The organism is Pseudomonas sp. PvP027 (genome assembly GCF_017833005.1).
Classification (GTDB): Bacteria; Pseudomonadota; Gammaproteobacteria; order Pseudomonadales; family Pseudomonadaceae; genus Aquipseudomonas; species Aquipseudomonas congelans.
Genome location: NZ_JAFIBK010000001.1, coordinates 1,038,089 through 1,153,431 on the forward strand (window position 1 = coordinate 1,038,089; position 115,343 = coordinate 1,153,431).

Consider the following 115,343-nt stretch of genomic DNA (forward strand, 5'->3'; position numbering starts at 1 on the left):
CGATGAAGCCGAAGGCAAGCAACCCGCCGAACACACCCAGCAAGACGATTACCAGCGGCAGATTGCCGCCCCTGCTGATCAGGTATGGCTTGAGCACGTTGTCCACGCCACTGATGATGAACATCCCCCAGATGCCCAGAAATATCGCCATGCCGTACTCGCCCTGCCAGACCAGCCAGGCAGTGGCCGGCAGCCAGACCAATGGCGGACCCATCGGGATGAGACTGAACAGAAAGGTCAGAATACCCAGCACCAAGGCACCGGGAATACCGGCGATCAGAAAGCCGATCAGCGCCAGTACCGCCTGGGCCGCTGCCGTCCCGATGACCCCGTTGACCACGCGTTGCACCGTGCCGGCGACCAGATCCAGATAATACTGGGCGCGCTCGCCGATCAGGCGTTCCAGAAGGCTGAGCACGAAGGCGGCCAGGCGCGGACCGTCCCTGTAGAAGAAGAAGGCGAAGACGATGCTCAGGGTCAGTTCCAGAATCCCGCTGCCGATCTGCGCACTGCGTGCCAGAATCCAGTTACCGACCTGCCCCAGGTGTGGTTTGAGCGTCGCCATGAACGCCGCGCCTTGCTGATCGATGGTGGTCCACAGCGCTACCAGCCGTTCGCCCACCAGCGGAATACCTGCCAGCCATTGCGGTGGATCAGGCAAGCCGTCGACCTGAATGTCCTTGATCAGGCCGGTTGCGTCACGCACATGGTCGGCGAGATTGAAGCCCAGCCACACCAGCGGCGCCGCGACCAGCAGCATCCAGCACAGGCACATCACCAACGCAGCCAGCGACTCTCGACCCTTGAACCAGCGGGTCAGCAAACGCATCAGCGGCCAGCTGGCGAAGGCCAGCACCGCGCCCCATACCAGCGCCGACCAGAACGGCGCCATCACCCAGAGACAGGCACCGAACAGCGCCAGCAGCAGAATCTGCACCAACAGACGGTCATTGTTGAACATGCGCTATCCACTAAAAAGGATCGGAGGGAGCGAGCATAATGGCGAACCTGCCTGTCCGCCATCGCTGTTCTAGCGGATAACCTCGATCTTGAGCCCCTTCCCTTCATTGACGCCTGCCTCGAGCCGGGCGGCGCGAACGCCTTTGGCGATCAGGGCTTCAAGCCAGGGGCTGGCACTGGGCCCGGACACCGTGGCGCGCAGGCTGCTGTCCAGGTTCAGGGCGCGGGAAACAAGGGTCACCCAGGCATCCTGTGGTTCGCCGCTCAGGCGGGGCAGTTCCAGCTTGCCGGTGCTTCGCAATTGGCGCAGCAAGGTGGCCGAGGTCGGCAGCAGTTCGCCCAGTGGCGCGGAGGATTCAAACTGCTCGACGTGCAGGTAGGCGCGGCGGTTGCCACGGGTGATGCTGTAAAGCGCTACCAAAGTGTCACTGCGCGGCTCTGCCAGACGCAGCAGCAGGTAAGCCTGGCGGTCATCCGCGCCATACAGTTTGGCGTTGCCGAACACTTCGTTGGCCCACAGGCTGCTTTCTCCGCAGTCGCGCGCCTGACACCAGAACAGCAGTTCGGCTCCCTGCTGCTGCAAGGATTCGCGAGCTGCGGTGAAAGCGTCGTCGGAAGTCCGCTCGGCAGGTAGTTGATAGGTGACCGACGTCAGATTGCCACGCGCACTGACCTGGCCGTCGAAACGCAACTGGCCGCTGATCTTGCGGATCGAGCCCATGGGGTAGACGCGCTCAAGCTCGGCAGCCGGGCGATAATCGACGAATTCCGTGTCGGCCAGACGCGGCAGAATCTGCAGATCACTGCTGCCTGTTACATCTGCGGCACAGAGCCCGGCGCTGAACATCGACAGGCACAAGGCGACAACGGGAGCACTTGATAAACGCATGAGTGCTCTCATTGGCAGGCAAGCAGGGAACGAAAATATAAAAGATCGCCGGCAAGGCGGTCACGAGAGGCTGCAGATTGATCCATCACGGTTGACTCCTGTTTCAACCCGCCCAGCGTCGGCAGTTGCCGGGCTCAAGTCAAGAAGCAGCGAAGAAGCGATTGATACAGTGTGCAACAGAGCTTGCACCCTGCTCATCGTCCAGGTGCAGGTGATGGCCACCCTCAAGCTGCACGACGTCGAAAGGCAGACCGGACAGCATGAGCTGGTTTTTCGCCAGCATGCCGCCCGTAGCGACCAGCAGTTGCGTCGGGCAACGGATAGCGTTGACGAAAGACATCGCCTGCTGATGTGTAAGACGTATCGCAGAAGGCAATGTCAGGCGACCGTCACTGCGCCAGGTATAGCCGCCGGGCACCGGCATCAGGCCGCGCTGCGCAAGTAATTCGGCAGCCTCGCGACTGACCGGGAGGACGCCTTTCATGCGCGCCTGAACAGCGCGTTGCTGATCCTCGTAAACCGGCTTTTTCTTGCCTGACAACCTGAGCTGCGCCTGCAGAGCGGAGCCCATCCGCTCGGCGGCGGATTCAGGGTCGCCGGTCAAGGGAGTCAAACCATCGATCAGGGCCAGCCGAGTGACACGCTCCGGCAACGACCCGGCCAGCAATACCGAAATGATCGCGCCCAGCGAGTGGCCCATCAGGGCGAAGCGCTGCCAGCCCAGTTGCTCGGCGACCTGCAGCACTTCAAATACATAGTCGGCCAGCGCATAGGATGCCCCGGCAGGCCGATGCTCTGAATGACCATGCCCGGCCAGATCGAGCGCCACGATGCGCAGGCTCTCCAGTTGCGGCGCCAGCCGGGCAAAGCTGTTGGCGTTGTCGAGCCAGCCATGCAAGGCAATCACCGGCTGGCCGTCCTCGGCGCCGTAAAGGTGAGCAGCGAGTTCGATATGCCCCAGATTGAAACGGACTTCCTCCACGGTAAACGTCACGCCGTCACCCTTGAAGCGCTACGCGCGCCCCAGCGAGCGAGCAGCGTTTTGAGCAGCAATGCCGTTTCATCCGGTCGTTCAAGGGGAAACATGTGCCCTCCGGGCATGGTCAGGTATTCGCCTTCGCGCATGCGTCGGGCCAGATAGCCATGATGAGGCATGATCACCCGGCTGTGTTTGCCTCGCACCATGGCCAGCGGTACCTTGAGTTCCCGTGACGGCATGGGGCTGGTGTGCGGGATGCTGCGGTAGATGCTGATCTCGGTCGCCGGGTCGAAGCGCAGACGCCACTGCCCGCCGTCCTCGCGCAGACCGTGTTGCAGGTAGGCGGTCAGGCAGTCGGGATCGAAGCGGCTGAACAGGGTCTTGCCAGCGAAGTAGGCGCGTGCCGACTGCAGATCGTCAAACGCCTCACGACGCCCCAGGGTACGACCCGCTGGCGTGATTCGGTCGATAAAGCCCAGGCGCTTGGCGGCGCGGATGAACAACTGATCAGCCAGCCCCAGCACCGGCGAGTCGAGCATCACCACGCCCCGGTAGAGTTCCGGGCAGCGCAATGCTGCATGCAGATGCAACACGCCGCCGAGCGAGTGCCCTACCCCCCACACCGGGCCCGGCTGCTCATGAAGATGGTGGATCAGCTCATCGACCAGATTCAGCCAATTGTCATCCACCGGAAAACGCGGGTCATGGGCGTGTTGCTCAAGATGAACCACCGAATACTCCGGGGCCAGCGCGCAAAACAGCTTGCTGTACGTCGCCGAAGGGAAGCCATTGGCGTGAGCAAAGAACACGGGTTGCGACATGCCAATACTTCCATGAGCGGGCGAGTCACGATTGTGCCAAGTTGCTTCGCGGATCGGCAATGACTGGAACCGCCATCGCAGGTGTCACTCCGGCCATCAGGATTACCTTGATAAGGTGCTCGGAGCGACGTGAACGCCTATAGCGTGTGTACGAGCCGGTCCAGGCTGGCCTTTATACAAGCGACCTGAAAGCCAGAAGATTGACCGACCAGAGCCTTGGCTTCAACAGCGAGCTTTAATAGCCAAAAACACTCAATTGACTGGAGGCTCTTTGCCGTGCGGTACCACGGCAACCGTCAAGCGTGAAATGCAGCTTGGCTTGCCTTCGTCGTTGCTGATACGGATGTCCCATACATGGGTGGTCCGGCCTATGTGTACGGGTCTGACCACACCGGTGACACGTCCGCTACGCACACCACGCAAATGGTTGGCGTTGACCTCCAGCCCGACGCAGAAATACTTGCTCGGGTCGACGATCAGGTAACTGGCCATCGACCCCAGTGATTCGGCCAATACCACGGATGCGCCGCCGTGCAGCAGCCCGAAAGGCTGATGGGTACGTTGATCGACCACCATGCTGGCTGTCAGAGAGTCATCGGTGAATGCTTCAAAACGAATATCCAGCACTTCACCAATGGTGTTTTTTTGAGCCGCCATAAGGGCTTCGATATCGGGAGCCTGACGCCATATGCTCATGCTAAATCCTTTTCCCGGGAGAGCCGCATTCGCGGCGGTCATTCATTGTGCGCACAGACCGTTCAGACGTGCCTGACGCTGTTGAGGCGCATCCCGCCTGCCACTGCGAACTCGCCTTCCAGCTCGGCAAGACTGGCAGTGCTCATGGGCTCGGCCTGCTGCGGACTGCCGTGCGCCAGTACCCCGATCAGTTCGCCCACCAGAGGCTGATGGCTGACCAGCAGCACTTCATCGACACCCAGCTTGTCCAGTTGCGCCAGCACTTCGCGCGGGCTGCTGTCGGGTGTAAGCCAGGGCGCAGTGACGATCGAGTCATCGAATGCCAATGACTGACGCACCAACTCGGCAGTCTGTTGTGCACGTACGTAGGGACTGGCAATGATCCGTTGCACGGGCTTGTCTGTCAGCTGCAGCGCACTTTTCTGCACTTCCTCACGCCCGTGTGCCGTCAACTCGCGCTCGGCATCACTGCGCGCCCGCGACTGCGCTTCGCCATGACGCAATACCCAGACCTTCATGGCTTTGGCTCCTCACCGCGCACCGGCTGTACCGCTGACGAAACATGATGGGCCGCCTCGCCTTCGGGCGCACGCGGCGCCGGCCAGTCGCCGAAAGGCCAGGGTTTGTGGTCACTGTGAAACGTCCCGAAACGACCGATCTGCGCCAGGTACTGGCTGATGCTGTCGCCGAAGTTCATCAGGCCGCCATTCGGTGCGCCGTAGATCAGGCGATAGACCAGTTGCACCAGCACCACACCCGCCAGAATGATCTGCGCGACGTGCCATACACCCAGAAACAGCAGCATCCATAGAATGCGCAGCAGGATCGATTCGTTGTGCTGGATTTTCGACTCGTTCAAGACCTTCTCCTGATCAGACTGAATTCAATTAAAGCCGGTAATCGAAATGAAATCGACGTCCGTCTTGGGCTCGGCCCGCATCAGCGCCTCGATGACCTGGCTGAGCGTACGGCCTTCAAAAAGAATCGCATGCAGCCCGGCGACCAATGGCATATAGACCTGCACTTCCTGCGCTTTTACCTTGAGCACCTTGAGGGTGTTCACGCCCTCGGCCACCTCGCCCAGGCGCGTGACCGCTTCGTCCAGCGTCAGCCCCTGACCCAGCGCAAACCCGACCTGGTAGTTGCGGCTTTTCGGCGAGGAGCAGGTGACGATGAGGTCGCCTACCCCGGCCAGTCCCAGAAAGGTCATCGGGTTGGCACCCTGGCTGACCGCAAAACGGGTCATTTCCGCCAGTGCCCGGGTGATCAGCATGCTCTTGGTGTTTTCGCCCATGTCCAGCGCCACCGCCATGCCGGCAATGATCGCGTAGACGTTCTTCAGTGCCCCGCCCAGCTCGACGCCAAACCGGTCATTGCTGGCATAGACGCGAAAGGTTCGCCCGTGCAATGCGGCCTGAACCTCCTGACACAACGCTTCGTCTTCGCTGGCGACCACCGTTGCGGTCAACGCATGCTCGGCGATTTCCCGCGCCAGGTTGGGCCCGGACAGCACGCCGATACGCGCTTGCGGGACGATCTCTTCGAGGATCTGACTCATCAGCTTGAAGCTCTGCGCTTCAATACCCTTGGTCAGGCTCACCAGCATCTTGCCATTCAGGCGCTTTACGTGAGGCGACAGCACCGAGCGCAAGGCACTCGACGGCAAGGCAACGAAGATCAGTTCACTGGCGTCGAGCACCGCCGTCAGGTCGGTGACCGGCTCAACCTCAGGACGAATCTTGATGCCCTTGAGGTAACGGGGGTTTTCGCGATTGACGCGAATGGCCTCAGCCTGCTCCGGATCGCGCATCCACTGACGAACCTGATGGCCGTTCTCGGCCAGCAGATTGGCAATGGCCGTACCGAAGCTGCCACCGCCAAGCACCGCGACGGGTTGCTGTGTGGTCATAAAACTATCCATCCAGAGCCATTCAAGTGGCGATGCCGTCATTATACGGAGCAACACGTTATCAGCCAGCGACAAAGCTGATCTGTTACGCACTCCGAACGGCTTCAATCAAACAAGTTCGCTGGAAACACGCGCCATCTCGGTTAACATGCGCGCACAGCATGAATCATCGCGATAGCCGGCCCTGCCTTGTGCAGCCGGACCGATTCGCGACCACCGGGCGAACAGGCATGGATGCATCAATCGAACTACCTCCGCAGTGCCTTGCGCGCGAGGCGCACGGCCGATGAGATTTCGGCACTGGGACATCAACACCCGCACACAGATCATCAGCCTTGGCCCTGCCCTGTTGCTGACGGCCTTGTTGATCAGCTTTTTTACCTTCGTGCGTATTCAGGACCTGCGTCAGGAACTCAATCACACCGGGCAGCTGATCGCCAACCAGCTGGCGACCGCGGTCGAGCCGGGCGTGACCACCGGCGATATCGAGGGCCTCAAGGCGTTGATGCGCGCCACGCTGTCCATGCCCAGCGTTCGCTATGTGGAAATTCAGGACAGCTCCAATACCTCGGTGATCTACATAGACCAGCCGCGCGAAAACGAGCAGCAGACCCGGCAGATGGAAGTGTTCCTGGCCCCCGTTCAACCGCAGCGCACCACCATTCACGGCAATCCCGGCAAGCCTGACGCAGGAAAAGGCCAACCCGCACAGGGCGCTTCACAGAGTTATCTGGGACGGGTTCTGGTCGGCATGTCCAGCGAAGCATTCAGCCGGCGTCAGCAGGAGATACTGCTCAAGGCCGGCGTCCTGGCGATGGGCGCTCTGATGTTCGCCTTTCTGTTGGCGCGCAGCCTGGCCTTGAGCCTGTCCAGACCCATCAGCGATATGGGCGAAGCGCTCAAGGCGATTCAGCAGGGCGATTACCACACACCCATGCCGGTCAGCGACGACGCCGAGCTGGGCGCGCTGGCGCGGCACATCAACAACCTGGCCGAGAACCTGCACCGCACCAGCCTCGAGCAACAGCGTTCGGTGGCACAACTGATCCATACGCGGGAAGAAGCCGAACAGGCCAACCGTGCCAAATCTGATTTTCTGGCCATGATGAGTCACGAGCTGCGTACCCCCATGAACGGAGTACTGGGCATGCTGCAGTTGCTGGAAACCACGCACATGACCCATGAGCAGAGCGAGTACGCGACGCTGGCGACCGAATCCACCGAGCATCTGCTGCGCGTCATCAACGACATCCTCGACTTCTCCCGCATCGAGCGCGATGCCCTGCAAATGGAAGGTATCCCGTTCAACCTGGCTGAACTGGTCAGCGCCTCGACCCACGCGTTCAACCACAGCGCCGCGCAACGCAACCTGCTGCTGGAGCTGCACATTCAGCCAAGCCTGGAGGGCATGAACGTCATAGGCGACCCGACCCGCATTCGCCAGATTCTGGTGAACCTGATCGGTAACGCACTTAAATTCACCGAGCAAGGCAAGGTCTGCGTCGAGGCCAGGTGGGCAATGCTCGACGCTGAGCGGCTGCACTTCACCTGCGCGGTACAGGACAGCGGTATCGGTATCGACGCCGAGCGACTGGAATCGATGTTCGATGCATTCAAACAGGCCGACAGCTCTATTTCCAGGCGTTACGGTGGCACGGGGCTGGGGCTGCCGATTGCGCGGACCCTGGCCGAACGCATGGGCGGCACCTTGCACGCCGAGAGCGAGGAAGGTTCGGGCTCGTTGTTTACGCTGCAGATCCCCCTGCCCGTCTCGCGCGACACTTCGGTGGCTATTGCCAAGCCGCTGTCGATACTTGATGCACATGGTCGGGAGCGCAGCATCTTGCTGGTCGAGGACAATCCGGTGAACCGCACGGTGGTGCAGGCCATGTTGCGTAATCTGGGGTGCGAGGTCGACATCGCTGTCGACGGTGCCGAAGCAGTGGCGAAGGCCAGCGCAGGCAACCACGCGCTGATTCTGATGGATTGCCGACTGCCGGTCATGGATGGCTATGAGGCCACCCGTCGAATCAGGCAACTTTCCGGGCTGGAACGAATCCCAATCATTGCCCTGACGGCTAACGCGTTGCAGGGGGATCGGGACGCCTGTTTGCAGGCAGGAATGGATGATTACCTGCCCAAACCCTTCAAACATGCTGATTTACAGCAGGTTTTACAGCGCTGGCTGTCCTTTGAAGCACCTGCGACTGGCGATAAATGTTAAATTGCGGCAGTCTTGGCATCCAGATCGGCCAGCAAAATCGGCTGAATGACAAAATTCAGTGTACAGGTGTACCTTGATTTCACCTGAGCTGTGACTTTCATTACAACGCAACAGTCTATGAGTAGGCTGCCGGACAGGGTCCTGGCGAAATTAGCGCGCCAGGACTGGCGTTCGGGCCAGTGGCGCCACAACCTGCCGCACAAGATTATTGAGGAGCTCGCATGACCAAACAACACGCCTTTACCCGGGAAGACCTGCTGCGCTGCAGTCGTGGCGAGCTGTTCGGCCCAGGTAATGCGCAACTGCCCGCCCCCAACATGCTGATGGTTGATCGCATCACGCACATCAGCGATGAGGGCGGCAAGTTCGGCAAGGGTGAGTTGGTCGCCGAACTGGATATCAATCCGGACCTGTGGTTCTTTGCCTGCCACTTCGAAGGTGATCCGGTCATGCCGGGGTGCCTGGGCCTCGACGCCATGTGGCAGCTGGTTGGCTTCTATCTTGGCTGGCAGGGCAATCCCGGCCGTGGCCGTGCCCTGGGTTCAGGCGAAGTGAAGTTTTTCGGTCAGGTCCTGCCTACCGCCAAGAAAGTGACTTACAACATCCACATCAAGCGCGTCCTGAAAGGCAAACTGAACCTGGCCATCGCCGACGGTTCAGTGAGTGTAGACGGTCGCGAAATCTATACCGCCGAAGGCCTCCGGGTCGGCGTGTTCACTTCCACTGAAAATTTCTAAGGGTACTCGCATGCGCCGCGTCGTTATCACTGGTCTGGGTATTGTTTCCTGCTTGGGCAATGACAAAGAGACCGTCACCGCTAACCTGCGTGCTAACCGCCCTGGCATCCGCTTCAACCCGGAATATGCCGAAATGGGTCTGCGCAGCCAGGTTTCCGGCTCCATCGACCTGAACCTGGAAGAGCTGATCGATCGCAAGATCTTCCGCTTCGTCGGCCATGCGGCAGCCTATGCCTATCTGGCGATGAAAGACGCCATCACCGATTCGGGCCTGACCGACGAGCAGGTTTCCAACGTACGCACCGGCCTGATCGCCGGCAGCGGCGGCGCTTCGACCCTGAACCAGATGGAAGCACTGGATACCCTGCGTGAGAAAGGCGTCAAGCGCGTCGGCCCCTACCGCGTCACGCGGACGATGGGCAGCACCGTTTCGGCCTGTCTGGCCACGCCGTTCAAGATCAAGGGTGTGAACTACTCCATCTCGTCCGCCTGCGCCACCAGCGCACACTGCATCGGCAACGCTGTCGAGCAGATTCAGCTGGGCAAGCAGGACATCGTCTTTGCCGGTGGCGGAGAAGAAGAGCACTGGAGCCAGTCGTTCCTGTTCGACGCGATGGGCGCACTGTCCACCCAGTACAACGAAACGCCGGAAAAAGCCTCGCGTGCCTACGACGCCAAGCGTGACGGTTTCGTCATTGCCGGTGGCGGCGGCATGGTAGTGGTCGAAGAACTCGAACACGCTCTGGCGCGTGGCGCGAAGATCTACGCAGAAATCGTCGGTTACGGCGCTACCTCCGATGGCTACGACATGGTCGCACCCAGCGGTGAAGGCGCCATTCGCTGCATGAAGATGGCCCTGGGCGATATCGACTCCGGCGCGATTGACTACATCAACACCCACGGCACCTCGACCCCGGTCGGCGACGCCAAGGAAATGGAAGGCGTGCGCGAAGTATTCGGCGCCAACGCTCCGGCGATCAGCTCCACCAAGAGCCTCTCGGGCCACTCGCTGGGTGCCGCGGGTGTCCACGAAGCGATCTACTGCCTGCTGATGATGGAGAACAACTTCATCGCAGGTTCGGCCAACATCGACGAGCTGGACCCGGTGGTTGCCGACATGCCTATCCTGCTCAAGACTAAGGAAGATGCCAAGATCGATCTGGTCATGAGCAACAGCTTCGGCTTCGGCGGCACCAACGCCACGCTGGTGTTGAAGCGCTGGGCGGGCAAGTAATACTGCTTTTGCCGCAAACAAAGAAGGCGCCTTTCGAGGCGCCTTTTTTGTGAGTCGGAAAAACGTGGCTAGCGCTCTTCGGTATACCTGCGGGGACGATGGATCTCCAGAACACCGATCGTTCCTCACGCTCCAGCGTGGGAATGCAGTTCACGACGCTCTGCGTCGCAAGAGGACGCAGAGCGTCCGGATCGGCATGCCCACGAAACGGTAGTGTTATCCGGCATACCTTAGGGGACGATAGGTGTTCCTTCAGCCGAACACTTCTTTCAGCAAATCATGCATCGACTTGAACGCGCGGCTCGACACTTTGGCGTCGTACATCATCATGCCCGGCACGTTGGCGTGCGGATCGGTGAAGGAATGGAATGCGCCGCCGTAGCTGTGGAGCTGCCAGTCCACGCCAGCGGTGTTCATCTCGTCTTCGAAAGCCGGCAGTTGCTCTTTCGGCACCAAAGGGTCAGAGGCGCCGTGCAGGACCAGCACCGAGCCCTTGATGTTTTTGGCGTCAGCCGGGTTGGGTGTGTCCAGCGTGCCGTGGAAGGAGATCGCGGCTTTCAGTTCGGCACCGGTGCGCGCCAGCTCCAGAGAGCAGCAGCCCCCGAAGCAGAAGCCAAAGGTTGCGATTTTGCTTGTGTCCAGGGACACGCCCGCCTGGCTCAACAACTGATCGAGTCCTGCCTGCATACGCTTGCGCAGCAGACCGCGATCATTCTTGAGCGGCGTCATGGCCGCGCCCGCCTCGTCGTTGTTGCCCGGACGAATCTGCTGACCATACAGGTCAGCCAGCAACACTACATAACCCTCGGCCGCCACCGCTTTGGCGATGTCTTCGGCACCCTTGCTGACACCCATCCAGTTGGGCGCCATCAACAGACCCGGCTGTGCAGCAGTAGCTTTTGTGTCGTACACCAGACGGCTTTCATAAGACTGACCATCAATCTGATAGACCACAGAACGAATTTCGATATTGCTGCTCATTACTGACTCCTGATCGTTGGAGAGATGAAGAACGTGTCGCGGGAACTGAAACAAAAAACCCGCCGAAGCGGGTTTCTTGTCAACCGGCTATCAAACCGACAGTTCTACCAGCAACTTGTTCAGACGGCGCACGTAAGCGGCCGGATCCTTGAGGCTGTCACCGGCGGCCAGCGCGGCCTGATCGAACAGGATGTGCGACAGATCGCCGAAGCGGTCTTCGCTCTGCTCGGCATCGAGTTTGCCGATCAACGGGTGGGCAGGGTTGAATTCGAAGATAGGCTTGGAATCCGGCACCTTCTGCCCGCTGGCTTCCAGAATCTGACGCATCTGCAGACCCATATCCTGCTCGCCAATGGCCAGAATCGCAGGCGAATCGGTCAAGCGATGGGAAACCCGCACTTCGCTCACCGACTCACCCAGCGCGGCTTTCAGACGCTCGATAAGGCCTTCCTTGTCCTTGGCGATCTCTTCCTGAGCCTTCTTGTCCTCTTCGGAGTCAAGATTGCCCAGGTCCAGGTCACCACGCGCCACATCCACAAAGCCCTTGCCATCGAAATCGCTCAGGTAGCTCATCAGCCACTCGTCGATACGATCGGTGAGCAACAGCACTTCGATGCCCTTCTTGCGGAAGACTTCAAGGTGCGGGCTGTTCTTGACCTGCGCGTAGGATTCGCCAGTGAGGTAGTAGATCTTGTCCTGACCTTCCTTGCCACGCGCCAAGTACTCGGCCAGAGAAACGCTCTGTTCGCCGCTGTCGTCGGACGTCGATGCGAAACGCAGCAGACCGGCGATTTTTTCCTTGTTGGCGAAGTCTTCTGCCGGACCTTCCTTGAGGACCTGACCGAAGTTTTTCCAGAAGCCCTTGTACTTCTCCGGCTCGTTTTTCGCCAGCTTCTCCAGCATGTCCAGCACGCGCTTGGTCAGCGCCGACTTCATCGAATCGATGATCGGGTCTTTCTGCAGGATTTCGCGGGAAACGTTCAGCGACAGGTCATTGGAATCGACCACGCCCTTGACGAAGCGCATGTACAGCGGCAGGAACGACTCGGCCTGATCCATCACGAACACACGCTGCACGTAGAGTTTCAGACCACGCGGTGCTTCACGCTGATACAGATCGAACGGCGCACGCGCAGGCACGTACAGCAGCGAAGTGTATTCCAGCTTGCCTTCGACCTTGTTGTGGCTCCAGCTCAGCGGGTTCTCGTAGTCGTGCGCGACGTGCTTGTAGAACTCCTGGTACTCCTCGTCCTTTACCTCGGTGCGCGGACGGGTCCAGAGTGCGCTGGCGCGGTTGACGGTTTCCCACTCCAGCGCCGGCGCCTCCTCGCCTTCGGCTGCCGGAGCCTGCTCTTTGGGCAGCTCGATCGGCAAGGCGATATGGTCGGAGTATTTCTTGATGATGTTACGCAGGCGATAGCCGTCAGCGAACTCTTCTTCACCGTTTTTCAGATGCAGAACAATACGGGTGCCACGATCAGCCTTGTCGACAGTAGCGACTTCGAACTCGCCTTCGCCCTTGGAAGACCAGTGCACACCTTCGCTCGCTGGCGTGCCGGCACGACGGCTGAACACTTCGACCTGATCGGCAACGATGAACGCCGAGTAGAAGCCCACACCGAACTGACCGATCAGGTGCGAGTCCTTCTTCTGGTCGCCCGACAGGTTTTTCATGAAATCAGCGGTGCCGGACTTGGCGATCGTACCCAGGTGGGTGATCACGTCTTCACGGCTCATACCGATGCCGTTGTCTTCAAGCGTAACGGTCTTCGCGTCCTTGTCGAAGCTCACACGAATTTTCAGCTCTGCGCCGCCTTCCAGCAACTCGGGCTTGGACAACGCTTCAAAACGCAATTTGTCGACCGCGTCAGACGCGTTCGAGATCAATTCGCGAAGGAAAATTTCCTTGTTGGAATACAGCGAATGGATCATGAGGTGCAGCAGTTGCTTTACCTCGGTCTGGAAGCCCAGGGTTTCCTTTTGAGTTTCCACACTCATAATCATCAAACTCCGATCTGGATGGTATAAGCCATCACGGTCAGGCAGCAGCCTGTGTGACAGCGGGTAGTCATCAAGGTGGGGGCTGGGTCGGGGATTTCAAGAGCCAATGATGCCTGGAGCGTGTTTCATGCACCGGGCACGAGGCGAATCAGCCTGCTCGGAGCTCGCCGGAACGACTCATGACTGGCGCACTTTCATCAGCCTGTAACGACCGTGAAACAACGCCCTCCATTATTGTCGTCACGGGTGGAACTTAACCCTCGGGGGCAGGCTCTTAGGCTCGTGAATAATCAATAAGGAGAAACACCCCATGCGTAAATCTTTAGCTTATGCCTTGATGCTTTCTGCCACCCTGGGCCTTGCTGCCTGTGACAAAAAGTCCGAAAACACTCAGCAAGATGCCAACAAGGCAGCTCAGCAGTCCCAGGAGTCGATGGAAAAGGCTCAGGAAAAAGTGAATGACGCGGCCAAGGAAAGCCAGGAAGCCGCTCAGAAGAACGCTGAAGCCGCTCAGCAGCGCACCAATGAAAACGCCGACAAGGCGCCAGAAGCAGCACCAGCCACCAAGTAAGGCTGACACGCTCGCAGAACTAAAAAGGCCCGCTTATAGCGGGCCTTTTCATGCAGCACGATTTTTCCTGCGCAATCGTCTAAAGCACGGCCTTCAAGCCAGCGCCTCGCTGCGCTTGCCCATCACCCTGTCGACCACCACTGCAACTGCCAGTGTGACAACAGCAGGCACCAGCCACGCAAGCCCCTGATCACCCAGCGGCAGATGGCTCAGAACATCCGGCAGAGCCTCGGCGAAACCAGCGCCCTTCAGCGCATCGATCAGGCCAAATACCAGAGAAACCAGCATCACGGGGGCCACCACACGTCCCTGGCTCTGCCAGAGCTCCTTGCAGAAGCTCAGCGCGACCAGAACGATGCACGGCGGATAAATCGCCGTGAGCACCGGAATCGAGAACTGGATCAGTTTGGTCAACCCGAGATTGGACACCAGCAGCGAGAACACCGCGAGGATAATCACCAGCGTTCTGTAGGACAGCGGCAACACCTTGGCAAAGTATTCGGCGCAGGCACAGGTCAGGCCTACTGCAGTGACCAGACATGCCAGGGAAATCAGCACGGCAAGGAATCCGCTGCCCAGCGAACCGAAGGTGTGCTGCACGTAGGCATGCAAAACCGCTGCGCCATTGCTGGCACCTGCCGCCACGGCGTGGCTGCCGGAACCGAGACGAAACAGACTGACATACACCAAGGCCAGCCCGACCCCGGCAATCAGCCCGGCAATGATCGCGTAGCGAGTGATCAGACGAGGCGATTCGACACCGCGAGAGCGGATCGCGTTGACGATGACGATACCGAAGACCAGCGCCCCCAGCGTGTCCATGGTCAGGTAGCCATTGATGAAGCCCTGGGAAAACGGCGCTACCGCGTACGCCGGCTCCGCCTCCCCTATTCCGCCTGCCGGCAAGGCGAATGCCGCGATGCCCAGTACCGCCAGAGCGATGATCTTGAGCGGCGCCAGAAAACGTCCGACGGTATCGAGCAAGCGCCCCGGGTACAGCGAAACCCAGAACACCACCAGAAAGTACACCAGGCTGTAGAGGAACAAGGCCATCGGGGTGTCGCCGGTCAGCGGCGCGAGACCGACTTCGAACGAGACCGTAGCGGTACGCGGAGTGGCGAACAATGGACCGACCGCCAGATAGCAGACTGCAGCCAGAGCTCCGCCGGCGATCTTGCCAATCGGACTGCTCAGGGCATCCATCGCGCCGCCGACCCTGGCCAGAGCGATCACGGTAATGACCGGCAAGCCAACCGCGGTAACCAGAAAGCCCAGCGCCGCCATCCATACATGCGGCCCGGCCTGCAGACCCACAATGGGGGGAAAGATGATGTTGCCAGCCCCGACGAACAGGGCAAATGTCATAAAACCGAGTGCCAGGATGTCCTGGCCTTTCAACACTTTCATTACGAGGGACCACACAGAATCGAAATAAGGGATGGGACGTCACCCATGAATGGGGCAGACGCAGCCCGTCGGCGTAAGACGTGGCAGTACCTTGCGAAACGCCCCTCGTGAGGGCAACGCAAAAACGGCGGACAGGGTAGCCAACTTCGCTGGAAAATGCACTGTCTCAGGGCGAGACAGCCGACGACGCACCTTGAACTGGCAGCTGCAAAAGCCACTGTAAAACGGGAAATGCCTGACAGACCAGCGGTGTGCTCATAGATAGATTGAGCGCCCCTTCCATACCCGGCAGCTTATTTCCATGCCCGACATCACTCACCTGAGTGCGATACCCACGCCAACCCTGCATACGCCACGTCTGGTCCTGCGCCCATTGCAGCTTGAAGACGCCGCGGTGATGCAAAGCCTGTTCAACCAATGGGAAGTGGTGCGTTATCTGACCCACCACGTGCCCTGGCCTTATCCAGATGGGGAAGCGCTGCGCTATATCCGTGAGAACGCCTTGCCGGCCATGCAGGACGGTGAAGAATGGCACTGGTCGATTCGTCTTTGCGGCGAACAGGATCGCCTGATCGGTGCCGCGTGCATGATGGATGAGGAGGACAACAATCGCGGGTTCTGGCTATCGCCACCCTATCAGGGGCTGGGCCTGATGTCGGAGGTCTGCGTGGCCATCGACCGTTTCTGGTTTGAAACCTTGAAACGCCCGGTTTTACGTGTGGCCAAATCGGCTTTGAATGAAGCATCGTGCCGCCTGTCGCGGCGCGAAGGCATGCGCCTTGTGACTGTGCAGGAAGCACAGTTTGTCTGCGGGACGACACAGGAGCAGATATGGGAATTGACCCGCCAGGAATGGCGGATGAATAACAATCGATAGACGGAAACAGGGCCAGGACGCCGCGCTGCGTTTTTCACCCGCCCAAACAAAAGCCACCCGAAGGTGGCTTTTGTCGATTACCCGAAAAGCAAGCGAGGCTTACTTGGTCGGCCAACCGGTCAGCTCGGCCAGGGCCTTGCCGATGTCTGCCAGGGAGCGCACGGTTTTTACGCCAGCGTCCTGCAGTGCAGCGAATTTCTCGTCTGCAGTACCCTTACCACCCGAGATGATTGCACCGGCATGGCCCATGCGCTTGCCCGGAGGAGCAGTCACACCAGCGATGTAGGAAACAACCGGCTTGGTTACGTGTGCCTTGATGTAGGCAGCCGCTTCTTCTTCAGCCGAACCGCCGATCTCGCCGATCATGACGATCGCTTCGGTCTTCGGGTCTTCCTGGAACAGCTTCAGGATGTCGATGAAGTTCGAGCCTGGGATCGGGTCACCGCCGATACCAACGCAGGTGGACTGACCGAAACCGGCGTCAGTGGTCTGCTTCACAGCTTCGTAAGTCAGGGTGCCGGAACGCGACACGATGCCTACCTTGCCTGGCAAGTGAATGTGACCTGGCATGATGCCAATCTTGCACTCGCCCGGAGTGATGACGCCTGGGCAGTTAGGACCGATCAGGACCACACCCAGCTCGTCGCACTTGACCTTGGCTTCCAGCATGTCGATGGTCGGGATGCCTTCGGTGATGCAAACGATCAGCTTGATGCCGCCGAACGCTGCTTCAAGGATGGAGTCCTTGCAGAAAGGAGCCGGAACGTAGATCACGCTGGCAGTAGCGCCAGTGGTTTCTACGGCTTCTTTAACAGTGTTGAACACTGGCAGGTTCAGGTGCGTGGTGCCGCCCTTGCCTGGTGTCACGCCGCCAACCATCTTGGTGCCGTAGGCAATGGCTTGCTCGGAGTGGAAGGTACCTTGCGAACCAGTGAAACCCTGGCAGATAACCTTGGTGTCTTTATTGATCAGGACGCTCATTACTTGCCCTCCGCGGCTTTGACAACTTGTTGAGCAGCGTCGGTCAGGCTGGTAGCAGCGATGATGTTCAAACCGCTTTCTGCCAGTACTTTAGCGCCCAGCTCAGCGTTGTTGCCTTCAAGGCGAACAACAACCGGGATTTTAACGCCGACTTCTTTCACTGCACCGATGATGCCTTCGGCAATCATGTCGCAACGAACGATGCCGCCGAAGATGTTGACCAGTACTGCAGCGACGTTGGTGTCGGACAGGATGATCTTGAACGCTTCGGTAACGCGTTCCTTGGTGGCACCGCCGCCAACGTCAAGGAAGTTTGCAGGCTTGCCGCCATGCAGGTTGACGATGTCCATGGTACCCATGGCCAGACCGGCACCGTTGACCATGCAGCCGATGTTGCCTTCCAGCGCAACGTAGTTCAGTTCGAACTTGGCTGCGTGAGCTTCGCGAGGATCGTCCTGCGAAGGATCGTGGAAGCCCTTCAGCTTTGGCTGACGGTACATGGCGTTGGCGTCGATGTTGATCTTGGCGTCCAGGCAGTGCAGATCGCCGTCAGCCTTGATCACCAGCGGGTTCACTTCCAGCAGCGCCAGGTCATGGTCCTGGAACAGCTTGGCCAGACCAGTGAAGATCTTGGCGAACTGAGTGACCTGCTTGCCTTCCAGACCCAGCTGGAATGCCAGATCGCGACCCTGGAACGGCTGAGCGCCGACCAGTGGATCGATGGTGGCCTTGAGAATCTTTTCAGGAGTGTCGTGAGCGATCTTCTCGATGTCCACGCCACCTTCGGTGGAAGCCATGAACACGATACGACGGCTGGAACGATCGACCACAGCGCCCAGATACAGCTCTTTGGCGATGTCGGTGCAGGACTCGACCAGGATCTTGGTCACTGGCTGACCGTTGGCGTCAGTCTGGTAAGTCACCAGGCGCTTGCCCAACCACTGTTGAGCGAACGCTGCAGCGTCTTCCTTGCTGCGAACCAGCTTTACGCCGCCCGCTTTACCGCGACCACCTGCGTGAACCTGGGCTTTGACGACCCACTCGGTCCCGCCGATCTTGTCGCAGGCTTCTGCTGCTGCTTCCGGGGTGTCTACCGCGTAACCCTTGGATACTGGCAGGCCGTACTCAGCGAACAGCTGCTTACCCTGATACTCGTGAAGATTCATGCTTATTACCGTCTTCGTTTAGGTACTGCGCATTCGGTGCTGCACGTCAGCGTGCCGCACCACCTGTGACCGCTACTCCGGGTGGACTCCGCAAGTGCCGTGGGACACTCGTGAAGCCGCCTGAGAGGTCGAGTCCGGCGCAGATTCCGCGGTAAGCCCTGCTTGCAAGGCCAACGACGGGCACTGCGTCGTGGTTTCTCTTGTTGTCTTAGCGTTTCTTGCGATTCTGGATATGGATGGCGCCGCCATTCACAGCCAGTGCAGCTTCATGCAGCGCTTCGGACAGGGTCGGGTGCGAGAAGACCATCATGCCGATGTCCTCTGCGCTGCTGCCGAATTCCATCGCGATTGCGCCCTGCTGTACCAGCTCTGCAGCGCTCGGGCCGATCACGTGAACACCCAGTACGCGGTCAGTCTTGGCGTCGGCAATGATCTTGACGAAACCGCCGGTGTCGTTGGCTGCCATGGCACGGCCGCTGGCTGCGAACGGGAATGTACCGACATTGACTTCAACGCCTTCGGCCTTGAGCGTCTGCTCGGTCTTGCCGACCCAGGCGATTTCCGGGTGGGTGTAGATAACCGACGGGATCAGGTTGTAGTTCATCTGGGCCTTGTGGCCCTTGATGCGCTCGACAACCATGATGCCCTCTTCCGAGGCCTTGTGCGCCAGCATCAGGCCGCGAACCACGTCACCAATGGCGTATACGCCCGGCACGCTGGTGGTGCAGTAGTCATCAACGTAGATGAAACCGCGCTCGTCCAGATCGACACCGCTGTCCGAAGCCAGCAGGTCGGTAGTGACAGGGCGACGGCCCACGGCAACGATCAGACGATCGAAGGTGATCGACTGTTCGCCGGCAGCGTCGGTGTAGCTGACCACAACCTGTTCGCCTTCGACCTTGGAACCGGTCACGCGAGCGCCCAGCTTGATGTCCAGGCCCTGCTTGTTGAAGGTTTTCAGTGCTTCCTTGGAAACCGCTTCGTCAGCTGCAGGGATGAACTTCTCCAGCGCTTCCAGAACGGTAACCTGAGCACCCAGGCGAGCCCAGACAGAACCCAGTTCCAGGCCGATCACGCCAGCGCCGATCACGCCCAGACGCTGTGGAACCTGTTGGAATTCAAGAGCACCAGTCGAATCGACGATGACTTTCTGGTCAACCGGAGCTGGCGGAATGTCGATAGGACGCGAACCCGAAGCCAGGATCACATGGTCCGCTTCGATGATTTCGACAGTGCCGTCGGCTGCGGTCAGCTCGACCTTCTTGCCGGCCAGCAGTTTGCCGTGACCCTGCAACGTGGTCACGCCATTGGCTTTGAACAGGCTGGCGACGCCGCCGGTCAGGCCTTTGACGATGGTCGACTTGCGGCCGATCATCGCTGGGATATCGATGTTCAGTTCAGATGTCGAGATGCCATGTACGCTGAAGCCGTTCTTGGCTTCATAGAATTTCCAGGAGCTGTCGAGCAGTGCCTTGGAAGGAATGCAACCCACGTTCAGGCAGGTACCGCCGAGGGCCAGTTTGCCCTCCTTGTCCTGATACTTCTCGATGCAGGCAGTCTTGAGACCAAGTTGCGCAGCCTTGATGGCGGCAACATAACCGCCAGGGCCTGCGCCAATCACTACCACGTCGAATTTCTGGGACATAAAAAAGAATTCCTCTATAGCTGCGAGCTTTAACCTGCAAGCTGCAGGCAGGTCTGTGATGCTTTACAGACGAGCGTTGCAACCTGTTCATTAGATGTAATCTGCAAGACCCGGGCTGTGCGACAGACTGCGCTCTTGCGCAGCCTGTCGTGTACAGCCCGGGACTGCGTCATCAAATATCCAGCAGCAGACGAGCCGGATCTTCCAGCAGGTTCTTGATGGTCACGAGGAAGGTTACCGCTTCCTTGCCGTCGATCAAACGGTGATCGTACGACAACGCCAGATACATCATCGGGCGAATCACAACCTGACCATTGACTGCCATCGGACGCTGCAGAATGTTGTGCATGCCCAGAATGGCAGCCTGTGGCGGGTTGACGATCGGCGTCGACATCATCGAACCGAAAGTACCACCATTGGTGATGGTGAACGTACCGCCGGTCATCTCGTCGATGGACAGTTTACCGTCACGGGCTTTCTTGCCGAAGGTGGCGATGCCGCCTTCGATTTCAGCCAGGCTCATGTGCTCTGCGTTACGCAGAACCGGTACGACCAGACCGCGGTCGCTGGAAACCGCAACACCGACGTCGGCATAGCCGTGGTAGACGATATCGGAACCGTCGATCGACGCGTTGACAGCCGGGAAGCGTTTCAGCGCCTCGGTGGCAGCCTTGACGAAGAACGACATGAAGCCCAGACGTACGCCGTTGTGCGACTTCTCGAACAGGTCCTTGTACTTCGAACGCAGCGCCATGACTTCGGTCATGTCGACTTCGTTGAACGTGGTCAGCATCGCCATGTTCGACTGGGCTTCGACCAGACGCTTGGCAACGGTTGCACGCACGCGAGTCATCGGTACACGCTTCTCGGTGCGATCGCCAGCGGCGACGACAGGAGCAGCGGCAGCAGCAGGCTTGGCAGCAGGCGCAGCGGCCGGAGCGGATTTCTTCGCTTCAACTGCAGCAACCACGTCTTCCTTGGTGATGCGGCCGTCTTTACCGGTGCCCTTGACGCTGGCCAGGTTGATGCCGTTTTCTTCAGCCAGTTGGCGCGCAGCAGGCGCAGCAATCGGGTCTTCTTCGCCAGCAGCCGCAGCCGGTGCAGCTGCTGGTGCCGAAGCAGGTGCGGAGGCAGGCGCAGCAGCAGGTGCCGGAGCAGCAGATGCTGTAGCACCGTCATTCAATGTCCCAAGCACTTCGTTGGACAGTACGATGGCACCCTCTTCCTTGGTGATCGCACCCATCACGCCGTCAGCCTCGGCCAGCACTTCGAGGACAACCTTGTCAGTCTCGATATCGACCAGCATCTCGTCACGTTTTACCGCATCGCCCTCTTTTTTGTACCACTTGGAAATGGTGCCGTCGGCAACGGATTCCGGGAAAGAGGGGGCTTTGATCTCGATAGCCATTATCTGTAATTCCTTAATTCGGTTTCTAATGCTCGAAGGCGTTAAACAGTGAAGGCATCTTGCAGCAGTTTTTCCTGCTGCTCGGCGTGCATCGAAGCGTAACCACACGCTGGAGCGGCAGAAGCATCACGACCGGCGTACTCGAGAACGAGCTCACGTTTGTGGTTGCCCATGCTGCGACGCAGGTGGTGTTGACTGCTGTACCAGGCACCCTGGTTCATCGGTTCTTCCTGGCACCAGACCACATGCTGCAGGTTGGTGTAAGGCGCGATGGTTTCCATCAAATCATCTTCAGGGAACGGATACAGCTGCTCGAGGCGAACGATGGCGATGTCTTCACGCCCTTCGGCACGGCGTTTTTCCAGCAGGTCGTAGTAAACCTTGCCGCTGCACAGCACCAGACGCGTGACCTTGGCCGGATCGAGGGTATCGATTTCCGGAATAACGGTCTGGAACGAGCCTTCGGCCAGATCTTCCAGGGTCGAAACAGCCAGCTTGTGACGCAGCAGCGACTTCGGTGTCAGCACGATCAGCGGCTTGCGCAGCGGACGGATGACCTGACGACGCAACAAGTGGTAGATCTGCGCCGGAGTCGTCGGTACGCACACCTGAATGTTGTGCTCGGCGCACAATTGCAGGTAACGCTCGAGACGGGCCGACGAGTGCTCTGGCCCCTGCCCTTCATAGCCATGAGGCAACAGCATGGTCAGACCGCACAGACGGCCCCACTTGTGCTCGCCGCTAGTGATGAACTGGTCGACAACCACCTGGGCACCGTTGGCGAAGTCGCCGAACTGGGCCTCCCAGATAACCAGCGCATCAGGCTGGGTGGTCGAATAGCCGTATTCGAATGCCAGTACGGCCTCTTCCGAAAGGAACGAGTCGTACAGGTCGAAACGTGGCTGACCGGAGTACAGATTCTGCAACGGGATATAGGTCCCGGCGTCTTTCTGGTTGTGCAGCACGGCGTGACGGTGCGAGAACGTACCGCGACCGATGTCCTGCCCTGTCATGCGGATCGGATGACCTTCGAAGGCCAGTGTGGCGTACGCCATGGTTTCGGCGTAACCCCAGTTGATGGGCAAGCCACCGGCCTGCATCTTCTGGCGGTCTTCGTAGATTTTCTGAACCTGACGCTGCACGACGAAGCCTTCCGGCAGCTCCATGAGCTTGGCGGACAGTTCCTGCAGGGTCTTGAGATCGAAGCGGGTGTCGTGACGCGCAGTCCAGGCATGGCCCAGGTATGGACGCCAGTCGACGAACAATTCCTTGTTCGGCTCCTTGACCAGACTTTTCACCACGTGCAGACCGTTGTCCAGCGCGCTGCGGTAATCGTCGACCTTGGCCTGAACGCGGGCATCGTCGAGAACGCCGGTCTTGATCAGATGCTCGGCATACAGCTCGCGCGTGGTGCGCTGCTTGGTGATCTGCTGGTACATCAGAGGCTGGGTGCCGCTCGGCTCGTCAGCTTCGTTGTGACCACGGCGACGGTAGCAGACCAGATCGATCACGATGTCGCGCTTGAACTGCATGCGGTAATCGATGGCCAGCTGAGTCACGAACATCACGGCTTCCGGATCATCCCCATTCACATGGAGGATCGGTGCCTGGATCATCTTGGCAACGTCGGTGGCGTACTCGGTAGAACGCGAGTCCAGCGGGTTGCTGATGGTGAAGCCCACCTGGTTGTTGATGACGATGTGGATCGTGCCGCCCGTCTTGAAGCCGCGAGTCTGCGACATCTGGAAGGTTTCCATGACCACGCCCTGACCGGCAAAGGCCGCGTCGCCGTGGAGGGAAATCGGCAGAACCTTGTCGCCGTTCGGATCGTTGCGACGATCCTGACGCGCACGCACCGACCCTTCGACCACCGGAGACACGATCTCCAGGTGAGACGGGTTGAAGGCCATGGCGAGGTGAACCTCACCGCCTGCGGTCATGACGTTGGAAGAGAAGCCCTGGTGGTATTTGACGTCACCGGAACCCAGTTCCACTTTCTTCTTGCCTTCGAACTCGTCGAACAGGTCGCGAGGGTTCTTGCCGAAGGTGTTCACCAGTACGTTGAGGCGACCACGGTGGGCCATGCCGATTACAACTTCCTTGGTGCCATAGGACCCGGAACGCTGAATCAGCTCGTCGAGCATCGGAATCAGGCTTTCGCCGCCTTCCAGACCGAAACGCTTGGTGCCCGGGTATTTGGTGCCCAGGTATTTTTCGAGGCCTTCAGCTGCAGTAACACGCTCGAGCAGGTGGCTCTGAATGTCAGCCGAGAACACCGGACGACCACGAACACTCTCGAGACGCTGCATGAACCAGTTGCGCTGCTCGGAATCCACGATGTGAGTGAACTCGGAGCCGATGGTGCGACAATATGTCTGCTGCAACGCTTCATGAATTTCGCGTAGGCTCGCTTCCTCTTTGCCGATGAACAGGTCGCCGGCACGGAAGGTCGTATCAAGATCGGCATTGGTCAAGCCGTAATGATTGATCGACAGATCCGCAGGCGCAGGGCGCTGCCACAGGCCCAGCGGATCGAGTTGGGCAGCCTGGTGGCCACGCATCCGATATGCCTGGATCAGTCGCAGCACTTCAACCTGCTTCTTCTCGTGTTCGCTGCTCACACTGCCGGCGGACACCGGTTGAGCGCGGCGCTGGTTTTTGGCCAGCAACACGAAATGATCGCGAATGGTCGAGTGCGATACATCAGTGGCAGAGCTGCCATCTGCTGGCAACTTCTGAAAGTAGGTGCGCCATTCTTCTGGCACAGCGTTAGGGTCGTGCAGGTAAAGCTCATAGAGCTCTTCCACATAGGCAGCGTTACCACCGGATAGGTGGGCACTGTTCCACATGCGCTGCATCACGCTTTCTTGCATGCTTGGTCACCCTCGGTAAGGGGACACCACCGGCGAAGACACCAGAGCAATCCTGAAATAGTCGTGTGCAGCGACTGTATCAAGTCACCAGGGATCACGCAGATAGTCCGGGTACCAGCCCGGATGCCCCTGCTGGTCTCATTTCTTCAAAATAAGAGCCGCAGCCTTGCGAGCTACTGCTCAGGTTAAAACTACGGCGCCGGTTGAAGCCTGCGCCGTAGCCACTTCAGTGTAACGGTGTAACAGATAAAGCGATGAATCAGACGCCGTTCTGCAACAACATGTTGCGCACGTGACCGATAGCCTTGGTTGGGTTAAGGCCCTTCGGACAAACGTTGACGCAGTTCATGATGCCGCGGCAGCGGAATACGCTGAACGGATCATCAAGCGAAGCCAGACGCTCACTGGTGCGAGTATCACGGCTGTCAGCCAGGAAACGGTAGGCTTGCAGCAGTGCAGCAGGACCCAGGAACTTGTCGGGGTTCCACCAGAAGGACGGGCAGGAAGTCGAGCAGCAAGCGCACAGGATGCACTCGTACAGACCATCGAGTTTTTCGCGCTCTTCCGGCGTTTGCAGACGTTCGATGGCCGGAGCCGGCGTGTCGTTCTGCAGGAATGGCTTCACCTTCTCGTACTGCTTGTAGAAGATGCTCATATCGACGACCAGGTCACGGATAACCGGCAGACCAGGCAGCGGACGTACGATCAGCTTGTTCTTGGCAACGACAGCCGACAGCGGCGTGATGCAGGCCAGGCCGTTCTTGCCGTTGATGTTCATGCCGTCGGAGCCGCACACGCCTTCACGGCACGAGCGACGATAAGAGAACCCTTGATCCTGTTCTTTGACCAGGGCGAGCACGTCCAGCACCATCAGGTCCTTGCCACCGGTATCGACCTGAAACTCCTGCATGAACGGCGCGGCGTCCTGCTCAGGGTTGTAACGATAAACACTGACTTGCAACATATCGGCCACCCCTTAATAAGTCCGAATCTTGGGTTCAAAAGTCGGAACAGTCTTCGGCGAGAAGTTAACGGCACGCTTGGTCACGCGCTTGTCACCCGGGAAATACAGGGTGTGGCACAACCAGTTCTCGTCGTCGCGATCTTCAAAGTCTTCGCGAGCGTGAGCGCCGCGGGACTCTTTACGATGCTCTGCGGCAATCGCCGTGGCTTCGGCAACTTCCAGCAGGTTTTGCAGTTCAAGCGCTTCGATACGGGCGGTGTTGAACGCCTGGCTCTTGTCGTTGATCTTGACGTTGGCGATGCGCACGCGCAGATCAGCCAGCTGGGCGATACCCTTCTGCATGTATTCGCCAGTACGGAATACACCGAAGTAGTTCTGCATGCAGCTCTGCAGCTCTTTACGCAGAGATGCAACGTCTTCACCGGTGGTACGCTCGTTCAGGCCGGCAAGGCGTGCGAGAGCAGCATCGATGTCGGACTCGGAAGCGCGCGCATAATCGACGCCTTCACGCAGAGCCTGCTCCAGGTGGATACCTGCAGCGCGACCGAACACCACCAGATCGAGCAGCGAGTTGCCGCCCAGACGGTTGGCGCCGTGAACCGATACGCAAGCCACTTCACCTACCGCGAACAGACCTGGAATGATCTGATCGACACCAGCCGCATCCTGAGTGATTGCCTGACCATGAATGTTGGTGGCAACGCCGCCCATCATGTAGTGGCAGGTCGGCACGACAGGAATCGGTGCGGTCGCAGGGTCGACGTGAGCGAAGGTCTTGGACAGCTCCATGATGCCTGGAAGACGGCTGTGCAGCACTTCTTCACCAAGGTGATCGAGCTTGAGCATCACATGATCGCCATCGGGACCACAGCCGTTACCGGCAATGATTTCCTTGACCATGGAACGCGCCACAACGTCACGACCGGCAAGGTCCTTGGCGTTCGGAGCATAACGCTCCATGAAACGCTCGCCGTGCTTGTTGATCAGGTAACCGCCTTCACCGCGGCAACCTTCAGTGACCAGTACACCTGCGCCGGCAATGCCGGTCGGGTGGAACTGCCACATTTCGATGTCCTGAACCGGAACACCGGCACGCAGCGCCATGCCGATACCGTCACCGGTATTGATCAGGGCATTGGTTGTCGACGAGTAGATACGGCCTGCACCGCCGGTTGCCAGCACGGTTGCATTGGCACGGATGTACGAGGTTTCGCCTGTCTCGATGCAGATCGCGATGATGCCGACAAAGGCGCCATCGTTGTTCTTCACCAGATCCACCGCATAGTATTCGTTGAGGAATACAGTGCCGGCCTTCAGGTTGGCCTGATACAGGGTGTGCAGCAGTGCGTGACCGGTACGGTCGGCGGCAGCGCAGGTACGGGCAGCCTGCCCGCCCTTGCCGAAGTCCTTGGACTGGCCGCCGAACGGACGCTGGTAGATGCGGCCCTGCTCGGTACGGGAGAACGGCAGGCCCATGTGCTCGAGCTCGAAGACTGCTTCCGGACCTACGGAACACATGTATTCGATAGCGTCCTGGTCACCGATGTAGTCGGAACCCTTGACGGTATCGTACATGTGCCAGCGCCAGTCATCGTTCGGATCGGCAGAAGCGATTGCACAGGTGATGCCACCCTGGGCGGATACGGTGTGCGAGCGGGTCGGGAAGACCTTGGTGACCACGGCAGTCTTGTGACCACCCTGGGCGAGCTGCAGCGCAGCGCGCATGCCGGCACCGCCACCACCAATGATGATGGCGTCGAAAGAAAGCGCATTAATGTTAGCCATGGATCAGATACCCCAAAGAATCTGCACGCCCCAGACGAAGTAGGCGAACATCAGAACGCCGCATACCGCCTGGAACAGGAAACGTACTGCAGTTGCGGACTTGCCCAGCGCCATCGGCGTCAGGTAGTCGGTCGCGATGGTCCACATGCCGACCCAGGCGTGAGCGCCAAGGGCAACGAGGGCCAGGAGACTGAAGATACGCATTCCGTTGTGAGCGAACAGACCATGCCATTGGGCGTAGCTCAGACCCGGGTGAAAGACCATGTAACCGATCAGGAAAATGAAATAAGCCGCGAGCACGACTGCGGAAACACGCTGAGCCATCCAGTCATAGAGGCCCGAACGCGACAGGTTGGTGACGTTGGTTACCATATCCATACTCCCGCCAGAAGAATCAGAATCACGGAGACCGCGATAACGATTTTGGAGCCCAGCTTGCCGCCTTCAAGCGTCTCGCCTACCCCCGAGTCCATGATGAGGTGACGAATACCGGCCACCAGGTGGTACAGCAGGGCAGACAGAAGTCCCCAGATGATCAGCTTGGCCAGCGGACTGGTCATATACGCCTTGACTTCACCAAACCCCTCTTCGGAAGCCAGCGACTTGTCCATTGCATACAGCATGATTGCAATACCGACAAAGAGGATGACACCGGAGATGCGGTGAAGGATGGACGTGTAAGCGGTGACTGGGAGCTTGATGGTCCTTAGGTCTAGATTTACAGGTCGTTGGCTATTCACGGCTTTTTTTCACACTGAAGAGCCCCTAACAATCAGGGCAAGTTGTTGGGAAGTGCACTGGTCAGGTACCCACCACCCAGGAAGTGACGACCCCCTTGAAACAGGCCAAAAGCCTCTGGCGGTCGGACGCCGAGTATAGACAGTTAGGTCACTAATGACAACGCGCAGACTTACCGCCAATAGCGGATTGCGTTGCCGCGACAAAAGGCGTAAACGGCAGTAAACCGTCTGCAAAATCCACGGCCGAGCCCTTGCGGAACACGACTTTAGGCAAATTGACTTTAGAATTTATCTCACTATAGTGATGCGGGCCCTGCGTGGGGGGCCTGTCTGATGATTTGAAGCATAAATAGGAGGCCATATGGCTGACAAAAAAGCGCAGTTGATCATCGAGGGCGCTGCCCCCGTCGAGCTGCCAATTCTGACCGGTACAGTGGGTCCGGACGTGATCGACGTACGCGGCCTGACCGCCACCGGCCGCTTCACATTTGACCCTGGCTTCATGTCCACGGCCTCTTGCGATTCGAAGATCACCTACATCGATGGTGATAATGGCATTCTGTTGCACCGCGGCTACCCGATCGAACAACTGGCCGAGCAGTCCGACTACCTGGAAACCTGCTACCTGCTGCTCAACGGCGAACTGCCCACCGCCGAGCAGAAAGCCCAGTTCGTGGCCGTGGTCAAGAACCACACGATGGTTCACGAACAGCTCAAGACCTTTTTCAACGGTTTCCGCCGTGACGCCCACCCGATGGCCGTCATGTGTGGTGTAGTCGGCGCCCTGTCAGCGTTCTACCACGACTCTCTGGACATCAATAACCCGCAGCATCGCGAGATTTCCGCGATCCGCCTGGTTGCCAAGATGCCGACCCTGGCAGCGATGGTCTACAAGTACTCCATGGGCCAGCCCATGATGTATCCGCGCAATGACCTCAGCTACGCGGAAAACTTCCTGCACATGATGTTCAACACACCGTGCGAGATCAAACCGATCAGCCCGGTGCTGGCCAAGGCGATGGACAAGATCTTCATCCTCCACGCCGATCACGAGCAGAACGCTTCAACCTCCACCGTGCGCATGGCGGGTTCTTCGGGCGCCAACCCGTTCGCCTGTATCGCCGCCGGTATCGCAGCGCTCTGGGGCCCTGCCCACGGCGGCGCCAACGAAGCGGTACTGACCATGCTCGATGAAATCGGCGATGTGTCGAACATCGACAAGTTCATTGCCAAGGCCAAGGACAAGAACGATCCGTTCAAGCTCATGGGCTTCGGTCACCGCGTGTACAAGAACCGTGACCCGCGCGCCACCGTAATGAAGCAGACCTGCGACGAAGTACTGAAAGAGCTGGGCATCACCAACGATCCTCAACTCGAACTGGCCATGCGCCTCGAAGAGATCGCCCTGACCGATCCGTACTTCATCGAGCGCTCGCTGTACCCGAACGTCGACTTCTATTCGGGCATCATCCTCAAGGCCATCGGCATTCCGACCAGCATGTTCACCGTGATCTTCGCCCTGGCGCGGACCGTCGGCTGGATCTCGCACTGGAAGGAAATGCTCTCCAGCCCTTACAAGATCGGTCGCCCTCGCCAGCTGTACACCGGCAACGTGCAACGCGACATCGTCGCCCTGCAAGACCGCAAGTAAGCGCCACGCGCAAAAAAAGGGCTGCCATTGGCAGCCCTTTTTTGTGCCCGCTACCCGGTGCAAATCATGGGGTTTGCGCGGCACGCTCCCTGAGGGCCTTCAGGGTATTGAACGGCGCATCGACAACGAACTTGTTGGCCAGCATCGAAGGCACACTGCCGCCCGGCTCGGTGTGAACCTGATAGGTTACTTCAGTCTGGTTCGGCCCCTTTGGCACCATTTTCCAGAAGCCCTTGACCTCGGTCACGCGCACATACCCCTTCTCCTCGGGAATATACGAAGGCTGCTCTTCGAGGTTGCGGGTAACACTCCCGTCAGCGCCTTCCTGAGTGGTGATCAGCAATACGGAATCGCGAGGCGTCACCGGCCAGGGAGTGTTGAACTGGCTGTAGGTCCAGGTCTTGTTGCCTTCGTGCTTGAGCACTTTCTGCAACTTGCACTCGTGAATCCAGGCGCAGGCCCCCGCGACATCCTCCTGGAGCGCACGCAACTTGCTCACGCTGGCATTGATCAGCGCAATGCCCTGATAAGCCTTGTAATCGGACCCGGGAACGTCGCTCAACGAAACCTTGATGCCGTCCTGATTCTTGGCCTCTTTCCACACTTCAGCCTGCGCCGTTCCGGCAAGCAATACAGTGAAACCACAAGCAACAACCGTGCGATACAGCGGACCCATTGTTTTATTCCTTGTTTTGAAGTTCCGAAGAAGCATTTGTGCTCGAAAACACTTTTTCAGGCCACCGCAGTGGCTTTTTCCCACCAACCGATCAGGCGAATGGCATCCGCCTGATCGGCACCGCAGACATCCTCTGCCGCCCTGAACTGACTGCACACCGCGGGGCGTTCAGTCCTGCCGAACAAGGCGCACAGAAACTCCACCGAAAGGTGCAGACAACGTTCACCTGCAGGCTTTCCGTCGGGCATACCGGGTATGGGAGACGTGATGGAAGGCGCTATGCAGCACGCGCCACAACCGGAACGGCAGTCCATGACCAGACACCCTTACTTGAAAATTGGAAAAGAGGAAGGATATTAACCGTCAAAACGTCTGTTTGAAAACGCCGTATCGGACGACAGGCAGGACTTACTGCTTGAATTTGAAGTCCAGCGCAGCGCCTTCTACATCGCGACGGTTATCGTTGCGCATTTGCAACTGCATTTCGTTGGTCAGCAATCGCCCCTCGAGCTCGAACGGGCCGGGGTTGGCGGAATCGCCCTTGTCGCTGAACATCTGCGGCAATATCGGCTTGCGCTTGCTGGTAATCACCTTGGCAGGCGGGTCGAGCTCCTTGACCAGCTCGGGAGGCAGGCTCAGGTCCAGCTTGGGCGCTTTGATTCGCACATCCTTGACGCTGGCCGTCTTGGCATCCTTGGCGTTCTTGCGCTTGCTTGCAGGCGCCTTGGCTGCCGCGACCTTGGAGGAAGATTTTTCGGAGGCCGCCGACTTGGCGCTTTGTGGCGCTGCAGGTTCCGATTTTTCCTTTCCGACCACCACAGGCACGACCGGCACGCCCGGCATCAGTTGATGCATGGTGTCCGGGGCCTTGATTTGTCTGGCATCGGTGGCAGCTGTATCCGCAGGTGCCTCAGTCTTCAGATGCACCTCGGGCGATACCGGCGCGGTGATGACCGCTTCGGTCTTGGGTTTGGGCACAGGGGTATCCGGAGCGTCACAACCACTCAGAAGTACGACGACAAGCAATCCGAGACAGCGAAAAACATTCATAGGCAAAAAGTCAGGCAAGACAGTGGCAAAAAGCCGGAAAGAAACACATGCTGTCCTTTTGAGGCCAACCTGACAAGGCAAGAGTTCCGAAGAATTGACAAATATCTTTGCCAATCAATAAGCCTGAACAGCCTCCTGACATAACTGCTTGGCCAGAATCCCCAATGTCATCAATGCACGCTCGGCTTCCTTGTTCCACTTCATGCCGCAATTCAAACGGATACAGTGGTTGAACTGCTCGGTATTACTGAAAATCAGCCCCGGGGCAATACTGATGCCCTGCTCAAGCGCACGGACGTGCAACTCCTGGGTATTGACCCGCCCCGGCAGACTGACCCAGAGGATAAAGCCCCCTGCGGGACGACTCATCTGCGTGCCTTCGGGAAAGAACTGCTGCACCGCCAGCTGATAGGCACTGAGGTTTTTGCGATATTCAAGACGAATGAAGCGCAGGTGCCGATCATAGCCGCCGTTTTCGAGATACGCCGCGACGGCCATTTGCGTGACGCTGCACGCCGAGTGAGTACTGAAAGTCTGCAGGCGCTGAATTTCCGCCTGGTATTTGCCGGCTATCATCCAGCCGATGCGCACACCCGGCGATAAGGTCTTGGAGAAGCTCGAGCAGTAAATCACCCTCCCCAGTCGGTCGAAGGCCTTGAGCGCCTTGGTCCGCCCTACTTCGAACATCAACTCGCCGTAGACGTCGTCTTCAACCACCTGGATATCGAAATCCGAGGCTAGCCGCAGCAGGTTTTTCTGCCGCTCCTCCGGCATGGTGCCGCCCAGTGGATTACTCAGTCGCGAGGTCAGCACCAAGGCCTTGATGGACCATTGATTGGCTGCCAGCTGCAATGCTTCAAGACTGATGCCGGTGGCCGGGTCACTGGGGATTTCGATGACCTTCAAACCCAGCAGGTCGGCAAGTTGCAGCAAACCATAATAGGCTGGCGACTCGGCGGCAATCAGATCGCCGGGCCGGGTCAGCACCCGCAGGGCCATCTGCAGCGCATCCACGCAGCCGTGAGTGATCACCACTTCCGACGGGTCGACCACCACGCCGGCGTCGCGCATGCGGATGGCAACCTGCCTGCGCAAGGGTTCGAAGCCGGGGCTGAACATGTAACTGAAGGCCCGCGGGCTGTGAAAGCGCGTGACCTTGGCCAGCTGCTGATGCAGCGCGCGCACCGGCAGGTAATCCACGTGAGGCACCGCGGCCCCGAGGGCGAACACGCCTTCGCGGCGGGACTCTTCGAGTACCTGCTGGATAATGCTGCTGCGCGTGACCAGGCCGGGGCGTTCGACACGCGCGATATCCGGGGTCGAAGCCGTCAGAGCGGGCGTTTGATGCACGTAGTAGCCGGACTGAGGACGTGCCCGTATCAGCCCCTGGTCTTCAAGGTTCGCGTAGGCCTGCAATACGGTTGCATGGCTGACGTTGAGCTGCGAACTCATTTTGCGAACGGACGGGACACGCTCGCCGGGCTGATACACACCACGACGGATGTCTTCGGCCAACTGCTGAGCGATACGCTGGTAGAGCAAGAGATTGGTCATGACACAGCCTCGAAAAGACCGGCGATTTATTATTTTTGAAAATACAGATGCGTAATAACCGGCACAGACCGGAAGTGTACGGGAACAGTTTTAAATCAGGCCAGCATCGATGGTCGCTGAGTGAAAATAAACGCGGGCAGAAACGCCATAATCAATGCGATTAAAGACAAAAAAGCCCGAGGCCGTTTCCGGCGTCGGGCTTTTTATCGCTTTTTTATCAGCGAGCTGCGCCCAGCTGACCTTTTTCGTCCGAGAAAACGATTTCGACCCGCCTGTTTTGCGCACGACCCCGCTCGGAGGTATTGGCATTCACAGGAAACTCCTGGCCGTAGCCTTCGACATGGATACGTTTTTCATCGACACCCAGGTCCATCAGCACATCGGCGACAGCCTGTGCCCGATCTTTCGAGAGCTTCAGGTTCTCCTGACGATCGCCCGTGCTGTCGGTATAACCTTCGATCCGGACCACTCGACGCGGGTTGATCTGCAGAAACTGCACAACCTTGAGAATGGTGCGGCTGGCCGAGTTTTTCAGCTCGGCATGTCCGGCGTCGAACAGCACATCGCCCAGGGTCATGACCAGACCGCGGTCGGTTTCGGTGGTGGCCAGGCTGAGGATCTGATCCTCCAGCCAACGGCCCTGCTGCTGAGCGCTGGCCAGCTTGGCCTCACGCAGTGCCAGCTGCATACGCTGACGCTCCATGTCCATTTTCGCCAGACGCTCCTGACTCAGCATCAGGTTGCTGTGCTCGCGCGCGATTTCGCTATAGCGACTGCTGAGGTAAGCGTAATGAGCGACATCGGCACCGCTCCCCAGGTAACTGGACAGACGCTCGGCGCGGGCCAGCGACTCACCCGCGCGAATGACATCTTTGGGCGCACTGCGCAGCACATCGGTATCTTCCTTGACCTTCTGGAAGTCGGCACTGGCCTGCTGCAAGGCCTGGCCGCTGTCCTTGTGACCGGCACAACCGTAAAGGCCAGCCGCCCCCAGCAACAGACACACACTCAGGACACGAGGAATACGGTTCATTGCGCCTCTCCCAGCTGCTTGCGCAAGCGATTGAGGCGGGTATTCAATTGATTGACCTGCTCCTGGCTCTTGAGGGTCAGCACTCGCGCTTCGGCCAGGCGCGCATCAAGCTCGGCCTGCTCGGCTTTCATGCGTGCATCCTTGTAAGCGTGGCTTGCCATGGAGGCGCGTGCTTCGGCAAATCCTGCCTGAGCGACTTCCATCTCGGGTTGATCGTCACTCGCGCCGACCGCCTTGGCCTGCTCCAGCGCCTGCTCGGTCAGTTTGAACTGCTCGGTTGGTACCGGATCACTGGCACAACCGGCCAGCGTGGCGATTGCCATGACGGCAATTGAAAAACGAATACTCACAAAAACTTCCCTACTTGTTGGGTGCGCTGGCGCCGGCAGGTTGCAGCAGTTGGGCTTTCCACAACTCCAGGTTATGCCTGATGACATCACCCGCAAGGCCAGAGGCGGCCGATTCTGTCATCTTTTTCGCCAGCTGTCCGCGCAACCATGGTTCATTGCAAGCCGAGTTGAACGACAAGGCCAGATAAAAACCCGGCGTATCGACCGGTAGAGGCTGCGCTGTCAGGTCTTTGGAAAGACCCAGCGTCTGCACCATGACCATACCGGCATAACGCCCGGCAAGCACATAATCCACCTCACCCAGGGCGAGCTTCTGGAACGCGGGTGTAAGTGCGGGCAGGCGCTCAAGGGTCAGATTCTGTCTGGTCAGCGCATCAAAGGAAGGCGTCAGACGGGTCTTTTCCGAGATGGCGCCGGGATGGCCCTGCAGCTCACTGACGGCATTAAACGGCACGCTGTGATCGTGGCGCGTCCAGACCATGATGTCGTTCTGCACGATCGGCGGATGAATGTAATCCAGCGCTTCGAGTTGTGCAGCATTCAACGGCGCATCAGCCAGCAGGTCCATGCGTCCCGTACGCACCTCTTCGAGTGCCTGACTGCGTTTGCCGCCATACAGAAACTCGACCTTGATACCCAGTTCGCCTGCTGCCTGAGTCAGCAGATCGGCATTGGCGCCCATCAGGTGACGCGGGTCCTGGGGATCACGCCACAGATAAGGCGGCGCGTCCGGGCTGCCGGTCACGATCAGACGCTCGCACTTGCCTGCGGCGGATGCCAGCGACGGCAGCGCGACCAGCCCGAAGAGAAGCGAAGAGAGCAGCCGGGAATGCACCATGAAAAGTCCTTTCGATACCCAATAAAAAACCCGTTCGATCCGGGCAGGCGCACCATAAACCGCTGGTGTGCGAACCCCGAATGGAACGGGTTCTCTTTATAGTGGAAGCGCGTGGCTTAAACCAGCTTCTCCAGCTCGGGGATGGCTTCGAACAAGTCAGCCACCAGACCGTAATCGGCGACCTGGAAGATCGGCGCCTCTTCATCCTTGTTGATCGCCACGATCACCTTGGAATCCTTCATACCCGCCAGATGCTGAATCGCACCGGAAATACCGACCGCGATGTACAGCTGAGGAGCGACGATCTTGCCGGTCTGACCGACCTGCATGTCGTTGGGTACGAAACCGGCATCGACCGCAGCACGGGAAGCGCCCACTGCCGCACCGAGCTTGTCGGCCAGCGTGTACAGATGCCTGAAGTTGTCGCCGTTCTGCATGCCGCGACCACCGGAAACGACGATCTTCGCTGCTGTCAGCTCCGGACGATCGGATTTGGCCAGCTCCTCACCAACGAAGCTGGACTTACCCGCATCGTGGGCAGCCGACACTGCTTCAACAGCGGCCGAGCCCCCCTCTGCAGCCACCGGGTCGAAGCCGGTGGCACGTACGGTGATGACCTTGACCGCCGCAGTCGACTGCACGGTGGCGATGGCGTTACCGGCGTAGATCGGACGAGTGAAGGTGTCGGCGGAAACCACCGAAACGATCTCGGAGATCTGGTCGACATCCAGCTGCGCAGCAACGCGCGGCAGGATGTTCTTGCCATTGGAGGTTGCAGCAGCCAGAACATGGCTATGACCTGCAGCCAGTTCCACGACCAGGGGTGCGATGTTTTCAGGCAGTTGGTGCGCGTAGGCTTCGTGGTCGGCCACCAGCACTTTCGCCACACCGGCAATCTTGGCGGCGGCGTCGGCAACGGCGCTAACGCCGGAACCGGCCACCAGCAAATGAATGTCACCGCCAATCTTCTGGGCAGCAGCAAGGGTGTTGAGCGTAGCCGGGGCTACGGTCGCATTGTCGTGTTCAGCGATAACCAGGATCGTCATTTAGATTACCTTCGCTTCGTTTTTCAGTTTCTCGACCAGTTCAGCCACAGACTTGACCTTGATGCCGGCGCTGCGCGCAGCCGGTGCTTCAACCTTGAGAGTCTTGTTGGTCGAGGCCGTGGAAACGCCCAGTGCATCCGGAGTCAGCACCTCAAGCGGCTTCTTCTTGGCCTTCATGATGTTGGGCAGCGAAGCGTAGCGTGGCTCGTTCAGACGCAGGTCCGTGGTCACGATGGCTGGCAGGCTCAGGGAAACGGTCTGCAGGCCGCCGTCGATTTCACGGGTCACGGCAACCTTGTCACCGGTCACTTCAACCTTGGATGCGAACGTACCCTGCGGGTAGCCGCTCAACGCAGCCAGCATCTGGCCGGTCTGGTTGTTATCGCTGTCGATGGCCTGTTTGCCAAGGATCACCAGCTGCGGCTGCTCCTTGTCGACCACGGCCTTGAGCAGTTTGGCCACGGCCAGAGAAGTCAGCTCCTCGGCGGACTCGACCAGCACGGCACGGTCGGCACCCAGTGCCAGGGCGGTACGCAGTTGTTCCTGAGCGGTGGTCGGACCGATGGTGACGACGACGATCTCGGTGGCTACACCCTTCTCTTTAAGACGAACCGCCTCTTCAACGGCGATTTCGCAGAACGGGTTCATGGACATTTTGACGTTGGCAAGATCGACGCCGGAGTTGTCCGCCTTGACGCGAACCTTGACGTTGTAGTCGACCACTCGTTTGACAGCTACAAGAACCTTCATGGATTCCTCACTCTCCGGTGAAAAGAAGTCGCCCGGCGGCACCAGGCGATCGATATGTGTCCTCAACAAGCAATCGCTATGCGTGCAGGCCATTCGGACGGCTTTAAAAAGCCATATAAAAGCCGGGAGTCACCCGTCAAGCAGCGGCTGGGTGTGTAAAATGCGCCGTGCGACGTTGACCTGTTGCCTGCAGCGCGTCTGCCTGATGCCTTTTGAGAGATTGCCCGCAATCCGGGAACCTCGTTTCAGCCTACGGCAAACGCAAAACCGCCCGTATATTGACCGCAACGCCTTTTCCGGTCAATACGCCAAATCGGCCAGTTCCGAGTCTGGTGTCTTTGATTTATCTGGCCTGCGGCCGATTCAAACAAACGTTTGTATTGGACCCGCGCAGTGGTGTAGATATAATGCGAACCATTAAAAGACGAGGCGGTTCAATACCTCCATGCGTCGGCCTGCAGCGACCAAAAAAGCAGTGCCCATAAAAACACCGTGAGCCTTGAGAGTAGGAGATAGCCTGTGGAACGCGAATACATGGAATTCGACGTCGTTATCGTCGGAGCCGGCCCGTCCGGGCTTTCTGCCGCTTGCCGCCTTAAACAGAAGGCCGCTGAAGCTGGCCAGGAAATCAGCGTCTGCGTGGTGGAAAAAGGCTCCGAAGTCGGTGCACACATCCTCTCCGGCGCCGTATTCGAGCCCCGCGCGCTGAATGAACTGTTCCCCAACTGGCAGGAACTGGGCGCTCCGCTCAACACGCCGGTCAAGCGCGACGACATCTATGTGCTGCGCGACGCCGAAAAAGCCCGGAAAATACCGGACTTTTTCGTCCCCAAGACCATGCACAACCATGGCAACTACATCATCTCCCTGGGCAACCTGTGCCGCTGGCTTGCTCAGCAGGCTGAAAACCTCGGTGTCGAAATCTATCCGGGCTTTGCCGCCCAGGAAGCGCTGTTCGATGAAAACGGCGTGGTACGCGGCATCGTCACCGGCGACCTGGGTGTCGACCGCGAAGGCAATCCGAAGGAAGGCTTGTACACCCCCGGCATGGAACTGCGCGCCAAGTACACACTGTTCGCCGAAGGCTGCCGTGGTCACATCGGCAAGCAGCTGCTCAAGCGCTTTAACCTCGACGACGAAGCCGACGTGCAGCATTACGCAATCGGCCTCAAGGAAATCTGGGAAGTCGACCCGGCAAAACATGAACAGGGGCTGGTGGTGCACACCGCCGGCTGGCCGCTGGACGATGCCAATCCGGGCGGCTCGTTCCTGTACCACCTGGAGAACAATCAGGTGGTGGTCGGCCTGATCGTCGACCTGTCCTACAGCAACCCGTACCTGTCGCCGTTCGACGAATTCCAGCGCTACAAGCATCACCCGGTCGTCAGGCAATACCTGGAAGGCGGCAAGCGCATCAGCTACGGCGCCCGTGCGATTACCAAGGGCGGCTTGAACTCCCTGCCGAAAATGGTCTTCCCCGGCGGCGCGCTGATCGGCTGCGATCTGGGCACGCTGAACTTCGCCAAGATCAAGGGCAGCCACACGGCCATGAAGTCCGGCATGCTGGCTGCCGATTCGGTGGCCGACGCGCTGCTGGCCGGCAAGGAAGGCGGCGACGTGCTGACCTCCTACGTGGATGCCTTCAAGGCCAGCTGGCTGCATGAAGAGCTGTTCGCCAGCCGCAACTTTGGCGTGGCGATCCACAAATACGGCGCGATCAAGGGCGGCGCATTCAACTTCATCGATCAGAATATCTTCGGTGGCAAGCTGCCGTTCACGCTGCACGACACCAAGCCGGACTACGCCTGCCTCAAGCTGGCAGCCGACTCGAAGAAGATCGATTACCCGAAACCCGACGGCAAGCTTAGCTTCGACAAGCTCAGTTCGGTGTTCCTCTCCAGCACCAACCATGAAGAGGAACAACCCTGCCACCTGAAGCTGACCGATCCGAGCATCCCGATCAGCAAGAACCTGCCGCTGTACGACGAACCGGCCCAGCGCTACTGCCCGGCCGGCGTGTATGAAGTCATCACCAAGGAAGACGGCGAGAAACGCTTCCAGATCAACGCGCAGAACTGCGTGCACTGCAAGACCTGCGACATCAAGGACCCTTCGCAGAACATCACCTGGGTGGCACCGGAGGGCGCTGGCGGCCCGACATACCCGAATATGTAACGGTCGCAGCAAGCTTCAACAGAAAAAGCCCCTTTCGGGGCTTTTTTTATTCAGGCAGGAACACGCAGGTTGCTGCTCTCCTCCCCCGGACTGCGCTCGAAATAGCGCTTGTATTCACGACTGAACTGCGACGCGCTTTGGTAGCCGACCTTCAACGCGACCTGCGCCACGCCCAGGCCCTCGGCCACCAGCAATTGCTGAGCCTTGAGCAGGCGCAGGCGCTTGAGGTACTGCACAGGCGACAACAGCGTGCTGCGCTTGAAATGCTCATGAAAGGTCGACGTGCTCATGTTCGCGCAACTGGCCAGCGTGTCGACGTTCAACGCGTGGTCATAATGCTCATGCAGGTAGGTCACCGCCGAAGCAATTCGTGCGAACTGTCCTTGCTGCTCGACCAGCGCACGCAACACCCCCGACTGCGGTCCGCGCAGCGCGGTGTACAGCACCTCGCGAATCCGTGCCTGGCCCATCGCCTGACACTCCAGCGGATCGTGCAGACAACGCAGCAGACGCTCGACACTGTCGCGCATGGTGTTGTCGATGCGCACCGAGGTCATGGACTCCGGCGTCTGCACCTGACTCTCGTGCCCGGTGACCGGGCCCATCGCCTGCACCAACTCGCCCAGCAACACGCGGTCAATGGCCACCGAAACGCCGTAAAGCGGCTTTTCCGGCGTGGCGAATGTTTCGCACTTGAACGGCACCGAGAGCGCCTGGATCAGGTAATGCCCGGTGCCGTATTCGAACGTACGCGGCCCCAGGCACGCGACCTTGCTGCCCTGTACGACGATCATCAGGCTTGGCTCATAGATCTGCGGGCTGCTGGCGACATAACCAAACGCCGAGAGCACCCGAACCTCCGGCAACGGCGTAGCGACAAACCCCGGGCGTACCGCCAGCGGCTGGATCAGGGAAACGAGGGTGGCATTGCCATCCAGCACAACAGGTAAGGTCATGAGTACAGCCTGACAGAGAAACAGACAGCCGTATCATCGCAGATTTGCGCCTCAGCGCCGACCCTGAAATTCCGGGCCGGAGGAATAGGCATGAAACACGGAGGATTCACCATAGCCGCGAAGGGCCCGTATCAGGACAATGGTTCGCCTCTCTTCCGTCACACCTTGCGAGGTCAAACATGTACACAGCTATCGGTTACGCCGCACAGTCAGCTACCGCTCCCCTCGCCCCGATGACCTTCGAACGTCGCGCTCTGCGTGCCGACGACGTTGCCATCGAAATCCTTTACTGCGGCGTCTGCCACTCCGATATTCACCAGGCACGCAACGAATGGGGCATCGCCGTCTACCCGCTGATGCCGGGCCACGAAATTGTCGGTCGTGTAACTGCCACCGGCAGCAGTGCAACCCAATACAAGGTCGGTGACATGGTCGGTGTCGGCTGCATGGTCGATTCGTGCCGCGAATGCTCGGCCTGCAAGTCGGACCTCGAGCAGTACTGCCTGGAAGGCCCGACCATGACTTACGCCACGCCAGACCGCGTGGACGGCAGCAACACCATGGGCGGTTACTCGAACAGCATCGTGGTCGCCGAGCACTTCGTCGTGCGCGTCCCGGAAAAACTCGACCCGGCAGCCGCTGCGCCAATTCTCTGTGCAGGCATCACCACCTATTCGCCGCTCAAGCATTACGGCGTCAAGGCTGGCGACAAGGTCGGCATTCTGGGCATGGGCGGTCTGGGCCACATGGGTATCAAGTTCGCCAAGGCGATGGGCGCTGAAGTCACCCTGTTCACCCGCTCCGCCGCCAAGGCTCAGGAAGCACATCGTCAAGGCGCCGATCATGTGATCGTATCCACCGACGCTGAACAGATGAAGGCTGCTGCAGGGCACTTCGACTTCCTGCTCGACACCATTCCGGTGCAGCACGACCTGAACCCCTACCTGGAAACCCTGCGTTTCGACGGCGCCCACATTCTGGTCGGCCTGATCGAGCCGATCGAGCCGCCAGTTCATGCAGCCAATCTGGTGATGAGCCGTCGCGTGCTGGCCGGTTCGTTGATCGGCGGTATCGCGGAAACTCAGGAGGTACTGGATTTCTGTGCCGAGAACGACATCACCTGCGACATCGAAATGCTCGATATCCGCAACATCAACGAAGCCTACGAGCGCATGCTGGCCGGTGACGTGAAGTACCGCTTCGTGATCGACATGGCCACGCTGAAGGCCTGATCGACGCCCGATCAGCCGCCGAGATCGGCCGAGAGTTCCGCTGCGATGGTTTTGATCAGCGGAACCAGCTCGGTCATCTTCTCCAGCGGCATATAGGGCACAGTACTGGCGACACTGATGCCGGCAACGATCTGTTTGCTGGCATCACGTACCGGCGCTGCGACACAACGGATCGACGGTTCGTTGTCCTCCAGATCGAACGCATACCCTCCCTCTACGTACTCTTCCCTCCGGGCCTTCAACTGCTCCCAGGTTTGCTGCTCATGAGCAGGCCATAGCGGATTTCTGCCTGTGCTCGGCATGCTGATTTCATACAGCCGCTGCCACTCCGACTGAGCACTGTCCAGCAACAGCGCCTTGCCGATACCGGTGCGCACCAGCGGCATCCGATGCCCGACCCGCGAACGCATTTCCGGGCCATTGCGACCGGGATTCTTGTGCAGATAGAGCACATCGTCCCCTTCCCTTACAGCCAGATGCACGGTATCGCCGGTCAGCTCCGACAAGCGATCCAGATAAGGCCGGGCGAGCATCGCCAGGGGCACCTCTTCACGCGCCTGAAACCCCAGCTCGATCAATTTCGGCCCAAGCAGATAACCCACTTGAGGAACGACCCGCAGATAACGCTCCTCGACCAGGCAACTGGCCAGACGGTGCGTGGTACTGCGCGTGGTGCCGATCAGCCGGGCGATCTCCTTGAGGTCCCGTGCGCCACCGGCAACCGCCTGCACCACCCCCAGCCCGCGCAGCAAGGTCTGAGTCCCGGTGGGTACGGAATCCTTGCCGGTAATCTTTTCAGGGGTGATCGAATCGTTGTGCATGAGAAGCCTTGCTCGGATCAAAAGGGTTCGGATCGAAAACCGGCGGCATTATCGCCGCCAGCGTCCAGATGCGTCGACATCAGAGCTCGATACGCTCCACTTTCCCTACCAGCAGGATGTACGACAGCGCACCCAGCAGTGCCAGGACCGAAATGTAGGTGATGGCCGGCGCGAACGAGTCTCCCGACGCCAGGAAGCCGATCACGATCGGGGTGGCGATGGCGGAGAGGTTGCCGATGAAGTTGAACGTGCCGCCGGTCAGGCCCAGCAGGCGCGCCGGTGCCAGGGTCGAGACCAGCGACCAGGTGATCGACGCCAGGCCGTTGCCGAAGAACGCCAGCGCCAGAAAGGTGATCACCAGCGGCGTCGAGTCGACAAAGTTGGCACCGATGATCGAGGTCGAGATCAGCAGCCCGGCAATGATCGGCAACTTGCGCGCAAAACCTACGCTATGCCCGCGACGGATCAGCCAGTCGGAAAAGAAGCCCGAGCACAGCACGCCGACAAATGCGGCGAGGAACGGCAATGACGCCAGCAGGCCGGACTTGATGAAGTCCATCCCCCGGTACTTCACCAGATAGGTCGGGAACCAGGTCAGGAAAAACCACAGCGTGGAGTTCAGGCAGAACTGCCCCAGGTAGATGCCCCACAACTTGCGTTTGCTCAACACAATGCCCAGGTCCAGCCAACTGAACGCCTGCTTCTGTTTTTCGACGTCCTTCTGGATATCCACCAGCCCGCCGCCCTTCTGAATCAGCTCGATTTCCTGCTGATTGACGCCTTTGAAATCACGTGGCTCGCGATACACCGTGTACCAGATCAGCGCCCACAACACGCCGACCCCACCGGTGGCGACAAATACCATGTGCCAGCCGTAGTGCGCCTGCAACCAGGCCAGCACCGGGGTCAGGAACGCCAGACCGACGAACTGCCCGGAGGTATAGACGCCGATGGCAGTAGCCCGCTCACGCTCGGGAAACCAGGTGGTGACCACACGACTGTTGATCGGATAGGCAGGCGCTTCCAGCGCACCGACTGCCATGCGCAGTACGAACAGGGCGATGAAGCTGGCGGCGAAGCCGAGCATGATGGTCGCGATGGACCACAGCAGCAGGGCCGCGGTATAGAGAATGCGCGGCGGCACGCGGTCTACCAGCCAGCCCCCGGGCAGTTGCATGGCGGCATAGGTCCAGCCGAACGCGGAAAAGATCAGCCCGACATGCACCGGATCAAGGCCCAGTTCGGAGGTCAGCGCCGGCGCGGCAATCGACAGGTTGCTGCGGTCCAGATAGTTGATCACCACCGTGATGAAAAGCAGCGCCATGATAAAGAAACGTTTGCGGGACGGCGTCACCAGGGATGCCGCACCCTCCAGAGTTCGAGTGCGCATGGAATGTAGCCTCTTGTTGGATTTATTGAGGTCTGTGTTTCGATATAACCGAGCTGAAGGCACGCCGATTCTCGTTCCCACGCAGAGCGCTCATCGTTATACGCAAGTGCGCTTTTGATTCTGGCCGAAGGCCGTAGGAGCGAACTTGTTCGCGAAGACAATTGTTCATACGAAACATTTTCAGAGAACAGGTAAGCCTGTTCGCGAACAAGTTCGCTCCTACGCCCTGCGGGCAGAAGCCTGAACGCCCATTTTCCAGGCTCTTCAGGACTTATGTATGGCGATGAGCGCAGAGCGCCGAAACGATGGCTAGCGGATTTGCTTTTCTACCACTCGGCAAAACTGCCATCCGCATGACGCCAGATCGGGTTGCGCCAGCGGTGGCCGATGGCGGCGCGTTCGATGACGTACTCTTCGTTGATCTCGATGCCAAGGCCGGGGCCGTTGGGGATCTTGACCATGCCTTTGTCGTAGTCGAAGACTTCCGGATGCTTGACGTAATCGAGCAGGTCGTTGCTTTCGTTGTAGTGGATACCCAGGCTCTGCTCCTGGATGAAGGCGTTGTAGCAAACCGCGTCCAGTTGCAGGCACGCCGCCAGCGCAATCGGCCCCAGCGGGCAATGCAGCGCCAGCGCGACGTCGTAGGCTTCGGCCATGTTGGCGATCTTGCGGGTTTCGGTAATACCGCCGGCGTGCGAGGCGTCCGGCTGGATGATGTCGACGTAGCCTTCGCTCAACACGCGCTTGAAGTCCCAGCGCGAGAACAGCCGCTCGCCCAGCGCAATCGGCGTACTGGTCAACGGCGCCAGCTCCTTGAGTGCTTCATAGTTCTCGCTGAGCACCGGCTCTTCGATGAACATCAGCTTGTAGGGGTCCAGCTCTTTCATCAGCACCTTGGCCATCGGCTTGTGAACCCGGCCGTGGAAGTCCACACCAATGCCGACATTAGGCCCCACTGCATCACGCACAGCGGCCACGTTGGCCAGCGCCAGGTCGACCTTGTCGAAGGTGTCGAGAAACTGCAGCTCTTCGGTGCCATTCATCTTCACGGCTGTAAAGCCGCGCTCGACCGCTTCCTTCGCGGCGCGCGCCGTGTCTGCAGGCCGATCACCGCCAATCCACGAATAGACGCGAATCTTGTCACGCACCTGACCGCCGAGCAGGTCACTGACCGACACGCCCAGCGCCTTGCCCTTGATGTCCCACAACGCCTGATCGATGCCGGCCAGCGCGCTCATGTGGATCGCGCCACCCCGATAGAAGCCGCCGCGGTACAGCACGGTCCAGATGTCTTCGATGTTGCGCGGGTCCTTGCCGATCAGGTAATCGGAAAGCTCTTCCACAGCCGCAGCAACCGTTTGCGCGCGACCTTCGACCACTGGCTCGCCCCAGCCGACAACGCCCTCGTCGGTCTCGACCTTGAGGAAGCACCAGCGCGGCGGAACGATGAACGTGGTGAGTTTGGTGATTTTCATGGGTGCGGTTTCTCTTGTTGATTCTCTTGTTGGAAAGCGGCTACTGCACGGCGGCTTCTGCTGCGCCGGTCAGTCTGCAAGCGCTGCGCTGTGCTGCTTCCAGGCCGCCACGTAGGCCTGAGCACGCTTGGTTACGTCTGCGACGCTCATGCCGGGTTTGAACAGCCCGGAACCCAGACCAAAACCCTTCACGCCGGCGTCGAGAAATACCTTCATGTTGTCCGGCGAAATACCACCGACCGGCAGCAAAATCGTGCCCTTGGGCAAGACCGCCAGCCACGCCTTGACCACCGCCGGCGACATCTGCTCGGCAGGAAACAGCTTGAGCACATCGGCGCCTTCGGCCAGCGCCGCAAAGGCTTCGGTCGGCGTGGCGACCCCTGGCGACAGGAACAGCCCGGCCGCCTTGGCCGCACGCAACACCTTGGCGTCGCTGTGCGGCATGACGATCACTTGCCCGCCTGCGTCCTTGACCTGAGTCACCTGTTCAGGGGTGAGCACGGTGCCTGCACCGATCAGGCAATCGGCAGGCAATTGCTGACGCAACAGGCGGATGCTGTCGAACGGTTGCGGGGAGTTGAGCGGCACTTCGATGACCCGAAACCCCGCTTCGTACAGCACATCGCCCATGGCAGGCGCTTCTTCGGGACGCAGGCCGCGCAGAATCGCGACCAGACCGTTTTCTTTCAATGCTTGCTTGAGCATATCAAACCTCTCGAATGTGTTGGGACGAGCGGCGCGCGATCAGGCCTGCCTGCACGGCGACCTGCCACAGGCCGCGCTCGGTCGCCTGCTCGGCCAATGTCACCCCGGGAAAGCCACAAACGGCCAAACCGCGTGCATAGCGCGTGCACAGCGAATCGCTGCCGATGAGGATCACCGCAGGCAATTGTTCGTGGTTGTGCAGGTGCAGCCTGGCGATGGCCCCCAGTTCATGGCCAATCAACAGGCCGGAAAGATAGTCAGGTTGCGCACTGGCACCCAATTGCCCGGTAAGGCCGAGCGTTCGCGTGCTGAAAATCGTCGACAGCGGCCCCGCGGAGCCCGCGTCGGACAGGGCAATCGACAAGCCGCGGTCAAAGGCCTGCTCATCGAACGCCTCGGCAGGCTGCATGGTGCGTCCGAGAATGGTGTGGGCGCAGAGCGCGGCGTAGACCTCGCCGGTCATGAAGGTATCGAAGTGAACGATGCGACCCCGTTCTACCTGCACCCATTTGGAGTGGCTGCCGGGCAGACCGATCAGCAGCGGCTGGCTGCCCTGCCCTTCTTCAAGGCCTGCCAGCACACCCAGCACTTGGGTTTCTTCGCCACGCATGACGTTGGGCAGGGTCGAGCGCTGCAGTACGCCGGGGATGATGTGCACCGTCACGCCGCGCACACTGCGCACGGTCTGCAACGCTGCGCTCAGCTCATTGACGCTGGCCGGGGTTTCCCGATAAGCCGCTTCGCGCCAGCCCTGCGCGCTGCCGACCATGCCGCAGGCAATCACCTGCAGGTCTGGCTGGGCATCGAGCCAGTCGCCGCAGGCCTGGTCAAAGGCCAGTTCGAAACCGTCACTGCAGAACTGCCCCGCAATCAGTCGCGGCGTAGTCGGCAGCTGCATGATGCCCGCGCTCAATGCGCGCTGTTCCAGCACCTGGCCATGTTCGCCAAGTCGATAAGCACGAAGTGAGGTTGTGCCCCAATCGAGCGCGATCAATTGAGCCTGCATTGCTTCACCTGTTGTTTTTTTGGAAGTGAGTGCAGGACGACTATAAACCCGTTGTTACAGTTATCTCAATATGTAAATTTTAATCCCATATATAGGGATATTAAGTGATAACCAAAAACGATCGGGCATAAAAAAACCCGCCTCCCTTTCGGAAAGCGGGTTTGCTGTGAAACCGAAGCCTCAACGCTCCAGCAGGATTCTCAGCATGCGACGCAGCGGCTCCGCAGCGCCCCACAACAGCTGGTCGCCCACGGTGAAAGCGCCCAGGTACTGCGAACCCATGTTCAGTTTGCGCAGACGCCCGACCGGAATACTCATGGTGCCGGTCACGGCCGTCGGGCTCAGCTCGTGCATGCTGGCTTCGCGGTTGTTCGGCACCAGCTTGACCCAAGGGTTGTGCTGGCTGATCAAGCCTTCGATGTCCGCAATCGATACATCCTTGTTCAGCTTGATGGTCAATGCCTGGCTATGGCAGCGCATGGCGCCGATGCGCACGCAGATGCCGTCCACCGGGATCGGGCTCTTGAAGCGACCGAGGATCTTGTTGGTCTCGGCCTGGCCTTTCCATTCTTCGCGGCTCTGGCCGTTTGGCAGAGCCTTGTCGATCCACGGGATCAGGCTGCCCGCCAGCGGCACGCCGAAGTTCTCGGCAGGGAACGACTCGCTGCGCATGGCTTCAGCCACCTTGCGGTCGATATCCAGAATGGCGCTGGCCGGATTGGCCAGATCATCGGCCACCGAGGCATGCACCGCGCCCATCTGTTTGATCAGCTCACGCATGTTCTGCGCGCCGGCGCCGGACGCCGCCTGATAGGTCATGACGTTCATCCACTCGACCAGACCGGCATCGAACAGACCACCCAGGCCCATCAGCATCAGGCTGACGGTGCAGTTGCCACCGATATAGTTCTTGGTGCCCGCGTCCAGTTGCTGGTCGATGACCTTGCGATTAACCGGGTCAAGCACGATGACCGCGTCATCCTGCATGCGCAGGCTGGACGCCGCATCGATCCAGTAACCCTGCCAGCCGGCTTCGCGCAGCTTGGGGAACACCTCATTGGTGTAGTCGCCACCCTGGCAGGTCAGCACCACGTCCAGGGTTTTCAGCTCGTCGATACTGTAGGCATCTTTCAGGGGCGCAACATCCTTGCCCACCGAAGGCGCCTGGCCACCGACATTGGAAGTAGTGAAGAACACCGGCTCAATGAGATCGAAGTCCTGCTCTTCCCGCATCCGCTGCATGAGCACGGAACCGACCATGCCACGCCAACCGATCAGACCTACACGTTTCATCGCAACTACACCTTGAATAAAAGTGGGACCGCCGCTCTGCGCGTACACAGCAGGCGGCGGGCCAGAGAGATTACAGATTCCGCAGCGCGGCGACTACAGCATCGCCCATTTCCTGCGTACCGACTTTGACTTTGCCTTCCGACCAGATGTCACCAGTACGAATCCCCTGATCCAGAACCAGGCTGACAGCCTTTTCGATGGCGTCGGCCGCATCGGTCAGTTTGAAGCTGTAACGCAGCATCATCGACACCGACAGAATGGTCGCCAGCGGGTTGGCAATGCCTTTGCCGGCGATGTCCGGTGCCGAGCCGTGGCAAGGCTCGTACATGCCCTTGTTGGCCGTGTCCAGCGAGGCCGACGGCAGCATGCCGATGGAGCCGGTGAGCATTGATGCCTGATCGGAGAGGATGTCGCCGAACAGGTTATCGGTCACTATCACATCGAACTGCTTGGGTGCACGCACCAGTTGCATGGCAGCGTTGTCGACGTACATGTGGCTCAGTTCGACTTCAGGGTAATCCTTGGCGACCTGCTCGACGATTTCGCGCCACAGCTGGCTGGACGCCAGCACGTTGGCCTTGTCCACCGAGCACAGCTTCTTGCCACGCACCATGGCCATGTCGAAACCGACTTTGGCAATACGGCGGATCTCGCTTTCGCTGTACGGCAGCGTGTCGTAGGCCTGACGCTCGCCATTATCCAGCACCCGCGTGCCGCGTGGCGCGCCGAAGTAGATGCCACCAGTCAGCTCGCGAACGATCAGGATGTCCAGGCCGGCGACGATTTCCGGCTTCAGGCTGGACGCGTCGGCCAGTTGCGGATAAAGGATCGCCGGACGCAGGTTGCCGAACAGGCCCAGTTGCGAACGGATTTTCAGCAGACCTCGCTCAGGACGGATGTCGCGCTCGATGGTGTCCCATTTCGGGCCACCGACAGCACCCAGCAGCACGGCATCGGCCGCACGGGCACGATCCAGGGTTTCATCGGCCAGCGGCACGCCGTGCTTGTCGATGGCCGCGCCGCCGATCACGTCGTGGGTCAATTCAAACCCCAGCTGATACTTTTCGTTGGCCAGCTCCAGCACCTTGACCGCTTCGGTCATGATTTCCGGACCAATACCATCACCTGGGAGAATCAGAATCTGCTTGCTCATAACATCCTCTATTTTGTGCATCGGCGTCTTTGACAACGCCTGCTTGAAACGCTCGATACCACAGAAAATTTAGCGTGCGGCCAAAACACTTTTGCCAGCAAGGCGCAATTGCACCTTACTGGCAAGCATGCATCCGGTGTTGATCAATCAGTCGCGGAACAGCCACGGCTGGCTGGCGCGGTGCCTGCTCTCGAAACCGGCGATTGCCTCGGCGTCCATCAGCGTCAGGCCGATGTCGTCCAGACCATTGAGCAGGCAATGCTTGCGGAACGCATCTATTTCAAAGCTCAGGACCTTGCCATCCGGACGGGTCACGGTCTGCGCCTGCAGATCGATACTCAACTGATAACCGGGTGTGGCTTCCACCTGCTTGAATAGCTGATCGACGTCTTCTTCGGACAGGATGATCGGCAACAAGCCGTTCTTGAAGCTGTTGTTGAAGAAGATGTCCGCATAGCTCGGCGCAATGATTGCGCAGAAACCGTACTCTTCCAGTGCCCACGGCGCGTGTTCGCGGCTGGAGCCGCAGCCGAAGTTTTCCCGGGCCAACAGAACGCTGGCACCCTGGTAACGCTCGTGGTTGAGGACGAATTCGTGGTTCAGCGGGCGCTTGGAGTTGTCCTGATAAGGCTGCCCCACGTCGAGGTAACGCCATTCATCGAACAGGTTCGGACCGAAGCCGGTGCGCTTGATCGACTTGAGAAACTGCTTGGGAATGATCTGGTCAGTATCGACGTTGGCACGATCCAGAGGAGCGACCAGGCCATGGTGCTGGGTAAAGGCTTTCATACGGGACTCCTCAGTGCTGGATCAGGTCGCGAACATCGATGAAACGGCCATTGACCGCAGCGGCGGCGGCCATTGCCGGGCTCACCAGATGCGTCCGGCCACCGGCCCCCTGACGACCTTCGAAGTTACGGTTGGAGGTCGACGCGCAGTGCTCGCCGGAACCCAGGCGGTCCGGGTTCATCGCCAGGCACATCGAGCAGCCCGGTTCACGCCATTCAAAGCCGGCTTCGATGAACACCTTGTCCAGCCCTTCCTTCTCCGCCTGCTCCTTGATCAGCCCCGAACCTGGCACCACGATGGCCTGCTTGATGGTCGCAGCCACCTTGCGGCCCTTGGCGACATCGGCCGCGGCGCGCAGGTCTTCGATGCGCGAGTTGGTGCAGGAACCGATGAATACCCGGTCCAGCTGGATATCGGTAATCGGCTGGTTGGCTTTCAGGCCCATGTACTTGAGCGCACGCTCGATGGAGCCGCGCTTGACCAGATCCGGCTCTTGCGCAGGGTCCGGCACGTTCTGATCAACCGCCAGGACCATTTCCGGCGAGGTGCCCCAGCTGACCTGCGGCTTGATCTGTGCGGCGTCCAGTTTGACCACGGTATCGAACACGGCGTCCGGGTCGGACACCAGGTCCTTCCAGGCTTCGACAGCGAGGTCCCACTCCGCGCCCTTGGGTGCGAACGGACGACCTTTGACGTACTCGACGGTCTTCTCGTCGGTGGCCACCATGCCAACCCGCGCGCCCGCTTCAATGGACATGTTGCAGATGGTCATGCGCCCTTCGATCGACAGGTCGCGAATCGCACTGCCGGCGAACTCGATGGCATAACCGTTACCGCCTGCGGTGCCGATCTTGCCGATCACCGCCAGTACGATGTCCTTGGCGGTGACGCCAAACGGCAACTGCCCTTCGACCGACACCAGCATGTTCTTCATTTTCTTGGCGACCAGGCACTGGGTGGCGAGCACGTGCTCGACCTCGGAAGTGCCGATGCCGTGGGCCAGCGCACCGAACGCGCCGTGGGTAGAGGTGTGCGAGTCGCCGCAGACCACGCTCATGCCTGGCAGGGTTGCGCCCTGCTCCGGGCCAATCACGTGGACGATGCCCTGGCGGGGATCATTCATCTTGAATTCGGTGATGCCGTACTCGTCGCAGTTGTCGTCGAGGGTCTGCACCTGCAAGCGCGACACCTGATCCTCGATGGCACTAATGCCACCCTTGCGTTCGGCCGTGGTCGGCACGTTATGGTCAGGCGTGGCGATGATCGAGTCGATCCGCCATGGCTTGCGCTTTGCCAGCCGCAGACCTTCGAACGCCTGCGGCGAGGTCACTTCGTGGATGATGTGACGGTCAATGTAGATCAGCGCCGAACCGTCGTCGCGCTGTTTGACCAAATGCGAATCCCAGAGCTTGTCGTAGAGCGTTTTCCCGGCCATCGGACGTACTTCCTCATCAGCTTCTTTCTATGCCTTGGGCAATCGTTGCGATGACCCTTTGGCTTGTGCGGTCATCCTATGGAATATGCTTAAATAACTCAAATTCATAATTTTCATACTTTGGATAACCAACTGGAATCTGACCATGGACCTGGCCAACCTCAATGCCTTTATCGCCATCGCTGAAACCGGCAGCTTCTCCGGGGCAGGCGAACGCCTGTACCTGACCCAACCGGCCATCAGCAAGCGCATTGCCGGCCTGGAGCAGCAACTCAACGTGCGCCTGTTCGATCGCCTGGGCCGTGAAGTCAGTCTGACCGAGGCCGGACGCGCTCTGCTGCCACGCGCCTACCAGATTCTCAACGTGCTGGATGACACCCGCCGGGCACTGACCAACCTGACCGGGGAAGTCACAGGGCGGCTGACTCTGGCGACCAGCCATCACATCGGCCTGCACCGTTTGCCGCCGATATTGCGCGCCTTTACCCGCACCTACCCGAAGGTTGCACTGGACATTCAGTTCCTGGATTCGGAAATTGCCTATGAGGAAATTCTTCACGGGCGCGCCGAGTTGGCAGTCATTACACTGGCGCCCGAGCCGCATGCACTGATCCGCGCCGTGCCCGTATGGGACGATCCGCTGGATTTCGTCGCTGCACCCGAGCACCCGCTGGCCAACAGCGGCCCGATGAAGCTGGAGGATATTGTGCGCTATCCGGCGGTTTTTCCCGGCGGTAACACCTTTACCCATCACATTGTCAGCGGACTGTGCGAGGCCCAGGGCCTCAAGCCCAACATCGCCATGAGCACCAACTATATGGAGACCATCAAGATGATGGTTTCCATCGGTCTGGCCTGGAGCGTTCTGCCGCGCACCATGCTTGACGAACAGGTGGCACGCATTCCGCTGCCGGGCGTACAGCTCAATCGCCAGCTAGGCTACATCCTGCACACCGAACGTACGCTGTCGAATGCGGCACGGGCATTCATGAAATTGCTCGATGCGCAGACACAGTGAACAGATGCTGCTGCAGGCCGCAGGCAGATCGCTCTGGCGGTTCCATCGATCAAAGGCTCGGATAACATGCCCAACCTACCGGATAACGCCGCGCCGAAAACTGCCGCACAGTCGGCATCCGCCAGACTGCCGCTGACAGACGCAGAGCGGGCCCTGCAGGAAACCCGTGATCGCCTGGAGCTGGCGCTGGACCTGGCGCAAATGGGCACCTGGGATCTGGATATCGTCCGCAACCGGCTGCAAGCCTCGGCACGCGCGGCGCTGCTGCACGGTTTGCCGGCACTGCCCGTCGATGAGTCTGGCGGGCAGTTCTTCGGCAGTCTGCCCGGCGAAGAACGCCGCCGAATGCGCGCAATCTATGCCGTGGCACTCGAAACCGGGCAGGACTGCCTGCAAGTCACCTACCGGTTCAAGTTGAAAAACGGAGCGTCACGCCTGCTTGAAGGCCGCGCGCGAATTTACCGGAATGAACAGGGCCAGCCCGTCAGGCTGTCCGGCACCCTGATGGACATTACCCAACAGTGCGCGCAGATCGCCCTGGAGGCCAGCGAGGAAAAATTTGCCAAGGCGTTTCATTCAAGCCCCGACTCGATCACCATCACTGAAATCGACTCGGGCCGCTATGTCGAGGTCAACGATGGTTTTACTCGCCTGACCGGTTTCAGCGCCGAGGAAGTGCTCGGCCGTACAGCGCATGAAGTCGGTATCTGGACCGACACCTTGCAGCGCGAACACATGCTTGAAGAATTGCGCCAGAAAGGCCGGGTGCATCACCGGGAAATGGACGGTCGAGACAAGCATGGCGCGCCCCTGGTGCTGGATATATCGGTCGAGTTCATCACCCTGAACAACACCGCCTGCCTGTTGATGAACGCCCGCGACATTGGCGCACTTAAAAATGCCCAGGCGCAGATTCAGCATCTGGCTTATCACGACCCGCTGACCGGGCTGCCCAATCGCGCACTGCTGCTCGACCGTCTGAGCCAGCAAGTATCGCTGCTTCAGCACCAGAACCTGCGCGGCGCCCTGCTGTTTCTAGATCTGGACCATTTCAAGCACATCAATGACTCGCTTGGCCACCCGGTGGGCGATAGCGTTCTGAGCATCATCGCCGCACGCCTGGAAGCCAGTGTGCGCCAGGAAGACACCGTGGCCCGCCTCGGCGGCGATGAGTTCGTGGTGTTGATCTGCGGCCTGGAAGGCTCACAGGACCAAGTCACTCGACAAGTGCGGGAGTTGGCCGACAACCTGCGCAACCTGCTGGCCGAGCCGATGTTTCTCGACGGCCATCGCCTGCAGGTCACGCCCAGCATCGGCGTCGTGCTGATCCCGGATGATGGCCTGACCCCGGCCGATCTGCTCAAGCGCGCTGATATCGCCCTGTATCGGGCCAAGGATTGCGGGCGTAACGCTTCACAGTTTTTCCATGTGTCGATGCAACAGGCCGTCAGCCAGCGTCTGCGCCTGGAAAATGATTTGCGCCTGGCACTGACCCGCAACGAATTTCACCTGCACTTCCAAGCCCAGGTCGACTGTCGCAACGAATACATCACCGGAGCCGAGGCACTGCTGCGTTGGCAACACCCCGAATACGGCCTGCTGGCGCCCGATCAGTTCGTGCAGATACTTGAAGAAAGCGGGATGATTCTGGAGGTCGGCAGCCATATTCTGAACGAAGCCTGCAAAATCGGTGGCCTGCTCTTACGGCAGGGGCTGATACCGGAAAACAAATTCCTGATGGGCGTCAACATCAGCCCGCGACAGTTTCTCCAGCACGACTTTATCGAGCGCGTGGAACGCAGCCTTACCCTGAACCAGTTGCCTGCGTCCATGCTCAAGCTGGAAATCACCGAAGGTATCGTCATTCAGAATCTGGACGACACCATCCTCAAGATGCTCAGCCTCAAGGCGCTGGGCGTCAGCTTTGCGATGGATGATTTCGGCACCGGCTATTCGTCCCTGACCTACCTCAAGCGCCTGCCGGTGGATACGCTGAAGATCGACCAGTCCTTCGTCCAGGACGCCACCAACGACCCCAATGACGCAGAAATCATTCGTGCCATCGTTGCCATGGCGCAGAGCCTCAACCTGAATGTGATCGCGGAAGGCGTTGAAACCTCGGAGCAGCTGGCGTTTCTCGAAAGAGTCGGCTGCTACACCTATCAGGGCTATCTGTTCAGCGAACCGCTGCCAGGCCCGCAGTTCGAGTCATTGCTGGCACTCAAGCGGCCTGCGCAGCAAACCGCACATCAGGACTAAAAAAGAGAAGGCGCCCCGTAGGCGCCTTCCCGGTTACATGCCGCTGACTCAACGTCACCTGACGGATCAGTTTTCCAGCGCTTTCTGGCTATTGAGCGGAATACGCTTTGGTTTCGCTTCTTCCGGCACGTTGCGCACCAAGTCAATGTTCAGCAGCCCGTGAGACAAATCGGCCCCTTTGACTTCGATATTGTCCGCCAGCCTGAACGACAACTTGAATTCACGGCGGGCAATACCCTGATGCAGATACGTCACGTTTTCGGCTTCTTGCTCGCGCTTGCTGCCGATCACGGTCAGCACACCTTTCTCAACCTGCAACTCGAGATCCTGCTCTTGCATGCCTGCTGCAGCAATCACGATTCGATAATGGTCATCGGTGTGCCGCTCGACGTTGTAGGGCGGATAGCCGCTGGTTGTCTCATTTCGTGCCGCCGACTCGAAGAGGTCGTTGAAGCGGTCGAATCCCACTGAGTTGCGAAACAGTGGAGCCAGAGAAAATGCAGTAGCCATAACAATTCTCCTGTTTATCAGCGAGTGGTTTACGCGACCCGTTTTCGGCATCGCTTGATCACCAAAATAGGGACGGCCTTTCGCTTTTCAAGAGACTTTTTTCAGACTTTTTTTGACCGTTCGTCGGGCTCGTTTTCGGACAAGCAGCCCAGCAATACGCTGATGCGATCGCAGTCGGTCTCGCGGCGCAACGCATTGAACATAAGGGTCGCCTCGGGATAGCTTTTGGTCAGCAGCACCAGCCACTGCTTGAGCCGGCCCGGCGCCTGAATCAGCGTCATCTTCGCCAGACAGTCCTGCCAGAAGACCCGCAGCATCGGCTGCAACTCGTCCCAGGTCATTGGCACGACCTCTTCGCCCTTCTGCGCCGCAGCGATCTGCCGGGCCAGATCAGGGCGCGCCACCAACCCGCGACCAATCATGATGTCTCGCGCGCCGCAGATTTCGCGGCAACGCCGCCAGTCGTCAACCGTCCAGATTTCCCCGTTGGCGACCACCGGAACCTTGACCACTTCCTGAATGCGCGCAATCCATTCCCAGTGCGCCGGAGGCTTGTAGCCGTCGACCTTGGTGCGGGCATGAACGACGATTTGCTCGGCCCCGCCGTCAGCCAGCGCTCTGGCGCAATCCAGCGCGCCATCGGTGTTTTCGTAGCCGAGGCGCATCTTGGCGGTCACTGGAATAGCTTTGGGCACGGCACGTCGCACCTGACTGACGATCGAGTGCAGCAATTCCGGCTCCTTGAGCAGGATTGCGCCGCCACGCGAGCGGTTGACAGTCTTGGCCGGGCAGCCGAAGTTCAGGTCCAGTACCGGTGCGCCCAGTTCGCAGGCGAATGCGGCGTTTTCGGCCAGGCACACTGGATCGGAGCCCAGCAACTGAAGGCGCAATGGCGTGCCCGCGTCAGTTTTCGCGCCCTGGTGAAATTCCGATGCGTACTTGTAGAAGTAATGCGCCGGCATCAAACGCTCGGACACCCGGATGAATTCGGTCACGCACCAGTCGATGCCGCCGACTTTCGTCAGCACATTACGCAGGATGTCGTCGACCAACCCCTCCATGGGCGCCAGAGCAATTTGCATGGGTCACACTCGAAAAAAAGTCCGGCAGTTTACTGCCCGACGTGCGGATTGGGAACGGCGCTGTCAGAGATGGCTGCGCCATAACCCTCGATGAACTCGGCAGGCATACGCTTGGGCTTACCGCTGGAGAGCTCGATGCAGACAAAGGTGGTTTGCGCGCGCAACAACGTCAGGTTGTCGGCAGGCCGCTTGAGCTGAAAGCAGCGGGTCATTTTCAGGCGGCGGTCCCAGTCGACGATCCAGGTCGCCAGTTGCAGTTCGTCGTTCTCATAGGCGCTGGCCAGGTAGTCGATCTCATGCCTGACCACCGCCATGGCCCGGTCCAGACGCCGATATTCAGTCAGGTCCAACCCGAGAAACTGCGAATGACGCCAGGCACAGCGCTCCAGCCAGGAAACATAGACAGCGTTATTGGCATGCCCCAGCCCGTCGATGTCTTCGGCGGCGACATTCAGATCAATGACAAACGGCGTTGCCCGGTCCCAGACCATGCGTGCTCCTGCTTGAGTGGATGTGATTGGCGGGAGTGTAGCGGGTCATGCCGCGCGTTCACACGCGTTGGCATGAAAAGCGCCCCTCGGAATGCCTTTTGCTCTTCACGCTACAGCGCTCAGAGTCATACACAAGTCTGGATAAGCCCGGATAAAAGGCCTGAAACCGTACGTGCAGACTGGACACAGACCTGTGGGAGTGAGCTTGCTCACGAAGACGATGCATCCAACCCCTATTTCCTGGGGGCTATACCGGCCTCTTCGCGAGCAAGCTCGCTCCCACAAGACTTATGTATAACCACGAGGGCTGCAGCGCGAGGATGCAGTTCGCGGCGCACTGCGTTGCGAACGCATAGAGGACGCGGAGTGTCCTGAACGGCATGCCAACGCAGTAACGGCACGAGAGTCGGTTACCGTTGAGTGTGGCAATAGATAAAAACAGAAAGGAGGGGTTTTCAAACCCTGAAAAAACAAAAGGGCCATTCAATAATCGAATGACCCTTGGTCCCGCATAGCGGGAAATCGTGGCGTCCCCTAGGGGACTCGAACCCCTGTTACCGCCGTGAAAGGGCGGTGTCCTAGGCCACTAGACGAAGGGGACGCAAAACCTTCAGTCAGGTTCATCGAACGATGAACCCTGGCAAAATTGGTGGAGCTTAGCGGGATCGAACCGCTGACCTCCTGCATGCCATGCAGGCGCTCTCCCAGCTGAGCTAAAGCCCCGGATTTACGCCTCTCGGCGGAGATCAACCTTCCGGCATCACTCGGTGAAACTGGCGTCCCCTAGGGGACTCGAACCCCTGTTACCGCCGTGAAAGGGCGGTGTCCTAGGCCACTAGACGAAGGGGACAAAACCTTCTCGCAAAACAAACGGTCGCTGGATCCGCTTGTTTCACATCATTCCAGAGCAGTGTAGCAGCACTCTGAAACGCTAAATTTGGTGGAGCTTAGCGGGATCGAACCGCTGACCTCCTGCATGCCATGCAGGCGCTCTCCCAGCTGAGCTAAAGCCCCACATCAGTGGACGGGGCGCATATTAAGCGTGAGTGACAGGGCTGTCAAATTTATTTTCGACAATCTGCAAACTTTTTTGTCGGTAATACAACCACTTACCATTCAACCCCCGGAAAACCGGGGGCGATTCACAGGAACAGGTAACGCCTCAGGCGATAGCGCCCAGAAGCTTTTCCCATTCCTTGTTTTCTTTCTTGGAAACGCCACCCAGCAAATCGAGGGCCTGGCGCAGCCGGAAGCGGGTCAGGTCCGGCCCGAGGATTTCCATCGCATCGGTCACCGACACCGAGTTGGCCTGACCGGTGATTGCCGCAAACATCAGTGGCATGGCATCACGCAGCTTGAGTTCGAGATGTTCGACCACGGCCTGGATACAGCCCATGATCCGCTCCTTCTCCCATTGGCGCAGCGATTCCAGCTTCCACAGGATCAGTTGCATTACCTGACGCACCTGCTCCGGAGACAGCTTCTTGTGTTCGAACAGCTTCACATCAGGCGTGACACCACCTGCAAAGAAGAAACCGGCCAGCGGGGCGACCTGACTGAAGGTCTCTACCCTGCCCTGCACATGCGGTGCGATCTTCATCATGTAGTCAGGGTTCAGCGCCCAGGTCTTCAGACGCGAGGCAAACTCCTCGACCGGCAGATCACGCAGCCATTGGCCATTGAGCCAGGAAAGCTTCTCGATATCGAAGATCGGCCCGCCCAGCGAAACACGCGACAGGTCGAAGTTGTCGACCATCTCCTGCAAGGAGAACTTCTCGCGCTCGTCAGGCATCGACCAGCCCATGCGCCCCAGGTAGTTGAGCATCGCCTCGGGCATGAAGCCCATGCGCTCGTAGAAGGTCACCGAGGTGGGGTTCTTGCGCTTGGACAGCTTGCTCTTGTCGGGGTTACGCAGCAGCGGCATGTAGCACAGTTGCGGCTTGTCCCAGCCGAAGTATTCGTACAGCAGGATCAGCTTGGGTGCCGATGGCAGCCATTCTTCGCCGCGCAATACGTGGGTGATGCCCATCAGGTGGTCATCGACCACGTTGGCGAGGAAGTAGGTCGGCAGACCGTCGGTCTTCATCAGGACCTGCATGTCCATGCGGTCCCACGGGATTTCGACTTCGCCACGCAGCATGTCCGGTACTACGCAGACGCCTTCGGTCGGCACTTTCATGCGGATCACGTGTGGCTCGCCGGCATCCAGGCGGCGCTGGACTTCTTCCTTGGAGAGCAGCAAGGCACGACCGTCATAGCGCGGGGTTTCGCCCTTGGCCTGCTGTTCGGCGCGCATCGCGTCCAGTTCTTCGGCGGTGCAGAAGCACGGGAAGGCATGCCCCATGTCGACCAGTTGCTGCGCGTACTTCTTATAGATATCGCCGCGCTCGCTTTGGCGGTATGGACCATGTGGACCACCGACGTCCGGGCCTTCGCTCCAGTCGATGCCCAGCCAGCGCAGTGCGTCGAAGATCTGCTGTTCGGACTCGCGGGTAGAGCGCAGTTGATCGGTGTCTTCAATGCGCAGGATGAACTCGCCGCCGTGCTGTTTGGCAAAGCAGTAGTTGAACAGCGCGATGTAGGCCGTGCCGACGTGGGGGTCGCCTGTGGGCGATGGCGCGATGCGGGTACGAACGGTGGTCATGGAAAATCCCGAATTAGGTCGATCAAGCGCGGGATGTTAACAGGCCGGGGGCATGGGGCTCCAGCAAGAAAGGCAATTGTCCGGACGCCTCTCGTTCCGCATGCTCCGCTCCCGGAGTTGTAAACACATTCAGCTGATTATCGTGCCAATGCTCCGCGTTGGCATGCAGTTCGTGACGCTCTGCGTCACACGGCGGTTCTGCGCTGTCAGGTGGATTGGGGTTGGGGTCCGGCCCGGAAACTGATGGCTATCGTTCTTCACGCTCCGCGTGGGAATGCAGTTCGTGACGCTCTGCGTCACACGGCGGTTCTGCGACATCAGGTGGATTGGGGTTGGGGTCCGGCCCGGAAACTGATGGCTATCGTTCCTCACGCTCCGCGTGGGAATGCAGTTCGTGACGCTCCGCGTCACACGGCGGTTCTGCGATGTCAGGTGGATTGGGGTTCGGCTGAGGTCACCTTTTCGCCCCTCGGCGACCTACTTTGATGGGGCCAAAGTAGGCAAAGCCCGCAGCTCCGTTTCCGGCCCGACTTCGTCGGGTTCCTTCGTCCTGACACTGATCCGGGGGTCGCCGCAACGGGCCATCCATGGCCCGGTGCGGCTAGCCTGGCGTCCTGCCAGGCTACCCCCGGATCAGTGTCAGGACTCAGCCGTCACTTACGTCGCACTCTGCGTCGTCAGGGCCATCGCGATTGAAAAGCATTGCGCCGGCAGCGGCTGCTTGTAAGGCATGGACGTTGCGCTGCGGCACAGATGTGACGCAGAGCGCCACGAACGGCATGCCAACGCAGAGCATTGGCATGATCGTCAACGCGGATTGACGCGAGAGCCAGCTAGCCAATCAAACCGCCAGCAATCGCTCGCGCAGTTTGCCGATTTCGTCGCGCATTTGTGCAGCGGCCTCGAATTCCAGGTCGCGGGCCAGCTGATACATTTTTTCTTCCAGTTGGCGAATGCGTTTGTTGATCTCGCTCGGCGAGCGCAGTTCGTTTTCGTAGCGGGCGTTTTCTTCGGCGGCTTTGGCCATGCCTTTGCGCTTTTTGCTCCGAGAGCCCGGCACGGTGGCGCCTTCCATGATGTCGGCGACGTCCTTGAACACGCCTTTGGGAGTGATGCCATGCTCCAGGTTGAACGCCAGCTGCTTCTCGCGACGTCGCTCGGTCTCGCCGATGGCGCGCTCCATCGAGCCGGTAATCCGGTCGGCATACAGAATCGCCCGGCCGTTGAGGTTCCGCGCCGCCCGGCCAATGGTCTGGATCAGCGAACGGTCGGAACGCAGGAAGCCTTCCTTGTCGGCATCGAGAATCGCCACCAGCGACACTTCCGGCATGTCCAGGCCTTCGCGCAGCAGGTTGATGCCCACCAGCACATCGAATGTCCCCAAGCGCAGGTCGCGGATGATTTCGACACGTTCCACCGTATCGATGTCCGAGTGCAGGTAACGCACGCGCACCCCGTGGTCGCTGAGGTAGTCGGTCAAATCCTCGGACATGCGCTTGGTCAGCGTGGTGACCAGCACCCTCTCCTCCAGCGCAGCACGCTTGTGAATTTCCGACAGCAGATCGTCGACCTGGGTCAGCGCCGGACGAATCTCGATCTGCGGGTCTACCAGACCGGTCGGACGCACCACCTGCTCGACGATACGCCCGGCGTGCTCGGCCTCGTAGTTACCGGGAGTTGCCGAGACGAAAATGGTCTGCGGACTGATCGCCTCCCACTCGTCGAAGCGCATCGGCCGGTTATCCAGCGCCGACGGCAGGCGGAAACCGTACTCGACCAGGGTTTCCTTTCGGGAACGGTCACCTTTGTACATCGCGCCGACCTGCGGCACGCTGACGTGGGACTCGTCGATTACCAGCAAGGCATCCGGGGGCAGGTAATCGAACAGGGTCGGCGGCGGCGCACCGGACGGACGGCCCGACAGGTAGCGCGAGTAGTTTTCGATACCGTTGCAGTAGCCCAGCTCCAGCATCATCTCCAGATCGAAACGGGTGCGCTGCTCAAGGCGCTGGGCTTCCACCAGCTTGTTCTGGCTGCGCAGGTATTCAAGACGTTCCTGCAGCTCGACCTTGATCCCTTCCATCGCCTCGACCAGCGTTTCGCGCGGGGTGACGTAGTGGCTTTTCGGGTAGAAGGTGAAGCGCGGCAGCTTGCGAATCACCTCGCCGGTCAGCGGATCGAACGCCGACAGGCTCTCGACCTCGTCATCGAACAGCTCGACCCGGATCGCTTCCAGATCGGATTCGGCCGGGTAGATGTCGATCACGTCACCGCGCACCCGAAACGTCGCACGGGCAAAGTCCATGTCGTTGCGGGTGTATTGCAGGTCGGCCAGACGGCGAAGCAAGGCGCGCTGATCGAGTTTGTCGCCGCGATCGATGTGCATGACCATACGCAGATAGGTTTCCGGACTGCCCAGACCGTAGATGCACGACACCGTGGTGACGATGATCGCATCCTTGCGCTCCAGCAGCGCCTTGGTCGCGGACAGGCGCATCTGTTCGATGTGGTCGTTGATCGACGCATCCTTCTCGATGAAGGTGTCGGACGACGGCACATAGGCTTCGGGCTGGTAGTAGTCGTAGTAGGAAACGAAGTATTCCACGGCGTTATTCGGGAAAAACGCCTTGAACTCACCATACAACTGCGCGGCCAGGGTCTTGTTCGGTGCCAGCACCAGCGTCGGACGCTTGATCTGGGAAATCACGTTGGCGATGCTGAACGTCTTGCCCGAGCCGGTCACTCCGAGAAGGGTCTGGTGCGCGAGCCCGGCGTCGATCCCTTCGACCAGTTGGCGAATGGCCTCGGGCTGATCGCCGGCTGGCTCAAAGCGGGTAACGAGCTGGAACTCGGACATAACTGACCTCTTGAATGGTGCGCGTGTGACGGGTTCGCATGAATCTGCACGCGACCTGACCGCCTCGACGGCACAACTGGAAATATTCGTCGGTGCATGACGGCGCAATGACGAAATCATCGCAGACGGCCGTTCCCACCGGGAAGCAGGCGTGCGATGTTTTGAAGTGATGGCTAATAGATGGAGTCATATATCAGCCTTTCAAGGCACCCACTTAAAGCATTGAGGTTTTAACCGAACGAACGTTCTACAAATATGCGCAAAAACCTGTAAAAAACCCGCGCTGCACTGTCGATCACCGAGGGGATGCTCTCTATACTACGCTCTGTTTGCGCACCGCTTTGGCGCATCGAGCCTCAGCGTGTCCCCTTCCCACTCTTCACCAAGAGCCGCCGCACCATGAGCCTGTTTTCCGCTGTCGAAATGGCACCCCGCGATCCGATCCTGGGTATCAACGAAGCCTTCAACGCCGACACCCGCAGCACCAAGGTCAACCTTGGCGTAGGCGTCTACTGTGATGAAGACGGGCGCATTCCCCTGCTGCGCGCCGTGGCCGAAGCCGAGAAGGTCCGCGTGGCCCAGCATGCTCCGCGTGGCTACCTGCCGATCGACGGTATTGCTGCCTATGACCAGGCCGTGCAAAAACTGTTGCTGGGCGCCGATTCGCCGCTGATCGCCTCGGGCCGCGTGCTGACCACCCAATCGGTCGGCGGCACCGGCGCATTGAAGATCGGTGCCGACTTCCTCAAGCAGCTGCTGCCCGATGCCGTCGTCGCCATCAGCGATCCGAGCTGGGAAAACCATCGCGCGCTGTTCGAAACCGCAGGCTTTGCGGTGCAGAACTATCGCTATTACGACGCTGCCACTCACGACGTGAACCGGGCCGGCATGCTCGAAGACCTGCACAACCTGCCGAACAACTCGGTGGTCGTGTTGCACGCCTGCTGCCACAACCCGACCGGCGTCGACCTGAGCTTGGATGACTGGAAAAAAGTGCTGGAAGTGGTCAAGGCCAAGGGCCACGTACCGTTTCTGGACATGGCCTACCAGGGCTTCGGTCAGGGTATCCAGGAAGATGCGCTGGCAGTGCGCCTGTTCGCCGAGTCGGGCCTGACCTTCTTCGCCTCGAGCTCGTTCTCCAAATCGCTGTCGCTGTATGGCGAACGCGTTGGCGCGCTGTCGATCATTACCGAATCGAAGGAAGAAACCACTCGCGTCCTGTCCCAGGTCAAGCGCGTGATCCGCACCAACTACTCCAACCCGCCGACCCACGGCGCGATCATCTCCGCTGCGGTGCTTAACGACCCGACGCTGCGTGCAATGTGGGAAGAGGAACTGGGCGAAATGCGTCTGCGCATCCAGGGCATGCGCAAGGCGATGGTCGAGCGTCTGGCTGATAACCCGGCCGGTCAGGACTTCAGCTTCGTCGCTCGCCAGTGCGGCATGTTCTCCTACTCCGGTCTGACCGCCGAACAGGCCCAGCGCCTGCGCAGCGAGTTCGGCATCTACGCGCTGGACACCGGCCGTATCTGCGTGGCCGCGCTGAATCAGAAGAACATCGACGTGGTGTGTGACGCGATCAAAAAAGTGCTCTGACTGCGCTGCACGTATCTGTAGCAGCGAACCTGTTCGCGAAGGCCATATTCCGGTCGATGCATTTCATGCAACGTACCGGCCCTTCGCGAACAACGCTTATCCAACAGCCCTGCACGCGGCACGCCCTTCTGCATCACCATTCGGCAACTGAATCGAACGATCCCCCTTGCTACCCCTCGAAACTCTGTCAGACCAAATTTCTGAACCCGATATCGAGGTACTCATGTCTATCGAACCGCAACGTCAGAAAGAACCGACGCCAAATCAGGACGCACCTGCCAGCCCGGGCCCGGACCGCAACGATCCGGCAATCGAGCCACAAGTCGGGGACGTAAAACCCGAGACTGAAAAGGGCAATGGCCAGAGCCAAGGCCAGACGCCATCCCCAAGCCAGTCACAGACTCAGTCGCAGAGCCAGTCAACCGGCGACAGCGCCTACGTGCCTGACCATGAGCCGGAAGAAAAAACCGAGGATTTACGCAATCATCAGCCCACCACTGGCGTTGACGCCGACATCGATACACCCGGCGGCTGATTCCCGGCAAGCGCATTTGGGCCGCATGGCCCAAACGCTTTTCTTGCCGTTCTCAGCGATCAGCCTCCTCGCTTATCACCTGCACCTCATACGCAGGATCAGCCTTGATCTGCTGTTCAGTAAAGGGCAATGCTTGCCACTGCTTTTTTGAAAACGCCTCAGTCTGGTCATTTGAGTGGGGTGACTGCGGATTGCTCGATTCCGAGAACGCCAGTAAACCCTGCGCCTTGGGGCCCTTCTCATCGAACGTCACCACTTGCAGGTAGCTGGTGCCACTGACCACCTCGCGCTTGCCATCCTTGCCCGCCACGGTCTGCATGGCGTTATAAATGCCGAGCCCTGCCGGACCGCCGTGAATCGGGATCGGTTTGCCGCTGATGCTCGACACCTGAATATCGCCCCATGTGCTGTCCGCAGGAATACCGGCCTTGGCCACTTCATCGACAGCTGCAAGCATGGCCGCGCGCAATGCAGTGGCGACTTGAGGGTTTTCAATCGCCAGCCCGCTCGGCGTGCGAACCGGGTCCTGCGGATCGAACGCAACGCGCCAGCGCGAGGCAACCGCCTGCATGGACGTCACGATTCTCTGGAAGTACACGAACCCGATGCCACTGTTCAGGTCAGCGCGTCCATCCCAGGCTTTCAGTGCGGTACACAGCGGCGTCAGACGCGCCGCATCATCACCCAGCTCTGAGGCACAGAACTTGAGCAGATCCGGCAGCACCTGCCTGGCCTGATACACCTCGTTGTCCATGACCATCGCCTGCAGGTTCTCGACAGTGACTTTGCCTGCCTTGCCGAGGCTGTCCAGTCGATCCAGCGCAAAGCGTGCACGCTGACCCAGCGGCTGGCCGTCCTGGCTGATCAGCGGCGAAAAGTCCTTCAACGGCGCAGCGGGATTGACCATCCACGCCGAGTCGTTGGAGTGCTGCAAGAAGTCGGTCCGCAGCAATTGCGGCTGGCGCGAGGACGGATAGATACCGGCTTGTGCCGCCTCTGCGGAGACCTCCCAGTTGCATTCACTGCGCGAGCCGTCGAGCACGATCAATTCTGTACCGATACGCGGATCGCTGCATCTGGCAAGCCTGGCGGCATCAACGTTCGGCACCACCGAGAGATTCATGTACAGCGCCTGCCCCTTGGCATCGACTGCCAGGGTGTTGACCCACGGAATGCCCTGGATCTTGTGCACCGAATCCTGAAACGCGTTGAGGCTGTCCGCCTTGTCCATCGCATACCACTGCTGCAAGACCCGATCATTTTGCAGGTTGGCATCACGCAGACTGAAGGCAAACTTATTGTCCCAGTCCAGCCTGCCCGGCCACTGCACCACCGGACCGAATGTGGACAAATAGACGATGCGTGGCACCGACTTCAGGCTGCCATCCGGTTGCTTCACGTCGACACTCACCTGCTGCTTGCCCATGGCAACCGATTGGCCATCCAGCATGTAACGGGTGGAATTCTTCGGGTCGAGCTGCAGGCGATGCAGCGTGAAGTGTTTCGACGTGTCGACGGTATGGCTCCAGGCCAGATGCTGATTGAAGCCGATATTGATCAGCGGCAGGCCCGGCAACGCTGCGCCCATCACATCAAGCTTGCCGGGGATGGTCAGGTGCATTTGATAGAAGCGCAGACCGCCAGCCCATGGAAAATGCGGATTGGCCAGCAGCATGCCGCGCCCGTTGGCGGACAGCTCGCGCCCTATTGCCACTGCATTGCTGCCGCGCTCCAGGGCAAAACGCTGGTTACGCACAGCGGCCAGTTGCAGCGCCTGGACCTGCAGAGCATCGACCTGCAGCGGCTTCTGCAGCGCCGGCGGCGTGGCACCCGCCAGCGCTTCGGCGAACTGCCCCACGCCGCCCTCGACCAGCAGGCGACGGGTCAAACGCACCAGATCATCGGTGCTGATCGGCCGAACCCACTCGGCCGCACAGGGCTGCGGCAGGCCCTTGGCCTTCTGCTCGTCGAGCGAGCGGTTGTAACCGGCGACATAGCCCTGCATCAACTGGCGAATCTCCAGCGGCTGCGCATTCCAGAAATCCGCCAGAGCCTGCGGCGTATTGAGCCACTGGAACAGCAGATCGCTGGCCATGTTGTTGCGCTGTTCAAGGGTCGCCTTGTCCGGCCCGAAATAGCGCGAGCGCTGGCCATTGACGGTGACCACCTCATTGGCCAGCAGGCACAGGTTGTCGTGCGCGTAGGCGTAACCGATGCCGTAGCCCAGACCGCGCTCATTGGCGGCAACGATATGCGGCACGCCAGAACCGGTACGCCGGATCTCGGCCCTGGCCGCTTGATTTCCGGGCTCAACCAACGCCTGCGCAGGCAGAACCACAGCCAACGAAAGACCTGCAAACAGAAAACCGCACAGGGGTCTGGACATAATCACGCTGACTCCAACTCGACAAGACGACCCGAATTAGCCGCTCCCGTTAAACGAAACACGGACGCTGATGTTTAGCCGAACCGGACAACCCGTGATCGACGCTAAATTCCTGCCGGCATGCCTCGTTTAAAGGGCAGCTCTCGTGGCCGTCGTTCACCGACCGACTGATCTCCCAGCGCAGGAATCTGCATGAAACGCTCTCGACATCCTCGACGCGCCCTTCTGGTGGCGCTGTGCCTGTTCCCGGTCATTGCCGTATGCGCCTGGCAGATCCTGCCCGACAGCAAAGGCAGCGCCGCGACCGTGACGGTGACCCGCGGCACGATCGAAAACAGCGTCACGGCGCTGGGCACCCTGCAGCCGCGCAGTTACGTGGACGTGGGTTCGCAGGCCAGCGGGCAGATCATGAAAATCCACGCCCAGGTCGGCGATCAGGTCAAGGAAGGCGACTTGCTGGTCGAGATCGACCCTTCGACGCAAAAGGCCAAGCTCGACGCCGCACGCTACGCCATCAATAACCTCAAGGCGCAATTGCAGGAACAGCGTGCGCTGCACGAACTGGCCGAACAGAAGCAGCAACGCCAGAAGCGCCTCGCCGCAGGCGGTGCCACGCGGGCCGAGGACGTGCAGGCTGCCGAGTCGGAATTTCGCGCCACCCAGGCACGGGTCGACATGTTCAAGGCGCAGATTCTCGAAGCCCAGGCCGCTCTGCGCAGCGATGAAGCAGCGCTGGGCTACACCCGCATTTTCGCGCCCATGAGCGGCACGGTGGTCGCCCTCGACGCGCGTGAAGGCCAGACGCTGAACGCGCAACAACAGACGCCGCTGATTCTGCGCATCGCCCGCTTGTCGCCGATGACGGTCTGGGCCGAAGTTTCGGAAGCTGATATCGGCCATGTCAAACCCGGCATGACTGCCTATTTCACCACCCTGAGCGGCGGCACCCGGCGCTGGAGCAGCACCGTGCGGCAGATCCTGCCAGTACCGCCCAGGCCGCTGGATCAAGCCAATCAGGGCGGTGGCAGCCCGAGCAGTTCGCGCAAGAACGGCGGTGGCCGGGTGGTGCTGTACACCGTGCTGCTGGACGTCGATAACAGTGATCAGGCGCTGATGGCAGAAATGACCGCACAGATATTCTTCGTCGCCGATAAAGCCGAGAACACCCTCACTGTGCCACTCGCGGCGTTGCGAAACGGGACGCAGGCCGATCGGCAGACCGCCCAGGTGTTAACTGCCAATGGCGAGGTACAGAACCGTCAGGTGCGCACCGGCATCAGCGACCGTCTGCGCGTTCAGGTACTCGACGGCCTGAATGAAGGTGAGCGTCTGCTGGTACCCGCCTCTGTCGGCAGCGGGGGCTGAATGCGCACGCCGCTGATCGACCTGCGAGGTATCCGCAAATCCTACGGTGGCGGCGACAGCCCGCTGGTCAACGTGCTGCGCGGCATCGATCTGTCGATTCATGCCGGTGAGTTCGTGGCGATTGTCGGCGCTTCCGGGTCCGGCAAGTCGACACTGATGAACATCCTCGGTTGCCTGGACCGTCCGACCTCGGGCGAATACCTGTTCGCCGGGGAAAACGTCGCCGAACTGGGCAGCGACGAACTCGCCTGGCTGCGCCGCGAAGCGTTCGGGTTCGTGTTTCAGGGCTACCACCTGATTCCGTCCGGCTCGGCGCAAGAAAACGTCGAGATGCCGGCGATCTACGCCGGGACGCCCGCCGCAGAGCGTCACGCGCGGGCCGCCGCCCTGCTCGACCGACTGGGCCTGGCGTCGCGCACAGGCAATCGACCGCATCAGTTATCCGGCGGCCAGCAGCAACGGGTGTCCATTGCCCGCGCCTTGATGAACGGCGGGCACATCATCCTCGCCGACGAGCCCACCGGTGCGCTGGACAGCCACAGCGGCGCGGAGGTGATGACCCTGCTCGACGAGCTGGCCAGCCAGGGCCATGTGGTGATCCTCATCACCCATGACCAGGAAGTGGCGGCGCGCGCCAAACGGGTCATCGAGATCAGCGATGGGCTGGTGATCAGCGATACCGCTCGAGATGCTTCTGACGTGCAGCGCTCAGTCAATCCAGGCGCGCTGCAGGCGGTCGACCTGCGCAAGCGCCTGAGCGAGGGCAGCGGTAGTCGCGGTGCCTGGAAAGGCGAACTGTTCGATGCGCTTCAGGCAGCGTGGCGGGTCATGTGGATCAACCGCTTCCGAACTGCGCTGACGCTGCTGGGCATCGTCATCGGCGTGGCGTCGGTGGTGGTGATGCTGGCCGTCGGCGAAGGCAGCAAGCGTCAGGTCATGGCGCAGATGTCCTCGTTCGGCTCCAACATCATTTACCTCAACGGCAAGGCGCCCAATCCGCGCGCGCCCAAGGGCGTCATCAGCCTGGAGGAAGTCGCTGCGCTGGGCGAGTTGCCCGAGGTGAAAATGATCATGCCGGTCAATGGTGGCCAGGCCGGGGTGCGCTACGGCAACGTCGATCACTCCAGTTACGTCGGCGGTAATGACACGCACTTTCCGGCAATCTTCAACTGGCCAGTGGTGGAAGGCAGTTATTTCAGCGAGGCGGATGAGCAGAACGCAGCCGCCGTGGCAGTGATTGGCTACAAGGTTCGCCAGAAACTGTTCGGCGAGCATACGGACCCTGTCGGCCAGTACATCCTGATCGAAAACGTGCCTTTTCAGGTGGTCGGCGTGCTGCAGGAAAAAGGCGCCACGTCGGGCGATCTGGACAGCGACAATCGCATCGCCATCCCCTACTCGTCGGCCAGCATCCGCCTGTTCGGCACGCAGGACCCCGAGTACATCACCATCGCCACCCGCGACGCCAACAACGTCAAACAGGCCGAACAATCGATACGCAACCTGCTGCAACAACTGCATCACGGCAAACAGGATTACGAGCTGACCAACAACGCCGCGATGATCCAGGCCGAAGCACGCACCCAGAACACCCTGTCGCTGATGCTCGGCTCGATTGCCGCCATTTCGTTGGTGGTTGGCGGCATCGGTGTGATGAACATCATGCTGATGACCGTGCGCGAACGCACCCGTGAAATCGGCATCCGCATGGCCACCGGTGCGCGGCAGAGCGACATCCTGCGGCAGTTCCTCACCGAGGCCGTGATGCTTTCCGTGGTCGGCGGGCTGGCCGGTATCGTGCTGGCACTGGGCATGGGCGCAGCGCTGCTGCTGAGCAAGGTGGCCGTGGCGTTCACCCTGCCGGCCGTGGCCGGGGCGTTTGCCTGCGCCCTGATCACCGGCGTGATCTTCGGCTTCATGCCGGCCCGCAAAGCTGCCCGCCTCGACCCGGTCGCGGCCCTCACCAGTGAATGATCAATCAATGAAGCCGAGTCTCTCCGTTTTGACTGCCTGCCTGTTGCTGAGCGCCTGCCAGACGCCTGCTCCGCCCCCGGACAGCGGCATCCAGCCACCGGCAAGCTGGGCGTTTGCGGAAAACGCCGCCGCGCAGCGCAGCGACGTGCGTTGGTGGCAGCAGTTCGGCAGCCCACAGCTGAATCGTCTGATCGAACAGGCCAGTCGTGACAGCCACGAAGTTGCTGCGGCGATGGCGCGGGTGCGTCAGGCTCAGGCGACCGCCGTCATCGGTGGCGCGCCGTTACTGCCGGAGCTGGCGTTTGACCTGCGCGGTGAACGCAACAAATTCGTGCGCAACAGCGACCGCAAGGCCAACCCTTCCGATGACAACAACACCAACAATTTCACCAGCGACCTGACCGCCAGCTATGAAGTGGATTTCTGGGGAGGTATCGCCGCGGGACGCGACAGCGCACTACAAGGCCTGCGCGCCAGCCAGTTTGATCAGGCGACCGTAGAGCTGACCCTGCTGGCCAACGTCGCCGATCGCTATGCGCAAACCCTGGCGGCACGCGAGCAGGGGCGGATCGCCGAACTGAACCTGACCAACGCGCAGGACGTGCTGCGCCTGGTGCAGACCCGCTATGACTCGGGCTCGGCCACGGCCCTTGAGCTGGCGCAGCAGAAGAATCTGGTTGCGACCCAGCAGCGTGAACTGCCCCGCGTTCAGCAACTGGCCAACGAGCAGTTGATCACCCTGGCGGCCTTGCTCGGTCAGCCGGTGCAGAATCTGCATATCGCAGATCAGGCCTTCGACACCCTGAACTGGCCGGACATCGGCCCCGGCCTGCCCAGCGAGCTGCTGACCCGCCGTCCGGATTTGGCCAAGGCCGAGGCCGACCTGGCAGCGGCACAGGCCAATGTCACGGTCGCCCGCGCAGCCATGCTGCCGAAACTGACCCTGAGCGCCAGGCTCGGCACCGAAAACACCCGCGCCGAAGACTGGCTGCGCGCACCGTTCAGCAGCCTCGCTGCCGGGCTGGTCGGACCGATCTTCAATAATGGCCGCCTGGCTGCAGAGCGCGACAAGGCCACAGCGCGTAAGGAAGAGCTGCTGGAAACCTATCGCGGCGCGATCATCAACAGCTTCGCCGACGTGGAAAAAGCCTTGAACAGCATCCGCGGCCTGGACCAGCAACGCTACTGGCATGAAGAAGAGCTTAAACAGGCGCAAACCGCCTTCCGCATCGCCCAGAGCCGTTACCAGGAAGGCGCCGAAGACCTGCTCACCGTACTGGAAACCCAACGCACCCTGTACCAGGCGCAGGACATCAGTGTGCAACTGCGGCTGGCGCGCTTGCAGGCGAGCATTGCGCTGTACAAAGCACTGGGTGGGGGTTGGCAGGTGCGCTGAGCGTCACGCAAGGAACGATAATCCCACCACTATCGTGCGACGCAGAGCGTCGCGAACTGCGTTCCCACGCTGGAGCGTGAGGAACGATAATCCCAACTATCGTGCTGAAGCTCTGCGTCGGTCTGCACGGATAACTCCACTATCGTGCGACGCTCTGCGTCGCATGCCGTTCGGGACGCTCCGCGTCCTCTTTGCGACGCGGAGCGTCGCGAACTGCATTCCCACGCTGGAGCGTGAGGAACGATAATCGCACCACCACTATCGTGCGACGCTCCGCGTCGCATGCCGTTCGGGACGCTCCGCGTCCTCTTTGCGACGCAGAGCGTCATGGACGGCACTCCCAAGCAGGCGCGTAGGGAACGACAATCCCGACTGTCGTTCGCTAAAACCACCGCTCCGGCAACAGATTCCGGGCATACCACGGCCTGCGCGGCACGCGGCGCAGCAGGTTGCTCAACTTCTCATCCGCAGCAAAAGTAATCCGCAATGCAAGCTTCATGACTTCCGGGTCCATTTCCATGGTCGTGCCTGCGGCCTGGCCGGGCACGGTGCTGCAACCGTGGGTTTCAGGCCCCAGCCAGGGATCGCTGACATTCACCCAGCGGCCCGGCGCAAACCACGGCACACCGTTGACTTCCAGGCGTTTCACTTCGCCCGGATGAAAGCGCTCGTGGGCGCGGAACCAGTCCTCGATGCGGTCGTCGATCCAGCCATGGAACATCCAGAACACCGGGTTCACGTGCGATGAAAACGGGTCGGCGAGAAAGTCGTTTTCCGGCGCGAACCAGCGCTCGGCAAAATCATCCGAACGACGCGCCATGGGCACCGGCTGGCCGTTGGCCGGATCACGGGCCACCGAGGCCCAGCGCATGTGCAGCCAGTCGTGCAGCTCCAGTTCGACCTGCGAACCAAACTGACCCAGAGTCAGCTTCGACAAAAAGCGCGGATCGCGATACTGCGATTCCCAGACCTGAAAATGCGTATGAAACGTCTCGTGGCTTTTGATATCGCTGACCAGCTGGGTGTATTCCTCGTCACCATGCGCCAGCCAGTTGGGCGGCAGCGAACAACCGTCGTGATTGTCGAAATAGCGGGCAAAGCCCAGGCGGTCGCGTTCCAGCTCAGGCTGCGGCAGCGGAAAGCGCGGCCAGGACGGCAGGTCCTGAATCCTGCGTGCCTGGATCAGCATGTGCCGGTGCATATAAAAGAAGTCTTCACCCGAGCCGTTGCGATCCTTGTGCGGGCCACGCGCATCGCGCTCACGGTCACGCGGGCCCGGCTGCCAGCCGATCCCGCGCAGGGCGTCACGCTTGTCTTCGGGAAGCTTGTGCCATTTGTCTCGCGAGGCATGCCAGAGCTGATGGAACAGTCGGTGCTCTTTGGAAACCAGCCAGGCCAGGAACGGCGGGCTCAGGCCGACCCTTTCCCGCGCCTCTGGAAACACCTGCTTGATCGCGATCAGACGGTTGTCCAGTTCCGGCAGGGCAAGCGGTCGGTCCAGACGTTCGATACGCCCGCTCAGGGTGCCGCTGCCTGCGTTACCGAACGCGCCCCAGACTTCATCGAGGGTCAGGCTGAATTCGTAATCCGGGCTGTCGCTGTGCGGATCATTGCCGGCATGGCCGTCCATGACCCGCAGATAGAGTCTTGCGGCGTTGGCCGGTTGCAGATCGCCAATCACCCGAAAACGCGGCAGCGCATCGCCGCGCAATTGTTCGGCCGTGTCGATATAGCCGCGCAGACCGCGACCGCGCGGGGCGATGTCGAGAAACATTTCCAGGCCTTCGAGCGGCGCACCGCTCAGCCCGGCATCGCGCCCTTCGAAGCGCAGGTTCCACACACCGCGCAGCTTGTCGGCCAGGCGCTGGGTGGCGGTATCGGCAGGCCCCGCCGTCGCTTCGCCCGGTGTTTCGGGCAGGTCGACCCGGGTGAGTTCCCGATGCGCGTAATACGCTGCCGGAACTGCCGCACCGGTCAGCGCCAGCCCCGCTATGAACCCTCGTCGAGAAATCGTCATTACCCTACCTGTTCCAGCCCCGAGACAGCCGTTATCCAAGCTAGAACGTAAACCCGACAGACAAATTTAGCGCTGCACACACATCCATGACCTCGCGCTAAATTTATCGGTGATCCGCTCGTTCTCCACCAGATAGCAACAGCCGTCGCAGGCTGCGCAACGGTTAACCACACGAGACGGAAATGACAAGACCGCGTTGGAAAAAAGCTCTCTTCATCGGCCTGCCGCTGGCCCTGGCCATCAGTGCAGGTACGGGCTTTCTGGCCTGGAATTACTGGTCGCCAGCAGGCTACCCGGTCAAGGTCATGCAACAGGCCGACGACCTGCAGGAACGGATCATTTCCTTCGACAGCCACATCACCGTGCCGATGAAATTCGGCAGCGAGGGCAACGAAGCCGACAAGGACGGCTCGGGGCAGTTCGACCTTGTGAAAGCCGCGCGCGGACGCCTGTCCGGTGCAGCGCTGACGGTATTCGGCTGGCCGGAAATCTGGAACGGCGACAACGCCCCGCACCGTCCGACACCCGGATTTGTCGACGAAGCACGTCATCAGCAGGAAGTGCGCTACAAGATCATCACCGGCATGGTGCGCGACTTCCCCAATCAGGTCGGCATCGCCTACACCCCGGACGACATGCGCCGCCTGCACGGCGAAGGCAAGTTTGCGATCTTCATCAGCATGCTCAACGCCTACCCGCTGGGCAATGACCTGAGCCTGCTGGACCACTGGACGGCGCGCGGCATGCGCATGTTCGGTTTCAGTTATGTCGGCAATAACAGCTGGGCCGATTCTTCACGTCCCCTGCCCTTTCTCAATGACACTCCCGACGCTCTGGGCGGCCTGTCGCAGATCGGCAGGCAGGCAGTGCAACGCCTCAACGACCTGGGCGTGATCATCGACGTGTCACAAATGTCGAGCAAGGCGCTGCACCAGGTCAGCGAGCTGAGCCGCACGCCCATGGTCGCCTCGCACTCGGCACCGCGCGCGCTGGTGGACATCCCGCGCAACCTCAGCGATGAAGAAATGCAGCTCATCAAGCGCAGCGGCGGCGTGGTGCAGATCGTGGCGTTTCCGGCCTATTTGAAGCCGCTGAGCCAGAAGACCCAGGACAAGCTCAACGCCCTGCGCAAGGACTTCGACCTGCCACCACTGCCGAACCTGGCCATGGCGCTGATGCCCGGCGACCCGATCATCACCGTCTGGCCGGAACAACGCTTTGGCGCCTATGCCAGCAAGCTGTACGCAATTCTCGAAGAGGAGCCCAAAGCCACGGTCAAGGACTTCGTCGACGCCATCGATTACACAGTGCGCAAAATCGGCATCGACCATGTCGGCATCAGCTCCGACTTCAACGATGGCGGCGGCGTGAAAGGCTTCAACGATGTCAGTGAAATCCGCAACGTGACGGCCGAACTGATCGAGCGCGGCTATGCCGAAGCGGATATCACCAAGCTGTGGGGCGGCAATTTCCTGCGCGTCTGGGAGCAGGTCCAGGCGGCAGCGCGCCCGGTGGCTGCGCAATGAACCCTGCAAACGCCTCTCACCGACCCTCAGGCGCTCTCGCTCATGACTGATCGCAGAACCTTCCTCAAACAGGCCGGGCTGCTCGCGGCGGCCCTGCCCCTGGGCTCCGGCCTTGCAACGGCGGCCATGACGCCAGCGACTCAGCCGACCTCCACAGACAAATGGACGCGCCTGAAACAATTGTTCAATCAGGACCCGGACTACGTTCACCTCTCCAATTTTCTGGTCACCTCGCACCCTGCACCGGTTCGCCAGGCCATCGAACAGCATCGCGCTCACATTGATCGCAATCCCGGTCTGGCCATGGACTGGGACCTGGGAGAGACCGAGCGCCGCGAACACGAGGTTCGCGTCTGGGCGGGCAAGTACCTGAAGGCGCAACCCGGCCAGATCGCCCTGACCGGCAGCACCACTGAAGGCCTGGCGATCATCTACGGCGGTCTCCATGTGCGCCCGGATCAGGAGATTCTGACCACCGAGCACGAGCACTCCTGCGTCCGCGACATCCTCAAATTCCGTCAGCAGCGCGACGGCACGCAGGTGCGCAAGATTCGCCTGTTCAAGGACCCGGCTACCGTCTCGGCAGATGAAATCATCGGCTCCATCGCGCGCAGCATCCAGCCGAAGACGCGGGTGCTGGGCATGACCTGGGTGCAGTCCGGCAGCGGCGTGAAACTGCCCATCGGGGCCATCGGCGATCTGGTCGAGGAACACAACCGCAACCGTGACGACCAGGAGCGCATCCTCTACGTGGTCGACGGCGTGCATGGCTTTGGCGTCGAGAACCTCGATTTCCCGGAGATGAAGTGCGACTTCTACGTCGCCGGCACTCACAAGTGGCTGTTCGGACCACGCGGCACCGGCATCGTCTGCGCCCGTTCGGAACAGGTTAAAGACCTCACGCCGCTGATTCCGACGTTCTCGGAAGCCACCGGTTTCAGCACGATCATGACGCCCGGTGGCTACCACTCGTTCGAACACCGCTGGGCGTTGAACGAGGCTTTCAAATTGCACCTGCAATTGGGCAAGGCCGACGTGCAGGCACGCATTCACCAGCTCAATAGTTACCTCAAGCAGCGCCTCAAGGCCCAGCCCAATGTCGAGCTGGTGACGCCCATGGACCCTGCGCTGTCGGCGGGCTTCAGTTTCTTCCGGCTCAAGGGCCAGTCGTGCGACGAAGTGGCGGCCTGGCTGATGAAGCAGCGCATGGTAGTTGACGCGGTGAGTCGCGACGTCGGCCCGGTGGTACGCACTGCACCGGGGCTGCTGAACAGCGAGGCCGAGATCGATCGTTTCATGACGCTGCTCGCCCGGCGCGCCTGACACGCATGCACCGATCACCTGTTTTCCGTTTTCCATCGAGACCCGTCATGAAAAAAACACTGCTGCCCCTCTCCGCACTGCTCGGCCTTCTGCTCTGCGACAACGTCCTGGCCGCCACGCCGGTACCCGCGCCAGGTAAGGTGTTCAAGGACTGCAAGGACTGCCCGGAAATGGTCGTGCTGCCTGCGGGCACCTTCACCATGGGTGCGCCTGAAGAGGAACTGGGTCGTCAGCCGGACGAAGGTCCTCTGCATGACGTGACCTTCGCCAAACCCTTCGCCATCAGCCGTTTTCAGGTGCTGAGCGGCGAGTGGAATGCCTATATCAAAAGCTCCGGCTACAAGATGCCGGATGGCGACACCCGGCCAGGCCGCGAGTGCAAGGCCGGCACGCCGCGCTACCCACTGAGCCCGCGTCAGCCTGCGGTGTGCATGGACTGGAACGAAGCCAAGGCGTATGTCGAATGGCTGTCGAAAAAGACCGGCAAGTCTTACCACATGGTCAGCGAAGCCCAGCGTGAATACGCGGCACGCGGCGGCAGCAAGGGCTCCTTCCCGTTTCCGATGGACGAAGGCAAGCCCTACAGCATCGCCAAACACGCCAACACCTACGGTCCGGAAGACGGTTTCAGCTACACAGCGCCTGCCGGCAGCTACAGCCCCAACGATTTCGGCATCTACGACGCCCATGGCAACGTCTACGAATGGACTGCCGATTGCGAGACCAGCAACTACAACGGCGCGCCCACCGATGGCAGCGCATGGCTGGCCGGTGATTGCACCTGGAAGATGATTCGCGGCAATGACTGGACCGAAGCGCCGATCTTCTCCCGCTCCGGCAACCGCAACAGCCGCCAGCCGGATGTTCGCGGCGACTGGCTGGGCTTCAGGGTCGCCCGCGACCTCTGACGGACTTCATGCGCATCCGGGGCCTGAACCAGGCCCGGGCCGCACTCACGGACACTGACGAGACACACCATGACCCGCAAAACTGAAAGCATCGCCCGGGAAACCCTGAGAATCCTCAAGCCGTTCTGGTGGCTGGTGGCGCTGTCGACCTTGCTGGGGATTGTCAGCGGCCTGAGCGTCACCGGTCTGCTGGCCACCATCAACAACGCGATGAACATGCCCGGCGGGCCGGACACGCAGACCGCGCTGCTGTTCGCCGGGTTGTGTGTGCTGACCCTGGCGTGCTCGACCCTGTCCAACCTGTCGACCAACTACGTTGGCCAGCGAGTCGTCGCCAACCTGCGCCGCGAGCTGGCGGCCAAGGTGCTGGTCGCGCCCATCGAGCAGTTGGAACGCTATCGCGCGCACCGCCTGATCCCGGTGCTGCTCAACGACGTCAACACCATCAGCACCTTTGCCCTGTCGGTCGCGCCGATGGTGATTTCGTTTACTGTCACCCTCGGCTGCCTGACCTATCTGGCCGTGCTGTCCTGGCAGATTCTGGCGCTGACGGTACTCACTGTGGTGCTCGGCACCGGCGCGCAATACCTGGCGCATGCGTTCGGCATGCGCAGCATTCTGGCCGCGCGCAACAGCGAAGACGAATTGCAGAAGCACTATCAGGCGCTGTCCGCAGGCGCCAAGGAGCTACGCATTCAGCGCAAACGCCGTCAGCACATGCTCGACGAAAAGATTCACGGGGCCACCGAGCACATCTGCCGTTCGAACATTCGCGCTGCCAACATCTTCGTCAGCGCGGAAACCTTCGGCTCGATGCTTTTCTTTGCGGTGATCGGCATGGCCATTGCCTTTCAGGCGCTCTGGCCGACGACCGAAAAGACTGTATTAGGCGGCTTCGTGCTGGTGATGCTGTACATGAAAGGCCCGCTGGAGCGCCTGATTACCGCCCTGCCCGGCATCAGCCGTGCGCAGATCGCCATGCGTCGCATCGCCGAGCTGTCATGGAAATTCTCCAGCCCCGAACCGCACCTGTTGGTCAATGACCGTCCGACGTCGCTGGCCAGTATGCACACGCTGGAGCTGCACAACCTGCGCTATGACTACCCGCCGGTCGAGGGCAGCGAAGCCTTTCACCTCGGCCCGGTCGACCTGAGCATCAAACAGGGTGACATCGTGTTCATCGTCGGCGAGAACGGTTGTGGCAAGACCACGCTGATCAAGCTGCTGCTGGGCCTTTACACGCCGCAACAGGGTGAGATCCGCCTCAATGGCCAGGCCGTCACCGCGGAAAACCTGGATGACTACCGCCAGTTGTTCACCACGATTTTCGCCGACTACTACCTGTTCGATGAGCCGTTGCAGGGGCAGGCTGCGTTGCCGCAGGACGCAGGCAAGTATCTGGAGCGCCTGGACATCGCGCACAAGGTCAGGATCGAGAACGGTGCTTTTACCACCACCGACCTGTCCACCGGTCAACGCAAGCGCCTGGCGCTGATCAATGCGTGGCTGGACGAGCGTCAGGTGCTGGTGTTCGACGAGTGGGCGGCCGACCAGGACCCAGCGTTCCGTCGCGTGTTCTACACCGAGCTGCTGCCGGAATTGAAGCAACAGGGCAAGACCATCATCGTCATCTCCCATGACGACCGCTACTTCTACATCGCCGACCAGTTGGTGCGCATGCAGACCGGGCAGATTCAGGTCGAACAGGTTCACAGCGAAACCCACGACAAACCCGTCACCGCGTGATTCACCCACGCCTTTAACGCCCCGCCCGGCCCGTCCGCGAGCGGGGCTTTTTCTTGCCCGAGCATTCCGCGTCACACTCAATTACTAGCCAAGCGCCATCTTTTTTCGGGAATTGTGAAAAAAACATTAAATAAACGTTATTCGCTTTCGTTCTCATTAACAGCGAATTGCGCGCCCGGCCATCTCTCGCGCAACGCCTCATAAAAAAGTTGCTCACGCCTGCCCGGTCGACGGCTGGACCCGACTGCGCAGACCCGAACGACGCACCCAATTTCCTTGCCGATACTCACTGGAAAGAGCCAATTCATGCACAACCCGTCACGTCTCACCCCGCTCAGCAAAGCGTTGATGCTCAGTCAGATGTTCCGCTCCCGGCCATCCATGGCGGCCATGGGTCTTGCGCTGTGCATGCCGGTGGCAGGCCAGGCACAGGAAACCGCTGCGGACGATTCGAACACGACGGGCACGGTCAATCTGGCCCCGACCTCGATCGACTCGCATTACCTGGGCACCAGCACCGACGGCACCGGTTCCTACACCACCGGCGCGGTGAGCATTGGCAAGGGTGCGCCGCAATCGCTGCGCGAAACGCCGCAATCGGTGAGCGTGGTGACCCGGCAGGTCATGGATGACAACAACCTCACCAGCCTCAGCGACGTGCTGGAAGACACCCCGGGCATTACCTTCCAGTACCGCAACTTCGGCGGCCACGTGTACACCTCGCGCGGTTTCTCATTGCTGGCGGAAAGCTTCCTGGTCGACGGCATTGGCGGCCAGGGCTATCAGATCACCGGCTGGATGCAGCCGGACATGGCCATCTACGACCGCGTGGAAGTGCTGCGTGGCGCGTCCGGCCTGCTGGTCGGTGCCGGTCAGCCCGGCGGTGCGGTCAACCTGGTGCGCAAACGCCCGACCGCCGAGAACAAATTCTCGATCACCACCCGCGCCGGTTCCTGGGACCAGTACCGCGTCGACCTGGATGGCAGCGGCAAGCTCAACGATTCCGGCACCCTGCGCGGGCGTATGGTCGCGGCCTACGATGACAGCGGCTCCTACCTGGACGGTCGCGACAGCCGCACGCCGCTGCTGTACGGCATCGTCGAAGCCGACCTGAGCGATGACACCACCCTGACCATGAGTCTGCGTCGTCAGGAGCAGGTCATCAACGGCTACTCGATTTATGGCCTGCCGCGCTACAGCAACGGCCAGTCGCTGGGCCTGTCGCGCTCGACCAACCTGGCGCAGAAGTGGAACCGCCATGAAAGCGACATGACCGAGGTGTTCACCGAAGTCGCGCATCGCTTCAATGAGGACTGGGTCAACAAGACCTCGTTGACGTATTCGCAGGGCGGGTTCGATCAGAATATTGCCTATGCACGAGGTACGGTAAACCCCACGACACTGGCGGGCTCCAACTTTCAGGGCACGCTGTTTCGCAAGGATGAGGTCGACAGCGTCGGTCTGAACAGCCAGCTGGAAGGCAACTTCAACGCGTTCGGCCTTGAACATCAGGTGACCCTGGGTGCCGACTGGTCGAAGCAGGAGGCCAACACGCATCAGGCTACGGTGACCAGACGGACGCCGATCAATATCTTCGATGTCGACCAGAATGCGTTCGCCAAACCGGCCCGTCCGGCCTGGCAAACCGACATCGACACGACCGAAGAACGCGCGGGCCTGTACGCCAACACGCGTATTCACCTGAGCGAACCGTTGAGCGTGGTGCTGGGCACGCGCCTGAGCTGGTATGACTACAAGTACGACGTCAAAACCGGCTTGGCGAAGGATTACGAGTCCAAACAGACTCAGGAATTCACGCCCTTCGCGGGTGTTATCTATGACATCAACGACAGCTGGTCGTGGTACGCCAGCTATGCCGACATCTTCACGCCACAGGCCAACTACGTCACCGCTGGCGGCTCGCCACTGGACCCGGCCATCGGCTCCAACTACGAAACCGGCTTCAAGGGCGAACTGTTCGACAAGCGCATGAACCTGTCGATGGCGCTGTTCTATATCAAGCAGAAAGATGTCGCGGCGGTCGATCTCACAGCACAGGATACGCTTACAACCTGCCCTACCAGTTCCGACGGCTCCTGCTACCTGCAGGACGGCATCAGCCGCAGCAAGGGCGTCGACGTCGAGGCCAGCGGTGAAGTGCTGCCGGGGCTGCAAGTGTTCGGCGGTTACACCTACAACATGCTGCGCAACAACGGCGACTCGGATGTGGCTTACGAAACGCCGAAACACATGCTGCGCCTCAACACCAGCTACAACCTGCCGGGTGCCTGGAACCGCCTGACCCTGGGCGCTGGTGTGTCGGCGGATTCGGGTTACGAAGTGCCGTCCAACAAAGAGCTGGGCGTGGCCGGCCGGGCCATCTGGGATGCCCGAGCGTCGTGGAAGCTGGATGAGAACTGGAAGGTGTCACTCAACGCCGAAAACCTGTTCGACCGCAAGTACTACACCACCTCGATCGCCACCGACCGCTCCAACGTCTACGGCGAACCGCGCAGCTACGTCCTGACCTTGCGGGGGGATTTCTGATCTAAGTAAACGATAGGCGTGATTCCAGCGCCCACGCTCCGCATTCAGCGTTATACCCAAGTCCGCTCTTGATTCTGGCCGAAGGCCGTGGGAGCGGAACGCTGAGGGCCAGGACACTCAGCAAACATCTGCATACCACCACCTCCCCCGCAAATGCATTATCCTTCACCATTGATCTCAACGAGCCATCCCTCCCATGCAAACATCCTCCAGCCGTCTGCGCACAGGCCGCGTGAAAACGCTCGGCCTGCGTCTGGGCGGTGTGGGGCTGGTGCTGGCGTTGAGTGTCCAGGGACAGGCGTTGGCGGAAGAATTCGAGTTCGATATTCCGGCCCAGACCCTGAGCACTGCCCTGAAGGAATTGGGCCGCCAGTGCGATCTGCAAATCCTCTACAACCCCGACGACCTGAACGGCAAGCTCAGCAGCCCGGTGCATGGCAGGCTGACGCCCGAACAGGCAGTCGCCGACCTGCTGAAAAAAGCCAACGTAGCGCACAGCCTTGAAGACAACACCCTGACCCTTGGCGCGGCTACCTCCGCACACACCATGAGCCTCGGGCCGGTGGCGATCAAGGGTGACTCGTTCGGCATCACCACCGAGGGTGGCGGCTCGTATGCGGCCAGCGGCGTGAGCCTCAACAAGACCGCTCAATCGTTACGCGACACGCCGCAGTCGGTCACCGTCATGACCCGTCAGGTGATGGACGACAAGAACCTCACCGGCCTCGACGAGGTGATGGCACAGACGCCCGGCATCACCTTTTCCCAACGCAATTTCGGCTCTCATGTCTTCAGTTCGCGGGGCTTCGCGCTGGAGGACGAGAGTTACATCATTGATGGCGTGGCCGGCCAGGGTTACAGCGTGACCGGCTGGATGACCCCTGACATGGAAATCTACGACCGCGTCGAAGTACTGCGCGGCGCGGCCGGCTTGCTGATCGGCGCAGGCAATCCCGGTGGTGCGGTCAATCTGGTCCGCAAGCGGCCGACCGCCCTGCCGCAGTTCTCGATCACCACTCGCGCAGGCAGTTGGGACAACTACCGGGTCGACCTGGATGGCAGCAGCAAACTCAACGATTCAGGCAGCATCCGCGGGCGTTTTGTAACGTCCTATGAAGACCGCGGCTATTTCACCGATGGTCTGCAGAAAACCGCGCCGTTGCTCTACGGCATCCTGGAAACCGACCTGAGCGAAGACACCACCCTGACCCTGGGCGTGCGCCATCAGAACGCGGACACCAAAGGCTTTTCGATCTTCGGTCTGCCTCGCTACAGCAATGGCAAGGCCATCGACCTGCCGCGCTCCACGTCGCTGGCCCAGGACTGGAACCGCCACCAGACCCGCACCGACGAAGTGTTCAGCGAGCTGGAAACCCGCTTTGACGAGAACTGGAGCGGCACACTGTCGGCAACCCACTCCGATGGCGCTTTCGATCAGAAGGTCGCCTATGCACAGGGCGCTATTGACCCAGCGACACAGAGCGGTTCCCGACTGGTCAGAACCCTGTTCCGCTCGGACGATATCCATAGCGATGGCATCGACGCGCACCTGGACGGCCGGTTCGACGCCTTTGGCCTGACTCACCAGTTGACCGTCGGCGGCAATGGGTCCGAACAGAAACGCGAGTCGCGCTATGCCACGGTCAACGCCAATCAGCCGCTGGCTATCTTCAGCCCCGACCACGACGCGATTGCCGAACCTGTGCGCCCGGCCTGGAACAGCACTGACTACAGTGACAAGCGTTATGGCGTGTACAGCAACCTGCGCCTGAGCCTGACTGAATCGTTGAGCCTGGTGATGGGTGGCCGGGTCAGCAGCTATGACTATCAGACCACGTCCGCAGGCGTGACCCGTCGCGCCCAGGAAGACAACCAGGTCACACCGTTTGCGGGGGTTATCTACGATCTGAGTCGGGGCTGGTCGTGGTACGCCAGTTACACGGATATTTTCCTGCCGCAAAGCGCCTATCGAACCGCATCAGGCACGCTGCTTGATCCGGCCATCGGCGCCAGCCATGAAACCGGAATCAAGGGCGAGCTGTTCGACAAACGTCTGAATGTGTCAATGGCGCTGTTCTATGTGAAGCAGAAGGACGTCGCCGTCGAGGATGATGCCAACGCCGGCCAGTGCCTGAGCAACGATGCTTATGGGACCTGCTACCTGAACGGCGACGTACGGCGCAGCAAAGGCATCGACTTGGAAATCAGCGGCGAGCCGTTACCGGGATTGCAGACCCTGGCCGGCTACACGTTCAACATCACCCGCGGCAGTGACGGGCAATCGATTTCAGCAGAAACACCCCGGCATATGCTGCGCCTGACCAGCACCTACACCCTGCCCGGCGCCTGGCGTCGGTTAAGCGTCGGCGGCGGGGTCTCGGCGCAAAGCAGCTACTCGGAACACGGGGCGACCCAACCCATCGATAATGCTGGCCGGGCCATCTGGGATGCCCGGGTCGCATGGAAAATCGACGAACACTGGTCGTTGGCGCTCAATGGCAACAACCTGCTGGATCGCAAATACTACAAGGCCACCGGTGACATCGACCGGGGCAACTACTACGGCGACCCACGCAACTACGTCCTGACCCTGCGCGGTGATTTTTAAGCGGCGCTCGCGCCGTGCACTCAAGAGCGGACGCAGAGCGTACAGAAAGGCATGCCCACGCTGGAGTGAACTGACCCCAAAAAGTCGGACGGTTGACTATCGTTCCCATGCTCCGCGTGGAAATGCCGTTCGTGACGCTCTGCGTCACACAGCGGCTTTTCTTTGTCAGGTGGATTTGGGTTCGGCTCAGGTCACCTTTTCGCCCCTCGGCGACCTACTTTGATGGGGCCAAAGTAGGCAAAACCCGCAGCTCCGTTTCCGGCCCGACTTCGTCGGGTTCCTTCGCCCTGTCACTGATCCGGGGGTCGCCGCAACGCGCCATCCATGGCGCGGTGCGGCTAGCCTGGCGTCCTGCCAGGCTACCCCCGGATCAGCGCCAGAACTCAGCCGTCACTTACGTCGCAATTTGCGTTGTCAGTGCCATCGTGGTTGAAAAGCACTTATGGAGCAGTGGCTGGCGATGAATGGCCATCGTCCCCACACTCCGCGTGGGAATGCCGTTCGTGACGCTCTGCGTCACACCAGTTGCTCGGCAAGTCCCTGCAGAAACGCCTCCGCGATCACCAGGTTGTCGTGCCGTTGATCGATTGTCGTCGAGCTGCGCAGTCCGTTGACCGAGCATTGTTCCAGCAGCACCGCTTCGGCCTTGGCAATCTGCCCCGGTTTGCGGCTTTGCCCTGCCCACCAGCAATCGGCCTGTACATTGAGGGTTTTCAAGGTAAACGCCTGGCTGAGTTTCGCGTTGGCTTCGAGCAACTTGTAACCGGTTTCGATTTCGTCCTGCACAGCGATGTCCTGGAACATGCTGCGCAGGCTGTCGACGTTCATCGCATGTTGCAGTGCGATCTGCCCGATCACCTGATCAATGACTTCACTCTCCACGGCCACCGACTGCCGGGCCGTTTCGATCAGGCCGACAATGGTTTGCTCCTGCAAGCCCGGCACGAAGGCCTGCAGGCTCTTGATCAGGCTGCGGTAGTAGTTTTCGCCCTGCTTCTGCGTGGTGACGTGCGAGTCCTCTTCGACCCATTGCATGCCGACCGATGCCGGCAGCTGGGTGTCGACCAGCCCGAGAAAGCTCACCACCTCACCAGCGCGCTCCAGCACATGCGCGACTTCGACAGCCAGCGCGCCGCCCATCGACCAGCCCAGCAGGTTGTAAGGCCCGTGCGGCTGGGTCATGCGGATCTGCTCGACGTAGTAATCGACCATGTCCTGCCACGACGTATCGAACCAGCCCGGCACCACATAGGCCTTGTTGACCAACCCGTAAACCCTTCGGCTGTCGCTCAACTTGCCCGCCAGCGGGTAATACGAATACGTGCCGCCACCGCCCGGCGGCAGACAAAAGAGTGGCGCATGCGCCGAGCCATTGGCGTTCATGGCGATGACCGCCGATTTGACCCGAGCCTCGTCGGCGCGCATGAAATCGGCCAGTTCACCCAGGGTCTGCAGCAACAGCAAGTCATGCAGTTTGATGGAGATATCGAACGTCTCGCGAATCCTGCCCGCCAATGACACCGCCAGCAACGAGTGCCCGCCCAGCGCGAAGAAATTGTCGTTGAGCCCGACCCGTTCGACGTGCAACACCTGCTCCCACAACGCAGCAAGGCGTTGCTCGAATGCCGTGCGCGGCGCCACGTAACCCTGCTGTGACCGGGCCGCATCCGGTTTCGGCAGAGCCCTGCGATCCAGCTTGCCATTGGCGGTCAGCGGCATCGAATCGATAAAGACAAAGTAGCCCGGCACCATGTAATCCGGCACATGAGCCTTGAGGTGCGACTGCACAAGCTCGCGCAGAACATCCGGCGCCGGAGCGGCATCGGTCGGCACCAGATAAGCCGCCAACTGCTTGCCGGACGGCCCGTCGATGTCGATCACCGTGGCTTCGCGCACAGCTGCATGCTCATGCAAACGCGCTTCGATTTCGCCCAGCTCGATACGCAGGCCGCGAATCTTCACCTGATGGTCGATACGCCCGGCATAGTCGATAACGCCCGCGTCGCGGTAACGCGCCAGATCGCCGGTGCGGTACAGCCTGCCACCGCCCTGCTCGTCGAACGGGTCCGGCACGAAACGCTCGGCCGTCAGCGCCGCACGGTTGTGATAACCCCGCGCAAGACCGACGCCCCCCAGATACAACTCTGCTGCCACACCCTGTGCAGCAGGCAGCAGGCCGTCATCGAGAATGTGGGTTTTCAGGTTATCGATAGGTCTGCCAATCGGCACGCTGAGGATGTCATCCGAGGTGCAGGTCCAGTGGGTGACGTCGATGGCTGCCTCGGTCGGACCGTACAAGTTGAACAAGCCAACCTGCGGCAGACGCCTGAGCACCTGACCGGCAAGTTCGGCAGGCAGTGCTTCACCGCTGCACACCACTCGGCGCAGGCTGTCGCAGCTTTCTACCTGCGGATGGGTCAGGAACGCCTGCAGCATCGACGGTACAAAGTGCAGGGTCGTGACCTGATGTTCGCGGATAGTCTGTATCAGTCGCTCCGGGTCGCGATGATCGCCCGGCAGCGCAACGGCCAGGCGCGCGCCGGTCATGAGCGGCCAGAAGAACTCCCAGACCGACACGTCGAAACTGAACGGGGTTTTCTGCAACACCGTGTCGCTGCCATCCAGCGCGTAAGCCTTCTGCATCCAGTGCAAACGGTTGACCAGCGCAAGATGGCTGTTGCCTGCACCCTTGGGCTTGCCGGTCGAGCCGGAGGTGTAAATCACGTAAGCCAGATTCAGCGGATGACTCAGGTTGACCGGGTTGGCGGTGCTGTAACCGGCCAGCCAGTCGCCGCCCTGATCCAGACAAATGGTCTGGACCTGAACCGACAGCCCCTCCAGCACTGCCGATTGGGTAAGCAGCAAACCAATCCCGCTGTCCTGCATCATGTAGGCCAGACGATCCTCGGGATAATCCGGGTCCAGCGGCACATACGCGCCACCGGCCTTGATGATCGCCAGCAGACCGATCACCAGTTCCAGGCTGCGCTCGACACAGATACCCACCAATACGTCCGGCCCCACGCCCGACTCACGCAGGCGATGCGCAAGCTGATTGGCGCGGGCATTGAGTTGCGCGTAGCTCAACTGCTCGGCGGCGAAGATCAGCGCCGGCGCGTCCGGCGTGGCACGCACCTGAGCTTCGATCAGATGGTGCAGGCACTGCTCGCTCGGGAAGTCTGCGGCTGTGGCGTTCCACTCGCGCAGAACATGCTGCTGCTCTCGGTCGCTCAACAACGCCAGTTCGCCAAGCGCTGCCTGCGCGTCATGCGCCAGCGCCTGCAAGACCTGCTGGAAATGCGCCGACAACTGCGCCATATGTTGCTCACTGAACGCCTGACGGGCGTAGCTGAAACGCACCGACAGGGTTTCACCGAGATTGACCACCAGCGTCAGTGGGTAATGTGTCTGTTCCTGCGTATGCAGACCGCCGAACACCAGCCCCGGCGGCGCAGCCTGTTGCAAGGCGTCGGAAACAGGGTAGTTTTCAAATACCAGAATGGTGTCGAACAGCGTCTCGCCAGCGCTGCGTGCCCAACGCTGAATCTCGTACAGCGGCGTGTGTTCATGCTCTCGCAAGGCAATGTTTTGCGCCTGCACCTGTTGCACCCAATCCGCCACCCGCTGTTCGGCACGCGGGCAGGCGATCACCGGCAGGGTATTAATGAACAGCCCGAGTTGCTCCTCGACACCCGGCAGATCCGCCGGACGCCCGGCCACGGTTGCGCCGAAGGTGACGCTGGACTGCCCCGTGTAGCGTTGCAGCACCAGCAGCCAGGCCGATTGCACCAGCGTGTTGAGGGTCACGCGCTGTTCGCGGGCAAACTCGCTCAGTTGACGGGTGCTTTCGGCATCGATCAGATGCAGGTAATCACCATGCCCCTGGCCGTTCTCAGGCGCCTTGAAGGCCTGAACCAGACGGGTGGGGTCATCGAGTCTGGCCAACTGGTCGGTCCAGAAACGCTCGCTGAGCCCGGCATCCTGACGCTGCAACCATTCGATGTAGTCGCGATAGCGGCTGACCTGCCTCGGCAGTGTCTGGCCGCTATAACGCTGCAGCACTTCACCGAGCAGGCGCGAGCTGCTCCAGCCGTCCATGAGGATGTGATGGCTGGTGTAGATCAATTGATGACTCTGCTCGCCGGTGCGCAACACGGCCAGGCGCAACAACGGGCCCTGGGCCAGATCGAAACCCTGCTGGCGGTCGGCATCGGCCCATTGGTCGATCCAGTCGGACGACTGCGCTCGGGCGTCCAGTTCGACAAAAGGCATGCGCACATCACGCAAGACCACTTGCAGCGCCGGTTGCAGATGGCTGATGAAAGCACTGCGCAGCACTTCGTGGGTATCCAGCGTGGCCTGCCACGCGGCGCGGAAACGCGGCACGTCCAGGCCGCTGACCTCGATGCGCATCTGGTTGATGTAATGACCCGCTTGCTGCTCGAACAGGGTGTGGAACAGCATGCCCTGCTGCATCGGTGCCAGCGGGTAGATGTCTTCGATCTGCCCGGCAGATATCGGCAAACTGCTCAGCTGCGACTGGCTCAGGCGCGCCAGCGGGAAGTCCGACGGAGTCACCCCAGCCACGCCTTCAGTGGTGCAATGCGCAATCAACTGTTGCAGCTCAAGGGCGTATTCGTCGGCCAGTCGCTGCACCGTGTCGCGCTCGAACACCGCGCCACTGAAGGTCCAGCTCAGCCGCAGTTCTCCGGCATAGACCTGACCGTTGATGCTGATCGGCGCAGCCAGCGGCGCATCGGCACTCTGTGAGGCGCCGCTGCTGTCGGCGGACGGCGTGAACAGTGCTTCAGGTGCGTCGAAGCTGCCGTCGAACTGCCCCAGGTAATTGAACACGATGCTGCCCAGCGGCAAGGCTTGCAGGGTCTGCCGCGCCGATTCACTGCCCAGGTAACGCAACGCGCCGTAACCGATGCCCTTGTCGGGCACTGCGCGCAGTTGCTCCTTGATGGTCATGATCGAGTCGGCCAGCGAGGTCTGCGGGGTGAGTCGGATCGGGTACACATTACTGAACCAGCCCACCGTACGGCTAAGGTCCAGCGCGTCGAACAGGTCCTCACGGCCATGCCCTTCGAGACGAATCAGCGCATGCGGTTGCGCGGTCCAGCGGCTGATCACCCGCGCCAGCGCGGTCAGCAGCAGGTCATTGATCTGCGTGCGGTAGGCCGCCGGGGCGTCCTGCAGCAATTGCCGGGTCAGCTCACCATTGAGTTGGGTGACCACCGACAGCGCATGCTGCTGTTGCTGGCCACCCTGCGGATGATCACAGGGCAAGGCCTCACTGACGTCCTGCAATTGCGCCTGCCAGTAGCCCAATTCCTGCTCCAGCGCCGGGCTTTGCGCGTAGGCCTGCAAGTGCTCGGCCCAGCTTTTCAGCGAGCTGGTTTTCGCCGGCAGCAGCGCTGGCTGACCTGCTGCCAGGGCGATGTAACCCTGTTGCAGGTCTTCCAGCAACACCCGCCATGACACGCCGTCCACCAGCAGATGATGAATCACCAGCAGCAGGCGCTGTTCGCCTTGCGGCAGGTTGATCAGCACGGCACGCAATAGCGGTCCGTTTTTCAGGTTCAGGCTGCGTTGCGCCTCATCGGCCAGCTCAGGCAAGCGCTCGATGCTGTCCAGCTCGTGGGTCCAGAGCAGCTCGCGAGTGTTCAACGCGCCGAAGGTGGCCTGCCATTGGCCGTTCTGCTGGCTGAAACCCAGACGCAACGCGTCGTGCTGTTCGACCAACGCAGTCAATGCTGACTGAAGATGAGTGGCCTCCAGCGTTTGCAGCGGCTTGAGCATCAGCGCCTGATTCCAGTGCTGACGCTCGGGGATGTCCAGCTCGAAAAATCGCGCCTGGATCGGCAGCAACGGCAACGAACCGCTGATGTGCTCCGCCACGGCGGCGGGCTTTTTCTGAATCAGTTTCGCCACCGAGGCCAGTTGGCCGATGGTCTGCTTTTCGAACAATTGCTTGGGGCTGAGCTTGATCCCCTGACGCTTGGCGCGGGCGATGATCTGCAGGCTCAGGATCGAATCGCCGCCCAGTTCGAAGAAGTTGTCGGTGCTGCCCACCTGCTCCAGCTTGAGGACATCCGCCCACACGGCAGCGAGCTTTTCCTCGATCTCGCCGACCGGCGCGGTGTAACGCTGCTTGACCACGCCGGGTCTGGGCAAGGCGCGCTTGTCGAGCTTGCCATTGGCGGTCACCGGCAGACGCTCGAGAAGCATGATCTGCGCGGGCACCAGATACTCCGGAAGGTGCGCTGCCAATTGTTCGCGCAGCTGGTCGACGTTGAGACTCGTGCCGACCGCCGCCACGCAATAGGCCACCAGTTGCAGCCGTGTCTCATCGCTTTCCAGCGGCTGGGCCAGCACCACGGCCTCGGCGACGTTGTCCAGGCGTTGCAGCCATTGGCCCACTTCACCCGGCTCGACCCGATAACCGCGGATTTTCACCTGATCGTCAGCACGGCCCAGGTATTCCAGCACGCCATCCACCCACCGCGCACGGTCGCCCGCACGGTACAGGCGCTGACCGTTGGCGTCCGGGTCTGGCACAAAGCGTTCGGCGGTCATTGCCGCACGACCCAGATAACCCTGCGCCAACCCGCGACCGCCCAGATACAGTTCACCGGCCACCCGTTCGGCCACCGGATTGAGGTAAGCGTCCAGCACCCGCGCCTTGCCGTTGGCCAGCGGCTGACCGACCGGCACACTGCGGCAGGCACTGAGAGGCCCGGCCACTTCGTGGGTCAGGATCCCCACCGTGGTTTCGGTCGGACCGTAATGGTTGATGACCCGGCAGCCCGGCTTGAGCGCACGCACCTGCTCGATCAACGCCCAGGCGCTGGCCTCGCCACCCAGAATCAGCACCTGCCCCGGCAGCACGTATGCCGGATTGGCGGCCTGCAGCAGGCCCTGCAAATGGCTGGGCACGATTTTCAGCACGTCAACCTGATGCTCGGCCATGTAACGCGCGAAACCGTCAGGGTCGAACGCCTGCTCGTGAGACAGCAGGTGCAGCGTTCGGCCGGACGCCAGCGCACCGAACAACAGCGTGTGCCCCAGGTCGGCAGCGACCGTCGACACCATCGCCATGCTCGCCCCGTCGTTCAGCGCCAGGCGCTCAAGCACGCCCTGCACATAGTTGGCCAGCGCGCCGTGGCTGATCACCACGCCCTTGGGCTGCCCGGTGGAGCCGGAGGTGTAGATGATGTACGCCGCTTGCCCGGGCAGAACCCGAACGTCCAGCGCCTGGCTATCGACAGCGGCCCACAGCGCAGCGTCGAACGCCAGCACCGGGCACACGCCCAACCGCGCCGCCTTGTCGTCATCGGGCGCATGCACCAGCAGCACCGCGCCGCTGTCACGAACCAGTTGCTGCAGACGCTCGGCCGGTTGCGCGCTGTCCAGCGGCAGGTACACCGCGCCCAGCTTCAGCACCGCCAGCAGGCTGACCACCCATTCCACCGAGCGGTCCAGGCACAGGGCGACGGTCATGCCCGGTTTGATGTCCTGGGCGTGCAGGTAGCGGGCGAATTGATTACTGCGTGTCTCGAGCTCATCAAAGCTCAACACCTGCTGGCCAACACGCAAAGCAGTGTTGCCGCGCCTGGCGTGCAGGCCCTGTTGCCAGAGGCTGAGGAAATCAGGGCAGGTAAAGTCCCGGGTTTGCTCGGCGACCGGCGATGATACCGCGTGTGGATGATCGGCCAGACGCCGGTCAGTGTCCGTGACCAGTGCTTGCAGCACGCTGCGCAGCGCGTCGGCGATACGCTCGATGGTCTGCGCTTCGAACAGGTCGGTGGCGTAGGTGAAATAACCTCGTATCCCGTCGGGCGTGTCGGTGAAGTCGAAGGCCAGATCGAAACGCGCATCGCTGCTGCCCATCGGAAACTCATCGACGGTCAGGCCCGACACGCGCTGCCCGCTGGTATCGGCTGCCAGCACGTGCTGATTGATCTTGAACTGGAACAACGGGTTATGGCCCAGATTGCGCTCCGGTGCCAAGGCATCCACCAGATGCTCGAACGGCAGTTCCTGATGCGACTGCGCACCCGTCACCACCTGTTTGACCTGATCCAGCAGCTCGGCAAAGCTCTGCCGCTCGTCCACCTGCACACGCAGCACCTGGGTGTTGATGAAGAAGCCGATCAGCCCTTCCAGCTCGCTGCGTGTGCGCCCGGCATTGGGCGCGCCGATGCGGATGTCGGACTGCCCGCTGAAGCGCGACAGCACTACCGACAGCGCCGCCAGTGTCACCATGAACAGGGTCTGGCCGTTGTTGCGCGCCAGGCTTTTCAGTTGCGCGGACAGTTGCTGCGGGACGTCGACGCGCACAACCGCACCGCGATGGCTCGGTTGCAGCGGACGCGGGTGGTCCAATGGCAGGCTCAGCAGCGGATGTTCGCTGCCCAGTTGCTGTTTCCAGTAGTCCAGTTGCCGCTCGCCCTCCCCGGCCTCCAGCCAGGCGCGTTGCCAGATCGCGTAATCGGCGTACTGAACCGCCAGCTCGGGTAACGGAGTCGGCCGGCCGGATACCTGCGCCTGATAAAGCTGCACGAACTCGCGAATCAGCACTTCGCCGGACCAGCCATCGGACACCACGTGATGCATGCACACGGTCAGTACGTGTTCGCTTTCACTCAGCTGGAACAGCTTGACCCGCAGCAGCGTCCCGCTCAGCAGATCGAAGGGCTTTTGCAACTCGGCACGCACCTGTTGCTCGATGTCTGCGGGGGCCGCCGCCGCGAAATCGAGGGCGACCGTGGCCTGTTGGAGAATCTCCTGATAGAACGCGCCGTCCTCTGAAACGAAGCGGGTGCGCAGGGTTTCATGGCGTTGCACCAGCAGATCCAGCGCCGCGCTCAGGGCCTGTCGGTCCAGTGCGCCATTCAGACGCACCGCCAAGGGCACATTGTAGGCCGCGTTGCCCGGTTCCATCTGCCAGAGAAACAGCATGCGCTGCTGCGCGTAGGACAGCGGGATGCGCGCTGCGGCGTGTCGGGTTACAGCGATGGGCAGCAGTTTGAAGCTCTGCCCGGTCTCGTGCATCTTGGCGAGGATCTGGCGCCGTTGTTCGACGGGCAAGCCGACGAAACGCTGGGCGATACGCTCTGCTGCAGACTTGTCCATGTCAGATACCCGCCATTTCATTCATCATTTTTTCAATATCGGACAAGCCGTCCTCGGTCAGCGTCAGGCCACTGTCGGCGAAGGCCTGAATAAATTCGCTCAATTGCGGTTTCTCGAAGATCAGACGCAGCGGAATGTCGATTCCCAGGCCGGTGTGGACTCTGGAAATCAGCTGCGTTGCCAGCAGCGAGTGGCCACCCAGTTCGAAGAAATCGTCGCTCAGGCCGACACGCTCGACCTTCAGCACATCGGCCCAGATCGCCGCCATCTGCTGTTCCTGCTCGGTACACGGAGCGACGTACTGGCGCTGCAACTGGCTGGCGTCCGGTTTGGGCAGTGCCTTGCGGTCGAGCTTGCCGTTGGCGCTCAGCGGCATCCTGTCCAGAATGATGAAGTGCGTGGGCACCATGTAATCCGGCAGCGACGCCTTGAGACAGGCCTTGAGTGCATCACGCAACTGACCGTCGTGGTGCTCGACCACCAGATACGCCGCCAGCTGTTTGCCGGACGGGCAGTCAACGTCGATCACCACCGCCTCATTAACGCTGTCGTGTTCCAGCAGGCTGGCTTCGATTTCGCCCAGCTCGATGCGCAAGCCGCGAATCTTCACCTGATGGTCGATACGCCCGGCATAGTCGATGACACCTGCGTCGCGATAACGCGCCAGATCGCCGCTGCGGTACAGCCTGCCGCCGCCCTGCTCGTCGAACGGGTCCGGCACGAAGCGCTCGGCCGTCAGCGCCGCACGGTTGTGATAACCCCGCGCAAGACCGACGCCACCCAGATACAACTCCGCCGCCACGCCCTGTGCGGCAGGCAGCAGACCGTCGTCGAGAATATGGGTTTTCAGGTTGTCGATCGGCCGCCCGATCGGCACGCTGAGCACTTCGTCCGTGGTGCACGTCCAATGGGTCACGTCGATGGCCGCTTCGGTCGGACCGTACAGGTTGTACAGACCGGCCTGCGGCAAACGCTTGAGCACCTGGGCGGCCAGCTCGGCAGGCAGTGCTTCGCCGCTGCATACGACGCGACGCAGAGTGTTACAGCTTTCCACCTGAGGATGAGTCATGAACGCCTGCAGCATCGACGGCACGAAATGCAGGGTCGTGACCTGATACTCGCGAATAGCCTGCATCAGCCGCTCGGGGTCGCGATGATCGCCAGGCAGCGCCACGGCCAGGCGCGCGCCGGTCATCAGCGGCCAGAAGAATTCCCAGACCGACACGTCGAAACTGAACGGCGTCTTTTGCAAAACCGTATCGCTGCCATCCAGACAGTAGGCCTTCTGCATCCAGTGCAGACGGTTGACCAGCGCACGATGGCTGTTGCCCGCGCCCTTGGGCTTGCCGGTCGAACCCGAGGTGTAAATCACATAAGCCAGGTTCAATGGATGGCTGAAGTTGACTGGATTGGCAGTGCTGTAACCTTCAAGCCAGTCGCCGTCCTGATCCAGACACAGGCTCTGCACCTGACGCGGAACCGGCAAGCGTTGCAATAGCGCCGTCTGGGTCAACAGCAAACCGATACCGCTGTCCTGCATCATGTAGGCCAGACGATCCTCGGGATAATCCGGGTCCAGCGGCAAATAAGCGCCACCCGCCTTGATGATCGCCAGCAGAGCGATCACCAGTTCCAGGCTGCGCTCGACGCAGACCCCCACCAGCACGTCCGGGCCGACGCCAGACTCACGCAGGCGATGCGCAAGCCGATTGGCACGGGCGTTGAGCTGTGCGTAGCTCAATTGTTCGGCGGCGAAAATCAGCGCCGGAGCGTCCGGTGTCGCGCGCACCCGGGCTTCGATCAGGCTATGCAGACAATCTTCGTTGGGGAAGTCTGCGGCTGTGGCATTCCAGTCGTGGACAATCTGCTGCCGTTCAGCCATGTCGAGCATCGGCACTTCGGCAATGCGCTGTGCGGCATTGGCGCAGATGGCCTGCAACAAGGCCAGCCAGTGCCCGGCCATGCGCTCGATAGTGCGCGGGTCGAACAACGCGGTCGCATAGGTCAGGCCAGCGCTCAGGCCACCGTCATGTTCGGCAGTGTTCAGGGTCAGGTCGAACTGCGCCGGGTAACTGTCCGGCAGCAACGCCTCGACCTGCAGACCGGGCAGCGCGCGGACGTCGGCGCTGGCCTGGCTCTGGTGATTGAACATCACCTGAAACAGCGGGCTATGGCTGAGGCTGCGCTGTGGCTGCAGGGCTTCGACCAGTTGCTCAAATGGCAGCTCCTGATGCGCCTGGGCTTGCAGGGCGGTGTGTTTGACCTGCTGCAGCAGCTCGTTGAACGTCGTATGCACGTCAAACTCGGCGCGCAGCACCTGTGTGTTGACGAAGAAGCCGATCAGGCCTTCGGTTTCAGCGCGGTTGCGGTTGGCAATCGGCACGCCGACGCGAATGTCCGACTGGCCACTGTGACGGTGCAGCAGGCTCTGGAAAGACGCCAGCAACAGCATGAACAGGGTCACGCCCTGTTGCCGCGCGACCTGCTTCAAGCCATCGATCAGCGCGGGTTCCAGTTGCACGGCCAGCCGCGCACCGGCATGGCTTTGCACCACTGGCCGCGGGTAATCGGCGGGCAGTTCCAGAATCGGCTGCTGATCGCCCAGTTGCTGCTTCCAGTAATCCAGCTGCCGGGCCTGCTCGCCGGCCTCCATCCAGGTCCGCTGCCACAGTGCATAGTCGGCGTATTGCAGGTTAAGCGCGGTCAGGCTCACCTCACGGCCCTGACTGTAACCCTCGTACAGGCGCACCAGTTCATCGATCATGATCGGCATCGACCAGCCATCGGAGACGATGTGATGCTGGGTCAGAATCAGCACATGCTCGTCGGTGTTCAGGTTCAGCAAGCGGACCCGCAACAGCGGCCCCTGCTCCAGATCGAACGGGCGCTGCATTTCCTGCTGCACGCAGGCTTCAAGGCTCTGGCCGCTGGGCACCGATTCGACAGACAGGGTCAAGGCGCGTGGCGGATGGACGATCTGCAGTGCCTGATCGCCCTGCTGGCGGAAGGTCGTGCGCAGGGTTTCATGGCGGGCGATCAGCGCGCTGAAACTGTGCTCCAGCGCTGCGATGTCCAGCGAACCGCGCAGGCGCAGGGCTGCGGGAATAATGTACGCCGTGTTCTCGGGGTCAAGCTGCCAGAGGAACCACTGCCGCTGTTGCGCATAGGAAAGCCCCAGCGGCTGCGTGCGGTCGGCCTTGATGAAGCGCGGCGCGTCGTTGCCATGCCCTGCGCCTGCGGCCAGCGCGAAGGCCGCCAGATCACGCGCTTCGAACAGGTCGCGTAACGATAACTCGACGTCCAGTTGCTGACGGATACGCGAAATCACCTGAGTGGCCAGCAGCGAATGGCCGCCGAGCTCGAAAAAGTTGTCGCTGCGCCCGACCCGCTCGACCTTCAACACATCGGCCCAGATCGCTGCCAGTTGCTGCTCCAGCTCGCCTTGCGGGGCGCTGTAGGTAGCCTGTAACTGGCTGGCATCCGGCGCCGGCAGCGCCTTGCGGTCCAGCTTGCCGTTGGCGGTCAGCGGCATGCTGTCGAGGACGATGAAATGGGTGGGCACCATGTAATCCGGCAAGTGCGCCCTGAGTTCGCTTTTCAGCATTTCACGAAGACTCTGCTGATCCTGATCAGCCTCAGTAGGCACCAGGTACGCAGCCAACTGCCCGTCCAGCGCCAGCACACTCACTTCGCGCACAGCCGGGTACGCTTGCAGCCGCGCTTCGATTTCACCCAGCTCGATGCGGAAGCCGCGAATCTTCACCTGATGGTCGATGCGCCCGGCGTAGTCGATCATCCCACCAGCCCGATAGCGTGCAAGATCGCCGGTGCGGTACAGGCGGCCACCATCGTTGGAAAACGGATCGGGCACAAAGCGTTCGGCAGTCAGCGCGGCGCGGTTGTGATAACCCCGCGCCAGACCGGCGTGACCGATGTGCAGCTCGCCACTGCAACCCTGAGCGACCGGGTTGAAATCGGCGTCCAGTACGTACCATGACAGGTCGGGAATCGCCTCGCCAATCGGGCTGGCCGGGTTCTGCGTGTCGGCCTCGGCTATTGGTCTGTAGGTGACATGCACGGTGGTTTCGGTGATGCCGTACATGTTGATCAGTTGCGGCGTCTGATCACCGAAGCGCTCGAACCACGGCTTCAGGCTGGCGACGTCCAGTGCCTCGCCGCCGAAGATGACTGTCTGCAACGACATCGGTAACGATGAATCGCAAGCAACGCGCATCAGTTGCTTGAACGCCGACGGCGTCTGGTTGAGCACCGTAACCTGCTGCTCGACCAGCAGCGCATGGAAATCTTCCGGCGAGCGGGTCACTTCGCGGGGCACGATGACCAGTCGGCCGCCATGCAGCAGCGCGCCGAAAATCTCCCAGACCGAGAAGTCGAAGGCAAAGGAATGGAACAGCGTCCACACGTCCTTTTCGCTGAACTTGAACCAGTCATCCGTCGCGGCAAACAGGCGCATCAGGTTGCGATGGGCAAGCAAGGTGCCTTTCGGTTTGCCGGTCGAGCCCGAGGTGTAGATCACATAGGCCAGGTTGTCCGGCGCGGTCTGGTTGAGCGGGTTTTCCGTGCTGTAACCGTTCAGAGCGTCAGCCAGATCGAGCGTCTGCACCTGCTCGGGGATCGGCAGTTTGTCGAGCAGCGACGTCTGGGTCAGCAAGAGCTGGATACCGCTGTCATGCATCAGAAAGCTCAGGCGATCCTGCGGATAATCCGGGTCCAGTGGCACATAAGCGCCGCCGGCCTTGAGGATGGCCAGCAGGCCGACAATCATCTCCAGGCCGCGCTCGGCAACCAGCCCGACGCGCACATCCGGGCCGACGCCCTGCTCGCGCAGTTTGTGCGCCAGCTGGTTGGCGCGCTGGTTGAGCTGCCGGTAACTCAGTTGTTTGCCACCAAAGCTCAGGGCGATAGCCTGCGGGTTACGCTCGGCCTGGGCTTCGATGCGTTGATGGGCGCAGTGCTCGCTCGGGTAGACCGCAAGGTTGCGATTCCAGTCACGCAGGGTGCTCTGGCGTTCCTCGGCACTCAGCAAGGGCAGATCAGCGATACGCTGATTGACGTCGTGGCACATGCCGTTAAGCAGGTTGCGCCAATGGCTGGCCATGCGCTCGATGGTTGCCGCGTCGAACAGATCGGTGGCGTAGGTCAGTGCGGCTGTCAGGCCGTCCGGGCGTTCGCAGGTGTCGAGGGTCAGGTCGAACTGCGCGGTGTGCTTGTCGGACACATGATATTCCAGGCGCAGCCCTGCCAGCTCACGGGTCTGGTTATGGCCCTCACTCTGGTGGTTGTAGGCCACCTGGAACAGCGGGCTGCGGCTCAGGTCGCGCTGCGGCTGCAAGGCTTCGACCAGTTGCTCGAACGGCAGGTCCTGATGGGCCTGCGCCTGCACGGCGGTGTGTTTGACCTGCTGCAACAGCTCGGCCACGGTGGTCTGCGTGGTGAACTCGGCCTTCAGCACCTGGGTGTTGACGAAGAAGCCGATCAGCCCCTGGGTTTCGCTGCGGGTACGGTTGGCGACCGGCACGCCCACGCGTATATCGGCCTGACCGCTGTAGCGATGCAGCAGGGTCTGCAACGAAGCCAGCAACAGCATGAACAGCGTGATGCCCTGTTGCCGCGCCAGCCCCTTGAGGCTGTCGAGCAGCGCGGCATCCAGCTCGACGTTCAAGCGCGCCCCGCGGTAACTGCGCAGCGCAGGACGCGGCCGATCAGTGGGCAATTCCAGAATCGGCTGTTGCTCGCCCAGTTGCTGCGTCCAGTACGCCAACTGACGTTCCTGTTCACCCATTTCCAGCCAGTTGCGCTGCCAGAGTGCATAGTCGGCGTACTGGATCGGCAAAGGCGCCAGTTTGATCTCGCGACCGAGGCTGGCGGCCTGATAGAACTGCATCAGCTCCTCGACCATGATCGGCATCGACCAGCCATCGGAGACGATGTGGTGCTGGGTCAATACCAGTACATGCTCCTGCCCGCTCAGCCTGAGCAGGTTGACCCGCAGCAGCGGCCCTTGCTGCAGATCGAAAGGCTGCTGCACATGACGATCCACCCAGCCTTCAACGCACTCGCCAGCGGACAGCTGCTCGACACCGAGCGCAAAAGGCGACGCAGGCTGCACCACCTGCAGCGCTTCATCACCCTGCTGTTCGAAGGTCGTGCGCAGGGTTTCGTGACGCTCGGTCAACTGCTCCACGCTGCGCCGCAATGCCTCGACATTCAGCGTGCCGTGCAGGCGCAGCGCCAGCGGAATGTTGTAGGCCGCGCTATGCGGTTCCAGCTGCCAGATGATCCATTGCCGCTGCTGCGCGTAAGAGAGCGCGGACGGTGCCTGCGTCTCCCTCACGGCAATCGGTGTGACCCCGTAGAGATTCACCCCTTGACGCTTGAGCAGCACCGCCAGCGCCTTGCGTTCACGGGCGGACAGCGATTTAACGGAGTCAAGCAACTGTTGCACTGGGGTCTCTCCTGCTAAGCAATCAAATTATCAATTTCCTCCGCTGATAAACGTTTGAGTGCCTCCAGTGATTTAGTCAATTCGTCCTGCGCGTGGCCACTTTCGCCATTTTTTTCCTGCAGCGTGGCGCAGAACTCCGCCAGCAGCGGTTGCTCGAAGACATCCTTGAGGCTGACCTCGTGCTGCAACTGTTCGCGCACCCGCACGAGCATCTGCACCGCCAGCAGCGAATGGCCGCCGAGCTCGAAAAAGTTGTCGCTGCGCCCGACCCGCTCGACCTTCAACACATCGGCCCAGATCGCTGCCAGTTGCTGCTCCAGCTCGCCTTGCGGGGCGCTGTAGGTAGCCTGTAACTGGCTGGCATCCGGCGCAGGCAGCGCCTTGCGGTCCAGCTTGCCGTTGGCGGTCAGCGGCATGCTGTCGAGAACGATGAAATGGCTGGGCACCATGTAATCCGGCAAGTGCGCCCTGAGTTCGCTTTTCAGCATTTCACGAAGACTCTGCTGATCCTGATCAGCCTCAGTAGGCACCAGGTACGCAGCCAACTGCCCGTCCAGCGCCAGCACACTCACTTCGCGCACAGCGGGGTGCGCTTGCAGCCGCGCTTCGATTTCACCCAGTTCGATGCGGAAGCCACGAATCTTCACTTGGTGATCGATGCGCCCGGCGTAGTCGATCACGCCTGTCGCCCGATAACGCGCCAGATCGCCGGTGCGATACAGGCGGCCGCCATCGCTGGAAAACGGATCGGGTACAAAGCGTTCGGCAGTCAGCGCGGCGCGATTGTGATAACCGCGCGCCAGACCGGCATGACCGATGTGCAGCTCGCCACTGCAGCCCTGGGCGACCGGGTTGAAATCGGCGTCCAGCACATACCACGACAGGTCGGGAATCGCCTCGCCAATCGGGCTGGCCGGGTTCTGCGTGTCGGCCTCGGCTATTGGTCTGTAGGTGACATGCACGGTGGTTTCGGTGATGCCGTACATGTTGATCAGTTGCGGCGTCTGATCGCCGAAGCGTTCGAACCAAGGCTTCAGGCTGGCGACGTCCAGTGCCTCGCCGCCGAAGATGACTGTCTGCAACGACATCGGTAACGATGAATCACAGGCCACGCGCATCAGTTGCTTGAACGCCGACGGCGTCTGGTTGAGCACCGTGACCTGCTGTTCGATCAGCAGCGCATGAAAATCTTCCGGCGAGCGGGTCACTTCGCGGGGCACGATGACCAGTCGGCCGCCATGCAGCAGCGCGCCGAAAATCTCCCACACCGAGAAGTCGAAAGCGAAGGAATGGAACAGCGTCCACACGTCCTTTTCGCTGAATTTGAACCAGTCATCCGTAGCGGCAAACAGACGCATCAGGTTGTGATGGGCAAGCAAGGTGCCTTTCGGTTTGCCGGTCGAGCCCGAGGTATAGATCACATAGGCCAGGTTGTCCGGCGCGGTCTGGTTGAGCGGGTTTTCCGTGCTGTAATCGTTCAGCGTATCAGCCAGATCCAGGGTTTGAACGTGTGCGGGAATCGGCAACTGACCCAGCAAATGCGCTTGAATCAGCAACAGTTCGATACCGCTGTCCTGCATCAGAAAGCTCAGGCGATCCTGCGGATAATCCGGGTCCAGTGGCACGTAAGCGCCGCCGGCCTTGAGGATGGCCAGCAAGCCGACAATCATCTCCAGACCGCGCTCGGCGGCCAGCCCGACGCGCACATCCGGACCGACGCCCTGCTCGCGCAGTTTGTGCGCCAGCTGGTTGGCGCGCTGGTTGAGCTGCTGGTAACTCAGTTGTTCATCGCCAAAACTCAGGGCGATGGCCTGAGGGTTACGCTCGGCCTGGGCTTCGATGCGTTGATGGGCGCAGTGCTCGCTCGGGTAGCGCTGCACGCTTTGCGTCCAGGCGGTCGGCAATGCCAGTTCGCCGAGTCGCGTGGTTGCCGATGCGCAGAGGCTCTGCAGCAGGTGATCGAAATGCGCCGCCAGTTGCAGAATGCCTTCGGCGCTGAAGTGCTGGCGGTCGTAACTGAAACGCACCGACAGCACCTCATTGGCCTCGACCACCAGGGTCAGCGGGTAATGCGCCTGCTCCTGATTGCGCAGGTCGCTGAAGGCCAGACCGTCCGGCGCGCGCTGCAGGGCTTCGGACACCGGGTAGTTTTCGAACACCAGAATGTTGTCGAACAACGCCTCGCCACTGTTGCGCGCCCAGCGCTGGATGTCATACAGCGGCGTGTGCTCATGCTCGCGCAGGGCAAGGTTTTTCGCCTGTACCTGCTGCACCCAGTCGGCCACCGTCTGCTCGGCACGCGGGCTGGCGATGACCGGCAAGGTATTGATGAACAGCCCCAGTTGTTCCTCGACACCCGGCAATTCTGCCGGACGCCCTGCCACGGTCGCGCCAAAGGTCACGCTGGACTGGCCGGTGTAGCGCTGCAGCAGTAACAGCCAGGCCGATTGCAGCAGCGTATTGAGAGTGACGCGCTGCTCGCGGGCAAAGTCGCTCAACCGACGCGTGCCGTCGCTGTCGATCAGCTGGATGTAGTCGCCGTAGCCCTGCCCCTCGGCCGAAGACCTGAACGCCTGCAACAAACGAGTCGGCTCGTCCAGTTCCGCCAGCTCTGCGCTCCAGAAGCGCTCGCTGGCATCGGCCTCCTGAGCCTGCAGCCACTGAATGTAATCACGATAGCGACCCGCCTGTTTCGGCGGCACCTGGCCGCTGTAGCGCTGCAGCACTTCACCGAGCAGGCGCGAGCTGCTCCAGCCATCCATGAGGATGTGGTGGCTGGTATACACCAGATGCCACACGTCATCGGCGGTGCGCAACACGGCCAGGCGCAACAATGGTCCTTGCGCCAGATCGAAGCCTTGCTGACGGTCGGCCTGCACCCAGTCGTCGAGCCAGCTTTCTGGCTGGCGACGCGCATCCAGCTCGACAAAGGGCACCTCGACCTGACGCTGCACCACTTGCAGCGACTGCTCGCGCTGGCTGACAAAACAGCTGCGCAGTACGTCGTGATGGTCCAGCGCAGCCTGCCAGGCGTTGCGGAAACGCGGCACATCCAGCCCACGAATGTTCACCCGCAACTGGTTGATGTAGTTGCCCGCGCCTTCATCGAACAGCGAATGAAACAGCATGCCTTGCTGCATCGGCGACAGCGGGTAGATATCGTCGATCTGACCCGCAGCAATCGGCAGACCGTCAAGCTGCGCCTGGGTGAGTTGCGCCAGCGGGAAGTCCGATGGCGTGACGCCTTGATGCCCGGCCGTGCAATGTTCGATCAGGGTAGTCAGCGCCTGCTCATAGCGACGCGCCAGGGTGTCGATGGTCGAGGCGTGATACACCTCGCGGCTGAAGCTCCAGTCCAGTTGCAACTGGCCGTCGAACACCTGACCGTTGAGGCTCAGCCAGTTGCCCAGCGGCCCGTCTTCGCACAGCGCAGCGCCTGCACTGTCGGCACTCGGCACGAACAACGCAGCCTCGCGCGCATTGAAGCTGCCGTCGAACTGGCCCAGATAATTGAAAGTGACTCGCGCCTGCGGCAAGGCGGCCAATTGCTGTGCGAAAGACGCCTCGCCCGTATAACGCAGCATGCCGTAGCCGATGCCCTTGTGAGGCACCGCACGCAATTGCTCCTTGATGCCACACAAGCTCGCGCCCGGCGCGATCTGCGGCGTGAGGCGCACCGGAAACAGGCTGCTGAACCAGCCCACCGTGCGGCTTAGATCGGTATCGTCGAACAGGTCTTCACGGCCATGCCCTTCCAGCTGGATCAGCACCGAGGGCTGCTGGCTCCATTCACACAGGACCTGGGCCAGCGCCGTCAGCAGCAGGTCGTTGACTTGCGTGCGGTACGCGGCCGGCGCGACTTTCAGCAGCTTGTGGGTCAGGTCACGGCTCAGCCAGGAAGATGCATGCGCCGCGTCACGATTGCGCATCGTGCCTTCGGGCTTATCGCGAGGCAGCGGCTGGTCGGCGCCCTGCAAGGCTTGCAGCCAGTAATCGCGCTCGGCCGCCAGCGTCTCGCCGGTCGCATACGCGTGCAATTGCTCGGCCCAACGTTTGAGCGACGTAGTTTTTGCGGCAAGTGCTACCGGCTCGCCTTGCGCCAGGGCGAGGTACGCCTGTTGCAGGTCTTCCAGCAACACCCGCCATGAAACACCGTCCACCAGCAGATGGTGAATGACCAGTAACAGGCGCTGTTCACCTTGTGGCAGATTGATCAGCACGGCACGCAGCAGCGGGCCGTCTTTCAGGTCCAGGCTGCGTTGCGCTTCGTCGGCCAGTTCGGGCAAACGCTCGATGCTGTCCAGCTCATGGGTCCAGAGCAGCTCGCGAGTATTCGCAGCGCCAAAGGTGGCGTGCCATTGGCCGTTCTGTTGAGTGAAACCCAAGCGCAGTGCGTCATGCTGCTCGACCAACGCAGCCAATGCAGACTGAAGATGAGTGGCTTTCAGCGTTTGCAAAGGCTTGAGCATCAGCGCCTGATTCCAGTGCTGGCGCTCGGGGATGTCCAGTTCAAAGAAGCGTGCCTGAATCGGCAGCAACGGCAACGAACCGCTGATGTGCTCCGCCACGGCGGCGGGCTTTTTCTGAATCAGTTTCGCCACCGAGGCCAGTTGGCCGATGGTCTGTTTCTCGAACAATTGCTTGGGGCTGAGCTTGATGCCTTGGCGCTTGGCGCGGGCGATGATCTGCAGGCTCAGGATCGAATCGCCACCCAGTTCGAAGAAGTTGTCGGTGCTGCCGACCTGCTCCAGCTTGAGGACATCCGCCCACACGGCAGCGAGCTTTTCCTCGATCTCGCCGACCGGTGCGGTGTAACGCTGCTTGACCACGCCGGGTCTGGGCAAGGCGCGCTTGTCGAGCTTGCCGTTGGCGGTCAGTGGCAGACTGTCCAGCAACATGATCTGTGCAGGCACCATGTAGTCCGGCAAGCGCGCAGTCAGTTGCTCGCGCAGGCTGTCGACACTCAGGTCTGCCCCGCCTGCCGCCACGCAATAGGCCACCAGTTGCAGCCGGGGCTCATCGTCATCGATGGGCAATGCCAGTACGCTGACCTGCGCCACCGAAGCCAGGCCCAGCAACACCCGCGCGACCTCTGCAGGCTCGACACGATAGCCGCGAACCTTGACCTGATCGTCGGCCCGGCCGATGAACTCCAGCAGGCCCTGATGATTGCGGCGCATGCGGTCGCCGCTGCGGTAGGCGCGCGTGCCGTCCTGCGCGAACGGGTCCGGCACGAAGCGCTCGGCGGTCAGCGCAGGCTGGCCGATATAGCCCAGCGCCACGCTGTCGCCGCCGATGTACAACTCGCCAGCGACCTGAGTGCCGACCGGGTTCAGCACGTCATCCAGCACATAAGCACTGGCCCCCGGCAACGGCGTACCGACCGGCACGCTGCGCAGAGTACCGCCAGAGTGTGCAGTGCTCTGTGGGAAACATGGGACCTGTGGGAGCGAGCTTGCTCGCGAAAGCGATGGCCCAGCCGACCTGTTTCGCAAGCCTGTATCGGCCTCTTCGCGAGTAAGCTCGCTCCCACAGGATGACATCGCTACTTCATGGGTCAGCACGCCGACGGTGGTTTCGCTCGGCCCGTAGTGGTTGATCACCCGACAAACCGGCTTGAGCTGGCGGATAAGCTCGACCAGCGCGGGCGAGCAGGCTTCGCCGCCGACAATCAGCGCATGCTGCGGCAGCACGTCGGCTGGCTGGCCGGCCTGCAACAGCGCGGCCAGATGACCGGGGACGATTTTCAGCACGCCCACCTGATGCTCGGCCATGTAGGCCGCAAAGGCATCCGGGTCGAAACCCAGCGCCTCGGTCAGCACGTGCAGCGTGCGTCCCGAGCACAGCGCGCCGAACAGAACGGTATGGCCGAGGTCGGCAGCGATGGTCGAGACCAGCGCCATGCTCGCATCGGGGGCCAGTTGCAACTGCTCCAGCAAGCCGCGCAGGTAACCGGCCAGCGCGCTCTGGCTGACCAGCACACCTTTTGCCTGGCCAGTCGAGCCGGAGGTATGAATCACGTAGGCCGCCGAATCGCCTGAAGGCAGGCTGTCAGGCCGACTGACAGGCAGGTCCTGCCACAGCGCAGGCGTCCAGGCCAGGCCCTGACAACCGGCAACACCCAGTGAGGTCTGCCGCACATCGCCCTCGGCATACAGCAGCACCCTGGCTTGCGCATTGACCAGCATCTGTTGCAATCGCGCATCGGGGGCTTTGACGTCCAGCGGCATGTACACACCGCCGGCCTTGAAAATCGCCAGCACGGCGGTCAGCCAGTCCAGCGAGCGCTCCATCAATACCGCGACCGGCTGGCCTTCGCTGATGCCCATGCGAACCAACTGATGAGCCAGCTGATTGGCGGCCTGCTCCAGTTGCAGCGTGGTCAGCGTACGATCCAGGCAACGGGCTGCCTGCGCATGAGGTTGCCGTTCGACCTGTCGGTCCCACAGTTGCAGCATGTGCGGCGCGGGTTCGCGAGCATCACGCTTCGGCTTGACCATCAGTGTTGCGAGACTGAACAGCGGCGCCTGCGGCGCGTCGAGCAGGGTTTCGAACAGCGCGAGCAGTTCCGGGATGAAACCTTCGACGCTGGTGCGTCGATACAGGTCGCTGGCGTAGGCCATGTCGCCGTGGATCAGTGTGCCGTCGTCGGTGATGTCCAGCGCCAGATCGAAATGCGCACCCTGTTTGTCGAACGCGTACTCGCTGACCTCCAGCCCGGCCAGCCTGAGCGTGGTTTTCTGCTTGAGGACCACGTTCTGGTTGAACTTGGCCTGGAACAGCGGGTTGTGGCCCAGGCTGCGCTCGGGCGCCAGTTGATCGACCAGTTGCTCGAAGGGCACGTCCTGATGCGCCTGTGCACCGAACGAGGTGTCGCGAATCTGCGCCAGCAGGTCGAGGTAGCTCAGGCGTTCGTCCACCTGGCAGCGCAAAACCTGAGTATTGATGAAGAAGCCGATCAGCCCTTCGGTTTCAGCGCGACCGCGGTTGGCATTCGGCACGCCGATGCGGATATCACGCTGCCCGGCCTTGCGCGACAGAAACAGCGAAAAGCCGGCCAGCACCAGCATGAACAGGGTCATGCCCTGTGTACGCGCAAAGGCGTTGAGCCGCCGCGACAGATCAACGCCGAAATCGAAGCGCAGGTGCTCGCCCTGATAGCTCTGCGTGGCCGGGCGCGGGAAATCCGGTGCGGCGTCCAGCAGCGGTTGCTCGTCACCCAACCGGTTACGCCAGTACTCCAGCTGACGTGCGCCCTCGCCCGCCTCCAGCCAGCTGCGCTGCCAGATCGCATAATCGGCATATTGCAGCGGCAGTTCCGGCAGCGCGGGTTCGCGGCCTTCGCAGTACGCCTGATAGCAGTGCACGAACTCCTGAATCATCACGTCCATCGACCAGCCGTCGGAGACGATGTGATGCATGCTCACGATCAGCACATGCTCATCGCCCGCCAGGCGGAAAAGGTGCGCGCGCAGCAGCGGCCCCGTGCGCAGATCAAACGGTTGGCCGGTGACTGTGGCTACTTGCAGCGCCAGTTCGGCATCGCGCAGTTCGCCATCGGTCAAACCGGCCAGATCGATGCTCTCCAACGCCACTGTCTGATCGTGCAGCAGCACTTGCTGCGCCTGATCGCCATCGGTATGAAACACCGTACGCAGTACCTCGTGGCGCTCGATCAAATGATCGAATGCACGGCGCAACGCCGACTCGTTCAACGTGCCGTGCAGACGCAGGCCGGTGGTCATCTTGTACGCGTCGCTCGACGGATCGAGTTGCCAGAGAAACAGCAGGCGTTGCTGCGCGAAGGACAGCGGAATGGCGCTGACGTCATGCCGACTGACCGGCACCGGCAACAGACTGAAATCCTTGCCTTCCTGGCGTAATCGGGCGAGGAACTGTTGACGTTGCTCCAGCGACAGGCCGACAAAACGTTTCGCGATGCGTGCAGCAGTGGTCGCGGTCATGCGCCGAATTCCTCCAGTGAATCCATGAACTGGTCCATGTCGCTCCAGTCGTTGTCCGTGTTGTTGTCGGTCAGCGTTGCCACTTCGACGGCGAGCTCACCGAGCAGCGGTTTTTCAAACAGGCTGCGCAGCGGCAGGCTGATGCCCAGTTGCGTCTTGATCCGGGCGATGACTTGCGCGGCGAGCAACGAATGCCCGCCCAGTTCAAAAAAGTGATCGTCCAGGCCCACCTGAGGCGCGTGCAGGACGTCCTGCCAGATGGCGGCCAGACAGATTTCCACCTCGCTGTGCGGCGCCCGGTAACGCGCCTGCAACTGGCTTGCGTCGGGGGCCGGCAATGCCTTGCGGTCCAGTTTGCCGCTGGGCGTCAAGGGCAGCTCCGGCAACAGCAGCATGTGCGTCGGCACCATGTAATCCGGCAGGCTGGCTTGCAGCTGGCTGCGGATGCTCTGACGCAGGGCCAGTTGTTCGGCCTCTGTGGAGGCGACAACGTCTGGCACCGCGTAGGCGACCAGCTGCATGCTGCCCGCCAGTTCGACGGCCAGCACCACGGCCTCGCGCACGCCCGCGCATTGCTGCAGGCGCGATTCGATCTCGCCCAGCTCGATGCGGAAACCGCGAATTTTCACTTGATGATCGACCCGGCCGATGTACTCGACAGCGCCATCGGCACGCAGTCGGGCACGGTCGCCGGTGCGATACAGGCGCTCCCCGCTGACAAACGGATCGGCGACAAAACGTTCGGCGCTCAGTCCGGGCTGGGCGTGATAACCGCGCGCCAGGCCAGGGCCGCCGATGTACAGCTCACCCACCGCACCTTGCGGCAGCAGGTTCATTTGATCGTCGAGAACGTACAGGCGTCGTCCTGCCAGCGCCTGACCAATCGGCACACCGCGCCAGGACACCTGCTGCGGGGTCAGCGTGCTGCAATCATGGATGCTCGACACCACGGTGGCTTCGGTCGGGCCGTAGGTATTGAGCAGGCGGACATGCCCCAGCCCGGCCTTGTGCCACAGGCGCAGACCTTCGACGGCCATGGCTTCACCGCCGACATGCACCTGCCGCAGTGCAGCGTAATGCGCGGGCGGGCTGGCGGCGAAGTCCTGAACCAGCGTCAGCCAGTAGGCCGCTGGCAAGTCGGCGAGGGTCACGCCGTGCTCGACGATGGCCTGATGGAAGGTGGCGCTGTCCCACAGGCGCTCGTCGCGCAGGACAACGGCCGCACCGCGACACAACGGTGGGTAGAACTGCTCGACGAAGCCATCGAAGCTGTGGGTGGCGAATTGCAGGACCCGATCGCCTTCGCGCAGGTCACTGTAGTGCGCCCCCAGGGTGACGAACTCGGCCAGCGCCGCATGACTGATCGCCACGCCTTTTGGCCGCCCGGTCGACCCCGAGGTGTAAATCACGTAGGCCAGACTGGCCGGATTGACCGGGCCGTCGAGGTTGTGCACGCTGGCGGTTTCACTGTTCATCCGATCAATGCACAGGTATTGAATATCAGCCAGTGCAGGCAGCCTGGTCAGCTGATCGCTGTGGGTCAGCAGCAGTTTCACGCCACTGTCCGCCAACACATGACGCAAGCGTTCGCTCGGCGCATTCAGGTCCAGCGGCACATAGGCACCGCCCGCCTTGAGCACGGCGAGCAGCGCCACGGGCATGTCCAGCGAACGACCCAGCGCCACGCCGACCAGCACGTCCGCATCGACACCCTGCTCGCGCAGCTGCCACGCCAGACGGTTACTGCGCTGGTTCAATTCGGCGTAGCTCAGGCTCGGCGATTGACCTTCATGGGCGAGAATTAGTGCCGGGGCCTGCGGCGTGCGCTGCACTTGTGCTTCGAACTGGCGATGCGCGGGGGTTGTGGTGTCAGCTTTGGTGGCATTGTCGACATCCAGCAGTTGCGTGCGCTCATCGGCGGAGAGCATCGACAGCTCGGCGACGGTCTGCAGCGGATCGGCACAGACCGAGGCCAGCAGGTTGCGCCAGTGCCCGGCCAGGCGAGCGATGGTCGACTCGTCGAATATGTCGGTGGCGTAGGTAAAGGCGGCATGCAGCTGCTCGCCTTCACCGCTGGTGGCCAGCATCAGGTCGCTGGCGGCGGCATGCGAGCGCTGCGCCAATGCCTGTTGTTCGGCAGGCAGATTGGCCACGCGCAGACCGCCGCTCAACTGTTTGTCGAGCAGGTCGGCGACCACCGGCTGGTGATTGAACATCACCTGAAATAAAGGGTTATGGCTCTGACTGCGTTCCGGCTGCAGGGCGTCGATGATGGCGTCGAATGGCAACTCCTGATGCGCCTGGGCAGCGGTCGAGGCGTCGCGGACGATATTCAACAGGTCGACGAAGCGGGTCTGCGCTGTCACTTCACTGCGCAGTACCTGAGTATTGATGAAGCAGCCGATCAGCCCTTCGGTTTCGCTGCGGGTGCGGTTGGCGATCAGGCCGCCGACACGAATGTCGGTCTGCCCGCTGTAGCGGTGCAGCAGGCTTTTGAAGGTCGCCAGCAGCACCACAAACAGGGTTACGCCCTGGCGTTGCGCAAGGCTTTTCAGGTTACGCAGCAGCTCGGGCTCCAGCGCCAGTTCCAGGCGAGCGCCGGCGTGGCTGGGCAAGGCCGGATAGGGACGGTCGGTGGGCAGCTCCAGCAGCGGATGCTCTTCGCCCAGGTGGCTGCGCCAGTAGTCCAGCTGACGCTCCTGCTCACCGGCTTCCAGCCAGCTGCGTTGCCAGACCGCATAATCGCGGTACTGCACGAGCAACGGCTGAAAAGGCAGCGGTTTACCGGCCAGCAGCGCGTCGTAGCCGCGCAGCCATTCGTCGATCAGCACGTTCATCGACCAGCCATCGGTGATCATGTGGTGCAGGTTGAGCAGCAGCAGATGCTCCTGCTCGGCCAGACGCAGCACCTGCACGGTGAACAGCGGCCCACGCTGCAGATCGAAGGTTTGCGCGGTCTGTTCGGCCATGGCCTGACGCGCACTTGCCCAGCGCTGCTCAAGCGGCAAAGCGCTGAGGTCGGTCAGGCGGATGCTCACCGGCGCTGGCGGCGCGACACGCTGAAACGCCCGGTCGCCCTCCTGACCGAAGGTGGTGCGCAGGCTTTCATGTCGCTCGACCAGAGCACTGAAAGCCCGCTCCAGCAGCGGCAGCTCCAGCGGACCGTTCAGGCATACCGACATCGGCAGGTTGTAGGCTGCGCTGTGCGGGTCCAGTTGCCAGAGAAACCACATGCGTTGCTGGGCATAGGACAGCCCCTCACGCTCGGCCAGCCCGGCACAGGAAGGGATCGGGAACAGCGAGAAATCCATGTTTTCCTTGCGCATGCCATCGAGGAACAGGCGGCGTTTTTCAAGGGGCAACTCGACAAAACGGCGAGCGAGTTTCTGGGCGTGTTCGGGGTTCATGGGTCGATCCTTGCTGAGTGGGGCTGACCGTCGGGCGGGGTCGTATCAACAAGAACGAATTGGCGAGGAAATATTTAGAAAGGTTTGTCGGGGGTGAGGCTCTGCATTGCACCGAACACTAAAGAGAGGACGCAGAGCGTCCAGAACTGCATGCCTACGCGGAGCGCAGGCACGATAATCAATAGCCGGACACTTATCGTTCTACTCGCTCAAACATGGACCGCCTCGTGGGAACGAGCTTGCTCGCGAAGAGGCCAGTGCGCCCTCTGTCACTCTCGTCCCTACGCTCCGCGTGGGAATGTGAAGCTCTGCATGACGATCGTTCCCACGCTCCGCGTGGGAATGCAGGTCGTGACGCTCCGCGTCACACGGCGGTTCTGCGATGTCAGGTGAATTGGTGTTTGGCTCCGGTCACCTTTGCGCCCTTACGGCGCCTTACTTTGAGGGACCAAAGTAAGCAAAGTCCCCGCTCCGTTTCCGGCCCGACTTCGTCGGGTTCCTTCGCCCTGTCACTGATCCGGGGGTCGCCGCAACGGGCCATCCATGGCCCGGTGCGGCTAGCCTGGCGTCCTGCCAGGCTACCCCCGGATCAGCGCCAGGACTCAGCCGTCACTTACGTCGCACTCTGCGTCGTCTGTGCCATCGTGGTTGAAAAGCATCGTGGTTCTGGATGTTTCTGAACTGCGGCGAGCCGTAGATTCGTGATGCAGCGAGTCACGAAAGGCAACCCCACTCAGTGCGTTAGCACGATGATCTGACGGCGTTTACTTATCAGAATGCCCCTGTGCCATGGCGACCACCACTTTGCGCTTGCCGGTGAACGGTGCGCGGGAGTGGGCGGTGAGCATGTTGTCGAGCATCAGGACGTCGTTTTCCAGCCATGGGAAGCTGACGGTGCATTCGTCGAGTACGCCGCGGATTTCGTCCAGCAGGGTTTCTTCGAGGGGCGAGCCGTCGCCGTAGTAGACGTTGCGCGGCAGGTCTTCCTCGTCCACTACGTCGAGCAGGGTTTCACGCACTTCCGGTTGCAGGTTGGAGATGTGGAACAGGTGCGCCTGGTTAAACCAGACGCTGTCCTGGGTCACCGGGTGGCGCGATACCGCCTGGCAAATCTGCCGGGTGCGCAGCTCGCCGTCGTCTTTCCATTCGCACTCGATGTTGTGTGCCCGGCAGTAGGCTTCGACCACGGACTCATCTTCGGTATTGAACACCTGACTCCATTCCACATCGAGTCCGTTGCCGTAGTTACGCACGTACATCAGTTTCTTTTCGATGAAGCGCTCGCGAATGCGCGCAGGGATGCGTCGGTAGATCTCCCGGCTGTCGGCGATCGGTGTTTCGCCCCCCGTCTGCGCCGCGATCATGCTGTAGAACCAGATCTTCATCGGCCATTCCAGCGTGTAGGCCTGCTCGTTATGCAGCGGGATGCTCTGGTGCGCCGGATACTCGGTCGAGGTGTACACGCCTTTGGTGACGTTGCTTCGCGGCGTAGAACCGAATTCGTAGTTGAGCAGCGGATCGCCGAAGCCGGCGGCGAACTCGCGAAACGCTTCTGCACCGCCCACCTCGAAACCGCGAAACAGAATCCCGCCGGCGCTGTACAGGTGCCCGGCGACCAGCGGCTTGAGTTCGCCCAGCGCTTCCATCAAGTCCAGACCGGGCTCGGGTGCCTGCACCAGCATCGGCAAGCTGCCCGCCTCTGCCAGCAACGGCCGGATATCCAAACTCAACGCATGACTCATGATGTCTCTCCCTTGATGGCAAAAGCGCCCGAGCCCCTGCGGCCTGGCGCAACACCAATGTCCAGATTGAACGTACTCCACCGCTGAAAAATTAGCCGCACCACACCGTTCGTGCGGGATACGGAGGTGTTCGGCCGCTCTGAAACAATTTTTTGCATTTAAACGCAAAAAATTCCTATAGGAATTCAGTTCTCATTCGTCTTTAACTTAATGCGAGGCTTTTATACCGCCCGCGCGTACAGACAGAGGGGACCGCCCTGCGGCCGCTCCACATCGCGAATCGAGATTGTTTATCCATGTCGAAGAAGTCCCGCTCAAAAATCTGGTTTCTCGTCCACAGCTGGCTGGCCCTGCCGATCTGGTTCTTCGTACTGATCGTCTGTGTGACCGGCACGCTGGCCGTGGTCAGCAAGGAAATCATGTGGCTGGCCAACCCGGAGATGCGTGACAACCGCCCTTCCGATGATGCCAGGCGCCTGAACTTCGAACAGATTCGCGCCACCATCGAACGCAACGAACCGGACCTGATCGTCGGCACCATCATGCAGCCGGACGGCGACTACTTCGCCTTGAGCGTGTTCATCACCTACCCCGACGGGCGTTCGGTCCCGGCTTACGTCAACCCTTACACCGGGGTGATTCAGGGCATTACCCCTTCGTTCGACTTCCGCCGCTTTACCCGAGCGCTGCACGGCTGGTGGCTGGTGCCGTTCACCAACGGTTATTCATGGGGCTGGTATCTGGTGTCGATTCTCGGCCTGCCGTTGCTGGCGTCGCTGGTGACCGGGCTGGTGGTCTACAAGAAATTCTGGCGCGGTTTCTTCAAGCCCGTGCGTTTCAGCCAAGGCCCGCGGATTTTCTGGGGCGATCTGCATCGGCTCAGTGGCGTGTGGTCGATCTGGTTCATCGCAGTGATTTCCATCACCGGCACCTGGTTTCTGATTCAGGCGATTCTGGGCGACAACCAGATCAGTATTTCCAGCAAATCCCAGGTCGCCTCGATCATCCCGCACAACGCTGTGCCGCTGACTGCCGACGGCAGCCCTGCGCCGACCATCAGCCTGGCGAAGGCCGTAGAAATCGCCAAAGAACGGATTCCGGGTCTTGAGGCCAGCTTCATCACGCCGCCGTTCAATGCCTACAGCAACATGCAGGTGGGTGGGCGCAGCTGGTATCCGCTGATGTTCCAGACCGCCGAAATCAACCCGTACAGCGGTGAAATAGCCGCTTCGCACCTGTTGTCGGACCGCAACAAGCTGGAGTTCGTCACCGAGTCCATGCGCCCGCTGCACACCGGCGATTTCGGCGGCATCTGGATCAAGCTGATCTGGGCGTTCTTCGGCCTGCTGCTGAGCATGATGGTGCTCAGCGGTCTGTTGATCTGGAGCAAGCGCACTGCGATAGCAACGATCAATGCACTCAAGCGTGAAGCCAGAGCAAAGCCTGCCGCATACACCCCGAAGATAAACACCTCGCCGCTGACGGCCCGCACCCCGGAGAACAGCCTGTGAGCAAGGTCGCTGTCGCACCACCTGTTTCGTCGCTCAGCCGCTTCTGGCACAAATGGCGCTTCCATATCAACGTGCTGCTGGTGCTGATCCCGCTGGGTTTCATGCCCAAGTACTTCTCCGACGTCTCGCTGGATCGCGGCGATCAGGGCCTTGGCCAGCGAGAGGTGGGCGAGATTCAGGTCGGCCCGTGGAGCCTGCGCCTGGCAGAAGACCGCAATGAAGCGCCGCGCCTTTCCGGTCCATCGGGCTACATGAAAAGTTTCAACGCAGCGCTGTGCAACGCCTGCATCGACCGGGTCAAGGCCACTTACCTGCGCATTGGAAAACCACGCAGCCTGCGCACCGCCGGGGTGATTTTCTTCGGTGGCGGCTACCGCATGAGCGCCTTCATGCAGATTGCGCAAAACACCGATCCCGACGCCGAGCTGTGGATCACAATGGAAGGCTGGGACGGCGCCGTGCATCAGACTTCCATCCCTCTGCAACAGGCTTCGCCCACCACCGTGGCGTGGCTGAAAAAACAAGGAGCCCAACCATGAGTGCCCGCCCTTCCCTGCGCAGGCTGACGGCCAGTGCCCTGTGCCTGCTCGGCCTGAGCGGCAACGCCCTGGCGCACAACCCGATGTGCGAATGCAAACAGATCGATAACGAACAGATCCGCTGCACCGGCGGCTTTTCCGACGGCAGTGGTGCGCCGGGTGTAACCCTGGACGTGATCGGCTACGACGAAACCATCCTGGTGCCCGGCAAGCTCGGCGAAGACTCGACCGTGACCTTCAAACGCCCCGCTTCCGAGTTCTACGTGCTGTTCGACGCCGGTCCCGGTCACGTGGTGGAAATCGATCAGGCGGATATCCAGGCCCCATGAGCGCACCGACCAGACACATCGTCCGTCCGGCAGGCGCCGGGCATGAAACCCTGTACGTCCTGTTGCTGTGCCTGCTGATCCTCGGCACTGCTGCCGGGGTGATCAGCCTGCACCGTGATACTCAGGAAACGCACAGCGTCGCCAGCCATCAACTGGACGCACGACGCGACCTGAGCGCTGCGGAACAAGGCATTTACGCCGACCTGCGCGTGACCCTCGACGAAATCCGC

76 protein-coding genes and 4 tRNA genes (2 of these 80 running past the window's edge) are annotated in these 115,343 nt (G+C 60.8%); 25 read left to right on the forward strand and 55 right to left on the reverse strand.

The annotated features are described in order from the left end of the window. The 8 genes from JOE33_RS04025 to JOE33_RS04060 all read right to left on the reverse strand — a co-directional run. Positions 1–961, reverse strand: the 5' portion of a protein-coding gene (locus JOE33_RS04025) for an AI-2E family transporter (protein WP_003406124.1). The gene continues 86 nt to the left of window position 1, outside the view; only the first 961 of its 1,047 coding nucleotides appear in the window; its start codon is at positions 959–961; the stop codon falls past the left edge of the window. Between the two features lie 69 nt (positions 962–1,030). Beyond that, positions 1,031–1,849 carry a DUF4892 domain-containing protein gene (locus tag JOE33_RS04030; RefSeq protein ID WP_187625716.1) on the reverse strand — a complete coding sequence of 273 codons (819 nt, stop codon included), beginning with the start codon at positions 1,847–1,849 and terminating at the stop codon, positions 1,031–1,033. Between the two features lie 139 nt (positions 1,850–1,988). Then, positions 1,989–2,843, reverse strand: a complete 855-nt coding sequence (locus JOE33_RS04035; protein WP_187625717.1) for an alpha/beta hydrolase — start codon at positions 2,841–2,843, stop codon at positions 1,989–1,991. Continuing rightward, the gene (locus JOE33_RS04040) at positions 2,840–3,649 is read right to left on the reverse strand and encodes an alpha/beta hydrolase (protein WP_054993951.1); all 810 of its coding nucleotides are present in this window, start codon (positions 3,647–3,649) and stop codon (positions 2,840–2,842) included. The genes JOE33_RS04035 and JOE33_RS04040 overlap by 4 nt, the downstream gene beginning before the upstream one ends. Positions 3,650–3,901: 252 nt before the next feature. Further along, a complete protein-coding gene (locus tag JOE33_RS04045; protein ID WP_004410366.1) occupies positions 3,902–4,345 on the reverse strand; it encodes a hotdog fold thioesterase in 444 nt (147 codons plus the stop codon). A 62-nt stretch (positions 4,346–4,407) separates the two neighbouring features. Then, positions 4,408–4,863, reverse strand: coding sequence for a phosphohistidine phosphatase SixA (sixA, locus tag JOE33_RS04050; RefSeq protein WP_032614482.1), 456 nt, complete (start codon positions 4,861–4,863; stop codon positions 4,408–4,410). Next, positions 4,860–5,204 (reverse strand): DUF4389 domain-containing protein, encoded by a 345-nt coding sequence (locus tag JOE33_RS04055; protein ID WP_187625718.1) that lies wholly within the window; start codon positions 5,202–5,204, stop codon positions 4,860–4,862. Before JOE33_RS04055 ends, sixA begins: the two co-directional genes overlap by 4 nt. Before the next feature lie 24 nt (positions 5,205–5,228). Beyond that, positions 5,229–6,254, reverse strand: a complete 1,026-nt coding sequence (locus tag JOE33_RS04060) for an NAD(P)H-dependent glycerol-3-phosphate dehydrogenase (RefSeq protein WP_032614479.1) — start codon at positions 6,252–6,254, stop codon at positions 5,229–5,231. Positions 6,255–6,540: 286 nt separating this feature from the next. On the opposite strand from JOE33_RS04060, the gene JOE33_RS04065 reads away from it, so the two are divergent. From JOE33_RS04065 to fabB, 3 genes are all read left to right on the forward strand, one after another. Further along, positions 6,541–8,478, forward strand: a complete 1,938-nt coding sequence (locus JOE33_RS04065) for an ATP-binding protein (protein WP_209924036.1) — start codon at positions 6,541–6,543, stop codon at positions 8,476–8,478. Between the two features lie 221 nt (positions 8,479–8,699). Continuing rightward, positions 8,700–9,215, forward strand: a complete 516-nt coding sequence (fabA, locus tag JOE33_RS04070) for a 3-hydroxyacyl-[acyl-carrier-protein] dehydratase FabA (protein WP_003316569.1) — start codon at positions 8,700–8,702, stop codon at positions 9,213–9,215. Positions 9,216–9,225: 10 nt separating this feature from the next. After that, the gene (fabB, locus tag JOE33_RS04075; RefSeq protein ID WP_010432918.1) at positions 9,226–10,449 is read left to right on the forward strand and encodes a beta-ketoacyl-ACP synthase I; all 1,224 of its coding nucleotides are present in this window, start codon (positions 9,226–9,228) and stop codon (positions 10,447–10,449) included. Between the two features lie 252 nt (positions 10,450–10,701). Here the strand turns inward: fabB and JOE33_RS04080 are convergent, their stop codons facing one another. After that, positions 10,702–11,430: a dienelactone hydrolase family protein gene (locus tag JOE33_RS04080; RefSeq protein ID WP_187625719.1), complete on the reverse strand. Its 729-nt coding sequence runs from the start codon at positions 11,428–11,430 to the stop codon at positions 10,702–10,704. A gap of 90 nt (positions 11,431–11,520) precedes the next feature. Next, positions 11,521–13,428, reverse strand: coding sequence for a molecular chaperone HtpG (gene htpG, locus JOE33_RS04085; protein WP_010432925.1), 1,908 nt, complete (start codon positions 13,426–13,428; stop codon positions 11,521–11,523). A 313-nt stretch (positions 13,429–13,741) separates the two neighbouring features. Here htpG and JOE33_RS04090 point away from each other — a divergent pair, with 313 nt between their 5' ends. Then, complete coding sequence (locus JOE33_RS04090; protein ID WP_003316565.1) at positions 13,742–14,002, forward strand: lipoprotein; 261 nt, start codon at positions 13,742–13,744, stop codon at positions 14,000–14,002. Between the two features lie 93 nt (positions 14,003–14,095). Here the strand turns inward: JOE33_RS04090 and brnQ are convergent, their stop codons facing one another. Then, positions 14,096–15,409 (reverse strand): branched-chain amino acid transport system II carrier protein, encoded by a 1,314-nt coding sequence (brnQ, locus tag JOE33_RS04095; RefSeq protein WP_096131247.1) that lies wholly within the window; start codon positions 15,407–15,409, stop codon positions 14,096–14,098. A gap of 301 nt (positions 15,410–15,710) precedes the next feature. Here brnQ and JOE33_RS04100 point away from each other — a divergent pair, with 301 nt between their 5' ends. Then, a complete protein-coding gene (locus tag JOE33_RS04100) occupies positions 15,711–16,286 on the forward strand; it encodes a GNAT family N-acetyltransferase (protein ID WP_032613526.1) in 576 nt (191 codons plus the stop codon). 99 nt (positions 16,287–16,385) lie between these two features. Here the strand turns inward: JOE33_RS04100 and sucD are convergent, their stop codons facing one another. The 9 genes from sucD to sdhC all read right to left on the reverse strand — a co-directional run bounded on the left by sucD (position 16,386) and on the right by sdhC (position 27,848). Next, on the reverse strand, positions 16,386–17,267 hold the full coding sequence (gene sucD, locus JOE33_RS04105) for a succinate--CoA ligase subunit alpha (protein ID WP_010432935.1): 882 nt from the start codon (positions 17,265–17,267) through the stop codon (positions 16,386–16,388). Further along, positions 17,267–18,433, reverse strand: a complete 1,167-nt coding sequence (gene sucC / locus JOE33_RS04110; protein WP_002552981.1) for an ADP-forming succinate--CoA ligase subunit beta — start codon at positions 18,431–18,433, stop codon at positions 17,267–17,269. The genes sucD and sucC overlap by 1 nt, the downstream gene beginning before the upstream one ends. A 208-nt stretch (positions 18,434–18,641) precedes the next feature. Beyond that, positions 18,642–20,078, reverse strand: coding sequence for a dihydrolipoyl dehydrogenase (gene lpdA / locus JOE33_RS04115; protein ID WP_003394569.1), 1,437 nt, complete (start codon positions 20,076–20,078; stop codon positions 18,642–18,644). A 172-nt stretch (positions 20,079–20,250) separates the two neighbouring features. After that, the gene (gene odhB, locus JOE33_RS04120) at positions 20,251–21,486 is read right to left on the reverse strand and encodes a 2-oxoglutarate dehydrogenase complex dihydrolipoyllysine-residue succinyltransferase (protein ID WP_010432940.1); all 1,236 of its coding nucleotides are present in this window, start codon (positions 21,484–21,486) and stop codon (positions 20,251–20,253) included. Between the two features lie 41 nt (positions 21,487–21,527). Continuing rightward, positions 21,528–24,359 (reverse strand): 2-oxoglutarate dehydrogenase E1 component, encoded by a 2,832-nt coding sequence (locus JOE33_RS04125; protein WP_003366703.1) that lies wholly within the window; start codon positions 24,357–24,359, stop codon positions 21,528–21,530. Between the two features lie 259 nt (positions 24,360–24,618). Beyond that, the gene (locus JOE33_RS04130; protein WP_003343563.1) at positions 24,619–25,323 is read right to left on the reverse strand and encodes a succinate dehydrogenase iron-sulfur subunit; all 705 of its coding nucleotides are present in this window, start codon (positions 25,321–25,323) and stop codon (positions 24,619–24,621) included. Positions 25,324–25,335: 12 nt separating this feature from the next. Next, positions 25,336–27,108 carry a succinate dehydrogenase flavoprotein subunit gene (sdhA, locus tag JOE33_RS04135; protein ID WP_003419913.1) on the reverse strand — a complete coding sequence of 591 codons (1,773 nt, stop codon included), beginning with the start codon at positions 27,106–27,108 and terminating at the stop codon, positions 25,336–25,338. Positions 27,109–27,111: 3 nt separating this feature from the next. Beyond that, positions 27,112–27,480 (reverse strand): succinate dehydrogenase, hydrophobic membrane anchor protein, encoded by a 369-nt coding sequence (gene sdhD / locus JOE33_RS04140; RefSeq protein ID WP_003316551.1) that lies wholly within the window; start codon positions 27,478–27,480, stop codon positions 27,112–27,114. After that, positions 27,474–27,848, reverse strand: coding sequence for a succinate dehydrogenase, cytochrome b556 subunit (sdhC, locus tag JOE33_RS04145; RefSeq protein WP_003423585.1), 375 nt, complete (start codon positions 27,846–27,848; stop codon positions 27,474–27,476). Before sdhC ends, sdhD begins: the two co-directional genes overlap by 7 nt. 361 nt (positions 27,849–28,209) lie before the next feature. Between sdhC and gltA the strand changes: the two genes are divergently transcribed. After that, the gene (gene gltA / locus JOE33_RS04150) at positions 28,210–29,499 is read left to right on the forward strand and encodes a citrate synthase (protein WP_010432950.1); all 1,290 of its coding nucleotides are present in this window, start codon (positions 28,210–28,212) and stop codon (positions 29,497–29,499) included. Positions 29,500–29,563: 64 nt separating this feature from the next. Here gltA and JOE33_RS04155 read toward each other — a convergent pair whose 3' ends face one another. From JOE33_RS04155 to JOE33_RS04195, 9 genes are all read right to left on the reverse strand, one after another. Next, entirely contained in the window at positions 29,564–30,175 is a 612-nt protein-coding gene (locus tag JOE33_RS04155) for an START domain-containing protein (protein ID WP_054993960.1), read from the reverse strand. A 56-nt stretch (positions 30,176–30,231) separates the two neighbouring features. Continuing rightward, complete coding sequence (locus tag JOE33_RS04160; protein WP_187625720.1) at positions 30,232–30,489, reverse strand: YkgJ family cysteine cluster protein; 258 nt, start codon at positions 30,487–30,489, stop codon at positions 30,232–30,234. Between the two features lie 94 nt (positions 30,490–30,583). Beyond that, positions 30,584–31,225 (reverse strand): translation initiation factor 2, encoded by a 642-nt coding sequence (locus JOE33_RS04165; RefSeq protein WP_080009252.1) that lies wholly within the window; start codon positions 31,223–31,225, stop codon positions 30,584–30,586. A gap of 114 nt (positions 31,226–31,339) precedes the next feature. Further along, the gene (locus JOE33_RS04170; RefSeq protein WP_010432961.1) at positions 31,340–32,779 is read right to left on the reverse strand and encodes a PLP-dependent aminotransferase family protein; all 1,440 of its coding nucleotides are present in this window, start codon (positions 32,777–32,779) and stop codon (positions 31,340–31,342) included. Positions 32,780–32,996: 217 nt separating this feature from the next. Continuing rightward, positions 32,997–33,812, reverse strand: coding sequence for an OmpA family protein (locus JOE33_RS04175; protein ID WP_010432964.1), 816 nt, complete (start codon positions 33,810–33,812; stop codon positions 32,997–32,999). Beyond that, positions 33,809–34,162, reverse strand: coding sequence for a DUF4398 domain-containing protein (locus JOE33_RS04180; protein WP_003345625.1), 354 nt, complete (start codon positions 34,160–34,162; stop codon positions 33,809–33,811). Before JOE33_RS04180 ends, JOE33_RS04175 begins: the two co-directional genes overlap by 4 nt. A 10-nt stretch (positions 34,163–34,172) precedes the next feature. Then, positions 34,173–35,000 carry a transporter substrate-binding domain-containing protein gene (locus JOE33_RS04185; protein WP_096140313.1) on the reverse strand — a complete coding sequence of 276 codons (828 nt, stop codon included), beginning with the start codon at positions 34,998–35,000 and terminating at the stop codon, positions 34,173–34,175. 116 nt (positions 35,001–35,116) lie between these two features. Beyond that, positions 35,117–36,046, reverse strand: coding sequence for an FAD-binding protein (locus JOE33_RS04190; RefSeq protein ID WP_010432975.1), 930 nt, complete (start codon positions 36,044–36,046; stop codon positions 35,117–35,119). Next, positions 36,047–36,796 carry an electron transfer flavoprotein subunit beta/FixA family protein gene (locus JOE33_RS04195; RefSeq protein ID WP_003394537.1) on the reverse strand — a complete coding sequence of 250 codons (750 nt, stop codon included), beginning with the start codon at positions 36,794–36,796 and terminating at the stop codon, positions 36,047–36,049. 519 nt (positions 36,797–37,315) lie between these two features. On the opposite strand from JOE33_RS04195, the gene JOE33_RS04200 reads away from it, so the two are divergent. Continuing rightward, the gene (locus JOE33_RS04200; RefSeq protein ID WP_010432985.1) at positions 37,316–38,971 is read left to right on the forward strand and encodes an electron transfer flavoprotein-ubiquinone oxidoreductase; all 1,656 of its coding nucleotides are present in this window, start codon (positions 37,316–37,318) and stop codon (positions 38,969–38,971) included. Between the two features lie 50 nt (positions 38,972–39,021). Here the strand turns inward: JOE33_RS04200 and JOE33_RS04205 are convergent, their stop codons facing one another. Beyond that, positions 39,022–39,927: an AraC family transcriptional regulator gene (locus tag JOE33_RS04205; RefSeq protein WP_010432988.1), complete on the reverse strand. Its 906-nt coding sequence runs from the start codon at positions 39,925–39,927 to the stop codon at positions 39,022–39,024. Between the two features lie 179 nt (positions 39,928–40,106). Between JOE33_RS04205 and JOE33_RS04210 the strand changes: the two genes are divergently transcribed. Further along, positions 40,107–41,159, forward strand: a complete 1,053-nt coding sequence (locus JOE33_RS04210) for an NAD(P)-dependent alcohol dehydrogenase (RefSeq protein ID WP_010432991.1) — start codon at positions 40,107–40,109, stop codon at positions 41,157–41,159. An 11-nt stretch (positions 41,160–41,170) separates the two neighbouring features. Here JOE33_RS04210 and JOE33_RS04215 read toward each other — a convergent pair whose 3' ends face one another. From JOE33_RS04215 to leuC, 9 genes are all read right to left on the reverse strand, one after another. Beyond that, a complete protein-coding gene (locus tag JOE33_RS04215) occupies positions 41,171–41,980 on the reverse strand; it encodes an IclR family transcriptional regulator (RefSeq protein ID WP_032613528.1) in 810 nt (269 codons plus the stop codon). A gap of 79 nt (positions 41,981–42,059) precedes the next feature. Next, complete coding sequence (locus JOE33_RS04220) at positions 42,060–43,370, reverse strand: MFS transporter (protein ID WP_010432999.1); 1,311 nt, start codon at positions 43,368–43,370, stop codon at positions 42,060–42,062. Positions 43,371–43,696: 326 nt separating this feature from the next. After that, entirely contained in the window at positions 43,697–44,845 is a 1,149-nt protein-coding gene (gene dgoD / locus JOE33_RS04225; protein ID WP_187625721.1) for a galactonate dehydratase, read from the reverse strand. 69 nt (positions 44,846–44,914) lie between these two features. After that, positions 44,915–45,550 carry a 2-dehydro-3-deoxy-6-phosphogalactonate aldolase gene (locus JOE33_RS04230; RefSeq protein ID WP_187625722.1) on the reverse strand — a complete coding sequence of 212 codons (636 nt, stop codon included), beginning with the start codon at positions 45,548–45,550 and terminating at the stop codon, positions 44,915–44,917. A gap of 1 nt (position 45,551) precedes the next feature. Then, a complete protein-coding gene (locus JOE33_RS04235) occupies positions 45,552–46,556 on the reverse strand; it encodes a 2-dehydro-3-deoxygalactonokinase (RefSeq protein ID WP_010435136.1) in 1,005 nt (334 codons plus the stop codon). A 180-nt stretch (positions 46,557–46,736) separates the two neighbouring features. Continuing rightward, positions 46,737–47,849, reverse strand: a complete 1,113-nt coding sequence (asd, locus tag JOE33_RS04240; RefSeq protein ID WP_187625723.1) for an aspartate-semialdehyde dehydrogenase — start codon at positions 47,847–47,849, stop codon at positions 46,737–46,739. 70 nt (positions 47,850–47,919) lie between these two features. Then, positions 47,920–49,002: a 3-isopropylmalate dehydrogenase gene (gene leuB, locus JOE33_RS04245; protein WP_187625724.1), complete on the reverse strand. Its 1,083-nt coding sequence runs from the start codon at positions 49,000–49,002 to the stop codon at positions 47,920–47,922. A 147-nt stretch (positions 49,003–49,149) separates the two neighbouring features. Continuing rightward, positions 49,150–49,791, reverse strand: coding sequence for a 3-isopropylmalate dehydratase small subunit (gene leuD, locus JOE33_RS04250; protein WP_054993969.1), 642 nt, complete (start codon positions 49,789–49,791; stop codon positions 49,150–49,152). Positions 49,792–49,801: 10 nt separating this feature from the next. After that, positions 49,802–51,226 carry a 3-isopropylmalate dehydratase large subunit gene (gene leuC, locus JOE33_RS04255; protein ID WP_010435128.1) on the reverse strand — a complete coding sequence of 475 codons (1,425 nt, stop codon included), beginning with the start codon at positions 51,224–51,226 and terminating at the stop codon, positions 49,802–49,804. 145 nt (positions 51,227–51,371) lie between these two features. Here leuC and JOE33_RS04260 point away from each other — a divergent pair, with 145 nt between their 5' ends. Both JOE33_RS04260 and JOE33_RS04265 read left to right on the forward strand, forming a co-directional pair. Further along, entirely contained in the window at positions 51,372–52,244 is an 873-nt protein-coding gene (locus JOE33_RS04260; protein WP_003345646.1) for a LysR family transcriptional regulator, read from the forward strand. A gap of 66 nt (positions 52,245–52,310) precedes the next feature. Continuing rightward, complete coding sequence (locus JOE33_RS04265) at positions 52,311–54,503, forward strand: GGDEF domain-containing phosphodiesterase (protein WP_054993971.1); 2,193 nt, start codon at positions 52,311–52,313, stop codon at positions 54,501–54,503. Positions 54,504–54,569: 66 nt separating this feature from the next. Here the strand turns inward: JOE33_RS04265 and JOE33_RS04270 are convergent, their stop codons facing one another. The 9 genes from JOE33_RS04270 to uvrB all read right to left on the reverse strand — a co-directional run bounded on the left by JOE33_RS04270 (position 54,570) and on the right by uvrB (position 62,087). Further along, on the reverse strand, positions 54,570–55,013 hold the full coding sequence (locus tag JOE33_RS04270; protein ID WP_005893722.1) for an Hsp20 family protein: 444 nt from the start codon (positions 55,011–55,013) through the stop codon (positions 54,570–54,572). 101 nt (positions 55,014–55,114) lie between these two features. Further along, positions 55,115–56,095: a tRNA-dihydrouridine synthase family protein gene (locus JOE33_RS04275; protein ID WP_010435118.1), complete on the reverse strand. Its 981-nt coding sequence runs from the start codon at positions 56,093–56,095 to the stop codon at positions 55,115–55,117. Positions 56,096–56,124: 29 nt separating this feature from the next. Then, complete coding sequence (locus tag JOE33_RS04280; RefSeq protein WP_054993972.1) at positions 56,125–56,586, reverse strand: thioesterase family protein; 462 nt, start codon at positions 56,584–56,586, stop codon at positions 56,125–56,127. Positions 56,587–57,111: 525 nt separating this feature from the next. Next, positions 57,112–57,187 (reverse strand) — tRNA-Glu (locus JOE33_RS04285). A gap of 46 nt (positions 57,188–57,233) precedes the next feature. Next, positions 57,234–57,309, reverse strand: a tRNA-Ala gene (locus tag JOE33_RS04290). A 51-nt stretch (positions 57,310–57,360) separates the two neighbouring features. After that, a tRNA-Glu gene (locus tag JOE33_RS04295) sits at positions 57,361–57,436 on the reverse strand. A gap of 88 nt (positions 57,437–57,524) precedes the next feature. Then, positions 57,525–57,600: transfer RNA gene (locus tag JOE33_RS04300), tRNA-Ala, on the reverse strand. 148 nt (positions 57,601–57,748) lie between these two features. Then, the gene (gene gltX / locus JOE33_RS04305) at positions 57,749–59,230 is read right to left on the reverse strand and encodes a glutamate--tRNA ligase (protein WP_032613541.1); all 1,482 of its coding nucleotides are present in this window, start codon (positions 59,228–59,230) and stop codon (positions 57,749–57,751) included. Positions 59,231–60,071: 841 nt separating this feature from the next. After that, a complete protein-coding gene (gene uvrB / locus JOE33_RS04310; protein WP_010437052.1) occupies positions 60,072–62,087 on the reverse strand; it encodes an excinuclease ABC subunit UvrB in 2,016 nt (671 codons plus the stop codon). A 399-nt stretch (positions 62,088–62,486) separates the two neighbouring features. Between uvrB and JOE33_RS04315 the strand changes: the two genes are divergently transcribed. Together JOE33_RS04315 and JOE33_RS04320 are read left to right on the forward strand one after the other, a co-directional pair. Then, positions 62,487–63,683 (forward strand): amino acid aminotransferase, encoded by a 1,197-nt coding sequence (locus JOE33_RS04315; protein WP_003316505.1) that lies wholly within the window; start codon positions 62,487–62,489, stop codon positions 63,681–63,683. Positions 63,684–63,906: 223 nt separating this feature from the next. After that, on the forward strand, positions 63,907–64,218 hold the full coding sequence (locus JOE33_RS04320; RefSeq protein WP_096103208.1) for a hypothetical protein: 312 nt from the start codon (positions 63,907–63,909) through the stop codon (positions 64,216–64,218). Positions 64,219–64,270: 52 nt separating this feature from the next. Here the strand turns inward: JOE33_RS04320 and JOE33_RS04325 are convergent, their stop codons facing one another. Next, on the reverse strand, positions 64,271–66,604 hold the full coding sequence (locus tag JOE33_RS04325) for an acylase (protein WP_187626148.1): 2,334 nt from the start codon (positions 66,602–66,604) through the stop codon (positions 64,271–64,273). A gap of 192 nt (positions 66,605–66,796) precedes the next feature. Between JOE33_RS04325 and JOE33_RS04330 the strand changes: the two genes are divergently transcribed. The 3 genes from JOE33_RS04330 to JOE33_RS04340 are packed head-to-tail and all read left to right on the forward strand — an operon-like array spanning position 66,797 to position 71,339. Beyond that, positions 66,797–67,969, forward strand: a complete 1,173-nt coding sequence (locus JOE33_RS04330; protein WP_187626147.1) for an efflux RND transporter periplasmic adaptor subunit — start codon at positions 66,797–66,799, stop codon at positions 67,967–67,969. Then, positions 67,970–69,943: a MacB family efflux pump subunit gene (locus JOE33_RS04335; protein WP_209924037.1), complete on the forward strand. Its 1,974-nt coding sequence runs from the start codon at positions 67,970–67,972 to the stop codon at positions 69,941–69,943. It abuts the gene before it with no gap. A 7-nt stretch (positions 69,944–69,950) separates the two neighbouring features. Next, on the forward strand, positions 69,951–71,339 hold the full coding sequence (locus JOE33_RS04340) for an efflux transporter outer membrane subunit (protein WP_187626145.1): 1,389 nt from the start codon (positions 69,951–69,953) through the stop codon (positions 71,337–71,339). 382 nt (positions 71,340–71,721) lie between these two features. Here the strand turns inward: JOE33_RS04340 and JOE33_RS04345 are convergent, their stop codons facing one another. After that, entirely contained in the window at positions 71,722–73,356 is a 1,635-nt protein-coding gene (locus tag JOE33_RS04345) for a PvdJ/PvdD/PvdP-like protein (protein ID WP_187626144.1), read from the reverse strand. 182 nt (positions 73,357–73,538) lie between these two features. Here JOE33_RS04345 and pvdM point away from each other — a divergent pair, with 182 nt between their 5' ends. From pvdM to JOE33_RS04375, 6 genes are all read left to right on the forward strand, one after another. After that, positions 73,539–74,882: a pyoverdine-tailoring dipeptidase-like protein PvdM gene (gene pvdM, locus JOE33_RS04350; protein ID WP_010436400.1), complete on the forward strand. Its 1,344-nt coding sequence runs from the start codon at positions 73,539–73,541 to the stop codon at positions 74,880–74,882. Between the two features lie 42 nt (positions 74,883–74,924). After that, positions 74,925–76,205 (forward strand): aminotransferase class V-fold PLP-dependent enzyme, encoded by a 1,281-nt coding sequence (locus JOE33_RS04355; RefSeq protein WP_122578503.1) that lies wholly within the window; start codon positions 74,925–74,927, stop codon positions 76,203–76,205. A gap of 47 nt (positions 76,206–76,252) precedes the next feature. Then, positions 76,253–77,113: a formylglycine-generating enzyme family protein gene (locus JOE33_RS04360; protein WP_096139644.1), complete on the forward strand. Its 861-nt coding sequence runs from the start codon at positions 76,253–76,255 to the stop codon at positions 77,111–77,113. Positions 77,114–77,182: 69 nt separating this feature from the next. Further along, positions 77,183–78,859, forward strand: a complete 1,677-nt coding sequence (locus JOE33_RS04365; RefSeq protein WP_187626142.1) for a cyclic peptide export ABC transporter — start codon at positions 77,183–77,185, stop codon at positions 78,857–78,859. 306 nt (positions 78,860–79,165) lie between these two features. Then, a complete protein-coding gene (locus JOE33_RS04370; protein WP_187626141.1) occupies positions 79,166–81,406 on the forward strand; it encodes a TonB-dependent siderophore receptor in 2,241 nt (746 codons plus the stop codon). A gap of 196 nt (positions 81,407–81,602) precedes the next feature. Continuing rightward, complete coding sequence (locus tag JOE33_RS04375) at positions 81,603–84,014, forward strand: TonB-dependent siderophore receptor (protein ID WP_187626140.1); 2,412 nt, start codon at positions 81,603–81,605, stop codon at positions 84,012–84,014. A gap of 516 nt (positions 84,015–84,530) precedes the next feature. On the opposite strand, the gene JOE33_RS04380 is transcribed toward JOE33_RS04375, so the two are convergent. The 5 genes from JOE33_RS04380 to JOE33_RS04400 form a co-directional block, all read right to left on the reverse strand. Then, positions 84,531–93,155: a non-ribosomal peptide synthetase gene (locus JOE33_RS04380; RefSeq protein ID WP_187626139.1), complete on the reverse strand. Its 8,625-nt coding sequence runs from the start codon at positions 93,153–93,155 to the stop codon at positions 84,531–84,533. 1 nt (position 93,156) lies between these two features. Beyond that, complete coding sequence (locus tag JOE33_RS04385; protein WP_209924038.1) at positions 93,157–99,621, reverse strand: non-ribosomal peptide synthetase; 6,465 nt, start codon at positions 99,619–99,621, stop codon at positions 93,157–93,159. A gap of 14 nt (positions 99,622–99,635) precedes the next feature. Next, a complete protein-coding gene (locus JOE33_RS04390) occupies positions 99,636–107,585 on the reverse strand; it encodes a non-ribosomal peptide synthetase (protein WP_209924039.1) in 7,950 nt (2,649 codons plus the stop codon). Then, positions 107,582–110,992 (reverse strand): non-ribosomal peptide synthetase, encoded by a 3,411-nt coding sequence (locus JOE33_RS04395; RefSeq protein WP_187626249.1) that lies wholly within the window; start codon positions 110,990–110,992, stop codon positions 107,582–107,584. Before JOE33_RS04395 ends, JOE33_RS04390 begins: the two co-directional genes overlap by 4 nt. 764 nt (positions 110,993–111,756) lie before the next feature. After that, a complete protein-coding gene (locus JOE33_RS04400) occupies positions 111,757–112,734 on the reverse strand; it encodes a TauD/TfdA family dioxygenase (protein WP_187626102.1) in 978 nt (325 codons plus the stop codon). A 296-nt stretch (positions 112,735–113,030) separates the two neighbouring features. On the opposite strand from JOE33_RS04400, the gene JOE33_RS04405 reads away from it, so the two are divergent. The 4 genes in view from JOE33_RS04405 to JOE33_RS04420 are tightly spaced (each overlapping or abutting the next) and all read left to right on the forward strand, a layout consistent with a single transcriptional unit that may run on beyond the window. Next, positions 113,031–114,245: a PepSY domain-containing protein gene (locus JOE33_RS04405; RefSeq protein WP_187626103.1), complete on the forward strand. Its 1,215-nt coding sequence runs from the start codon at positions 113,031–113,033 to the stop codon at positions 114,243–114,245. Next, a complete protein-coding gene (locus tag JOE33_RS04410) occupies positions 114,242–114,784 on the forward strand; it encodes a hypothetical protein (RefSeq protein WP_010431542.1) in 543 nt (180 codons plus the stop codon). Before JOE33_RS04405 ends, JOE33_RS04410 begins: the two co-directional genes overlap by 4 nt. Next, positions 114,781–115,113: a hypothetical protein gene (locus JOE33_RS04415; protein WP_032611478.1), complete on the forward strand. Its 333-nt coding sequence runs from the start codon at positions 114,781–114,783 to the stop codon at positions 115,111–115,113. The genes JOE33_RS04410 and JOE33_RS04415 overlap by 4 nt, the downstream gene beginning before the upstream one ends. Beyond that, positions 115,110–115,343: the start of a DUF6162 family protein gene (locus tag JOE33_RS04420; RefSeq protein WP_032611476.1), read on the forward strand. It continues 333 nt past the right edge of the window; the window shows 234 of its 567 coding nt (coding positions 1–234); its start codon is at positions 115,110–115,112; its stop codon lies off the right edge, out of view. The genes JOE33_RS04415 and JOE33_RS04420 overlap by 4 nt, the downstream gene beginning before the upstream one ends.

Coding starts and splice junctions, on each gene's coding strand:
- JOE33_RS04030 (WP_187625716.1), bottom strand. CDS start 1,849: ATGCGTTTATCAAGTGCTCCCGTTGTCGCCTTGTGCCTGTCGATGTTC.
- JOE33_RS04040 (WP_054993951.1), bottom strand. CDS start 3,649: ATGTCGCAACCCGTGTTCTTTGCTCACGCCAATGGCTTCCCTTCGGCG.
- JOE33_RS04045 (WP_004410366.1), bottom strand. CDS start 4,345: ATGAGCATATGGCGTCAGGCTCCCGATATCGAAGCCCTTATGGCGGCT.
- sixA (WP_032614482.1), bottom strand. CDS start 4,863: ATGAAGGTCTGGGTATTGCGTCATGGCGAAGCGCAGTCGCGGGCGCGC.
- JOE33_RS04060 (WP_032614479.1), bottom strand. CDS start 6,254: ATGACCACACAGCAACCCGTCGCGGTGCTTGGCGGTGGCAGCTTCGGT.
- JOE33_RS04065 (WP_209924036.1), top strand. CDS start 6,541: ATGAGATTTCGGCACTGGGACATCAACACCCGCACACAGATCATCAGC.
- fabA (WP_003316569.1), top strand. CDS start 8,700: ATGACCAAACAACACGCCTTTACCCGGGAAGACCTGCTGCGCTGCAGT.
- fabB (WP_010432918.1), top strand. CDS start 9,226: ATGCGCCGCGTCGTTATCACTGGTCTGGGTATTGTTTCCTGCTTGGGC.
- JOE33_RS04080 (WP_187625719.1), bottom strand. CDS start 11,430: ATGAGCAGCAATATCGAAATTCGTTCTGTGGTCTATCAGATTGATGGT.
- htpG (WP_010432925.1), bottom strand. CDS start 13,428: ATGAGTGTGGAAACTCAAAAGGAAACCCTGGGCTTCCAGACCGAGGTA.
- JOE33_RS04090 (WP_003316565.1), top strand. CDS start 13,742: ATGCGTAAATCTTTAGCTTATGCCTTGATGCTTTCTGCCACCCTGGGC.
- brnQ (WP_096131247.1), bottom strand. CDS start 15,409: ATGAAAGTGTTGAAAGGCCAGGACATCCTGGCACTCGGTTTTATGACA.
- JOE33_RS04100 (WP_032613526.1), top strand. CDS start 15,711: ATGCCCGACATCACTCACCTGAGTGCGATACCCACGCCAACCCTGCAT.
- sucD (WP_010432935.1), bottom strand. CDS start 17,267: ATGAGCGTCCTGATCAATAAAGACACCAAGGTTATCTGCCAGGGTTTC.
- sucC (WP_002552981.1), bottom strand. CDS start 18,433: ATGAATCTTCACGAGTATCAGGGTAAGCAGCTGTTCGCTGAGTACGGC.
- lpdA (WP_003394569.1), bottom strand. CDS start 20,078: ATGTCCCAGAAATTCGACGTGGTAGTGATTGGCGCAGGCCCTGGCGGT.
- odhB (WP_010432940.1), bottom strand. CDS start 21,486: ATGGCTATCGAGATCAAAGCCCCCTCTTTCCCGGAATCCGTTGCCGAC.
- JOE33_RS04125 (WP_003366703.1), bottom strand. CDS start 24,359: ATGCAAGAAAGCGTGATGCAGCGCATGTGGAACAGTGCCCACCTATCC.
- JOE33_RS04130 (WP_003343563.1), bottom strand. CDS start 25,323: ATGTTGCAAGTCAGTGTTTATCGTTACAACCCTGAGCAGGACGCCGCG.
- sdhA (WP_003419913.1), bottom strand. CDS start 27,108: ATGGCTAACATTAATGCGCTTTCTTTCGACGCCATCATCATTGGTGGT.
- sdhD (WP_003316551.1), bottom strand. CDS start 27,480: ATGGTAACCAACGTCACCAACCTGTCGCGTTCGGGCCTCTATGACTGG.
- gltA (WP_010432950.1), top strand. CDS start 28,210: ATGGCTGACAAAAAAGCGCAGTTGATCATCGAGGGCGCTGCCCCCGTC.
- JOE33_RS04155 (WP_054993960.1), bottom strand. CDS start 30,175: ATGGGTCCGCTGTATCGCACGGTTGTTGCTTGTGGTTTCACTGTATTG.
- JOE33_RS04160 (WP_187625720.1), bottom strand. CDS start 30,489: ATGGACTGCCGTTCCGGTTGTGGCGCGTGCTGCATAGCGCCTTCCATC.
- JOE33_RS04165 (WP_080009252.1), bottom strand. CDS start 31,225: ATGAATGTTTTTCGCTGTCTCGGATTGCTTGTCGTCGTACTTCTGAGT.
- JOE33_RS04170 (WP_010432961.1), bottom strand. CDS start 32,779: ATGACCAATCTCTTGCTCTACCAGCGTATCGCTCAGCAGTTGGCCGAA.
- JOE33_RS04175 (WP_010432964.1), bottom strand. CDS start 33,812: ATGAACCGTATTCCTCGTGTCCTGAGTGTGTGTCTGTTGCTGGGGGCG.
- JOE33_RS04185 (WP_096140313.1), bottom strand. CDS start 35,000: ATGGTGCATTCCCGGCTGCTCTCTTCGCTTCTCTTCGGGCTGGTCGCG.
- JOE33_RS04190 (WP_010432975.1), bottom strand. CDS start 36,046: ATGACGATCCTGGTTATCGCTGAACACGACAATGCGACCGTAGCCCCG.
- JOE33_RS04195 (WP_003394537.1), bottom strand. CDS start 36,796: ATGAAGGTTCTTGTAGCTGTCAAACGAGTGGTCGACTACAACGTCAAG.
- JOE33_RS04205 (WP_010432988.1), bottom strand. CDS start 39,927: ATGACCTTACCTGTTGTGCTGGATGGCAATGCCACCCTCGTTTCCCTG.
- JOE33_RS04210 (WP_010432991.1), top strand. CDS start 40,107: ATGTACACAGCTATCGGTTACGCCGCACAGTCAGCTACCGCTCCCCTC.
- JOE33_RS04215 (WP_032613528.1), bottom strand. CDS start 41,980: ATGCACAACGATTCGATCACCCCTGAAAAGATTACCGGCAAGGATTCC.
- JOE33_RS04220 (WP_010432999.1), bottom strand. CDS start 43,370: ATGCGCACTCGAACTCTGGAGGGTGCGGCATCCCTGGTGACGCCGTCC.
- dgoD (WP_187625721.1), bottom strand. CDS start 44,845: ATGAAAATCACCAAACTCACCACGTTCATCGTTCCGCCGCGCTGGTGC.
- JOE33_RS04230 (WP_187625722.1), bottom strand. CDS start 45,550: ATGCTCAAGCAAGCATTGAAAGAAAACGGTCTGGTCGCGATTCTGCGC.
- JOE33_RS04235 (WP_010435136.1), bottom strand. CDS start 46,556: ATGCAGGCTCAATTGATCGCGCTCGATTGGGGCACAACCTCACTTCGT.
- asd (WP_187625723.1), bottom strand. CDS start 47,849: ATGAAACGTGTAGGTCTGATCGGTTGGCGTGGCATGGTCGGTTCCGTG.
- leuB (WP_187625724.1), bottom strand. CDS start 49,002: ATGAGCAAGCAGATTCTGATTCTCCCAGGTGATGGTATTGGTCCGGAA.
- leuD (WP_054993969.1), bottom strand. CDS start 49,791: ATGAAAGCCTTTACCCAGCACCATGGCCTGGTCGCTCCTCTGGATCGT.
- leuC (WP_010435128.1), bottom strand. CDS start 51,226: ATGGCCGGGAAAACGCTCTACGACAAGCTCTGGGATTCGCATTTGGTC.
- JOE33_RS04260 (WP_003345646.1), top strand. CDS start 51,372: ATGGACCTGGCCAACCTCAATGCCTTTATCGCCATCGCTGAAACCGGC.
- JOE33_RS04265 (WP_054993971.1), top strand. CDS start 52,311: ATGCCCAACCTACCGGATAACGCCGCGCCGAAAACTGCCGCACAGTCG.
- JOE33_RS04270 (WP_005893722.1), bottom strand. CDS start 55,013: ATGGCTACTGCATTTTCTCTGGCTCCACTGTTTCGCAACTCAGTGGGA.
- JOE33_RS04275 (WP_010435118.1), bottom strand. CDS start 56,095: ATGCAAATTGCTCTGGCGCCCATGGAGGGGTTGGTCGACGACATCCTG.
- JOE33_RS04280 (WP_054993972.1), bottom strand. CDS start 56,586: ATGGTCTGGGACCGGGCAACGCCGTTTGTCATTGATCTGAATGTCGCC.
- gltX (WP_032613541.1), bottom strand. CDS start 59,230: ATGACCACCGTTCGTACCCGCATCGCGCCATCGCCCACAGGCGACCCC.
- uvrB (WP_010437052.1), bottom strand. CDS start 62,087: ATGTCCGAGTTCCAGCTCGTTACCCGCTTTGAGCCAGCCGGCGATCAG.
- JOE33_RS04315 (WP_003316505.1), top strand. CDS start 62,487: ATGAGCCTGTTTTCCGCTGTCGAAATGGCACCCCGCGATCCGATCCTG.
- JOE33_RS04320 (WP_096103208.1), top strand. CDS start 63,907: ATGTCTATCGAACCGCAACGTCAGAAAGAACCGACGCCAAATCAGGAC.
- JOE33_RS04325 (WP_187626148.1), bottom strand. CDS start 66,604: ATGTCCAGACCCCTGTGCGGTTTTCTGTTTGCAGGTCTTTCGTTGGCT.
- JOE33_RS04330 (WP_187626147.1), top strand. CDS start 66,797: ATGAAACGCTCTCGACATCCTCGACGCGCCCTTCTGGTGGCGCTGTGC.
- JOE33_RS04335 (WP_209924037.1), top strand. CDS start 67,970: ATGCGCACGCCGCTGATCGACCTGCGAGGTATCCGCAAATCCTACGGT.
- JOE33_RS04340 (WP_187626145.1), top strand. CDS start 69,951: ATGAAGCCGAGTCTCTCCGTTTTGACTGCCTGCCTGTTGCTGAGCGCC.
- JOE33_RS04345 (WP_187626144.1), bottom strand. CDS start 73,356: ATGACGATTTCTCGACGAGGGTTCATAGCGGGGCTGGCGCTGACCGGT.
- pvdM (WP_010436400.1), top strand. CDS start 73,539: ATGACAAGACCGCGTTGGAAAAAAGCTCTCTTCATCGGCCTGCCGCTG.
- JOE33_RS04355 (WP_122578503.1), top strand. CDS start 74,925: ATGACTGATCGCAGAACCTTCCTCAAACAGGCCGGGCTGCTCGCGGCG.
- JOE33_RS04360 (WP_096139644.1), top strand. CDS start 76,253: ATGAAAAAAACACTGCTGCCCCTCTCCGCACTGCTCGGCCTTCTGCTC.
- JOE33_RS04365 (WP_187626142.1), top strand. CDS start 77,183: ATGACCCGCAAAACTGAAAGCATCGCCCGGGAAACCCTGAGAATCCTC.
- JOE33_RS04370 (WP_187626141.1), top strand. CDS start 79,166: ATGCACAACCCGTCACGTCTCACCCCGCTCAGCAAAGCGTTGATGCTC.
- JOE33_RS04375 (WP_187626140.1), top strand. CDS start 81,603: ATGCAAACATCCTCCAGCCGTCTGCGCACAGGCCGCGTGAAAACGCTC.
- JOE33_RS04380 (WP_187626139.1), bottom strand. CDS start 93,155: ATGGACAAGTCTGCAGCAGAGCGTATCGCCCAGCGTTTCGTCGGCTTG.
- JOE33_RS04390 (WP_209924039.1), bottom strand. CDS start 107,585: ATGACCGCGACCACTGCTGCACGCATCGCGAAACGTTTTGTCGGCCTG.
- JOE33_RS04395 (WP_187626249.1), bottom strand. CDS start 110,992: ATGAACCCCGAACACGCCCAGAAACTCGCTCGCCGTTTTGTCGAGTTG.
- JOE33_RS04400 (WP_187626102.1), bottom strand. CDS start 112,734: ATGAGTCATGCGTTGAGTTTGGATATCCGGCCGTTGCTGGCAGAGGCG.
- JOE33_RS04405 (WP_187626103.1), top strand. CDS start 113,031: ATGTCGAAGAAGTCCCGCTCAAAAATCTGGTTTCTCGTCCACAGCTGG.
- JOE33_RS04415 (WP_032611478.1), top strand. CDS start 114,781: ATGAGTGCCCGCCCTTCCCTGCGCAGGCTGACGGCCAGTGCCCTGTGC.